Source organism: Chloroflexota bacterium (genome assembly GCA_038040195.1).
GTDB lineage: Bacteria > Chloroflexota > Limnocylindria > QHBO01 > QHBO01 > DASTEQ01.
Genome location: JBBPIR010000005.1, coordinates 1 through 87,317, shown reverse-complemented (window position 1 = coordinate 87,317; position 87,317 = coordinate 1). Strand labels below are relative to the sequence as shown.

Here is an 87,317-nt window from a genome sequence, read left to right as displayed (position 1 = left end):
ACGGTCCACATCCGGGGGGGCACGGTCACCATTGCCGCCGGCACGACCCTGACCGTAACCGGCAGCCTGGAGCTGTTCAGCGGCACCCTCAACCAGGGCGGCGCCACCGGCACCCTGGCCGCCCAGGGCGACATCTTCGCCCGGGTCGGCTTCACCGGGGGTGGGACGGCCCTCCTGCTCATCAACGGCTTGGGGCCCCAGACGATGACCGGCTTCCACACCGCGCTCGCCGGCGCGATGCCCAACGTCGACATCAACAAGACCTCCGGCGTCCTGACGATCACCGGCACCCTGCGCACCGGCCGCAACTGGACCTTCACCAACGCGCCCCCCGGTGGCCTGGTCGTGACCGGCAGCACCCTGATCTTCACGGGCAGCGGCAGCACCACCATCACCGGCAGTCACACGCTGAATAACGTCGACATCCGGGGTGGCACGATCACCATCGCGGCCGGCACCACCCTGACCGTGGCCGGCACGTTGACCCTGACCGATGGCAACCTGGAAGGCGGCACCATCGCAGCCCTGGGCGACATCGCGTTGGCAGCCGCCTTTGACGGGGAGACAGGCATCGTTCGCATCGCTGGCATCGTGGACCAGACCTTCACCGGTGCGGCCAATACGACAACAAGCGACATGGCGAACGTCGTCATCGACAAATCGGGCGGGACGCTCTTCCTGGTCGGGACTATCCGCATGACCACATCCTCGTGGACCTGGCTCCAGGGCGCGGTCAACCCTGGCACCAGCACCGTGTACTTCGACACGGCGGTCACGATCAGCGGGACCCATACGCTGAACAACGTCTACATGAGCGGTGGGGCCCACACCGTGGGCGGTGGCGTGCCCACTGCGGGCGGGACGCTGACCCTGGACAATGGCACGATCGACGGCGGCACGTTCGGCGCCGCGGGGTCCATCGACCAGCTGTCGACCTTCGATGGCGGCTCCGGCACGCTGGAGATCAACGGCGCCACGGACCAGACCTTCACCGGGACGGCCACCCTGGCCCTCGGCGACCTGCCCAACGTGGTCATCGACAAGTCCGGCGGGACGCTCTTCCTGGTCGGCACCCTCCGGATGGACGGCGGCAGCTGGACGCACGTCGCCGGCTCGGTTGACGCCGGAACCAGCCTGGTCGTGTTCGCGGGCACAAACACCTTGGCCGCTGGTGGCATGAGCTTCAACGACCTCACTGTCAACGGAGGCACCACCACGCTAGGCGAGGACCTGAACGTGCTGGGAGACCTGGCCATCGCTGCCGGGACCCTGAGTGGAGGGGGCACGACCATTACGGTCGGCGGCGACGTGACCGTCGACGGGGCTTTCACCCCAGGTACCGGCCTGCTGGTGATGAACGGGGTGGCGCCCCAGATCCTCGGCGGCGCAGCCGCCAGCATCGGTCTGTTTGACTTTACTGTGACCAATGCCGCCGGAGTCACCGTCACGACCGCCGTCTCGGTGGCCGGCACCCTGGCCCTGAGCGGACCACTCGACATCAGCGGGCAGACCCTGGGCATCGCGAACCCCATAGCCGGCACGCCCACCAACCTGACCGGGGATCCGCTGTCCTCGCTGGTCGTGTCGGGGACCGGCGCGGGAATCGTCATTCCCTCCAGCCTGCCGGTGCTGGCCAACCTGACCCTGGACAACCCGAATGGGGCGACCCTGACCGCCCCGATGACGATCGGAACGCTCCTGACGCTGACCGATGGGGTCCTCGACGCGGGCGTCTGGGTGGTGGTTATTGATCCGGCCGCATCGGTGGCGCGCACCGCGGGCCACGTCAGCGGGGAGCTCCGCAAGACGATCCCGCTCGGCGCGGGCGTGGCGGCCACGTTCGAGATCGGCGACGCGACGACCTATGCGCCGGTCAGCCTGCTGTTCGGCGTCGTGTCCGGGTCGGGCACCATCACGGCCTCAACCACCCCCGGCGAGCACCCGAGCATCGGCTCCTCGGTCATCAACCCGGCCCGAGACGTCAACCGCTGGTGGTCGCTGGTCAACGCCGGGACCACCTTCGACGCGTTGACAGCGACCTTCACCTTTGACCCAGCCGATGTCGATTCGGGCGCCTCGACGGCCGCATTCGTGGTCGCCAAATGGGACGGCGCCTGGGTCCTGCCCATCTCGGGCGCGGCGCTGCCGACTTCCATCACGGCCTACGGAATGACCTCGCTCAGCGAGTTCGCGGTCGGCGAAGTGGAGTCGGCAGACCTGCCCGACACGGCCCAGGGCATGGCCGTTCCAGCGCCAGCGGTGTTCGTGGCCAGTCTCCTGGCGGCGCTCATGGTGCTGGCGGGGCTGGCCTTCCCGTCCATGCGAGCTCGCCACCGCACCACGCCGGTTGCCGCGTCGCCTCGAGGGGAATGGGAGACCTTCTGGCAGGAGCGCTTCCGTTGAGCGCCCTGGACGCCTAGCGCCCGGTCATGTCCTCGACCAGGGGGGCCATCGACTCCATGGCGGGCTGGGGGATGGCGTAGAAGCTGATCCCCAGCCGATCCCGGCGGCGCTCGAGGATTTCACGCAGGCGCGCCCGCGTGCCGTGCAGCGCATAGGGTGAGCCGACCATTCCGACGACCGCGGCCATGCCACCCGCCACCAGGGACGCGCCGACCGAGCTCCGGCTGCCCACCATCCCAGCCACGGCGATGAACACGTTCAGTTCCAGCTGGTCGAACCGATCGCCCGCAGCCGTCCTTACGGTGGCCACCTTCTCGACCAGGGCGCCTTCAGTGGCCTGCCGCAGGATCGGGCGGCCGGCAGCGTTGAACTGAGGGACGAAGCTCACGATGTCCGCCTCGCGTGCGGCCAGGCGCAGCATGCGCGGCCCACCGCCGCCGAGCATGATCGGGGGCCGCGGCTGCTGGACGGGCCGCGGGGAGAGCTGGGCGCGCTCCACTCGGTAATGCGGGCCCGCGTGGGTGACCGTCTCGCCCGCGAAGAGGCGCTTGATGATCCCGAGCGCCTCGGCCAGGCGGTCGATCCGGCGCCCGGCCGGGTCGTACGCCACCCCCAGCTGGCGATAGTCGCTGACGCGCCAGCCGGCCCCGATCCCGAACTCCAGTCGCCCTCCGGATACCGCATCCAGGGTGGCGGCCTCACGGGCGAGCAGCAGTGGGTGGCGGTAGTCGTTGGCGAAGACGTATGAGCCGATGCGCAGGCGCGTCGTCACGGCCGCGGCCGCCGCCAGGGCAGGCACCGGCGACAGCTGACGGGTCAGGTGATCCGGCACCAGCAACACGCTATATCCCAAGTCTTCGGCACTACGGGCCATGGCCAGCCACGCCTCACCGGTCCCGACCCAGCCGGCGGTCAGCCCAAAGCGAAACGGGTGCATGGCCCGCCGAGTCTACGGGCCGCCCGCGGCGTCGAGTAGATTCCGCGGAACACCCCGGAGGCCACCAGATGACCGATGCCGATCACCAGCGGTTCATGCGGAAGGCGATTGCCATGGCCCGGCAAAGCGCCATCTTGGATCGGACGGGAAGCCCCTTCGGCTGCCTTATCGTCCGCGACGGGGAGGTGGTGGGTGCCGGCGTCAACCAGGTCCTCGCCAATCAGGACCCGACCAGTCACGGTGAGATCGTGGCCATCCGCGACGCCTGCCGGAGGCTGGGCACCCATGACCTGAGCGGCTCCATCGTCTACACCAGCTGCGAGCCGTGCCCCATGTGCTACGCAGCGGCATGGTGGGCTCGGGTCGATGCCGTCTATTACGCCTCAACCATCCAGGACGCCCTCGACTTCGGTGACTTCGACGACAAGCCGATCTACGATGCCATCGCCCAGCCCGGACCCGATCGCGCCGTCCCCGCGCGCGAGCTCCTGCGCGACGAGATGGTTGAGGTCTGGAAGGAGTTCCACGCCATCCCGGGCCACATCCACTACTGACCGATCCGCCCTGCGAGGTACCGATGGCCACCGCGTTCGCCGGCTTCCAACCTGAGGCCCTCCACTTCCTGATCGAGCTGGCGTTGAACAACGACCGCGCCTGGTTCCAGGCCCGCAAGGCCGAGTACGAGCGACTGCTCAAGGAGCCACTCGAGGCCCTGTGCATGGCGCTGGGCGAGCGATTTGAAGCGCGTGGGCTCCCGCTCCGGGCCGATGTCCGCTCCCCGTTCCGCATCTACCGCGACGTCCGCTTCTCAAAGGACAAGTCGCCGTACAAGACCCATGTCAGCGCCAGCTTTCCGTGGGCGCCGGACGGCGCACCGGCGCTGCCTCGGAGCCGCACCGAATCGGTGCATCACGTGGGCGGGTACTTCCACTTCGAGCCCGACGAGGGCTACGTTGGGGGAGGGATGTGGCATCCGGAGCGCCCGCTCCTGGAGGCGTGGCGCAACACGGTTGCGACCGACGCGCCTCGCGTACATGCCGCCATCGACGATCGGGCATTCGTGAAGGAGTTCGGCGAGGTCGACGGTGATCGGCTGATGCGAACTCCACCCGGCTACGCGGCAGACCACCCCGACGCGGCGTTGCTCAAGCTCAAGGACGTGACGTTCGGCCGCCGGGTCTCCGACGAGGAAGTCCTGTCGCCTGACCTGCCGGACATGCTGGCCGATACCTTCGCAAAAGCCTTGCCCGTGTTCCGCCTCCTGGCGTCGCTCAGGATGTGATCGTCATCAAAGGGGCAACGGGGGACGATCACGCGCTGAGTCGCCTCCGGATCTCGCGCTCGTACTCGGGGAAGTAGCGGGAGATCTCCGGAAGGTCGAAGCTGCGGAGAATCGACTCTCGCGGCTCTCGCTCGAGCAGGAAGGCGAAGGAGGCCTCTACCAATTGTTCCACGCTGGTTCCTGCCGGCGCGAGCCGAACGAGATCTTCGCCAGAGACCGCCACCTGGTGCCGGGTAATGGCCGGATCGTCCCCGATAGTCACGCTGCAACGCCAATCATCGCCGTCCGGTTCGCAGCTCACGGTGATCAACGTTCGCCTCCGATTACACTCGGTGTCGTGAAACGCACGCGCATCCGAGAACAAGACGAGGCCGTGGCGCGAGAACAGGCGGATCGTCGCCGCGAGGACCTGCTCGCGCGGCTGAAGGCTCAAGAAGCGGCGACCCGGAAGCCCGCGGACGTGCCGACGCCGGACGACGAGGCTGCGCCTGCCGCCACCGAACCTCCACCGGACACCTAGGCATTGGAGCGGGAGACGGGGATCGAACCCGCGACATTCAGCTTGGAAGGCCGCGACGTCTGAGCGCTGTGGCAGGGAGCGTGGGGAGCTCGAGCGAAACGCGTCCAGTTATCGTGTGGTCACGAGGGCCTCGCCGACCGGCTAGTAGTCGCCTAGGAGGTCCTCACCGCACGGCTGGCGGCCACCGCCGGGGCTGCGGACCGCTCAGCGCGCCCAGATGACGTGGGTGTAGACCCGCTGGCCGTTTCCGAGGTCCAGCACATAGAGGCTGACCCCAGACGCTTGCGAGCCGCGAACGAGTTGGCCCCACGAGGCGGGAGCGTTCCCCGGCTCCCCGGCCGCCGCAACCTGCCCCACTGTCGAGGTGCTGTCGAAGTGCTCGTAAATAGTCTCGAGCTGCTCGTAGTCGTGCAGGTTGGGGTGCTCGTTGGACAGATCGGTTGGCGAGGCACCACCGGCGCCGCCATCGGGATCGTTGGTGTAGTCCATGCACGACCCCAGGTTCGGGTTGTTGAAGATCTCGTCCTGGTGGTCGAGCCCGAAGTCGTGCGCGATCTCCTGGCACATCACCAAGCGACGCCAAGCCGGGGAGTTGTAGGTCGCGGTGTTGAAATAGGTGTCGTTGACCCTGGTGGTGGCCTGCGTGATGTGGCTTCCGCGCACCCAGATCTGTGCCACGCCGAGCCAGCCGGTGGAGCCATAGCTGGCGCTGCAGGCCTCGATCCGTCCTGCGGTCGGCCGGCAGTTCTTCCCCCTCGCCCGGCCAGCTGTTTCTGCCAGCTGGAGGACCGTCGATTCATTCCAGTCGACGATGGCCTCGTCGAGGTACTGGTCCCAAGTAGTCGAGACGTTGTAGCCCACGAGCAGCGTAAATGAATTGCTCGTCCTCGCCCAGTGGTAGCTGCCCCAGGAATGGTCGGCGGCCGCTGCGCTGGGGAAGGCGGCGATCAACACCAAGACCAGGCCCATGGCGAGCCTGCCTCCACGAGGAGCCTTGATCATCGGGGGATCTCTCTTTTCTGCTCGACCGTTGGTTGTGGCCATTCGCCGGATGAACGAACGCCCCCACAGTATGCGCGGCAGGCGCGCCCGTTGCTAGTGCTCCGGACCGCACCTGGCCTCATCTCCCTCGGGCGGCGAAGCGGGTACGGATTCATGATCTTCCCAGGAGAGGGGGCGAGCCTCCCACGGTTGGGCACACCGGTCTGGATGCCACCGGAGACCAGCCCGTGTTCGCGATCAACCCTGAATTGGGACATGCAGTCGTCGTCCTGACCGAGCAAAGGCGTCGGGCCACATGAGAGGTGAGCGGGAGACGGGGATCGAACCCGCGACATCGACCTTGGAAGGGTCGCGCTCTGCCAGCTGAGCTACTCCCGCGCTGACACTCCCGTGCGCCTGGCGAGGGTCCGGGAGCGGTGACAGTTCGCGCAGACGATATCGCAGTTCGCCGCCTCCGCCAAGATCTGCGTCGCGCCGGCTCGGGCCAACTGAGCTACTCCCGCCCGCCACCACGATCTACCGATGCGCGTTCCCCGACAGGATTCGGGCAGCCCAGCTCAAGGGCCGACGTTGACGATGGTGTCGCCTCCGAACACGTACGGCTCATCGGTCTGGTATGCGTCGGCCTGTTGGTTCCAGGCTTCGAAGCGGGGATCGCTGTCGTGAACGTGGTGACCTTCATCGGTGGCGAAGATGGCGACCACCAGGTACTGTGCCGCGCCGGCGACCTTCTTGGTGCTGACATCGAGACGGCTCAAGGTCGCCATCACCAGGAGCCCGCGTGCATGCAGGTCCTGCCAGATCGGCGCTTCCATGGCTCGAAACCCGCGTTCAAACTCCTCCGATTGGTCCTCGCCGACATTCAGCACGATGCCGATGGTCTGCATTGGCGTTTCCTCGTCGCGGTGAGCGGGATTTCGCCGCCCAAGGCTGACCCTGGGCTGGCCTGAGGGGGTACCGTGCGGCCAACGTAATCCCTATCGGTCTGGAGCACCAGATGGCCATCACCGTCAAAAGCCTGGACACCCCCGACCAGGCCTACGACTTCGGCGAGGCGGGCCGGTATGACATCTCGATCATCGGCGACTCGATGGTCGCCCGATCCGTCCTGAACCCGGGCTGGAGCTGGGACGAGCACGTCAAGCCCTACGCCGAGGGTGCGGAGAGCTGTCCAGAGACCCACCACGAGTACGTCATCTCTGGCCGCATCCGCTACTTGACCGATGAGGGGGAGGAAGTCGACGCAGGGCCCGGAGATCACCTGGTCATCGGACCCGGCCACCGCGCCTGGGTGGACGGCCCCGAACCGTGCGTGGTGGTCGACATGGAGATCGGCGAGACCGAGGACGACGGGGAAGACTGATCAGGCCGAATCGGCGGCCAGCTTCTCGAGCTGGTCGGCGTGCTCCTCCAGGTGGCTGACGACGAACCGATCGAGGATCTCAGCCACCGTCATCTCGCCCCGCCGCTCATGCAGCCCGCGCGCCGACCACTGCGCCTCGGATAGCCGCGCCAAGTAGGTCCGCAGCAGCATCAACGCGCCTGCCAGGCGGGCCATCTGCTCGGTCGGAGGCTCGTTGCGGCCGGCCTCGATGGCGCCCGCCCGCCCTGGATCTTCGGTCGTGCGCCCGAAGGGCACCGGTTCGGCGCCCGCACCGGCGAGCACCCGCTCGATCTCGCCCTGCCAGTAGGGGACGAACTCCGCCACGTGGGCCCAGGCCTGGCCGACGTCCCAGCGCTCGCCGGTGGCCGGGTCGGCATCGGTCAGGCCCGGCGGCGGACGTTCCGCGAACGCGGCCAGGCGGCCCTCGGCCACCGCCATCCGGGCCAGCAGACCCATGTGCTGCATCACGACACGCTCCTCTGTTCAGACCGCTCGACGATCGGCGTCCGCAGCTCCCCCAGCCGCTCGATGCGCAGCACCACTTCGTCCCCCGGCTCGAGCCAGCGCCCGAACCGCTCGTCCTTCACCTCCAGCAGGCAGCCGCTCCCCACGGTCCCGCTGCCGATCAGGTCCCCGGGCCGTAGCCGCACGTCGGCCGAGGCCCGGGCCAGCATCTCGCCGAATGAAAAGTGCGCCGCCGACCACGTCCCGCGGCTGATCTCCTCCCCGTTGATATCGGCCGTCATGACCAGGTTGTATCCCGTTTTCGTGCGGGCATCGGTCAGCTCGTCGGGGGTGACCAGCCAGGGACCGATGCTGGTGGCGAAGTCCTTGCCCTTGGCCGGGCCCAGTCGGACTGTCGTCTCCTCGCGTTGGAGGTCACGCGCCGACCAGTCGTTGAGGACCATATAGCCGCCGATGGCCTCCTCGGCCTGGTCTGCTGCCAGGTCGACGGCCGCGGTGTCGACCAGCGCCCCCACCTCCAGCTCATAGTCGAGCTCAGTCGATCCGGGCGGGGCCCACACTGGCTCGCCGGGGCCGCGGATCTCGGATGTGTTGCCGAAGTAGAAGATCGGCAGCCGGTACCACGCCTCCGGGATGTCGTGGCCGCGACGCCGCCACATCGTGCCTACGTGCTGCTCAAAGGCGTAGAAGTCCCGGAGCGATGGCGGCCTGAGGATGGGCGGCCCAAAGACCAGCTCGGCGGCGTCCCAGATGCCTTCGTCCGCGTCCACTGCGGGCGTGTATCCGTCCACGATCTCTGCCAGGGCCTCCACCCGGAGGCCGCGCGCGAGATGCGCGTCCAGGGTGGTCACTGGCTGCCGAAACAGCACTGAGTTGTGGGCCCGTCGCGGATCGTCGCCGACCAGGACCTCGCGCGCGTGCTCCAGATCCAGCCAGCGGGTCGCCCCTGCGTCGCGGGCGGCGGCCATCCGCAACCCGGTCCCGATGGGGGCGTTCCGCTCGCGAACGTGGGCGATCCGCATCGAGGCGGAGTGTACGCGGCCCCATCGGTACTTCCGGCTCATGGTGCGTTGCTGGGGGGTTGGGTACGGTTTGGCCGGATGACCGAGTTGGTTGACCGGGGGGTCGCCGAACGGCCGGTGGCCGGTGTGCCCGACGCCCGGCGGCTGACCCGTGTCCGGCACGCCAGCACGCGCCTGGCGAGCGGGCGCCGCAAGAGCGTGCGCCGCATGGCTCGCGACGCGCCCCTGTGGTACACCGCCCTCCTGGCGCCGGTCGCGTTGGCCGTGTCGTCGGTGACCCACGTTACCGAGGATACGGTCATGGTCCTGATCCTCAGCCCCATTTTCCTGGGCCTCCAAGCCGTTGCGGGCCTGGTCCCGGCCCGACATCGGTTCCTCACGCCGCATGGGTGGTCGCTCCTGCGGCTGACCATCGCGCTGCTGTTCGTGTGGGCTCTCGTGAACACCGTGGGCGGACCCGCGCGACCCCTGTTCCCGCTGTATCTGCCGGTCGTGGTGGCCGCCGCCGCCCTGGGGCCCTGGCAGGCCGCCGTCATCGGCTTCACGGCCGCCGTCATCTACCTCGTACCCGAGCTGGCCAGCCTGGCCAATGCCGCCAATCCGCTGGCCCTGACCGAAGTGACGCCGCGCGGCGTGGCCCTGGTCGGCGTGTCCACCGTGCTCGCAATAGGCACCCGGCGACTCGTGTCGCAGCTGGAGCAGATCAATGACCAATTCCGGACGACCGCCATGTCCGAGCGGCGTCGGTCGCGGCAGATCGCCGGTCTGGAGCAGGTCAGCCGGCTGCTGGTCACCTCCGGCGCGACCCCCGAGCTGCTGGAGCGCGTGGCCGACGTCATGGTCCAACGCTTCGGGTATGCGCTGGCCGTGATCTTCATCGTCGAGGACGGAACCCTGAAGCTGGGCGCCCAGCGCGGGTATGACGTGGACATGTCGCAGTTCGACCCGCAGACCGGAGTCGTGGGCCGCGCCGCCCGCTCGGGCGAGGTCCAGCTGGTCCAGAACGTCAAGACCGATCCGGATTACGTCGTCGGCGATCCCCGCGTGGTGAGCGAGATCGCGGCACCCATGCTCCTGGACGGGGTCCTGCTGGGCGTGCTGAACATTGAATCCGCCTCTCCCGAGCCACTGGATCGCATCGACCGCGACCTGGTCACGACCATGGCCGGCAAGATCGCGGCTTCCCTGGCCTTGGCCCGCGACCGGCAGGCACTCGCCGACCTGTCGGTGCGCGACGGCCTGACCGGCCTCCACAACCGCCGCTTCTTCGACGACGCGGTTGCCCGGCTCCTCACCGCCCGGGACGCGACGCCCGAGTCGGAGCGGCGCCCGGTGTCCGCCATCCTGTTCGACCTCGACCATTTCGGGACGTTCAACAAGCTCCACGGCGTGCAGGTCGGCGACCAGGCGCTGCGGGTGTTCGCGCACGTCTTGCGCGACCGTCTGCGCCAGACCGACATGGTGGCCCGCTTCGGCGGCGAGGAGTTCGTGGTCGTCCTGGATGGGACGGACCGGGATCATGCGGTGGCGGTGGCCGAGGAGATCCGATCTCGACTGGCGTCGCGGACGATCGCCGCCGAGGACGGCGCGCCGCTGCGGCTCAGCGTGTCCGCCGGCTGTGCCGCGCTCGACGACGCGGAGCCCACCAGCGAGGCCCTGCTCCGCACCGCGGACGTGGCGCTGTCGATGGCCAAGCGGGGCGGCCGAGATCGGGTGGTCGCGGCCTAACCGGGCGTCCTCCGCCTAGCCGGACGGTCGTGTCGAGTCGGAGATCCGTTCCGCCAACCAGCCTATGGCCATCGGGTACCGATACTCGAGGTCCGCGTGCGTCCCCTCGAACAGCTCGAATCGGACGATCGGTTCCGTTACCCCGATGGCTGCCAGTTCGAGGCGGAAGGCTTCGGCACCCAGGTCGAGGTGCCACTCGTCCTTGCGCCCCGCATCGATCCAGATGCCGCGCAGGGCACGCAGGGCATCTGCGTGGCCGGCCACCATCCGAACCGGGTCGTTGGCGATCCATCGTTCCCAGACTTCGGGGACAAGGCGCCCCGTGGCAGGGTCGAATGGCAGGCGCACGGTACCGTCCGCATCGGTGGAGTAGCAGGCGGCCATGCACCACTCGTTGAGGAGGACCAGGTCGCCTGGGCGCATGACTCCGGGGCGAGCCCGGAAATCGGCCCAGAAGCGGTCGTACGAGCCGTCGTACCAGTCGCGCAACGCGCGCGCCGCCTCGCGGAATTCGGGCAGGTAGCAGACCTCGAACAATGCGTCGCCGGCGTGGGTGGCCAGCGCGCCGAATCGGTCCGGGCGAAGCATGGGCAGGACCATGGCTCCGTATCCGCCCGACGATTTGCCGGTGATTGCCCGGTGCGCCGGATCGGGGAGTGTCCGGTAGGTGGCATCGACCCAGGAGATGACCTCGTCGCATAGGTACGTCAGATAACTGCCTGTCCCCGGGGAGTCGAGGTATTGACTCCCGCCCAGGCTGGTCCAGCAGTCCACGAAGACGACGAGCGCCGGGGCCTGGTCGGGCGTGGCAAACAGCACGTCCACCAGTTCAGGGACACTGCGGCGGAACGCCTTGCGGGCCCGCCACATGTCAACCTGGCCCGTGAGGCCCTGGATCAGGTAGATGCTCGGGTAATGCCTGGTCGGGTTGTCCTCGTACCCGGGTGGCGTGTAGACCCAGACCGGGCGGCGGTTTGGGTCTCCCAGCGGGTTGCCGGTCAGTGCCTCTGAGTCGATTGCGTGCTCGTGGAGCTGCCCCTTCCAGTCGTGCTCCCATGGTGCCCCCAACCCTGAGCTGAGCCGCGGCCCGAGATCCACGCTCGCAGCCTACAGCGAACGGCTCCGACAGGGCCTACTGCGACAGGGCCTACTCGGACAGATGTACATAACACGTACGTATCGAACACGTTTCCCCTCGCAGGCCCCGAATCATGGCCATTCGGTGCATCGTGCGAACAAATCGGCCAGGAAATACGGCCAAACCGCGGTCTGCGGTCTACCGCCACCGATAAATGGGCCGATGAGTACATCTCGTGTACATCCGGCGCGACCTAAGAGTCGCGAGCTACATGCTGGGAAGCGGCTACATGCTTGGGAGGTAGTTGGGGTCGAGGTAGTGGCCCGGGTCGTCGCGGAAGTCGAGCAGGCAGCCGCGCCCGCAGAAGTAGTACGTGACCCCCACGTGCTCGGCCACCAGGCCCTTGGCCTCGGCCTGGGCTGGCTCCACGGACATCCCGCACACCGGGTCGTGAGGCAGGGTACCTATCCTGGTTTCCATCGGTCAGTCCTCCGAGTCGGTCAGATCGTTCCGATCAGTCAGATCGGTCACGTCGGTCGTGCGTTCAGCGTCGCGGGGCCGGAATCCTCGCAGCCGGAGTGAGTTGGTCACCACGCTCACGCTGGACAGGGCCATCGCACCCGCCGCCAGGGCGGGGTTCAGGGTCCAGCCCGTGAACGGGTACAGGATGCCGGCTGCGACCGGGATGAGCAGCACGTTGTAGCCGAACGCCCATACGAGGTTCTGGCGAATGATCCGCATCGTCGCCCGGGCCAGGCCGATGCTGGCCGGCACCGCCCGCAGGTCGTCCCCGACCAGGGTCACGTCGCTGGCTTCGACCGCCACGTCGGCCCCGGTGCCGATGGCGACCCCGAGGTCGGCCTGGGCCAGCGCCGGCGCGTCGTTGATGCCGTCGCCGACCATCGCCACCCGACGCCCGGTCGCCTGGAGCGTCTCGATCCTGGCCGCCTTCTCGCCCGGCTGGACCTCGGCCACGATCCGATCCGGGTCGATCCCCACCGCGGCGCCAATCGCGCGCGCCGCTGGCGCACGATCACCGGTCAGCAGCCACGGCTCGAGGCCAGCCGCACGCAGCTGCGCCACCGCGACCGGGGCCTCGGGCTTGATGCGGTCGGCGATGGTCAACAGACCCCGGAGCTCCCCGTCGACGGCGACCCAGACCGCGGTCTGGCCGGCGGCCGCGGCGGCGCGTTCCGCGTCGTCCAGGGACGACGCCGGGGGGGCGACGACCCCCGCGTCGGAAAGCAGTCGCGCGCTGCCGATGAGGACCGCGCGACCCTCCACCGTGGCGCGCACCCCACCTCCCGGTACGGCGGCGAACTCGGTCACCGTGGCGGAGTCCGCCACCACGCCTTCCTCTCCCGCACGGCGGACGATGGCCGAGGCCAGCGGATGCTCGCTTCCCCGTTCCGCGGCCCCGGCCACGAGCAGCAGCGCCCGAGCATCGGTCCCTAATGGGAACACGCCGGTCACCTTCGGTCGCCCCCGGGTGAGGGTCCCCGTCTTGTCGAAGACGACCGCCGAGATGCCCGCCGCTCGCTCGAGCGCGGCCCCGTCGCGGACCAGGATGCCGGCCTCGGCCCCCTTGCCGGCGCTCACCATCAGGGCGGTCGGGGTGGCCAGGCCCATCGCGCACGGGCAGGCGATGATCAAGACTCCGATCGCGCTGGACAGCGCCAGCGGCAAGCGCGGCTCGGGGCCGAGCGCCATCCAGGCGACGAACGTCAGGACCGCGACGAGCGCCACGGCCGGGACGAACCACGCCACCACCTGATCGACGAGGCGCTGGATCGGCGCCTTCGATCCCTGGGCCTGCTCCACCAGGCGCGCGATCTGGGCCAGGGTCGTGTCGGCGCCTACCCGGTCGGCGCGCAGGACGAAGCTGCCGTGCGCGTTGAGGGTGGCCCCGGTCACGCGGTCTCCCGGCGCCTTCTCCACGGGCAGCGGCTCCCCGGTCAGCATCGACTCGTCCACCGCGCTGGCTCCCTCGACCACTACGCCATCGACCGGGATTCGCTCACCCGGGCGGACCCGCACCGGGTCGCCCACCCGCACCTCGGCGAGTTGCACCTCCGTTTCGGCGCCGTCCCGGATGACCCGCGCCGTCTCCGGTCGGCGGCGCAGCAAGGCTCGCACGGCGCCCGCGGCCTGGCCCTTGGCCCGGGCCTCCAGCCAACGTCCGATGAGCACGAAGCCGATGATGATGGCCGCGGTCTCGTAGAACGTGTCGAGCGGCAGGCCGGCCGCCATGACCGCGTCCGGGAAGAGAGTGATAGCCACGGAGTAGGAGTACGCCGCCCCGGTGCCCATGACGACCAGGGTGTCCATGGTCAGCTCCCCGTGGGGCAGCCCGCGGAGCGCACGGGCCACGAAGCGCCGGCCCAGGACGAGCTGGACGAAGGTGGCCGGCACCAGCAGGACCAGGTTGAGCCGATCCATGGGCAGCGGCGCTCCGCCTGGCCACAGGGTCACCGCCATCATGGCCAGACCGATGATGGTGGCCGCCACCCCGTCACGCAGCAGCCCGCGCCGCTCCGCGGCCCGGGCCATCTCCACCGCGTCGAGCTCCGTCTCGGGGATCGTCGTGCCTGCCGTCGGCGTGGACTGGGGCCGGACGTCGTAGCCGGCCGCCTCGATCGCCCCGATGATCCCGGCCCGATCGATCCGGGCCGGGTCGTACCGGACCATGGCCTCTTCGCTGGCCAGGTTGACGGTCGCCGAGGTGACGCCGTCCGCCCGATTGAGGAACCGCTCGATGCGGTTCACGCAGCTCGCGCACGTCATGCCCTCCACCGGGAGGCTGAGCTCGGCTCTGGTGTCGGTGGCGGTTTGGGTGTCGGCGGGCGCGGTCGTCATCGGTCCATCCACGGTATCCGTCCGATACTATGGGGGAGTATCCGTCCAGACGTCAATTGCCCCTCGGCGGCGGTGGCCGCGTGTCACAACCCTTCGTGACATCGTGCGGCGCGATAGCGCGATAGCACGAATGACTGTGATGCCACCAGCTGAGCCGCGGACCCACCCGGTCAGGCGTTGTAGGCTCCGCCCGTGCGTGTCGTGGTCCTGACCAACGAGTTCCCGCCCAACGTGTACGGCGGTGCCGGGGTCCATGTCACGGAGCTGACGAATGCGCTTCGGGGCAAGATCGAGCTCGACATCCGCACCTTCGGGGAGCAGCACCAGGACGAGCCGGGCTGGCGGGTTCGCGGCTATCCCGCCACCCTGGACGCCGGAAACGCGCCAGATCCCTTGCGCCCGGTGCTGGCCGCCTTCAGCCGAAATCTGGCCATGGCGGCCGACCCGCCGACGGCCGACCTGGTCCACTGCCACACCTGGTACACCCACCTGGGAGGGCTGATGATCGCCCAGGCCTACGGCATGCCATTGGTCGTGACCGTCCACTCCCTCGAGCCCCTGCGACCCTGGAAGCGCGAGCAGCTGGGCGGCGGCTACGACGTCTCGGCCTGGGTGGAGCGGCAGGCCCTGGAGCAGGCGGATGCCGTCATCGCGGTCAGCGCCGCGGCCCGCACCGACGTGTTGGAGCACTTCGCCACCGACCCCGCCCGGGTCCAGGTCGTCCACAACGGAATCGACACCGTCGCGTTCGCACCCGACACCGGGCGCGATGCGATGGCCCGTTTCGGCATCGACCCTGCGACCACGTACGTCCTGTTCGTGGGCCGCATCACGCGCCAGAAAGGCATCACCACCCTGATCCAAGCCATTCCGCATCTGGATTCGCGGATCGGCGTGGTGCTGGCCGCCGGCCAGCCCGACACCCCGGAGCTGGCGGCCGAGGTGGAGCAGGGCGTCGCCGCTGCACGGGCCGCATCCCCCCACCGGCCGATCCATTGGATCCCCGAGCACCTGGACCGACCCACCGTCCGTCAGCTGTACAGCCACGCCGCGGTGTTCGCCTGCCCATCGGTCTACGAGCCGTTCGGGATCACCAACCTGGAGGCCATGGCATGCGGCGTGCCGGTGGTGGCCACCCGGGTGGGCGGCATTCCCGAGGTGGTCGTCCACGGGCGAACCGGTCTCCTGGTCGAACCCCCGGATGACCCGATGGGGCCTGGCGGCGTGGACCGCGTGGCGCATGATCTTGCCGCGGCCATCAACGCGCTCGTCGCCGATCCGGCGCGGCGCGCCGCCATGGGCGAGGCGGGGCGTCTGCGCGCGGTCGAGCAGTTCAGCTGGGCCTCGGTGGCCAGCAGGACCGTGGAGGTCTACGAGGCCGTCGTCGGATGAGCGGTCCCGATCCGTCCCGCATCTCGCGCCGCCGCCTGCTCCAGCTGGGGGTGCTCACCCCGGCCGCGTTTCTGGCGGCCTGTGCCGAGACGCTGGTCCCCACCCTGAGCCCAACCCCACGTCCGACGCGTTCGCCCGCGGCGCGGCCGAGTCCCAGCCCCAGCCCCACGCCGTCAGCCACGCCCATGCCTATCCTTTTGCCCGGTGCGCCGGTCCTGTATCGCGGCGCCGCTCTCGCCGACGGCCGCTCGCCCACGCTCCAGCGGAACGTCAGCGTCCTGGTGGAGAACGGCGTCGTGGTGTGGATCCGTCCCGCGGGGGGCGAGGAGGATCCCCGGGGAGCCGCGGTCGTTGACGCCGCCGGCGCCACCATCGTGCCGGGCCTGGTCGATGCACACTCCCATCTCACCGGCGCCGGCGGCGTCAACTGGATTGAGCGCTTCAACGACCCACCCGCCGTCCTGGCCGCGACCGGGGAAGCGAACGCGGCCCTGGCCTGGCAGTACGGCGTGCGCTGGCTGCGTGACGTGGGCAGCCCCATCGTCAGCGACCCGGTCGACGGTCGCCGGCGGGCCGCATCCCTTGGCGTGCGGGACCGCCTCGCGGGACGTGCCGGCTTCCCGGCCATCCGGGCTGCCGGCAGCTGGGTCACCCGCGCCGGCTCACTGCCCGGACGGATCAGCGCCGAGGCCGCCAACGCCGATCAGCTGCTGGCCGTGGCCCTCCAGCAGCTGGACGACGGCGCGGACCTCGTGAAGCTGTACCTGGAGGGCCCAGATCCCAACGCGACACCGTGGTCCATCGACGAAACCCGTCGCGTGGTTGATGCGGTGCACGCCCGCGGTGCCCGCGTGGCGGCTCATGCCGGGCGTATCGCGAGCATCCGGGTCGCAGTTGAGGCCGGTGTCGACACTGTGGAACATGGTTTCGAGCTCGACGCCTACACCGCGCGCCGGATGCGGGACACCGGCACGATGCTCGTCTCGACCCTGACCGTTCTTCACTCGTGGCTGAGCTTTTCGGCCACCACCACCGTCCCGTTCTTCTCCGCGACCGGCGCCGCGAGCCGGATCGGCGACGAGTTGGAGGCGGCCGAAGCGAGCGTCCGGAACGCGCGCGCGGCCGGAGTAGCCATCGCGGCCGGCTCCGACGCTGGCGGGGGATCGGCGCGCGCGAACCACATCCCGTGGGAGTTTCAGTCGCTCATCGCGGCCGGCCTCGAGCCGGTGGAGGCCCTGGCCGCGGTCACCTGGCGCGGCGGGGAGGCCCTGGGGGAGCCGGACGCGGGCGTCATTCGCGAGGGCGGCCCGGCGCACTTCTTCCTGGTCCACGGCGACCCGCTGGCCGATAGCGGAGCCATCTGGCGCATCTGGCGCCACGCCTGACCGACCTGAATTACCATCGGCCATCGATGCCCGTCGCCGAACCGATCATCGTCGCCCGCGACCTGCAGAAGTCCTATGGCTCCCTGCGCGCGGTTGACGGCGTCAGCTTCGAGGTCGCCGCAGGCGAGGTATTCGGGATACTGGGTCCCAACGGGGCGGGCAAGACGACGACCCTCGAAATGATCGAGGGCATGCGGTCCATCGACGGGGGCAGCGCGACCGTTGACGGGCTGGATGTCGCCTCGGATCCGCGGGCCGTCAAGGCCCGCATCGGTATCCAGCTTCAATCGTCCGCCTTCTTCGACGAGCTGAACCTGACCGAGCTGCTGGTCCTCTTCGGCCACCTGTACCACGTCACCGTCGACCCGGCGACGCTGCTGGCGGACGTCGAGCTGTCCGAGAAGGCGCGTAGCCAGGTCCGAACGCTATCCGGCGGGCAGAAGCAGCGGTTCAGCATCGCGGCGGCGCTCGTGAACGACCCACCGGTCCTGTTCCTGGACGAGCCGACCACCGGACTCGATCCCCAGGCCCGGCGCCACCTGTGGGGGGTCGTCAAGGGGCTGCGCGAGCGCGGCCACACGGTGATCCTCACGACCCACTACATGGAGGAGGCCGAGTACCTGTGCGACCGGGTCGCGATCATGGATGGCGGGAAGATCGTGGCCCTCGATTCGCCGGATGCGCTCGTGGGTTCCCTGCTTGGACGTGGGTTCACCAAGGAGCGGGTGGAGCGGCTGGCGAACCTGGAGGACGTGTTCATCGATCTCACCGGCCACGAGCTCCGCGAGGACTGACCGATGGCCCGACGGTTCGAGGTGCTCTGGCACCTGTTCGTGGCCTCGGGGAAGATGTTCATCCGCGACCGCACGGCCGTCTTCTTCAGCTTCTTCCTGCCCCTGGTGATCATGCTCATCTTCGGGGTCCTCAACTTCGGTGAAGCGGCCGAGCTGGATGTGGGGGTCGCGGATGAAGCCCAGAACTCGTCCAGCCAGACGCTGCAGGTCGCGCTCGAGCAGACCTCCGGCCTGGTGATCCACACCGGCAGCCTGACCGATGAATTGGCCGCGCTCGCGGAGGGCGACCGGGCGGCAGTCGTGCGGATCCGCGCCGGGTGGGAGTTGGTGCCCCCCGGGTCCTCGGGCTTTGAACCGCTGTCGGCCTACACCAGCCAGGCCCAGGCCGGCGAGGGGCACACCGCCGTGCTACTGGTGCACGCGGTCGTGGCCCAGGCCCTCGTCTCCGTCGATGGGGGCTCGCAGGAGCCACTGGTCGTGGTCGAGGAGGTTGCCGGGCGCAACCTGGGCTACATCGATTTCCTGGTGCCCGGGATCCTGGGCTTGACCGTCATGCAACTGGGCGTGTTCAGCGTGGCGTTCGGATTCGTCCAGCTCAAGCAGACCGGGACGCTTCGGCGGCTGTTCGCGACGCCGACTTCACCGACCTATTTCCTGGCGGCCCAGGTCAGCTCGCGGTTGGTCATCGCCCTGGTCCAGGTCCTGATCCTGCTCGGGGTGGGGCTCTTGTTCGGGGTTCAGCTGGTGGGCAGCGTCGCCGTGGTGCTGGCGCTCGCGGTGCTCGGCTCGGTCGTATTCCTGGGGATGGGCTTCGGAGTGGCGGGCTGGGCGAAGAACGAGAACCAGGCCGCACCGGTGGCCAACCTGATCAGCCTGCCCATGATGTTCTTGTCGGGCTCGTTCTTTCCCCGCGAAGCGATGCCCGAATTCCTGCAGGAGGTGACCCGGTTTCTGCCGCTCACCTACCTGAACAATGCGCTGCGGGCGGTCATCAACGACGGTGCCGGGTTGGACGTCATCGGGACCGATGTCATCGGCCTGGCCATCTGGGGGGTCATCACCTTCGTGATCGCCACGCGCCTGTTCCGCTGGGAGTGACGGAGCGACGCCCGAGATGAACGTGACCTGGATCCTGCGGATCGAATCGGCCGCGGTCGGGGTGCTGGGGATCGTTGCCTTCCTGACTCTCGGCGGGTCGCCGCTGGTGCTGATTCCAGCCCTCCTGGCGCCGGACCTGTCGATGCTCGGCTACGTGGCCGGTCCACGGCTCGGCGCGGTGACCTACAACCTGGTCCACAACTGGGCGCTGCCGGTGGGCCTCGCCCTGCTGGCGATCGCCATCGGACAGCTGTGGCCCTTGCTCGCGGCCACTGCCGTGGGGGCGCACGTCGGCTGGGATCGGGCCCTCGGCTACGGCCTCAAGCTGCCCACCGGGTTCAAGGACACCCACCTGGGTCGCATCGGCCGAGACCGAAGCGGGAGGTAAGGACCTATGGGGCCCGCCTGAATCACCTTGTCGACACGCGGGGTGATCGATTCGAGCAGGAGCATGCGATAACTGTGGCTAGGAGCACCTCCCTTTCAGCCGCCAATGCTGAGCTTGTCGTTCACCTGGGTGACACCGGGGGCGGACCATGCCGCGTCCTCGACCAGCTTTCGCTCGCTCCAGCTTTGCATCCTCCCCCTCAATGTCACCCTCCCTCGTCGGTCTGAATCGAGATCGCCGCCGCGTCGAGGGCAGCCGTGCGTTTCAATGCCTTTGTGATCTTCTTGCGCACCTCGAATGACTTAACCTGGGGCTTGATCGAGATCTGGTTGGTCAGCCCTCTGACGCCGGTGAGGTTGTGGACGTCGTGTTCCGCGGCCGTCTTCTGGAAGTACCAGTCGACCTCGCCCTTGAGGGTGACCCAGCCGTCCTCGACCTTGAGGGTGATCCGATCCTTGGGCACCACCGCATCGAACGCCAGACGCTGAAGCGCCCGGTTGGCGATCGCCTTATTCCCCCAGCGGTCATCGCCGCGCAGCTGGACCTCGATCTCCTCGACGATGGCCTTCACACCCCTGACGCGTTGGGCTGCCATTTCAGCGCTCCGCTTCTCCCAAAAGGTCTGCACGTGACCGCTGAGGGTCACCACGCCGTTCAATACCGCAACGCCGATTTGGCTGGCGTTGACCGATGGCTCCCAGGCCAGCTCATCGATCACTGACTGCTGAAGTTGTCGGTCGTTCACCGCTGTGCCTCCTGCGACGCAGGCGTGTCGCTCAACTCGACGGATGTCGTCCGGGACGCCGCTGTTGCGGCTCTGACTCTGGATCGACGAGGTCGGACTAACGAGTGCCGAACGGCTCGATCCCCCAGGGACGAGCGGCCTGAATGCACCTGCCGGGAGCCGATCCTCGCCCCTCCGACTTCCGGGCGACGGTGGTCAGGCGACCCAGCGACACCCGCGTCGGCGGATGATCTCAGCCAGGACCGCCGGCGCCAGGCCGATGACCGACACCAGCAACCACTCCATCATCGACAGCGGCGTGGCCCGGAATGCGTCGGCCAGCGGCGGGATGTAGGGAATGGCGGCCTGGAGCACGACCCAGGTGACGGCCATCCCGAGCAGGACCCCGTTGGGTCGGATTCGAACCAGCGATGCCCGCAGGCTGCGGTTGGCGTTGGCCCGGATGAGCTGGGCCACAACCAGGGTCGTGAACGCCAGCCAGGCGGCATGTGCAGCGGAGCCGGTGGCCGTGAGCACCAGGGCGAGCCCGGCGAGGGCGCTGAAGCCTCCCGCCACCGCAATGCCGGCCAAAAGGGCGCGGTCAATGAGCGGCTGTCCGCGGGGCAGTGGAGGCTGGGTCATGGAATCCGGCTCGTGCCCCTCGCGCTCGAACGCGACCGTCGCCGAGATGTCGATGAAGAACTCCATCCACAGAATCTGGATCGGAAGCAGCGGGGTGCTGAAACCAGCCAAAGTTGCGATGAGCACATAGCCCAGCAACGCGACGTGGGTGGAGAGCAGGAATACCAGGCCCTTCTGGACGTTCGCGATCATGCGCCGCCCTTCACGCAGCGCGTCCATCAGGGTCGCGAACGAGTCGTCGCCCAGGACGAGGTCGGCCGCCTCGCGAGCGACCGCCGTCCCGCTGCCCATGGCCACCGCTACGTCGGCCCGCTGCAGAGCCGGCGCATCGTTCACCCCGTCGCCGGTGACGGCCACGGTGCGCTTGGCGCGCGCCGCGGCCTGCACAAGGCGCAGTTTGTCGGCGGGCGTGGCGCGGGCCACGATGTGCAGGTCGCGCAGCTGACGAGCGAGCACCTCGTCGTCGAGGGCGGCGAGGTCCATGCCAGTCACGACCGAGTCGGCGGCGAGACCCGCCTCGCGCGCGATGGCGCGGGCCGTGGTCGGGTGGTCGCCGGTGACCATCACGACCTGGATGCCGGCCGCAGTAGCCATGGCCATCGCGGCCGGGATCTCGGCCCGCAGCGGGTCGGCGAAGACGATGGCAGCTTGGGCGTGCCACGGCTCGCCCTCCGAGCGAGAGGCCAAGAGCAGGAGGCGGCCGCCACGCGCGGCCTCGTCGGCCACGACCGCCTCCCAGGCGGCGATCTTCGTGTCATCACCACTCGTCCCCCAGGTGTCGCGAACGAGGCTGAGGACGGCCTCGGGCGCCCCCAGGACCCGTTCCCGGGGCGCGCTGCCGTCGAGGCACACGGTTCGCGCGTACGGCCGCTGATCGGTGGGGGCGTCCGCCTCCAGGAGTGCCGAGGCGTCCAGTTCGGGGACCGAGCCGATTCGCGCCAACTCGTCCCGAATGGCGCGCGCAAACGCCCCGGTGCGCCCGGTCGACTGCTGGTGCCATGCCTCGGCCTCGGCCCGCAGCGCATCACTCAGGGCGGCGTAGCGGTCGGATCCCGTGAGCTCCGCCACCGGAGTCCGGACCCGAACCACCGAGAGTTGGTTCGTGGTCAGGGTTCCCGTCTTGTCGGTCAGGATCAGGTCCACCGCGCCCAGCGTCTCTTGGGCGTTTAGGCGCCGCACCAGGACGTTGCGCTTAAGGAGTCGGTACGCGCCCAGGCCCAGGACGACGGCCAGCAAGACGGGTGGCTCTTCCGGAATGGCGGCAATCGCGGCCGCCACCCCGGCGATGAGGTTCTCGCCGAGCGGGTTGCCGCGCGCGAAGCCGAATCCGACGGTGATCGTCACCAGGCCGACCGCCACCGCGAGCATGATCCGGACCAATCTGGCCAGCTCGCGCTGCAGCGGCGACGGGAGTCGGTGCGGCGCGCCGAGGGATTCCGCGATCCTGCCGACCTCGGTCTGGGGGCCAATCGCGATCACGACCCCCTCGCCGCTCCCTCCCACGACGCAGGTGGCGGCAAATGCCATCGCGCGACGGTCGGCGAGCACCGCATCCGCTCGGTCGGGCGTGACGCCGGCCGGCTCCGGCAGGGATTCGCCGGTCAGTACGCTGCGGTCCAGGAGCAGCCCCCGCGATGCCACGACCCGTAGGTCGGCGGGCACGATGTCGCCGGAGGCCAGCAGCACGACATCGCCGGCCACGACCTCGCGGGCCGGGATCTGGAGCGGTTCCCCATCTCGGCGGACCCTGGCCCCCGGCGCGTTCGCGCGACGAAGGACCTCGAGCGCGCGCTCCGCTCGGAAGGTCGTCACCACGTCCGCGGCTACGATGGGGACGACCGCGATAAGAATGAGAATTCCGTCGCGCACCTCCCCCAACACGATGGCCACCGCTCCGGCACCGATCAGCATGAGCACGAATGCCTCGCGGAGCGCCTCCCACAAAGCGCGACGCAGGCTAGGACCTGGCACGCCCTCGAGCTCATTGGCCCCGAACTCGGCCAGGCGTAGGGATGCTTCGGCAGCCGATAGGCCCGTGCCGGGGTCGACCCCCAGGGCGGTGGCCACCTCGGCGGCCGGCGTGGAGTGGGCTCGATCGGCCGCCGTCATCGGCTCAGCCTAGTGCACCCTCCCGCGCCTCGCCGTGGCGCTCACTGCGCCGTCCACCCCCCATCGACGTAGACTTCCGAGCCGGTCATGTACGACGATCGATCGCTGGCTAGGAAGGTAATCACCTCGGCGACCTCATCCGATCGACCCATCCGGCCCATCGGTGTAGAGGACAGGATCAGCTGCTCGACATCCGTACCCTTGATCTGGGCCACCATGGGGGTATCAATGAACCCCGGATGGACCGAGTTCACGCGGATGCCCTCCTTCGCGTAGCGGATGGCCGCGTTCTTGGTCATCAGCCGCACCGCGCCCTTGCTGGCGTGGTAGGCCACCGACCCGCCGAAGCCGCCGACCGCTCCCAAGATGGAGCTGAGGTTGATGATCGACCCGCCGCCCCCCTTGCGCATGGAGGGGATGGCGGCACGCATGCCGAGCCAAACGCCGGTCTGGTTGATACCGATCAGCCGATTCCACCCCTCGAGGGTCTCCTGCTCAACGTCTGGGAAGGCCCCGATGCCGGCGTTGTTGACCAGGATGTCCAGGCGCCCGAACTCCTTGACCGTGTACGCGACGACTCTTCGCCAGGCAACCTCCTGCGACACGTCCAGATGCCGATAAGACGTCTTCAGGCCTTCGGCCTCCAGTTTCTTGGCCAGGGCTCGGCCGTCACCGTCGATCACGTCAGTCAGGACGACAGCCGCGCCCTGCCGGGCGAGGTCGCGGGCCGCGGCCGCGCCGATTCCGCGGGCCGCGGCCGCGCCGATTCCGCGGGCCGCGCCGGTCACCACTGCCACCCGACCCTTCAAGTCCTTGCCCATGGCTCCACTCCTGCCTATCTCGGGCCAATATCTGCTGCGAGCAGCATGTCACGACCCACCGCGCGACCGGTTGGGCCGTCCGGCCCCGCGAAAGGTGACCTCCGGCCCCTGCGCCCGCGTCGGCCGCACGCGATGATGCGCTCGACCCAGAGAGGTCGGAAGCCGAAAATCCGGAAGGAACGCTCGAAAGGGCAGGCCCTAAGGGATAGGTGGACGAAGATCTCTCCGGGTCGCTTCGTGTTCGACGAGGGAGGACGATGAAGACCGACAGGGACGAAGCACTCGCCCCACATGTGCCCGACCGGTTCGCCCTGGTCTGGATCGACGCCGAAGGCGCCCGCATCTTCCGCTGGCGCGAGAAGGTAACGGAGGCCCGAGTGCCGTCCGAGATTCCCGTTCACGAACGATCCACGCACCACGTGCGCCACGATCCGCGGGTCCGGCACGGCGGCGGCGGGAGCGGCGCCGACGACGCGGCACGGCATCGGACGGAACATGTCAGGCAGTTCCTCGCCCGAGTAGAAGCCGCACTCCTGGCGGAGGATGCGCTCGAGGTCCTCGGAACGGGAGAGCTCTGTCAACGCTTGGCGAGCCAAGTCCGCCGGCACGACCGTACTCATCATCGTGATCGGTCCGTCACCGTCGACCATTCAATGCGGCTGACGCGGCCTCAGCTCGTGGCGCGCCTGAAGGAGCGTGTGGGGCTCGAGTCCGTGCGTGGCGGCGTCGGCGCGTACCGGTGGACCGGCGACCTGCCGCACGAGCGCTCCGGTCGGGTCACCGGCCCGCGCCACGTCGTCCGCAAGCCACCGCGCTAGCCGTCGGGCACGGATAGTCTGGGAACATGCGGTTTGTCAGCCCGGGGGAAGCGGTCGCCTCGATCGGTGACCGGCACACCATCTTCGTCCAAGGCGGAGCGGCCACGCCGACGGCCCTGCTGGCAGCCCTGGCAGCCCGGGCGCCAGAGCTCGCGGATGTGACCACAGTCGGTCTGCACTTAGAGGGACCCTGCCCGCACCTGGAGCCCGGCATGGCCGGGCACATCCGGCACCGAGCCCTGTTCATCGGTCCCAATGCGCGGGACGCGGTGAACGAGGGCCGGGCGGACTACGTCCCGATCTTCCTGTCCGACATCCCGCACCTCTTCAGCCGCGGAATCCTGCCGCTCGACGCCGCGTTCATTAATGTCAGCCCGCCAGACGCCCACGGCTTCTGCTCGCTAGGCACCAGCGTCGACGCGTCGTTGGCTGCGGTGCAAAGTGCTCGAAGCGTCATTGCGCAGCTCAACCCGGCCATGCCGCGCACGCTGGGCGACAGCTTTGTCCACGTCAGTGAGATCGACGTGGCGGTTGAGGTGGATCAGCCGCCGCACGAGCATCCGGTCGCTGCTATCGGAGAGGTGGAGCGCCGGATCGGATCCTACGTCGCCGAACTCGTACCGGACGGCGCGACGCTCCAGCTCGGGATCGGCGCTATCCCCGCCGCGGTTGGTGAGGCCCTGCGCGGCAAGCGCGACCTCGGCATCCATACGGAGATGTTCACCGATACGGTGGTTGATCTCGTCGAGGCAGGCGCTCTGACCGGAGCGGCCAAGGAAATCAACCGCGGCAAGATCGTGTCGGCCTTCGTCCTCGGTACGCAGCGCGTGTACCGCTTCATCGACGACAACCCGATGGTCGAGATGCGCCCGGTCGACTACACCAACGACACGACCGTGATCCGTCGCTTCCGGCGCATGGTGGCCGTCAATTCGGCGATCGAGGTCGACCTCTCGGGCCAGGTGGTGGCCGACTCCATCGGTCGCCGTCTGTATTCGGGCGTGGGAGGCCAGATGGACTTCATTCGTGGAGCGGCGCTGGCAGAGGAGGGACGGGCCATCATCGCGCTGCCGTCCACCGCGGCGGGCGGTTCAGCCTCACGCATCGTGCCGAGCCTGCGCGAGGGAGCCGGCGTGGTGACGACGCGCGCCCATGTCCGCACCGTGGTGACGGAGTGGGGGGTGGCTGAGCTGTTCGGCCAGTCGTTGGCCGAGCGTGCTCACGCGCTGATCGCCATCGCCCACCCGGACTTTCGCGACGCGTTGAGGCAGGCCGCCCGTGGCCTGCACCTGGAGCCGTAGCGCGCACTCGTCGTCGGCACTGTGCCGGATGGCCCCTTGCGAGGGGACGCTCGGCACTCCTATGGACCGGCACCGCGGCGCACGATCAGCACATGGTTCGCGACGATATCCGCGTGCGTCGGGTCGCTGCTGGCGACGCGACCGAGCTGGAGCGCTTCTACACCGAACTCTCGGCTGACAGCCGCCAGCTGCGATTCCACGGCGCGTCATGCGGGATCAGCCACAAGCAGGCCGAAAAGTTCGCCGCAGCTGACCACCGGCGGCGCGACGGCTTCGTTGCCGTGGCCGGTGGACGGATCGTCGGTCACCTCGTCCTCGAGCCGATGGGCAGCGGAATTGAGGAGCTGGCGGTGGCGGTTGATGACCGCGTCCAGCATCATGGAGTGGGGACGCTGCTGATGGCGGCAGCCGTCGCCTCGGCGCGCCTTCGCGGTGTTCGGCGCATTGTCGCCTGGGTCAAGCCCGAGAACGGTGCGATGCAGCATCTGCTGACGTCCAGCCGCCACCCGCTCCGCGTCTGCTGGGAGGGATCTGTCGCGCGGTATGAGCTCGACGTGCCACGGGACTTGTCTGGCCGGGTGGCCGCATAGCCGCCGGACCAGGACCGTACCAACCCCTCGCCACGCCCCGCCCTCAGGCATCGGGACCGATGTCTGGTGCGTCCAACGGCCACGCGGCCGGCTCGCATCGAAGTGGACCGACCGCGTGGAAGTGGTTGTTCCTCAGCGGGTGATGAGGACCGTCGCCTTCGCGTGGGTCGCGACGTGCTCGGACACACTGCCCTGCAGCACTCTGCCCAGCGAGCCAAGGCCACGGCTCCCGAGGACGATGACGTCGTAGCCATCCTCCTCCGCAATCTGCTCGATTACGTGCGCAGGGCTGCCGCCTAGCTTGTGGAGCCGCGGTTCGATCCCAGCCTCCGTGAGGATTCGTTGCGCCTTTGCAAGCTGCTGCGTGTGAACGGCCGAGTCGTCCCATGGGTCGATCGGTGACCGGCCTGGATGGACAGGAACTACGCTTACGACTCCGATAGCGGCGCCAAATGCCTTTGCCAGGTCGATCGCCGTGGCCAGGGCGTGATCGGCGGGCTCCGTACCGTCGTATGCGACGAGGATCTTTTTCATCTCGGACTCCTTTCGATCAAGGGCTCGGCCAAACACCTCGTCTGGCGGGTGAGCCGGATCAGTCACGATGGTGGCTGAGGCGCCGGCTCAGCCAATAGGGCCAGAGGACCCGTTGCAGCAGGCCATCGGTCGGGACGCTCCACGGCGAAGGCGCGGCCCGGGGCTACTGAAGGGGCCCGACATGTTGAGCTTGCGAGGGGGGAAGGGAGCGTTTCGCGGAGGGAACTACCTCCCCGCCGCCATCGCCTGCACGAGCGCCGCTCCCCACAGTCGGGCGCGCTCCAACTCCGTGCACCGATGCGGCTGCCGAGCGACAACCCGAACGTGGAGACCGAGCTCTAGCACCTTCGGGGCCACAGAGCGCTGGTGCCCGGCACCCGAGGCCGATTCCCCTTCGCGGGCCATCCCGGCCCGGTCGGCGCTGGAGCAGGGTCCAGATCGCGAGGGTCCGAGGAGCGAAGCCGTCGGACCACCCATCCTCGGAGGACCGATGGCGCCCGTTGCCGGGCGCCATCTCCCCCAGGGGTAGGGTTGGGCGTCAGGCGGTGGCGGGTGACGGGGTCGTCGCCGGAGGGCTGATCGGCCGATACAGGTCGCCGGAAAGGAACCACCGGCGCAGTTCGGGTCCCACCCGCTGGCCGACGCTCCGGTCCAGACCGAAGAAGTTGCCCGATCCGATGTAGCCGAGGACGAAGGTGACCAGCGCGTAGGTCAAGTGCTGGTTCACGATCCCGAACTCGAAGTCCCAGGCCGCCACGAAGAAGAACAGCATCATCAACGTGCCCATGGCCGCCCCGAACCGGGTCAGCAAGCCCAGGATCAGGCTCACGCCGATCCCGATCTGGCCCCACGGCACCAAGAGGTTGATGACGGTCATCGCCGTCTCGTTGTCGGCCATACCGGCCCACAACGATTGCGTCGGGTTGAAGACGGTGCCCTCGGCGATCTCGCCGGTCACGAACGGCCAGCCCAGGCTGCCACCCGTGCCGAAGCCCAGGAACCCCGCGGCGGACCACTCTCCACCAGCGCCGATGACCTTCTCGAGCCCGGCCCACAGGAAGATGATCCCGACGCCGACCCGGAGTATCGCCACCCCGAGCTGATGCTTGCGATCGACGACTTGCATGCCTCCATGCCTCCTTCTGCCAAAAGAATCTTCGAGTTTCAGCCTATCTCAACTCCGATCGGATCCGAGGGCCGAAAGTCACCAAATCCGGGGACCCTCAGCCATCCCCGGCAGGCCGAAGTCAACGAGGTCAGGTTCGGTCGCCGCTGAGCCGGTGCTTGGCCACGAAGGCAGCCGCCTGTGCGCGCCGTTGCAGGTCCAGCTTGGACAGGATGCTGGACACGTAGTTCTTCACGGTCTTGTCGGACAGGAAGACTTCGGCCGCGATCTCCTTATTCGTCTTCCCATCCGCCACGAGGAACAGGATCTTCCGCTCTTGAGACGTGAGGCTGGCCAGCTCGTCCGCCATCTCGCCGGCCGCAACCCGACGCACACGCTCGAGGACGCGCTCGGTGACCGCTGGGTCGAGCAGGGAGTCGCCCCGACCGACCGACTCGAGCGCGGCGACCAGGTCCCGCCCGCGGATCTGCTTGAGGAGGTAGCCACTGGCGCCGGCTAGGATGGCGGCCAGCACCGCCTCCTCATCCGGGTAGCTGGTCAGCATCACGACCCGGGTTTCAGGCATCTCGGCCCGGATGTCGCGACAGGCCTCAATCCCCGTCCCGTCCGGCAGGCGGACGTCCATGATCACCAGGTCGGGCCGGAAGCGCCGGGCCGCGGCCAGGGCCTCGACCACCGTTCCGGCCTCGGCCACCACTTGGAATGCCGGCCGGCGGGCGAGCAGGGCCGCCAGGCCCTGGCGCACGACCTCGTGGTCATCGACCAGCAGCAGCCTGAGCGGCCCCTTGTTGGAGAGTTCAGTCGTCATCGGTCTTCGGCGCGTCTCCCGCGTGGAGCGGGAGGTCGACGATGATACGGGTGCCCGTTCCGGGCCTGGAGCGTACCGTGACCCGGCCCCCGAGGGCGGCCGCCCGGTCGCGGATGTTGGATAGCCCATGCTGTTGCCGGGTCCGACGACCGCGCGCATCGAACCCATGTCCATCGTCGGCGATCACCAGACGCAACGTTTCCCCGTGCACGGTGAGATGGACGAGAGCCCGCGTGGCGGCGGCATGGCGCTGCACGTTGCTCAGCCCCTCACGGACGATGGCCACCACGTCCGCGGCTGCCTCTGACTGAAGCAGGACCTCTTCGGCGACCTCGACACTCACGCTGGTCGTGCCCGTCCGGCGGACCTCGTCTGCCACCTCCCCCAATGCGCGCCGCAGATCCTCCGGAGCCGGCAGGGTCGGACGCAGGTCGTAGACGAATTCGCGGATGTCGCTGATCGCCGCCTGGAGGGCCTCGATCGCGCGGTCGACCCGGTCGCGAGCCTCGTCCGGTTCCTCGTCCATCAGATCGGGGAGGTCATCGAGCGTGAGGGTCACGGCATACAAGCGCTGGATCACGCCGTCGTGGAGGTCCCGCCCGATCCGGTCCCGCTCCGCGACCACGGCCAGCCGCCTCACCTGCTCGTGGAGACGGGCATTGTCGAGCGCGATCGCCGCATGCAGCGCGAAGCGCTCGACCAGCCGTTGGTCCTCGGCGCTGAACTCGTCCGAGCCGCGCTTGTTGGTGAGATAGAAGTTCCCTATTGCGGTGTCCCGCACGCGGACAGGAACGCCGAGGAAGCTCCGCATCGCAGGGTGGTGAGTAGGGAAGCCATGGCGTCTTGCATCGGAGTCGATATCGGGGATTCGAACCGATTGACTGTCTCGGATGATCAGTCCCAGCAGGCCGTGGCCCCGGGGTAGGGCGCCGATCTGCCGTCGGCGAGCTTCAGTGATTCCGCTGGTCACGAACCGCTCCAACAAGCCGTCCGCGCCGATGATGCCCAACGCGGCATACTCGGCGTCCGCAAGATCGCGGACGCGGTCGACGATGAGCTGAAGGACGGGCTCCAGGTCCAGGACGCCGGCGATGCTGCGCACCGCCGTGTCGAGGGCGTCACGCTCCCGGCGGGCCCGGTCGGCCCTAGCATCCAGGCGCGTTCGAGACCGAGCCGGCGGCACGCCCGAACGGTAGCAGGCCTGCCTACTGGGCCGTCCAGCCTCCGTCTGCGTACACCTCGGAGCCGGTCATGTAACTGGCTCCATCGCCGGCCATGAACGCGATGACGGTCGCGATCTCTTCCGAACGACCCCAGCGCCCCATCGGTGTATTGGACAGAATCGCCTGCTCCATGTCTGTCCCCTTGGCGGCCTCGACCATTGGGGTATCGATGAACCCCGGATGGATCGAGTTAACCCGTATCCCCTCCTTCGCATAGCGGATGGCGGCGTTCTTGGTCATCAGCCGTACGGCCCCTTTGCTGGCGTGATAGGCGACCGATCCACCGAAGCCGCCAACGGCCCCGAAGATCGACGACACATTGATGATCGAGCCGCTGCCCTGCGCGCGCATCTGCGGAATGACAGCCCGCATGCCCAGCCAGACCCCGATCTGGTTGATGTCGATCACCCGCCGGTACCCTTCGAGCGTCTCAGCCTCGACGTCTTCGAACGTGCCGATCCCCGCGTTATTCACCAGGATGTCGATTCGTCCGCTGCGGGCGATCACCTCGGCCACGGTGTCGCTCCACGCATCTTCATCGGCCACGTCGAGTTGCCGGTAGGAGGCCTTGTGTCCCGATTGGCGGAGCTCATCCGCCAGCGCCGTTCCCTCGGCGTCGAGGACGTCCGTGACAACCACCTCGGCCCCCAGCGCGGCCAGTTCACGGCAGGTCGCGGCCCCGATGCCGCGAGCCCCGCCGGTGACCAGCGCGACTCTGCCAGCGAGCGTCGAATTCATCGCGTCGACTCCTGGGCCGCCTCACCATGCTCAGCCGTGTCGGCATCCTCTTTGGTCTGATGCACCGTGCCGGGCGCATGCTGGGGCGGCGCGTACATCGTGATCAGGCGGAGCTGCTCCGGCCCGATGTTGACGAAGTTGTGGCGGGTTCCGGCGCGGACAAACACGAGATCGTTCGCGCGCAGCTGGCTCGTCTCGAGATCGAGTCGAGCCTCACCTTCGCCGTCGACGATGAGGATCACCTGATCGGTGTCCGGGTGGACTTCCTCGCCGATCTCGCCGCCAGGTGGGAGGGTCATGACCACCACCTGCTCGTGCTGCCCGGTAATGACCTCCCGACGGAAGGCCTCATTCGTTCGGGCGGCCTCAATGATGTCCACGCGGCTGCCTTGCTGGGTCTGCATCGGTTCTCCTTACTCCGTCCCGTTTCGATAACGGCCGCTGACGTACCTCTGGCCGGTGGCGGTCATTCTGCCGTCGAGCACGCGAGCCGCACGTCACGCTCGCGCGCGACCGTCACGAGTAGGTGGCAACTCAGGCATTCCTTCGCGCTGACGATGCCCCGCTGGGGGCATTTCACATTGCCACGGCTGACATCGCGTGTCGCCCCGGCGCACACAATCCAGATTGAACGGCTGCCACTGCCACGGCTTCTTGCCGAAAGAAGCTTGACCATCGGGGAACCTCCAACACTCGCAGTGTCACTCTGCCTGGAGCGCAGGTCATCGGCCGAACGGCCCACGCATTCAGGCCATTCGCACCTGCCCATTTCGCCCGCCCGCCATCAGCCTGTCCGGGACCATGACGACAAGGCTGTGGCAGGGCCCCGTCCGGTTGCGCGCGAGCGTGCCCGGCCAGATCTCTCCGGACGTTGCGGCCAGGCTACTCGGCCCGGAGGTAGCGGCATGGCTCGGGCAGCCCGCTGCCGACCCGCCGTTCGGGATGCGACGATTCGCCACCGACCTGCGCCTCGGACCGGACGACGGCGGTGTGCTGGCGACCCTCCACAAGGCGGCCTATATTGACCTCGGTGCCAGCCAGCAGGTGCGCGACGGACTCCGCGTCGAGATCAGTTGGCGGTCCGCCACGCTAGCGCCGCTGTTCCCCGTCTTCTCCGGCTGGCTGACCGTGGGACCAGGCGAGCTCCGTCTGGACGGGTACTACGCGCCGCCCGGCGGCGCAATCGGAATGGTGGCAGATCGGGCGTTGTTGCATCTCGCAGCCCGAGGCACCGCCCGCTGGCTGCTCCGTCAATTGCGCACGGCGGCCGCAGGGAGCGAGGCCCCCTCTGTGCGGGAGCCGGCTGATTCTCGCGACTCAATGCATCCAAGCTGAACTAGGAGAAGCCCAATGGGACGCCTCTTTGTCTACGCCGCGGCGGTGGTCAGCGTCGTGCTTTTGGCCCTGATCTACGTCATCCTGGCCGGGGGGTCGGGTGACGGAACAGCCGGGGCGAACCCGTCACCCGGCGGCAGCACGGGCGAGGGCGAGGTCCTTGGGACGATCGAAGTCCGCGCCTTCGACATTGGATTCGAGCCAGCGACGATCGACGTCGCGGAACCCGGCCGTTATACGGTCACCTTCGTCAATGACGGCGCCGTGCTCCACGACCTGACCTTCGCCGATGGCACCGTCCTCCTGGCTGAGGCAGGGCAGACCGGCACCGGTGAGGTCACCGTCCCTGAGGGCGGCATGACCTTCCTGTGCTCAGTGCCGGGCCACGCCGATGCGGGCATGACAGGCAGCGTGACGGTGGCCGGTGCCGGCGGCGACGACCACGGGGGACCGGCACCGGGCACCGATGTCGAGCCGGATCCCGACGCCCCCGACTACGTCCTCTATCCGCCCGAAGCCCCTGCCCGCGCGGAGGGGGAGGTCCATGACGTCGAGCTGGTCATCGAGGAGAAGACGATGACGGTGGCCCAGGGCGACGAGGGCGGCTTCGTGGTTGGGGTGTGGACGTTCAACGGCACCGTCCCCGGTCCGATCATCAGGGTCAAGGTCGGCGACACGATCCGCGTTCACCTCGTCAACCCGGAGACCAGCCAGCTCGGCCACTCGGTCGATTTCCACGCGTCGCAGGTGGCGTGGAACGACGAGATGACGACCATCAACCCCGGTGAGGAGAAGGTCTACGAGTGGACCGCCGAGTACGCCGGGGTCTGGATGTACCACTGCGGCACGTCCCCTGCCCTGCACCACATCGCGAACGGAATGTACGGGATGGTGATCGTGGAGCCGGCCGAGGGTCTGCCCGCGGTGGATGCCGAGTTCGCCATCGTCCAGAGCGAGTGGTACCTCGGGCCGCAAGGTGAGCCGGTGAGTCTCAGCAAGGCGGCGACCGGGAACCCGGCACCGGATTACGTGGTCTGGAATGGGGTTGCCAACCAGTACGCCGACAACCCGCTTCAGGTCCAGACCGGTGACCGGGTCCGGATCTTCGTCCTCAATGCCGGGCCGAACGTCGACTCGAGCTTCCACGTCGTGGGCACCATCTTCAGCAGTGTCATCAAGGAGGGAGTCCGGCTGACACCGGGCAACGAGGGCAACTTCGGGTCGCAGGCGGTGGACCTGTCACCAGCCCAGGGCGCGATCATCGAGATGGTCATGCCGGAGGACGGGCTGTACCCGATGGTGACCCACGCCTTCAACCTCGTCGGTCGCGGCGCGCTCGGCCTGTTCCAGGCCGGCGACGGTGATCCTTTGAACTGACCGATTCAGGCAGCCTTGCCTTCGAACAGCACCTCGATCAGCGGGCTGCGGCGCAAGAAGACTTCGAACCGATCCTCGGCCCGCCAGTTGCTGGTCACCGCTTCCATGACTCGCCGCCGCTCCGTCGGCTCGGTGATGGGACGGGCGACGGCCGGCAAATCGGCCTGGACCGGCCCCGTGAGGTGGAAGGTGAGGTGCGGATCGGCGACCAGGTTGGCGTACCAGTCGCGGCGGCCGGGCATGCCGCTGATGATGATCATCTCGTCTATGACGTGGAACACGAGCTCGATCCGCCGGGCCAAACCGGAACGACGTCCGGTGGTGGTGATGTCGATCCGGTGCGGTCGCGCCAGTGCGCGCTGGATGCGCTCGTCCAGCTGGGCGGTGCCCGAGATGGGCGGACGGCTAGGTTCGGGGTTGGGCTGGGAGGTCACGGTGTGGTCGTCTCGCTCTGAGTTGTAAAGCGCAACTCTAGCGCAGGTCGCCCACCACTGCTCCAGCCACGCCGGGAGCCGGCAAAAGCCTCCAGGGCGTAAAAACGCCCCGGAGGAACCTGGCGGGCCCTTTGATGCAATCTCTGGACTCGTCCGGCTCCTCCGGGACTCCTAGAGAATAGGGGACTCACGGAGCCCCGCCAAGCGCCTTATCCACGACTTTTTGCGGTTGGTTGCGGACTTATCCACGCCCCATCCACTACGGCACGAGGAACGGCAGCAGGTAATGCTCCGAATTGCCGGTGACGTTGAGGAAGGTCGCGACCAGCAAGAAGGCCGCAAATGCGCCGACTACTACCCGCGAAGCGGTGTCCATGTGCAGCGTGCGGTACCAGGTCCGCTTGCCGACTCCGAATGCGCGGAGATCCATGGCGTCGATCGTGTCCTCCGCGCCCGTCAGCGACCCGACGGTCACCGGCACGAAGAGAGGCGCGAGCCGTCGGAGCCGGGTCATGGGGCTGCCGCCGGCCCGGAGCGGGTCGAACCCGCGCACCCGCTGGGCATCGATCGTCTCCCCGAATTCGGTCGACAGCGTGGGAATGAACCGGACGGTCAGGTCGACCATGACCGGCATCCGGTCGCCGAGCCAAAGCTGCCGGAGCGCCGGACCCAGGTCGCCGGGAGCAATCGCGTAGGCCACCGGGAATCCCACCGCCGCAATCGCCCCGAACCGCAGGACCTGGGTCACGATGAGACTGATGCCCTCGGCCGACACCTCGGCCCCGAACGGCGCGAGGGTCAGCAGAACATGGGTTTCGGCGTCCGCGAATCCACCGGATCGCCCACCGGTGATGAGGGCGTTGATGGTTGCCACCGCACCGATCACGACCACCAGTAACAACCACTGGCGGCGGACCGCGCGCCAGGGGATGCCGGCCAACAGGTAGTAGCCGACGGCCGCTACCAGGATCAGGGCGAGATGGCGCGAGTCTCGAATCTGGGGAGCGCCGAGCACAAAGAAAAACGCCGCCAGGAGTATGGATCGGGGATCCCGGCGGGCGAGCCAGGATCCCCGACCCAGGTATGCGAACGCGGCCCGCATCGGTACGCGGGGCCGCGGCCGGCTAGCGCCCCATCTGGGCCGAAATCGGCTCCCAGGCGAGGACGAGGATGGGGGTCACGATCGCGGCCGCGATGGAGTTTGCGATAACGACCGGGATGTACTCCGTGGTCAGGATCGTGTTGAAGTCCAGCTCGGGGGTCAAAACGAGACCCAGGAAGATCACCAGGAAGCCGATGACGGTGGCCACCACGCCCGCGACGGCGGCGATGAGGGCCTTGCTCCCGACACTCGTCATCCGGCTGGCCATCCAGATCGGGAACAGCCCCGCGATCATGCCGGCGAGTCCGTTGGCCAGGCTCCAATGCGGCGACGTGAACGCGCCCCAGCCCGTGAGCTGGTCACCTACCACGTTGCCCACGAAGCCGGTTAGGAACCCGACGATGGGGCCGAACGCGAATCCGAAGAACGTCAGGAGCCCGTAGTGGGGTCGCACACTGACGCTCTCGGCCCCCGGAATCTGGATGGCGAATGAGATCCAGTTGAAGACGGCGTACAGCGCCGCACCGATGGCGGAATAGACGATGACCCGGGTCGTCAGCGACCACGGGCTCGGGGTGGACTGTGGCTGTGCCATTGCTGTCATGGGCGGTTTGTGCCTCCTCCGATGCGAGCCGGTGTCACGATCCCGGCGTGGTCCGTTCGGTGACGACCATGGCCGCCAGGGTCTCCGGGCCGAAGAACCGTCCGGAGCGGCCGCCCCAGCGCAGGTTCGCCTCCATCAGCGAGGTCTCGCGCAGGTTGCAGGCCCTCCAACGCTCTCGGTCGGCGATCACCTCCGACGGTGCGCCGTCGGCCGCGATGCGGCCGTCGCGCAGGAGGAGGATTCGGTCGGCATGGGTCAGCGCCAGGTCGACATCGTGTGTGACGAAGTAGACGCTCTCCAAACCGGCGATCCGCTCCACCTCCCTCATGAACGCCGTAGCGCTCCGATAGTCCTGCCCGGCGGACGGTTCGTCAAGGACCAACGTCCGGGGCTGGAGGGCCAATGCGACGGCGATCCCGAGCCGTTTCTGTTGTCCATGCGACAGGGTCCGCGGCGGGCGCGACTCGACCTCCGGTTCATCGGCGAGGCCCACCCGCCGGAGCGCCCGCGCCACCAGGGCGTCGAACCCGCCCGGGTCGCGGCCCAGGTTGCGCGGCCCGAACAGGAGCTCGTCGCGAACGGTGGGCGCGAACAGCATCTGGGACGGGTTCTGGAACACGTACCCGAAGGTTGCCGCCAGGTCGGCCACGCTCCGGCCCACGGTCGACTCCCCGTCCACGAGAACCTCGCCCTTGGTCAGCGGTCGCAGGCCAATGGCCGCCTTGAACAGGGTGGTCTTCCCCGACCCGTTGGGCCCCAGCACGGCCACTCGCTCCCTGGCTCCCAAGCTCGCGCTGACGTCGTGCAGCACGGTCCGCCCGTCGTAACCGGCCTCCACGTGCCGCCACTCGAGCCGCGGCGGGGCGTTCTCGGGCCGAGTCCTTGGCGCATCGGGTTCGGAAGGGACCGATGGCGCCGCTGACGCGGCGCGTGCGCGGCTCATCCAGGTATAGAACGGCAGCTTCACCGTGGTCGGGTCGGCGCTGGCCAGGAATCCATCCATGGATCCGAGATAGCGGGTTGCGCCCTGCTCGAGGTACAGCGCCCGATCGGGTCGGGCGTCGAGCACGTCCTCGATCCGATGCTCCACGATGACGACCGCCGTGCCGGCGTCGGCCAGGCGGCGGACGAGGGCCAGGAGTCGACGCGCGGCGGCGGGGTCGAGGTTGGCCAGGGGCTCGTCCAGCACCAGGAGCCGCGGCTCGAGCATGAGCGCGCCCCCGATCGCGACCTGCTGGCTCTCACCGCCCGACAGCTCATCCGTGGTGCGGTCCATCAGCGGCGCCAGCCCGCTGGCCGCCGCCACCCCAACCAGCCGGCGACCGATCTCATCACGCTCGACGCCCAGGTTCTCGGGGCCGAAGGTGAGCTCGGCCGGCACGGTCGAGGCCACCAGCTGACGGCTCGGATCCTGGAGCACGGTCCCGACCAGGGTGGCCAGCCCGCGCAGCGGGGTGGTGTCGGTCGGGTGGCCAGCGATCCGGACGCTGCCGGTCAGGTCGCCGTGGTAGGAGTGGGGGATCAGCCCGTTCAGCGCCCGGATCAGGGTCGACTTGCCGCACCCCGACGGGCCGGCGACCAGGAGCACCTCTCCGGGCCCGATCTCCAGCCAGATGTTCCGCAGGGCCGGCTGCGAGCCGCGGCGGTAGCGGAACGTCAGTCCCTCGACGACGGCGATCGGCTCGGTCACGCGCGCGGTGTCACTCGACCTGGATTCGGATGGCCTGGTCCTGCGCCAGGCCCAGCTCGGCGGCGGCATTCCCCTGGTTGACGGCCAGGGTCAGGCGGTCGTAGGAGTCGATATACAGGATCGGCTCGCCAACCGGCACGTTTCCGAACGTGTCCGCCCAGCCCAGGCGCCGTTCCGCGGCCCCATCGGCCCGGACGCGCACGGCGCGGCCGGGCCGCATCGGTCCTACGACGGCCTCCAGCTCGTGGCGGAGCCCGGCCAGCTTGCAGTTACCAAAGGTGTCCACGTAGATCACCGTTGTCTCGACGCCGTCAGGGATTGGAGTGGCGTCCGGGATGACCAGGTCGACCAGTGTGGCCGGATCGATCTCGGGACCAAGCTCCCCAACCGGCAGTCCGCACGCCAGGTGAGCGGCCGCCGGGGCGAAGATGTCACGGCCGTGGAAGCTGGAGCTCACCGGGCGCAGCCGATGGGTGTCGCTCGTCAGCTCGTGGACGGCCCGGATGCCATCCAACCGGCGGGCCGCGGGGAGCAGCAGGCCGTTGTCCGGGCCGATCAGGACGTCATCGCGGCCCACCACCAACGCCACCGGGCGTCGGTGGGTGCCGACCCCCGGGTCGACCACGGCCATGTGGATCGCCACCGGGAAGTACGGCAACGCGCACCAGAGCATCAGCGCCCCGTCCCGAATGGCGTATTTCGTGACCTCGTGGCTGATGTGGACGACGGTCGCCTGAGGACAGATGCCCAAGATAACGCCCTCGCAGATGGCGCCCGACGGGTCGCGGGCGCCGAAGTCGGTCAGCAGGCTGACGACGGGGCGAGGCGGGTCCTCGGGCCAGGGCGACATGCTCCGATGGTAGCCGCCGCTGGGTCAGCGGTGGAAGGTCACGGCCGGATCGCCGCCGTTTCGCCGAGCACCGGCACGCGGGCCACCACGCCCAGTCCGTCATGGATCCGGGCTGCGAACGCTGCTGCGGCCGCCGGCTCGCCGTGGGTCACGAACACCGAGCGCGGCCGGCCGTCCGCGCGGCCGGCGTCCCCGAAGTGCCGTATCCAGGCGTCCAGCTCGGCCTGGTCGGCGTGCGCCGAGAAGCCGGAAATGGTCCGGACACGGCACTGGACGGGCCATTTGGCGCCGTCGATTCGGGCCTCGGTTCCGCCGTCCTGGAGGTGGCGGCCCAACGTTCCCTCGGCCTGGTAACCGATGAACAGGAGGGTCGCTCGCGGATCGGGCAGCAGGTCCTTGAGGTGGTGGAGGATCCGGCCCCCGGTCAGCATGCCCGAGGCGGCGACCAGGATGAACGGGCGCGCGGGCTGCCGACGATGGCCTTGGATGCCTCGACGCTGCTCGTGCACTCCTGCCCCGGATACTCGAGGGGGGAATCGCCCGACTGCAGGAGGGCAAGGGTCTCCGGGTCGTAGCCCTCGGGATGGCGCAGGTAGACATCGTTGGCCTCGCAGGCCATGGGGGAGTCGACGAACAGCGGCAGGTGCGGGATGCGTCCCGCTCGCACCAGGCTGTCGAGGATCCAGACCAGGTGCTGGGTGCGTCCGATGGCAAAGGCCGGAATGAGCAGCACACCGCCGGATCGAGCGACGTCGGAGATGACCTCCACGAGCTCGTTGACCGCCTGGTCCGGGTCAGGATGATCATGGTCGCCATAGGTCGACTCCACGACCACGACGTCAGCCTGGGTGAGGGGGGTCGGGTCGCGGAGGATGGGCGTGTCGGGCCGCCCGAGGTCGCCCGAGAACACGATGCGGGCGCTCGTCCCATCGGCGTCACGGGCGGTCAGCTCGATGATGGCCGAGCCGAGGATGTGCCCCGCGTCATGGAACGTGGCCTCGACCTCGGGGACCACCGTGGTGGGCGTCGCATACGGAATCGGGCGAACCCGGTCCATGGTGCGAGCCACGTCCTCCAGGTCGAAGAGCGGGGCGCGGGTCCGCGTCTCCATGGCAGGAGGGCGCTCCGTCCGGGCGGCGACCGCGGCCATCTCCAGCTCGGTAGCCGCGCTCTCCGATTCCTCGGCCGGGGCGGAAGCTGCGGCCGCCGGCGCGGCCTCAGGGTGGTGGCGGGCCCACCGCGCCGCGGCGTAGGCCTGGAGGTGCGCGCTGTCGGTCAAGACAATTGAGGCCAGGTCGCCAGTGGCCGCGGTTGCGAACACTGGCCCTCGGTACCCGGCCCGCACCAGGGCCGGCAGTCGACCGATGTGGTCGTTGTGGGCGTGGGTCAGCAGGACCGCGTCAACGCTGTCGGGCGGGTACGCGAATCCCATCCGGTTGCGGGCAATCTCCTCCATCCCGCCCTGGAACATGCCGCAGTCGATCAGGATCCGCCGCTCATCGACGCTCAGCAGGTATTGCGACCCCGTCACCCCGCCGGCGGCGCCCAGGAATCGAAGGCTGATCGGCATTGCGGCCGAGTATGCCGCAGCCGCCGACTACTATCCCGACATGGCCTTCCCCATTCCACCGCCCATCGAGCCCATGCTGGCCAAGCCTCAGCCCGAGATCCCGACTGGCAGCGAGTGGCGCTACGAGCCGAAGTGGGATGGGTTCCGCGCGCTTGTCTTCCGCGACGGGCCCGAGGTCTACATCCAGAGCCGTGACCTGAAGCCGCTCAACCGATACTTCCCTGAGCTCGAGGCGCCACTGCGGGCCGTCGGCCGGCCCGCCGACCGATTCGTGCTGGATGGCGAGATCGTCATCGCCGCCGAAGGTGGCCTCGACTTCGAGGCCCTCCTGCTCCGGATCCACCCGGCTGCCTCCCGGGTCGCCATGCTGGCGGCCACCAGCCCGGCTTCGTACGTGGCCTTCGACCTGCTGGCCGAGGGCGACCGGGATCTCCGGCAGGAACCCTTCGCCGAGCGCCGGGCCGGCCTCGAACGGCGGCTGGCGAAGCCGCCGCCATCGGTCCAGCTCACGCCGGCCACCGACGATCCGGCGACCGCGCGGCGCTGGTTCGCCGTCTTCGAGGGCGCGGGACTCGACGGGGTGATCGCCAAACGAGCCGCCCAGGGCTATGTGCCGGGCAAGCGCGAGATGGTCAAGGTCAAGCATCAGCGCACCGCGGACTGCGTGGTGGCCGGGTTCCGCTGGCACAAGAACGGTCCGGGCACGATGGTCGGCTCGCTGCTGCTGGGCCTGTACGACGCGGCCGGCGAGCTCCAGCACGTGGGGGTCACCAGCTCGTTCACCATGGCGCGGCGCCGGGAGCTGGTCACCGAGCTGGCGCCGCTGCGCCGCGGTGCCCTGAAGGGGCACCCGTGGCGCCAGTGGAAGGAAGCCGAGGTCGAGTGGGAGGGCCGGCGCATGCCGGGCGCCACCAGCCGCTGGAACCGAGGCAAGGATCTGTCCTGGGAGCCGCTCCGGCCCGAGCGGGTGGTTGAGGTCGCGTACGACCATCTCCAGGGTGACCGGTTCCGGCACGCGACGACCTTCGTTCGCTGGCGCCCGGACCGCAAACCCGAGACGTGCCGATACGACCAGCTGGAGGAGACGCCGCCCGCCCTGCTGGCTGACCTGTTCGGCGCCGGCTGACCGCGCGCCGCCGTGCCGGGAGCGGCTCGCGGTACACTCCGGCCGCATTCATCCACCATTCCACGAACGGCATGCATCCACCTCAAGGAGGTCTGGTTCCGTGGCCCATCAGGACCCGAACGCCGCCGTCACCGACCTGGCGGACCGCTTCTGGGAAGGCGTCCTCGAGCGCGACCCGATTACCGCCACCATCTATGGCGACGACCGATACGACGACCGCTGGCCCGACCTCGGCCCGGATGGACGGGCCGCGGAGCGCAGCGCCCTTGCTTCCGCGCTGGCCGAGGCAGAAACCATGGACCCGGCTGGGCTTGACGTCGAGTCCGGCATCACCCGCGACCTGCTGATGCTGGTCGCCCGGAATTACCTCGAGGCCCTCGATCGGCGCCTGTACCAGCTGGCCGTGAACCACATGTCCGGGGTCCAGACCTGGCCGAGCGAAATCGCGCAGTACCAGCGGGCGGAGACGCCCGAGGGGCTGCGCCGCTTGCTGGCCCGGTTCGAGGCCTTCCCGCAGCTCATCGACCAGCACATCGGCACGCTTGACGAGGGAATCGGCGACCATCGGACCTCGGCATCGGTCCCGGTCCAAAAGGCGGTCGAGCAGATCGACCGCATGCTGGCGGTGCCCAGCCATGACGCCCCCTCGGTGACGCTGGCCAACGTGGCCGACGAGCCGGCACGGGACGAGGTCCGAACCGCGGTGGCGGCGCACGTCTATCCCGCCCTGCAGCGCCTCCGCGACTACCTCGCCGAAACGTACACGCCCCACGCAGCTCCCACCCCCGCGCTGGGAGACACGCCAGATGGAGCGGCCGCCTATCGGCTCGCGATCCGGATGCAGACCACCGTTGATGCGACCCCCGACGAGGTGCATGCCTTCGGCATGGAGGACCTGGAGCGGATTGAGGCCGAGAAGGACGAAATTGCGCGGCGCCAGGGCCACGCCGACCGTCACGCGTATGCCGCTGCCCTGGCCGCCGATCCCTCCAATCGGACCTCGGATCCGGCGCACATCATCGAGCTGGCGCGCGAGCAGACCGACCGGGCGTACGCCACGGCGCCCCGCTTCTTCGGCCGCCTGCCGGCGGCGAACTGCGTGGTCCTACCGGTCGAGGAGTACCGCGAGCGGGAGTCGGCGCCGGCCTTTTACATGCCTCCGACCCTGGACGGCTCGCGTCCGGGGCAGTACTACCTGAACACGTACCAGCCGGCCGAGCGCCAGCTCCACAAGATCGCGGCCATCACCTTCCACGAGGCGACCCCGGGTCACCACTTCCAGATCGCGATCGAGATGGACCTGGAAGGCCTCCCCCGCTTCCGGACCCTGGGCGCGAAGATGGCGGGTTCGGCCTACGTCGAAGGCTGGGGCCTGTACACCGAGCGCCTGGCCGATGAGATGGGCCTGTACCTCACCGATGCCGAACGGATAGGCATGCTCGACGCGCAAACCTTCCGCGCCGCGCGGCTGGTCGTCGACTCGGGGCTGCATGCCATGAGCTGGACCCGCGAGCGCGCCATCACCTTCATGCACGAGCGCGGCTCGCTGCCGATGGTGGATGCCGAGATCGAGGTCGACCGATACACGATCTGGCCCGGCCAGGCACTGTCGTACAAGATGGGCCAGCGCGAGATCGAGCGCGCCCGAGTCGACGTCGGCGCGCAGCTGGGCGAGCGGTTCGACCTGCGCGTCTTCCACGACGAGGTGCTGGCGCACGGCTCGCTCCCGCTGGAGACCCTGCGCCGCGAGATCCCGGGCTGGGTCTCGGCAGCGCTGGCCACCCCGGCCGGGGCTTAGGGTCCACCGGCCCCCGGCCTGGCCATGCTCCGCCCGGAGCGGATCGTGCTCGACGGCCGGGTCGTCCGCCTCGAGCCGCTGGAGGAGCGGCACCGGGACGACCTCCTGGCGGCGGCGGCCGAAGATCCGGCCACGTGGCGGTACATGATCGCCGACCTTTCTGTGGGGCCTGACGCGTGGCCCGATTACCTCGCCGACGCCCTGCGCCCTGAGTACGTGGCCTGGGCCACCGTCGAGCGCACCTCAGGCAGGGCGGTGGGTTCGACGCGCTTCGGGGACATCGCACCCGAGCACGGGCGGGTGGAGATCGGCTGGACCTGGATCGCCCCCTCGCGGCAGCGATCCGCGGTCAACACCGAGGCCAAGCTGCTGCAGCTGACCTATGCCTTCGACATGCTGGGGGCGGGCCGAGTGGCTTTCAAGACCGACCTGCGGAACGAGCGCTCGCAGCGGGCGATCGAGCGGCTGGGGGCGGTTCGCGAGGGCGTGCTTCGCCGCCACATCAAGCTCCCCGATGGGCACGTTCGGGACACGGTGTACTACTCGATCCTGGCCGACGAGTGGCCGGCGGTGAAGGCGCGGCTCGAGGAGTGGCGGAGCTCCTCCTAGGGGGCGGTGTGAATGCCCTGGGCGGCCCGGATCCCCGACTCCAGCGCGCCCTGGATCCAGGCGTGGTGGAGCGAACAGTGCTCACCTGCGAAATGGATCCGGCCCTCGGGTTGAACGATGTCGGCCTGTAGCTGCGTCTGCTGCTCGGGCTGGAACAGGGCGAACGCACCGTTGGCAAAGCGGTCGTTGTCCCACGCGTGCGATGCGCCCACCTCGTACACGTCGCGAATCCGTGGGTGGATGCGGCCCACATCCTGGAGCGCTTCCTCCTGACGCGTCTCCTCGTCCATCGCCCCCCACCGGGCCGCGTCCTGCGACCAGGTGTATGAGGCCAGCAGGACGCCGCGCGGGGTGGTTGGGTCGGGGGTCGGGTAGTTGATGCGGCGGATGGGGAGATCGGTCACGGTGGCACCGCCGAAGATCCCGTCATCGGTCTCCCACACCCGTTCGCGGACCTGGAACAGGACCTTGGTCGAGGCGGAGTAGTTGAGCTGGCGCACGGCCCGCTGCTTCTCCCGCGAGAACGGGGTCAGGACCTCGACCTGGCGGAGGACCGAAAAGGGAATCGCGCAGATGGCGTAGTCGCCCCGCTCGGTGTAGCGGCCGGCCTCGGTCTTGAAGTGGACTGTCACGCCTTCCGCGTCCTGCTCCATCGCGAACACTTCGGCGCCGAAGCGGATCCGCTCCTCCAGCTGGGAGTAGAACGCGCGCGGCAGCAGGTCCATGCCGCCCACGATCTCCTGCATGTCCTCGAAGGCGCCGCCCAGGTCCTCGCGCAGCTCCTCAATGACGGCATTGTTCATGTCGGCCTCGACGAAGTTCATGACGCCGTACATCTCAATGGCGCCTTCGGAGAAGCCCTTCAGGATGAGGAACTCGCGGAGCGAGTACTGGTCGTACTGGTGCACGATCTCGTCCCAGGCTGGCGGTCCGTCCCGTTCCAGCATCTCCCGCAGGTCGCGCGTCGCCTCGTCCCACAGGTCGCCATAGGTCCGCCCGCGCTCGTGTTCGGCCACTTCGAACCCCAGACGGTCGGGCTCCAGTCCCGCCTCCTCGGCGGTCATCCGCTCGCCGGCGACATAGACCAGGCCCTTGGGGTTGCCCATCAGGAACGGACGCAGCTCCAGGCCGAACAGGTCGCAGTAGGCGAGTGTCAGGTCATGGACGCGCGGGATCCGCATGGCCCCCGCCTCGCCGTACAGCCCGGGGGCGAACGAGCGCATGGTGTAGACCCGGCCACCGACCCGGTTCTGGGCCTCGAGGACGATGGGCTGATGTCCCTGGCGGGCGAGCTCGAAGGCGGCGACCAGCCCGGCCATGCCGGCCCCGATCACGATCACCCGTTTGGGGGTGCCGCCGGGCGGCCCCAACCCCTCCTGTGGCACGGCCATGATTGCGGGTGAGGGCGGCTCCGCCGAAGGCTCTGGTTGCTCGTCGACGTCGGCCTCCAGGGGAGTCGTCGTCGGGTCCATGCCCGGCATCCTATCGGCCGCTCAGCCCGGACGAGCGCTGGACTCGCGCCACTCGCGAAACGGGTCGTAGTCGGGGTCGGGTGGTTCGGGTTCCGGGCGATCCGCAACCGGGACGTGGCGCAGATTTACCCGCACCCGCCACCAGATCGTGGAGCGGCCGCGCATGGCGTCGAACAGGACGTCGTCCACGGCCAGGTGCTGCGCGGCCGCCGGGTGACGGGCCTTCCAGCGCTCGAGCCCGTCCTCAACCTCGGCCCGCGTCGCAGCCTGTGCTACTACCACCAGCGGGGCGCGCGAGCGGCGGCGGCCGGTGGGGGAGGGGATTCCCGGCTTGGCCGGCTTGGGCGCTTCGGTCTCAGCCGCATCGCCCTTCGCCGGCTGCCGGCGTTTGGATGGCTGGACCCGGGGCGGCTCCCCCGGCTGCTTGGCGTAGTTGGGCGGCCAGGGAGCGTCGCCCAGTCCCTCGGACTCGTGGCGTGCCACCAGATCCAGCAGCGGCTCGAGCGAGAACGCCTCGGCGTCAATCCCGGCCCCCACGTCCCCCAGGCGCTCCACCCTCCCCGGCACGGTGGCAACTGTGAAGTCGGCCGGCTCGCAGTCGGGCACCTCATCCCAGGTCACAGGCGTGGAGACGCGGGCGTCGGGAAGTGGCCGGACCGAGTACGCCGAGGCCACGGTCCGATCCTTCGCGTTCTGGTTGTAGTCGAGGAACACGCCGTGACGCTCCTCCTTCCACCATTTGCTGGTGGCCAGCGCCGGCGCGCGGCGCTCAACCTCCCGGGCCACCGCCAGGGCGGCTCGCCGGACTTCCCCAAAGCCCCAGCGCCGCTCGAGCCGGACGTACACGTGCATGCCACGCGAGCCGGACGTCTTGGGCCAGGCCGCGTAGCCCAGCTCGTCGAACAGCTCGCGGATGACCAGGGCCACGGACCGCACGTCCGGCCACGCCACGCCGGGCCCGGGGTCGAGGTCCATCCGCAGCTCGTCCGGATGCTCCAGGTCGTCGCCGCGCACCGGGTGCGGGTTGAGGTCGACGCAGCCGAGGTTGACGACCCAGGCCAGGGCCGCCGGGTTGGACACGATGACCTCGTCCGCCGTGCGGCCGGACGGGAAGGACAGCTGCACGGTCCTCACGAACGGCGGCAGCTGGGCGGGGGCGCGCTTCTGGAAGAAGAAGTCGCCGTCTGCCCCGTTCGGGTAGCGCTTCAGTGCCATCGGCCGGTCATGGACGCCGCGCACGGCTCCGTCGGCAACCGAAAGGTAATATCGGATCAGGTCCAGCTTCGTGATCCCGGCTTCCGCGAAGAACAGTTTTCCGGGATTGCTGACCGATACGGACTCCCCGCCGATCTCAAGGCTGACGGCTTCGGTGGGCGCCATCGCTCTAAGGGTAGCCGGAGTGGGAATGACTACCATCGCCGATCGGCTCAAGCAGCGCCTGGCCGCGCTCTCGGATCGGTCACCGCTGATCGGGATTGCGATCGCCGCCTACCGTGGGTTCGTCGACCACGACGCCATGGCCCGAGCCGCCGCGATCGCCTACTACAGCATCCTCACCCTGTTTCCCTTCGTCATGCTGGGATTGGTGGCGGCCTCGCTGCTCATCGGCTCCGGGCAGGCGCTCGACGTCGTCATCCGCCAGGTCGCAGACGCCTTCGGGTTGGATCCAGCGTCCGTGCGTTCGGCGGTCGCCTCCGTACGGAAGAGCCAGGCGTTGCTGGCGGGGCTCGGCCTCGGTCTGCTCGTCATCGCGGTCGTGCCCTGGATTTCGGCCGTCCAGCGCGGCATCGCCCGGGCGTTCGGAGACCAACGGCGGTCGCGCGCGCGCGCCACGCTCGGCAGCCTGTTGGTGCTCGGTACGGCAGCGGTCCTGATCCTGTTGTCCGGCGTCTGGTCCAGCCTGATCGACGTCATGGTGGGACTCTTCGAGCGCTTCCTGCCTGGTCTGGTCATCGCCGACCTCACGCTCCGATTTGCGCTCTACCTCCTGCCCGGGGTTGTCGTGTTCGGCGTCATGACCGTGTTGCTGCGGGTCATCCCTGGCGGGAAGCAGACCTTGCCCGACGTGTGGCTGGGGTCGCTGGTGACCGCCATCGGCTTCGTCGCCTTGCGCATCGTCTTCGACATCTACGTGCAGCTGTTCGTGGCCGGGAGCGGGGGATTGGCCGGCCCATTCGGAGCCATCTTGGTGGGCCTGCTGTACGTCGACTTCCTGGCCATTGCCGTCCTGGCCGGAGCCGAGGTGGCAGCCGCGGTCGTCCACCGTCGCGACGCCAGCCGCTAGCGCCCCGCAGGTCGGTTGAGTGCCGTCCTGTGAGGTCTGGTGTATTACGGTGTAGTACATTCGCAGCGTCGTCAAGGTTGACGACCCGGGGTAGGATCGGCGGGCACTTTTATCCGCGGGGGCTGGATAGGGCGATGAATATTCCCTTGCCCGACATCGTGTCATGAGTCGTGGACCGCGCCTGGTCGGCATACTGGTCGCCCTGGTGGTGGTCGGATCGACGCTGGTTGGTTCGTCCCCCACAGATCAGGCGTTCGGCGCTGACCCGCTGTCCGAGGCACAGGCCAAGCAGCGCGAGTTGCAGGAGGCGCTCGCCTCCCAGCGCCGCCAGCTCAAGGACCTGCAGGCTCTCTCTGCGACGCTCGACCAGCGGCTGAACGCGGCCATGGCCGAGCTGGCAGCCGTCAGCTCCGAGTACGAGCGTGTGGCGGGCCTCCTGGTCCAGGTCGAGGCCCAGATCGTCGAGGTGACCGCTCGGCTCGAGGCACTCCGCGCCCGCATTGCGACGCTGGACGCCTTGCTCATCACGCTGGCCAAGGAGATCGAGCACCAGAACCGCGACCTCGAAGCCCGCGAGACGTTACTCCAGGATCACTACCGCGACGCATACGAGCGGAGCCAGACGTCGTTGCTCGAGGTCCTGCTCGCGGCTGACTCGTTCGAGGTCGTCGCCACCCAGGTCGGCTACCTGCTGACCATCTCGGAGCAGGACGCCGCGCTGGCCGAGGAGATCCGCCAGATCCGGGCCTCTCTGGAGCAGAACCGCGAAATCCTCCGCGAAGGGCGAGCCGAGCTCGCTTCGGCGCGCGACGTCGAGGAAGCAGAAGCCGCGCTCCTGGCCGCGCGCCAGGCCGAGTTGGCCGCCCTCAAGTCGGACTTGGCCGCCCTGAAGGCCGAGGCGGAGGCCAAGCAAGCTGCACAGGAGGCGGCGCTCAACGCGGCCCTGTCGGCCCAGGGCAACATCCAGACCCAGATCACCGCCAACCAGGAGGCCGCCAACGCGGCCGCCGCGTTGGTCACGCGGCTGCTGGCCGAGTCCAACGTCCAGATCAGCTCCCGCGGCTTCCGCTGGCCGGAGGACCACTTCACGGTCACCCAGGAATGGGGCCCCACGAACTTCGTCCTCGAGCCGCCCTACACCTTCAACGGTACCTACTACCCCCATTTCCACGGCGGCATCGACATCGCCAACGGCTGTGGGACCCCGATCAAGGCGGCGGGCAACGGGGTCGTGGTCGCGTCGGGTCAGCCACTCTGGCCCTGGGACACCGGCTTTGGCGTGGTCATCGATCACGGCGGTGGCGTCTTGACCTGGTACTGGCACCTGCGGGCGCAGGTCGTCGTGTATCCCGGCCAGGGCCTGTCTCTCGGCGACGTGATCGGGTACGAGGGCAATACCGGTTGGTCGACCGGCTGCCATCTCCACTTCGCGGTGTACGACCATGGGGTGTGGACCAACCCGCGCTGGTACCTCCCCTAGCCGAAGCCGCAGGCTGGCTCAGCCGATGCCGGCAGCCACGTCACCGATGCCAATCACGGGGCGATAGAGCCGTTCGACGTACTCCGCCAGCACCCGCTCCGCGGTGAAGCGGGTGAGGCCCGTCGCCAGCGCGGCGCGCATGAAGCCGATCCATCGAACGGGGAGGCCGTCCGGATCGCGGTCATAGAACGTCGGCACCACCTCGGCCTCCAGGACTCGGTACAACGCCTCCGCGTCCCCCGCATCGTGGCTCATCTCAGATGCGTCGGTTCCGTTCCCGATGGCCCAACCGTTGGCGCCGTCGAAGGCCTCGTCCCACCAGCCGTCGAGAATGCTGAGTGACGGAACGCCGTTGATCGCGGCCTTCATCCCGGACGTGCCCGAGGCCTCGAGCGGGCGGCGCGGGTTGTTGAGCCAAACGTCGACCCCGGCCACCAGGAAGCGCGCCACCCGCAGGTCGTAGTCCTCGATGAAGAAGATCCGGCCGGCCGTGCCCACCCGGCGCGAGGCCCCGACCACCCGCCCGAGCACCGCGCGACCCGGCTCGTCGGCCGGATGTGCTTTGCCCGCGAAGATGATCTGCACCGGTCGGTCCGGGTCCGCCAGCAGGTTGGACAGCCGATGCATGTCGTGCAGGATGAGATCAGCGCGCTTGTAGGTCGCGAATCGGCGCGCGAAACCAACCGTCAGCGCCTGGGGATCGAGGGCCCCGGCCAGGTCGCCCACCGCTTCGGGCGCCACACCGTGACGGACGGCCTGCCGCGTCAGTCGGCCGCCGAGGAAATCGATCATCTGCCGCTTCTGCTCGGCATGCGCCTCCCAGAGGTCGCGATCGGTGATGGCGGATAGGTCGCGGCGGGCCAGGGCGGCGCGCATCGGCTCCGCCTGCCAGGTCGCGACGTGGACGCCGTTGGTCACCGCACGCACCTCGCGCCCGAGGGATGCCTGCCAGGTGAGGGTGGCGGTTCGCCCGTGAAGCTGGCTGACGGCGTTGATCCCAGCCGCCTGGCGTAGCCCGAAGGCGGTCAAATCGAAGTCACCGGGGAACTGCCCATTCGGGCCACGGCCCAGCTCCAGCAGGCGCTCGGGGGCCAGGTTGATCGCCGCCGCAGGACCACCCAGGAGTTCCGCGGCGAGCGCGGGGTCGTAGCGCTCGTTCCCCGCCGGGACCGGGGTGTGGAGTGTCATGACCACCCCGCGGCCGGCGCGACGGAGCGCCGCTTCGCCGTCCTGGCCCGGGCCCATTGCCCGGGCCGTGCGCGCCCGCTCGATCAGGACCAGCGCCGAATGCCCTTCGTTGAGATGCCAGACCGCAGGTTCGATGCCCAGCTCGGCCAGCGCGCGAGCCGCCCCGATGCCGAGCAGCAGCTCTTGCGTCAGCCGGGTCCGGCGCTCGGCGACGTATAGCTGATCCGTGATTCGTCGGTCATCGGGCTGGTTGCCGGGCATGTCCGCGTCGAGGAGGAGGAGCGGCACCCGTCCGACCTGGGCCACCCACACTCCGAGCCGCACGGGGCGTCCGGGGAGCTCGACCACCACCTCCAGCGGCTTGCCGTCCGCGTCCGCGGCTCGGCGCAATGGGAGGTCCGCGGGATCCATATCCGGCTCCAGAGGCTGCTGCCGGCCGTCGGCATCGATGTGCTGACGGAAGTAGCCCCGGTGGTAGAAGGGCCCCACGGCCACCATCGGCAGGCGAGCGTCGGACGCGGCTTTGCATAGGTCGCCGGCGAGCACACCCAGGCCGCCGGAGTACACCGGCAGGGACTCATGGAGTGCGAATTCGGCGCACAGGTACGCGATCGGGCCGCCCAGGTCGTCCCCCAGGCCAGGCGTGACGTCATCCAGTTCCAGGTGGAGCCGCCCCACCATCGCCTGCGTATCGGCCACGAAGCGCGTGTCGGCCGCAAGCGCCGACCACCGCTCGGCATCGGTCTGGCGCAGGAGATGAATCGGGTTCCGTGTACGCGCCCAGGTCTGCGGGTCGATCCGCGCGAAGAGGCGCAGCGCATCGGGGTGCCAGCTCCACCACAGGTTCTCCGCCAGCTCGCGCAGGCCCTCCAGGCCGGGCGGGTGAGGCAGGTCCGAGCGGTCAAGGGTCGGGACTCGAACGGGGGCAGCCATTGGCGCGGGATGATATCGGTCAGACGGCTGTCGCGACTGTCCCCGACGCGGTACGCTAAGCACCCTTCTGATGGACGGCTACTCGGTCAACGAGGCGGCGGCTGTCCTCGGCATCCCGGAGGGACGTGTCTGGGAGCTGCTCGCTCGCGGCGTCCTTGCTGGGTCGACCGAGGTTGGCGGCGACATGCGCGTAATTCTGCGCAGTAGCGCCGTGGCTGAGGTGGCCCCGCCAACTCCCACCGCGAACGGCGGGCATGGGACCCAAGGCGGAACGAACGGTGGCGGCAACGGCGGCGAGCTCTCCGCGTTTCGCGAGCTCCTGACCGAGTTTCGCAACCTCACCGAGCGTTACGGGCAGGCGTTGCTCGCCCTCGGCGAGGCCCGCGGCGAGGTGGCCTCCCTCCGAGGACGCGTCGAGCTGCTGGAAGCCCGCGTTGAGTTTCGCCTGCCACGCGTCGAGGCCCCGATGGCGGCGTGGGAGTCAGGACCACCGTCTGAGCCCGACCTGCAGGCTGCCCGCGAGCCGATGCCCGAGCCCGACCTGGCGGCTGCGGTGGAGCCGATGCCCGAGCCCGAGCCGGAGGCTGCCCGCGAGCCGATGTCCGAGCCCGACCTGGCGGCGGCGGTGGAGCCGATGCCCGAGCCCGAGCCGGAGGCTGCCCGCGAGCCGATGTCGGAGCCCGAACCGGAGGCTGCCCGCGAGCCGATGCCCGAGCCCGACCTGGTTGCCGCGGTGGAGCCGATGCCCGAGCCCGACCTGGCGGCCGCGGTGGAGCCGATGCCCGAGGCTCCCGAGCCCGAAGTTGCCGCGCCAGAGGCCAGCGCAACCGCGCAAGCTCCGCCCGAACCTGCCGACGCAACTCCGGCCGAACCTTCCACCCCGCCATCGGTCGCGGCGACCCGCAAGCCCAAGCGAAGGACGCGGCGCGCGCGTTCGTCACGCCCGAAGGCGTCACGGCCTGCGCCCAGGAGCCGCTCGCGATTGGCCGTCTCTGGCTTTGCCGAAGCGCTCGCTCGCGCGGAGGATCCAACCACCGCGGAGGTTTTCACGGGCGACGCGCCGCTACCCGGGGCCGACGAAGCCGCCGAGGCGCTGGCGGCCTACAACCAGGAATTGGCGACCCCGGTCATGGAGCCGCCAGCCACCGAGGGGTCGGCAATCGAGGCGCCAGCCACCGAAGCTCCAGTCCCGGTGACCATGCCGGTATTCGTTCGGCCTGGCTATACGACCGAGACCCCGGAGCCAGATTGGATCGCCGAAGAAGATCTCGTCGTCCCCGTCAGCCGGGTTGCGCCGACGGGTGAGCAAATGGAGCGGGCGGTTGCCGCCTTGGCCGTCGCCGAACGCGACGCCGATGTGGATGAGGAAGCCGCTCCGGATGAGGAAGCCGCTCCGGACGAGGAAGCCGCTCCGGACGCGCAACCGGCCGTCGACGAGGAAGCGACGGAAGAGGCGGAAGCCACGATCGAAGACATAGCCGAGGCGGTAGAGGTGGTGGCCGCGGTCGACGCGAACGAGGACGTTGAGGTCGAGCCGGACGAGGCAGAAGGAACCGCCAAGGGTCCGACCGAAGCCGCCAACCACAGTATGTTGGGGATGCCCGTCACCGCCGACGAATGGGCAGGCCCGGAGGCGGACATGGTGCCCGAGCCGGCATCTGAGGTTGCGGTCCTGCCCGAGATTGCTGCCGAGCCCCCGGCCCCGGACGACGACGCCCTGCTGGATGCGTTGGACCGGTTCTCCGAGCCCCCGAGCATTCCCCGCGAACCGGCCTTCTGGGAGCCCGAGGGTCGGTCGCGGGCACCGTTTGCGATTCCAAACCTGGAGGGCTGGGAGCCGGCCGAGATCGAGGCGCTCCGGGCGGAGCTTCGCCGCTTTGGGACCGCCGCCATCCCACCCACCGTTGCCGTCGGGCCGGCGTCCGTGACCCCTCCGCCTGTAGCCGCACTTCCACCCGAAATTGCACCTCCATCGGCCGCGGCCCCGCCGCCTGCTCCGCGGCCGTCCCCTTCGGTGCCCCCCGCGCCGCCACGACGGCCACGTGGCCCAGCGGCCCGTGCCGTGCGCCGATTGCGACACCTGATGGGCTGACGCCCGGCTCGTGAGTCCCATACCGGCGCTCGGTCGGCGCGGCGAGGGTTGGGTCCTGCTCCAGGTGGCGCTGATTCTCCTGGTCGCCATCCTGGGAGCGCTGGCCCTCCCGGCGGCGATCGAAGAGTGGCCTTCCAGCTGGCCGTTCGTGATCCAGGGTGCGCTGCTGGTCGGAATCGGAGGATGGGTAGTGATGCGGGCCGCGCGACGCCTCGGCGACAGCCTCACGGCCTTGCCTCGACCCCGCGACGACGCCAGCCTGGTCCAGGACGGAATCTACGCCCGGGTCCGCCACCCGATGTATGCCGGGATCGTGGGGCTGGGCCTGGGGTGGGCCTTGGTGACCCTCAGCCTCCCGGCCTTGGTCGTCGCCCTGGTCCTGGCTATCGTCCTTGACCTGAAAGCCCGTCGGGAGGAAGGATGGCTCGCGGATCGATACCCGGGATACACGGAATATCGGTCGCGGACCCACCGTTTCATTCGCGGCGTGTACTGAACCCCCGAAAGCCACCGGCTACCATCGGCTCATGGCCCGATATGACTCCACCACCGCGCTGCTGGTGGTTGACGTCCAAAACGATTTTGCCGACCCATCCGGCAGCCTGAGCGTTCGGGGTGGGGCTGACATCGTTCCGCGGCTGAACGCCGAAATTCGACGGGCCCTGGAGGCCAGAGCGACCGTGATCTACACGCAGGACTGGCATCCGCCTTCCACGCCGCACTTCGCCAAGGACGGGGGGATCTGGCCGGTGCATTGCGTGACCGACACCTGGGGCGCCGCGTTCCATCCCGACCTGGTCGTGGCCGGGCCATCGGTCCGCAAGGGGAGCAACGGGGAGGACGGCTACTCGGGCTTCACGATGCGCGACCCGGTAACGGGCACGGATCGACCCACGGAGCTGGAATCCATGCTCCGTGAGCAAGGCGTCGCGCGGGTGGTCATCGGGGGCCTGGCCACTGACTACTGCGTTCGGGCCACGGCCTTGGACGCGGTGGATCGCGGATTCGCCGTCGCGGTCCTGACCGATGCTGTGGCCGCGGTCGACCGGCAACCCGGGGACGGGGCACTGGCCCTGGAGGATGTGGCCGCCGCGGGTGCCAGACTGGCCACCACCAGCTAGCGAAGGTGGAAATGGACGTGCTCGGGCTTCCGGCGCGCAGGCTGGCAAGGGGGCTGGTCTGGTTCGGGGTGGTTGGGCTTGTCCTGACCACGGTGATGATGGTCGCCTGGCTGGGCGGGCTGGTGGCCATGCGCGACCTTGACGAGCGGCTTGAGGCCGACCGACAGGCCACGGCGATTTCCCTGGCCCAGGCTGCCGCGCTGATGGGCTCAAGCGCGACCACGCTGCAGGACGCCTCCGCCTCGCTGGGCAGCGTGCAGGAGACGCTGGACGACGCCGCCCGTCTGCTGGATCGGCTGGCGACCAGCACCGGAGATCTGGCGGAGGCCCTGAACGTCACCATCCTCGGCCAGCAACCGTTCGCCGGCACGTCGCAGTCCTTCGAGGACGTTTCGGGAGACTTGGACATCCTTGCCACCCGTTCCGAGGCCCTGGCCACCGAGGTCGAGACCTTCCACCCGGACCTCGAAGTCGTCGCGGCCGATCTGCGCACCGTTGAGACCGCGATCCGCGCACTTGCCTACCGGATCAATTCCTTCGACGGCGTCGAGGACCTGGTCGGCCTGATGCGAGGCTACGCCCTGCTGTCGGCCCTGTTGGCCGCCTGGTTGGCCTCGTTGGCAGCCGGATGCGTCTGGGCGGGGCGCCAGCTGCAGCGGGCCGGCGCGGCCCTCAACGCCGAGACCACCCCCACCAGCTGAGGGCCAGTCCGCCGACCACCGCCACGGCTCCGATCACGACCCAGATCCGGCTGCCCGTCATGAAGCTCGCCGAGATGATCACGTTCAATCCCTGGAGGATCCAGATCGCTCCGGCGACTGCGATCAGGACCCCGACGATGGTCATGAGGACCGGACGCACAATCGAATGGTAGACTTTCGGCCGTTCCGGACTGCTCGTCCGGCGTCCAGAGCCTTTCCCTCCCCTCCCACCACGGTTTCGTCGGCTCACGGGGTAGTGGTAAGACCCGTGGCCGGTACACCGAGCGAGCGCGAACCGGAAGGTTCAACTCATAGTGGGAGGTCCAGGGTGACCTATTCCGACCAGGTCCTGACGTGTTCAGACTGCGGGACCGAATTTGTCTTCTCCGCATCGGAGCAGAGCTTCTTCGCGGAGAAGGGCTTCACGTCGCCGCCCAAGCGGTGTCCGTCCTGCCGCGCGCAGCGTCGCGCGTCGGGCGGGTACGGGGGCAGCAGCAGCTACGGCTCCGGCGGAGGCTACGGCGGCGGTGGTTCCTACGACCGTGGCCCGCGGGAGATGCACGACGCGGTCTGCGCCCGGTGCGGCAAGGACACGCAAGTGCCCTTCAAGCCGACCGGCACGCGCCCTGTCTACTGCAGCGACTGCTTCCGCCTCGTTCGCGGATAGACCGATGGTGCCGGCAGCGGCCGGCACCCATACGCCAGGCGGCGCCCTCCGGGGCGCCGCTTTCGTTTTCCAGGCGCCTGAACCCGCAGGATCGCCCTCGATGGGTATCATGCGGACCGTGACCCGGGAGCACGATCTCGACCTCTGGCGCGAGCTTGGCCAACAGCTCCGGGTGGATTCGATCCGCGCCTCGAGTGCCGCCGGCTCGGGCCACCCCACCTCGTCGATGTCGGCGGCCGACCTGATGGCCGTCCTCCTGGCCGGTCATCTACGCTACGACTTCAACCGGCCGGACGACCCGCGCAACGATCACCTCATCTTCAGCAAGGGGCACGCCAGTCCGCTCCTGTACGCGATATACGCCGCGGCCGGCGCGATCGACGACGCCGAGCTGCTCACATTCCGCCGCCTCGGCAGCCGGATCGAGGGCCATCCCACCCCCGTCCTGCCGTGGGTCGACGTGGCCACCGGTTCGCTGGGCCAGGGACTGCCGATCGGCGTCGGCGTGGCGCTGGCCGGCAAGCAGCTCGACCAGCTGCCGTATCGGGTCTGGGTCCTGTGCGGCGACAGCGAGATGGCCGAGGGGTCGATGTGGGAGGCCATGGAGCACGCCGCCCACGCGGGACTCGACAACCTGACCGCCATCCTGGACGTGAATCGGCTGGGCCAGACCGGCGAGACGATGCATGGCTGGGACCTGGACGCGTACGTCCGCCGGGCGCAGGTCGCGGGCTGGAATGCGATGGCCATCGATGGGCATGACGTCGCCGAGATAGACCAGGCCTATACCGATGCCGCGCGGACCGAGCTCAGGCCGACGATGATCGTGGCCCGCACCGAGAAGGGTCACGGCGTGGCCGCGGTGGCCAACCAGAACGGGTTCCACGGCAAGGCGCTGGCCGATCCCGAGGCTGCCATCGCCGAGCTGGGCGGACTCCGCCACATTCGGGTCTCGGTGTCACCGCCGGATCAGACGATCGAGATCCGTCCGCGTCCGGAGCCAGACGTCGTCCGTCTGCCAGCCTACGAGGTCGGGACCACCGAAGCCACCCGCCGCGCCTATGGCGAGGCCCTGGCCGCGGTCGGAACCGCCCGTCGCGAGGTCGTCGCCCTCGACGGCGAGGTGAGCAATTCGACGTATGCCGAGATCTTCCGCCAGGCGCACCCGGACCGCTATTTCGAGATGTACATCGCCGAGCAGCAGATGGTGGCCGCGGCGGTCGGGATGCAGGTCCGCGGCTGGCGTCCTTTCGCGTCGACCTTCGCCGCCTTCCTGACCCGCGCCTACGACTTCATCCGGATGGCTGCCGTGAGCCGGGCCAACCTGTCCCTGGTCGGGTCCCACGCCGGGGTGTCCATCGGCGAGGACGGCCCGTCCCAGATGGCGCTCGAGGACCTGGCCATGATGCGCGCCGTCCACGGCAGCACGGTGCTGTACCCGTCGGACGCGAACCAGGCCGCGGCCCTGGTGGCCCAGATGGTCGACCTGCCGGGCGTCGTCTTCCTGCGCACGACCCGCGAGAAGACCCCGGTCATCTACCCGCCCGGCGAGGCGTTCCCCATCGGCGGGGCGCGCGTCGTACGCAGCTCACCCGACGACCAGGTGACCCTGATCGGGGCCGGGATCACGCTCCACCAGGCGCTGGCCGCCGCCGACGAGCTGTCCCGCGAGGGCATCGGCGCCCGGGTCATCGACCTATATAGCGTCAAGCCCATCGATGCGGAGGTCCTCCGCGAGGCTGCGGCCGTTACCGGCCGGCTGCTGACGGTCGAGGATCACTGGCCCGAGGGCGGGCTCGGGGACGCCGTGCTCGAGGTCTTCGCCGATGTCCCCGAGCGACCGCGGATCGTGAAGCTGGCGGTGCGGGCCATGCCCGGCTCGGCGACGCCGGCGGAGCAGCTCGCCGCGGCCGGCATCGATGCCGCGGCCATCGCCGCCGCGGCCCGGGACCTGGTGACGGGCACGGCCGCGCCGGTTCCGGCTGACGTGGCCGCGCGTTGAGGAGGTATCGGTCCATGAACACGCTCCAGCGGCTGTACGCCGAGTTCGGGCAGAGCCCGTGGATCGACTCCATCGATCGCCAGCTCATCGATTCGGGAGGTCTGGGCGCGCTGATCGGGGAGGGCATTCGGGGTCTGACCAGCAACCCGACCATCTTCGCCAAGGCCATCGCGGGGGGCTACTACGACGGCCTCATCGGTCGCCTGCATGCGGATGGCGCGGATGGGCAGGCCATCTACGAGGCCATCGCGGTCGGGGACATCCGCGACGCCGCCGACCTGTTGCGCCCGGTGTACGACGGCGCCGACGCCGCCGACGGGCTGGCTTCGATCGAGGTCGAGCCGGGCCTCGCCAACGACAGTCAGGCCAGCCTGGACCGGGCCCGGGAGCTGTGGGCCCGGGTCGATCGTCCGAACATCTTCGTCAAGATCCCGGCCACCCCAGCCGGCCTGCCCGCCATCGAGACCGCGATCGCGGAGGGCATCAACATCAACGTGACCCTCATGTTCTCGGTCGACGTCTACCGCGACGTGGCGCGGGCCTACCTGCGCGGCCTGCGCCGCCGGCGAGCGGAGGGCGGCGACGTGTCGCGCATTGCGTCGGTGGCGAGCTTCTTCGTGAGCCGGGTCGACACCAAGGTCGACCGCGTGCTGGACGCGCTGGATACCGATGCCGCGCGCCGAGCGCGAGGGACCGCGGCCGTGGCCAATGCCCAGCTCGCGTACCAGGCCTTTGGGGAGATCTTCGGCGGGGAGGAGTTCGCGGAGCTTCGGGCCGCCGGTGCCCGTGTCCAGCGCTGCCTGTGGGCCAGCACCTCGACCAAGGACCCCACCTACCGTGACGTGAAGTACGTCGAGGCCCTGATCGGGCCCGATACGGTCGACACCATGCCGCGCGAGACGATCGCCGCGATGCTCGACCACGGGGAGCTGCGCCGGACGCTGGATGCTGACTTCGCCGCCGCCGCCAAGGCGGTGGCCGAGGTGGAGGCGCTTGGCATCTCGATGCGGCAGGTCACCGACGAGCTCATCGACGAGGGCGTGCGGTCCTTCGGGGCCTCGTTCGACGAGCTGATGGCGACCATCGACGCCAAGCGGAGGGCACTCGCCACCGCATGAGCGGCCCGCTCGACGACGCCATCGCCGCCCGGCTGGATCGGTGGACGGCCGAGCGGGTGGCCGAGCGACTGTGGGATCGCGACGGCGGCCTGTGGGCCGAGAGCGGGCACGCCCCGGCCGACGTGGCCGCCTGGCTCGGATGGCTTGACCTCCCCGATGCGATGGCGCGGCGGGTGGGCGAGATTCGGAATCTGGCCGCGGGTGTCGCCCGCGATGGGTATCGGCGTGCCGCGGTGCTCGGTATGGGCGGGTCCAGCCTGGCACCTGAGCTGTGCGCCCGGCTGTTCGAAGGAACGAGCACCCTGCGGGTCTGCGACTCCACCCACCCGGACGCGGTCCGGGGCTTCCGCAGCTGGGCGACGGCGGCCCGGACCCTGCTGTGCGTCTCGTCCAAGTCGGGCACCACGGCCGAGACCCTCGCATTCCATGCCAGCCTGGCCGACGTCGTCCCCGCCCTCGACTTCGTGGCCATCACTGACCCGGACACCCCGCTGGCCGAGCTGGCCCGGGCCCAGGAATTTCGGGCCATCGTGGAAGGCGAGCCGTCGGTCGGCGGCCGGTTCTCCGCCCTGTCGGTCTTCGGGCTGGTCCCGGCCGCCCTGCGCGGCGCGGATGTAGAGGCTCTTCTCGACGAGGCGCAGGCCATGGCCGCCGCGTGCCGCCAACCGGCTGCTGACAACCCGGGCCTGCAGTTGGCGGCGGTCATCGGCGAAGCAGCGCTGGCGGGGCGCGACAAGCTCACCCTGTTGACCACCCCCAGGCTGGCCAGCCTGGGGGATTGGGTCGAGCAGCTCATTGCCGAGAGCACGGGCAAAGCGGGACGTGGCGTGGTCCCGGTCGTCGGCGAGCCACTGGCCGAGGCCGAGCAATACGGAGCCGACCGCTGCTTCGTCCTGGCCAGCCAGGCCGGCGAGCCGGAGTCCGATGAGATGCGTGAGCTGGCCGGCGAGCTGCGCGCCGCCGGACATCCGGTCCACGAGCTGACCCTGAGTCGGCGTGAGGCGGTGGGTGGCGAGTTCGTGCGCTGGGAGGTGGCGACCGCGGCGCTCGGGATCGTCCTGGGCGTTGATCCCTTCGACCAGCCCGACGTGGCCGAGGCCAAGGCCGCGACGGAAGCCCTCTTGTCCGAATACCGGCGCGACGGCGCCTTCCGCAGCCCGATGCCGATCGTGGCCGAACCAGGCCTTGCGGCATCCGCCGATCCGGCCGCCCTGGGCGACGCGCCGCCGAGCGTGGCAGCGGCTGTGCGGGCGCTGCTGGGAACGCTGGCCGAGGGCGACTACTTCGCGATCCTGGCCTATCTGCCGCCCGACCCGGCGGTCGTCGCGGGTCTCGCGCGCCTCCGGGCTTCCGTCCGCGACGCGCTGGGCGCCGCCACGACGGCCGGCATCGGCCCGCGCTACCTGCATTCGACCGGCCAGCTCCACAAGGGCGGTCCCGACACCGGGGTGTACCTCATGCTGACCGCGGATCCGCAACGCGACCTGCCCATCCCCGGCCGGGTCGAGACCTTCGGTACGCTGCTGGCGGCCCAGGCCGCGGGTGACCTCGCCGCGTTGCAACGGCGCGGGCGGCGTGTCCTGCGCCTGCACGCGGCCGATGCCGAGGACGGGCTGGCGCGCGTCAGCCAACTGGTCGCCGAGGCGCTGGGCAGCCCGGTCGCGTAGTTCATCATCCGGACCAAAGGAGGAGGCGCATGCAGGTCGGCATCGTGGGACTGGGCCGGATCGGGGCCGGCATGGCGCGACGCCTGGCGCGCGGCGGTCATCCGGTCGTGGCCTGGAACCGGACGTCGGCGGTGGCGACCGACATCGCGGCGGAGCCGGAGAACGACGGGCAGATCACCGCAGTTGGGTCGATCGAGGAGCTATGCGCCGCGCTGCGAGCTCCGCGCCACGTCCTTCTCAGCCTGCCGGCCGGCGATCCCACCCAAGGACTGATCGAGCGGCTCGCCGACCGGCTCGAGACGGGGGACGTCATCGTCGACTCCGGCAATGCGAACTTTGCGGACAGCGCCCGTCGCGCCGCGGAGCTTGCGGCCCGCGGCCTGCGTTTCCTGGACATGGGCGTGTCGGGCGGGGTGTGGGGCCTGGAGGTTGGCTTCTGCGCCATGGTCGGCGGCGAGCGCGACGTGTTCGATCGGTTCGAGCCGGTGGTGGCCACCCTCGCACCGCCCAATGGCTACCTATACTGCGGGCCGGCCGGGGCCGGTCACTACGTGAAGATGGTCCACAACGGGATCGAGTACGGCCTGATGGAGGCCTATGGCGAGGGGTTCGACATCCTCCACGCCTCCGACTACGACCTCGACCTGGCCGCCATCGCCCGGCTGTGGGACCACGGCAGCGTCATCCGCTCGTGGTTGCTGGAACTGGCGGCTCGCGCCTTCGAGAAGGAGGGCAATGACCTGGCCGGGATCGCGGGCTGGGTGGCCGACTCGGGCGAGGGGCGATGGACGGTTGCCGACGCCCTGGCCCACGATGTGCCCGCTCCGGTCATCACCCTGGCGCTCATCCAGCGCCTGCGCAGCCGCCGCTCACCCGACAGCTATGCCGACCGCGTCCTGGCGGCCCTGCGCAACGAGTTCGGGGGCCATGCGGTGAAGACGACCGAGGGCACGGACGGATCTGCCTGAGCCGATGACATCCGCGCCCACCACGCCCGCAACCGCATCGGTCAATCCGCTGCGCCAGGGTCTGCGCCAGGAGCGCATGCCCGAGCCGTGCACCATGGTCATCTGCGGGGCTACCGGCGACCTGACCCGGCGCAAGCTGGCCCCGGCTCTCTACAACCTGGCCCTGGGCGGCTTCTTGCCACCCGAGTTCACCGTTGTCGGCTTCGCCCGTCGCCCGATGAGCGGCGAGGAGTTTCACGCCCACCTCCTGGAGGGAATCGACCTGTTCAGCCGGAACCGCCCGGTCAAGGAATCGGTCTGGGCGGCCTTCACCGCCGGGATCGAGTACGAACAGGGCAATCTGGACGATCCCGAGGCCTACGCTGCCCTGGCCCGGCGCCTGGATCGGATCGATCGCGACCGCGGGACGGCGGGCAATCGCCTCTTCTACCTGGCCGTCCAGCCGTCGTTGACCCCGGACGTGATCAGCCACCTGGGCGCCGCCGGCCTGGCCGGGAGCAGCGTGCGGACCAGTGGGCGCCAGGGCTGGACCCGGGTCGTGGTCGAGAAGCCATTCGGATCGGACGCGCGGTCGGCCGCCACCCTGAACCGCCAGATCTCCGAGGTCTTCAGCGAGGAGCAGGTGTTCCGGATCGACCACTACCTCGGCAAGGAGACCGTTCAGAACCTGGCCGTCTTCCGCTTCGGGAACGGCCTGTTCGAGCCGATTTGGAATCGGCGCTACATCGACTCGGTCCAGATCACGGTGGCCGAGACGGTGGGGGTCGAGGGGCGGGGGGAGTTCTACGACCAGACCGGGGCGCTGCGCGACATCGTCCAGAACCACGTCCTCCAGCTGCTCGCCGTGTTCGCCATGGAGCCTCCGGTCGAGTTCGAGCCCAACGACCTGCGCGACGAGAAGCTCAAGGTGCTGCGCGCAGTCAAGCCGATGTCGCCCGAGGATGTAGCGCACAACACGGTCCGCGGCCAGTTCATCAGCGGCTGGGTCCAGGGCGAGAAGGTGATCGCCTACCGCGACGAGCCGGAGGTGGCTCCCGACTCCGAGACGGAGACCTATGTCGCGGTCAAGCTGGGGATCGACTCCTGGCGCTGGGCGGGCGTGCCGTTCTACATCCGGACCGGGAAGGCGCTCGCCTCGCGGGTGACCGAGATCGCGGTCCAGTTCCGGCGCGCCCCGCTGGCACTGTTCGGGCGGGCCGGAGCGCCGGAGATCGATCCCAACGTGCTTGCCATCAGGATCCAGCCGGATGAGGGCATCCTGCTCCGGTTCGGGGCCAAGGTGCCCGGGCCTGGGCTGAACATCCGCGGCGTGAACATGGACTTCCGCTATGGCAGCTCGTTCGCGGTTGACTCGCCCGACGCCTACGAGACGCTGCTACTCGACTGCATGGTTGGTGACTCGACGCTGTTCACGCGGGACGACGAGGTGGAGCGAGCCTGGCAGATCCTGGATCCAATCGTCGATGCCTGGCAGGCGGGCCAGGGAGGTCCCATCCACTTCTATGCCGCTGGCAGTTGGGGACCCCCGGCCGCGGACGGGCTGCTGGCCCGCGACGGGCGGGAGTGGCGACGACCGTGAGCCTGGCGCCCGCCGCGACCCCGTACTGGGAGATGCGCGGCACGACGTGTCGCGAGGTCGAGGCTGAGCTGACGCGGCTGTGGACGCAGGCCACCACCGGCTCCGCCCGGGCAGTCGGCCCCGGCGACGGCGTGGTGGTCACCGAAAAGGGTCTCACCAACGCCCGCACGTCGGTCCTGAACCTGATCGTGACCGTACCCGACGAGCCCGCGGCCAACCGCGTGCTGGAAACCCTGCTCAGCCTGGGCACCCGCCACCCGTCCCGGGCCATCGTGCTCCAGGCCGACCCGGCTGCCGAAGGAGACCCTCTCGACGCCCGGATCGTGACGCATTGCAGCGACGGCGAGAACGGGGCAGGCAGGGTCTGCTTTGAGCAGCTGGCGCTAACCGTCCGCGGCGAGGCGGCGCGTCACCTGGACGGAATCGTCGCCCCGCTCATGATTCACGACCTGCCGACCCACGTCTGGTGGCCACACGAGCCTCCATTCGGCGACCCGATCTTTGACCAGCTGGTGGAGCTGGGGGACCGCCTGGTGGTGAACTCGTCGAACTTCAGCGACCTGCTGGCCGGCCTCCGGCGGCTGGGAGTGATCCGGCGCCGGGCGGGGGTCGGGGACATCGCATGGGAGCGCCTCGCGCCGTGGCAGGAACTGACCGCCCAGTTCTTCGACGCCCCGCGCTTTCGCCGCTACCTACTCAACCTGTCTCGACTGCGCATCCAATACGCCGTTCCCGACCCGTCTTCCAAGAGCGGGACGGTGCCCGGGCACGAAACGGTCACTGGCTCGGCCTCTCCGGAGGCCCAGGCGGTGCTATACGCGGGCTGGATCGCGACTCGGCTGGCCTGGCGTCGCGCGCAGTCCAGGGAACCGATGACGCCTGGCGGCGTCCGTCTCGGTCTGGAAGGGCACTACGAGATGGTCGACCTGGCCATTGACCCGGTCCCCACCAATGCCGTCCCACCCGGTGAGCTGCTTGCGGTTCGCCTTCGCGCATTCGGGGAGGCGGGTTCCGCCGAGTTCATCATCGACCGCCCGGCGGACGAGGCCACCATCGTCACCAACGCGGATGGCATGACCGCTCTTCTGCGGCGCATCCCGCTGACCCCCGAGACCGAGGCCGACGTGCTGCGCCGGCAGCTCGTGCTCGATCACCGCGATCCGATCTACGAGGATGCGCTGCGCGCGGCGGGGATCTTGCTGGCCGCGGCACGCCAAGTGGCGGCATGAGCCTCGAGACGGTCGTCCTGCCCACGCCCGCGGCGGTGGCAGCCGCCGCCGCCGACGGCTTCGTGACGGCCGCCCGGCACGCCGTCAGGCACCATGGACGCTTCCTGGTGGCCCTGTCAGGGGGACGTACCCCGCACACCGCCTTCCACCTCCTGCGGGCCGCGCCGCGGGTGACACGGGTCGCGTGGGAACAAGTCGAGATCCTGTGGTCCGACGAGCGTGCCGTGCCGCCCGACGATCCTGACTCCAACTACGGCGCGGCGCGCGAGTCGCTGCTGGCCCACCTGCCCGGCCTAAGGGCCGAGGCCGTGCACCGCATGCGCGGCGAGGCGGCCGACCTCGATCGCGCCGCTCGTGACTACGAAGACGAGCTGAGACGAGTGGCCGACGCTGCGGTGGACGAGGTTCCGACACTCGACCTGGTCTGGCTGGGGATGGGTGTGGACGGCCATACCGCTTCGCTGTGCCCGGGAGATGACGCCCTGATGATCAGTGATCGCCTGGTGGTGGCAACCTGGCCTCCGGGATACGACACGCCCCGGCTGACGCTCACCTACCCGGTCCTGAATGCGGCCCGACAGGTGACCTTCGTTGTGGTGGGGGCGGACAAGGCGGAGACCCTGGCCGCGGTCCGAGGGGGCGCTGACCTGCCTGCGGCCCGGGTTCGTGCCGAGCGCGTGACCTGGCTGGTGGACGCGGCAGCGGCCGGCCAGCCCGCTGCTCAACTGGCATGAACGGCCAACAGGCGTGACCGGCGTCCTGCTGATCACGGCGCTGGTAGCGGGGGTGGCCGGCCTGGCCATCGGATGGCCCGCCTGGCGGTCGTATCGCCAGCGCGAGGCGCGCGAGCAGAACGCCGAGCGCTACCAGACCTGGCGCGGGCGCGCCCGTCCGCCGGGCGCCTCGCTGCGCGAAGGCATGACCGGCGCCGAACGACGGCGCATCTGGCTCGGTGCGGGACTTGCGAGCATCGCGGTGGCGTGCCTGGTCATCGGCCTGTCAACCGGCTGACCGGGATACGGATTGACCGATGCGCGTCGAGTTGCTGTTCTGGGACGCCGACCCGTACTACATGACCGCCCGCCAGCGGCTGGTCGAGGTCCTCATCGAGGATGCCTTCGAGACGCCGATCCAGATGATCGCGGTCAGCAGCCCGGAGGATGCGCAGTTCCTGCAGTTCCCCGGCTCGCCGACCATCCGCATCGACGGGACCGATGTCCACCCCTCGGGGGTGCGTGAAATCGGGCTCCGCCTGCGCTCGTACCCCGCCGACGAGGGTGGTGCGCCCGAGGGGGCACCGTCCAAGCGGCTCATCCGCCGGGCCGTGGAGGCTGCGCGGGGTTGGAGCCACGGGCAGGCTGAGGAGCCGGCGGCCGCTTCTGCGGGCGACCCCGACCCGGGTTAGACTCGCCCAATGTCCGCGACCAAGCGGCCGAGCACCTCCAGCCTGCGGCGCTTCGTGTGCTCACGCCCCTATGTCCCGGTGGCTGAGCTGCGGCGCCGGTTCGGGCTCGATGAGCCGGATGCCGTGGTGCGGATCAGCCGCAATGGGGCGTCCGCGTATATCGGCGTCCCGGCCCGCGAAGCGGCCAAGCTCGAGGAGCTGTGGATCCGCGACGAGCTGGGCGTCGAGCTATCGGTCGACGTTCGGGCCCCGGTCGTGGTCGGGGTCTTTCCCTTGCGCATCGCCCGGTACGTGGTCGACCACAACGCCCCCAACGGACAAGGTCCGATCGGGCCTGCGCCGAACGGGAATGGGCCGCCATCTGGGCCCGAAGGAGAGCTGATCGACGAGCCTTCCGTCTGACCCACGACCGCCCGATGTGATTCGGGTCGTGGCCCTCGTTCGGGACCTGATGACCGCCTCGCGGATCGAGAGTCTGGTCATGGGCGCCGGGGCCAGCGTCGCGCGGGTGGACGAGCCGAGTCAGCTGCCACCCGCCCGCGATGTCGACGTGCTGGTGGTCGATTGGGGCGACCGTGAGCCCGACTGGGGCGTGGCTATCGCGGCGTGGCGGGATGGCGGCGAGGAGGGCCGGCGTCCGCGGACTGTGTTGTTCGGCCCGCACACCGACCTGGCGAGCCATCGAGCGGCCCGCGACACCGGCCTGGGTCCGATGCGGGCTCGATCGGCCTTCTTCGCGGCCCTGCCCGACCTGTTGGCCGCAGAGTCGAGCGGCTAGAGCCCGCGACCGTTCAGCGAGGGACGGCGGCCACGCGCCCCAGGTGCGCCAGGTCGCCCAGCGCCTCGAGCGTGGCGGTCCCCGAGGCCGTCAGGTCGGCATCGCCGATCAAGTTCCCCAGCTCGATTTCGGCGCGAGCCACCAAGGGCTTGGCTCCAAAGCTTCGGAACAGTTCCAATGCCTGCCGCAGATCGTCCGCTGACCGGCTTTGCACGCCGCGGGCACGGAGCACCTGGGCAGCCAGCAACCGCTGGCCGCGGGACTGGGCCTCAGTCACCAGGGTGTCGAGCGCCTCCTGCGGGACGAGCTGACCACGGTCTACGCACAGCGATACGACCCGTTCCACCAGATGCAGGCGGGTCACGTACGGCTCCCAGTCGAGGACGACCGATTGGACCAGGTCGGCTGGGTCGGGAGCCGCAAACGCGGAAAGCCGGTGAAACAGATGACCCGCCGGGAACTGCTCGCTGATGCCCAGCAGCACCGCCTTGGCCCGGCTGCTCAGCCGATCGTCGCCCCGCGCCCAGCCGACCTCGGCAGCGGCCATAAAGCCGTGCAGGGCGAAGCCAGCCGAGAGCCTGCCGCTGTCCTCCCAGAGCCCCGCGGCCCGCTCGACGGCGCCACCCACGTCATCCCAGCGCCCCAGCAACGCAAGGGCCCATGCCTTCCATGCCGCCAGGCTGAGAGCAGTCGCCTGGGCCTGGTTGGGAGCCAGGTCGCGCAGGATGCTGTCGGCGGCTTGATAGACGTCGTCCAGTTCGCCCAGCGCGGACGAGCTCCAGGCCACCATGTTGTGGATGTCAGTCCGCTCATACAGCGGCAGGCGGTCTTCTATAGCCTGCCGCTCGCGCGTCAGCGCGAGACCCTCAACCGGATCAAAGCCGAGGGTGAATGCGGACACTCCGTCCAGAGCGGCGCTCAGAAGCGGAGCGTCATTCAGCTCCCGAGCCATCGCTGCGGCGCGCTCGCCGATGACTTTGGCCGCTGCCCAGTCCGATTCGGTTGGCACTCGAGCGCTGGTGGCTGCCTCGAAAGGCAGGAACGACTCGGCCACCAGTGACCACGCCACGACCGTGCGGTCCGAAGCCTCTTCCCGCAGCGCGCGGACCTCTTCCACGATGTCGTCGATCTGCTGCTGCGACAGCGGAGATCCCACCGACCCTCCCCAGCGACCGAGCACCATGAGCTGCCCGCTCTTGGCGCGAAGGATGAAATCGACTGGTCGGCCCAGCTCCCAACCCACGCGGGCCGCCGATGCAAATGCTTCGAGTGCCCGATTTCCGCCCCCGAAGATGTCGCCGAGGCGGACCCACAGTTCCGGCAGCTCCTCGCGGGGCGCGATCTCGATCGCCGCCTGGAGATGACGCGAGGCCTCCTCGTAGGCGGCGCCGGCGAACGCGGCGTCAGCCGCCCGTCCCAGCCATGCGACCGCCTTGCTGAACAGGGCAGGATCCAGCTCCATTCCGGCGGCGGTGCCCAGCGTGATCGCCTCCCGAAAGTGGAATGCGACGAGCTCGGCCTGTTCCCCTTCGCGGCCGACCGCCTGCCCCTCCAGCCATGCGCCCGCAGCACCATGGAGGCGAGCCCGCTCGGCGCGGGGCAGGGTCTGGTAGCCCACCTCCCGGATCAGGATGTGCCGGAACGTCAGCTCATCGCCACCGCTGACCCGGATCAGGTCGTGTTCCAGCAGGTGGTCTACCGCTGCCGCCACCTCATCAGCCAACTCCGGCGCGAGAGCGGCCACGCCGGCCACGCTGAAGGTCCGTCCAAAGACCGATCCCAGCTGCAGCACGCGGCGCGGGGCGGCCGGCAGCAGGTCCAACCGGGCCAGGACGGTAGCGTGCACCGTGTCTGGGAGAGTCGCGATCAATGCCTCGACCGCGGCCGGGTCATCCAGCGACGAGGCCCGCTCCTGGATCGTGCGAGCCAGCTCCCCCGCATAGAACGGGTTCCCCTCGGCCCGAGAGACGACGACCTGGACCACCTCCGGCGGCGGGCCGCGGAGCAGGAAGTCCACGAGCGCGCTGATGGCCAGGTCGTCCAACGGCTCGAGCGCCAGAGACACGTAGTTCCGCCGCCCGCCGCCCCAACTCGGCCGTCGATCCAGCAGTTCCGGCCTGGCCAGCACGATCATCAGCAGGGCGGAGTCGCCTCGCGGCTGGAGGATGATCTCGATCAGATCGAGCAGGCTGTCGCTCGACCAGTGAAGGTCCTCGACGACGACGACCAACGGTCGCTGGCCGGCGGCGGTCTCGACGGCGGCTCGCCACGCGGAGAAGAGCTCGGCCCGGTCCATCGGTTCACCCTCGCCCGCGCCGAAGGTCGCGGCCAGCAGCTCAGAGGTGCGCCTGGGGGCCGCATCCCCGGCGGCCTCGAGCCAGTCCTGCGCCGCCTCCCGCATGCGGTCCGGGTCGACGCCCTCCGGCAGGTCGAGCAGCTGGCGGAGTAGGGCATGCAGCGGCCAATAGGTAAGTCGCTGGCCGTATGGCAGGCACTGAGCCGTGACCACGCGGGCCTCCGGATGCAGCTCCGGCAAACGTTCGAGGAATTCCTCGAGGAGTCGCGTCTTACCCGTCCCCGCGGGAGCCGTGATGGTGATGAGATAGGGCCGCTGTTCGCGGATCGCCCGCCCGGCGGTCAGCTCAAGCTGGGCCACGTCGGCGTCTCGACCGAGGAACGGGAGGCGCACCCGCGGCCGGGCTGCCACCGCACCTTCCAACCGCTGCGCTCGGAGCGGGGCTGCCTTGCCGCGTGCCTCGATCTCGAGCACAGGTCCAAACGCGAACCCGTCGCCAGCCGCCCGCGCCGTCCGTTCGCTGCATACGATCTCCCAGCTCGCCGCGCCCTGCTGCAGGCGGGCCGCGACGTTGACCGCGTCGCCGGTGACCAGGAAGTCCCGTCCCTCTCCGCCCATGGCGGCCACCACTTCGCCGGTGCTCAGCCCCAGCCGAATCGGCAGCCGATCGCCCAGTCCCGGGTCCTCGCGGACCCGATCGCGCAGGGCAAGCGCGGATGCCGCGGCCCGCGCGGCATCATCGTCGTGGGCCGCGGGCAACCCGAACACGGCCATCACCGCGTCCCCGATGAACTTCTCCAGCGTGCCGCCGTGCTGGGCCACGACGTCCTTGGCAATCGCGAAGTAGCGTCCCAGCAGTGCCCGCATGTCCTCTGGATCGAGCGCCTCGCCCAGCGCCGTCGAGCCGGTGACATCGGCGAATAGGACCGTGACCAGGCGTCGCTCCTCGGTCATCGACGCATCCTACTCGCGCTCACCGCGCGAGCCCATCAGGGGCGGCGGCGGGTGGCCATCTGGCCGGTGGGCGTGTCCCGGACCTCGACGCCCATCGCGGCCAGCTCGTCGCGGAGGCGGTCGCTGGTCGCGTAGTCGCGCGCGGCGCGGGCGGCAGCGCGCTCCTCTAACAGCGCGGACGCACCTTCGGGCAATTCGCCATCATCCGCCTCCGGAACCGCGTCCAGGCTTAGCCCGAAAACGCGGTCGAAATCGAGCAGCAGCGCGCGGCGCTGGGCCGGCGTCAGGTCGTCGGCCGCAGCCACGCCGTGAGCCACCGCCAGCGCGGTGGGAAGGCCCAGGTCATCGCTGATCGCGGCCACGAATCGCGCTCGGTAGCCGGCCATCGGCTCGGCGGCGAGGTCGACCGAGCCGCCATCGGTCTGGGTCGATCCGCCCGCCTCAACCGCCCGCCTCAGCCGCGCCAAACCGGATGCCGCGGCGTGCATGGCGGCATGGGTGAAGTCGAGCTTGGACCGGTAATGGGCGGTCAGGGCCAGGTACCGGAAGTCGAGCGGCGCGAACCCCTTCTCGGGCAGCTCGCTGACCCGGATGATGTTGCCGGCGCTCTTGGCCATCTTGGCGTCGTCCAGGGTCAGGAACTCGCCGTGCATCCAGGCGCTGACGACCGGGTGGCCGAGCGCTCCCTCGCTCTGGGCGATCTCGTCCTCGTGGTGGGGGAACTTGTTGTCGATCCCACCGGTGTGGATGTCGAATCGCTCGCCGAGGTGCTTGAGGCTCATGGCCGAGCACTCGATGTGCCAGCCCGGAAAGCCCTCGCCCCAGGGGGACGGCCACTTCATCTGGCGGCCCGGCTCCGACCGCTTCCACAGGGCGAAGTCCTCCGGGTCGCGCTTGTCGGTCTCGACCTCCACCCGGTGGCCGGCCTGCATCTGCTCCAGCCGCTGGCCCGACAGCTTGCCGTAGTCGGGGAACTCGCTGACGTCGAAGTAGACCGTGCCGTTCACCTCGTAGGCGAGACCAACGTCCAGCAGGCGCTGGGTCAGGTCGATCATCTCCGGGATGTGGTCGGTGGCCCGCGGCTGGACGTGGACCGGCAGGATGTTGATCAACGCCTCGTCGGCCAGAAAGGCGTCGGTGTAGAAGGCCGCGATCTCCATCGGCGGCTTGCCCTCCGCTTCGGCCGCCGCCTCGATACGATCCTCGCCGGTGTCGAAGGTGTCGTCGCGCATGTGCCCCACGTCGGTGATGTTCTTGACGTGACGCACCTCGTACCCCAAGTACTCGAGCGTGCGCCGCAGCAGGTCAGCGAACAGGAAGCTGCGCATGTTGCCGATATGGGCGTACCGGTACACGGTGGGACCGCAGGTGTAGATCGAGACCTGCCCCGACGCGATCGGCTCCAGGGGCTTGACGCGGCGGGTCAGCGAGTTGTAGAGGCGAACCGGAGTCATGATCAGTGGGTCGTGGTATCGCCCTGCTGAGTGGTTCGCGACGCGGCGGCGAGCGTCTTGCCCAGCGCGTCGGCGATGGCCTTGGCGAGGTTGGGACTCAGGCGGATGCGCCCCACGATCTCGCGCGGGTCATCGTGGGCGCCCGCTTCTCCGGTTGGCTCCGAGCGGAGGAGGGTCAGTGTGACGCCGAATCGGCCGGCGGTGACCGAGAAGCCATCGGCGTAGAGGTCCGGGTAGTCAGCCATGACGGCACCTCACCGGTTGTGACTCGACCCGGTCGCGTGCCGGGCCTGGGGACGAAAGGGTAGACCAGCGCGCATCTGGGGGATGCGGGCGATGGTCGACGAGCGGTCTACCATGAACCGATGCCGGAGCGCGACGCCACCACGACCTATCCCCTGACCCTGGGCGAGGAGCCCGCCTTCTGTCCCGCCTGTGGCAAGGCCGTGGTCGAGCGGGTGCTCGAGGAGGACCACCGCCCCCGACTGGTGTGTCCCGACGGCCACGTCACGTGGCGCAACCCGCGCCTGGTAGTGGGCACCCTCCCGGTGCGCGAGGGCCGCGTGTACCTGGCGCGGCGGGGGATCGAGCCGGGCCTGGGGCTGTGGAGCTACCCCGGCGGCTTCCTGGAGGTCGGTGAGTCGGCCCAGGAAGGGGCCCGTCGCGAGACCGAGGAGGAGACGTTGCTGCGGGTCGAGGTCGGGCCCCTGATCGGCGCCTACTCGCGGCCCCACGCGGCGGTGGTGACCCTCATATACGAGGCGCAGGTGGTCGGCGGCGAGGCTTTGCCGGGCGTGGAGACGACCGAGGTCCGCGACTTCACCGTTGACGAGATCCCCTGGCACGAGCTGGCGTTCAGCACCGCCGAGAGCGCGCTGCGAGACTGGGTGCGGACGCAGGCCGGCCACGAACCGCGCCACGAACCGGAGCTGTACGTGCTGGGCGACGAGGACGGTGCGGGCGCCTAGGCCTCGTACTTGCGGAAGATGATCGTCCCGTTGTGGCCGCCCAGGCCCATGGAATTCGAGAGCGCGACCTTGACGTCGGCCTGGCGCGCGACGTGGGGCACGTAGTCGAGCGTGAGCGCCGGGTCGGGGTGGTTCAGGTTGATGGTTGGCGGGATCCAGCCGGTGTCCAGCACCTTCACCGATGCCCAGCCCTCGAACGCCCCGGCCGCGCCCATCATGTGGCCCGTCATCGACTTCGTTGAGCTGATGGCCATCTTTCGGGCGTGGTCGCCGAAGACGGCCTCGATGGCCTGCGTCTCGGCCAGGTCGTTGAGCGGCGTGCCGGTGCCGTGGGGGTTGATGTAGTCAACCTCCGTCGGGTCGATTCCCCCACGCTCCAGCGCCCAGCGCATGGATCGCTGACTGCCCTCCCCGCGCTCAGGCGGGGCGGCCATGTGAAACGCGTCGGCCGCGCTCCCGTAGCCGACCAATTCGGCAATCGGGCGCGCCCCGCGCGCCAGTGCGTGCTCGAGCTCTTCGAGGACGAGCACCGCGCAACCCTCGGCGATGACGAACCCGTTGCGGGTGACATCGAAGGGGCGCGAGGCAATAGATGGCACGTACTCGCCGGTGTCCGGGTCGATGGGCGTGCCGAGGGCCCGCATCTGGCCGAACCCGGCAAACGCCAGGGGCACCAGCGCGGCCTCCGTCCCGGCTCCCAGCATGAGGTCGGCCTGGCCCCGGATGATCGTTTCGGCCGCCTCGCCAATGGCGTGGCTGCCGGTGGCACATGCGCTGACGACGGCGGTGTTCGGCCCGCGGATGCCGAACTGGATGGCCACCATCCCCGACGGGCTGTCGACCAGCATGTGGGGGATGGTCCACGGCGACACCCGGTTGGCGCCAACGTCCCAGTACTTCTTCGCATTCTCGAGCAGGATGCTCACTCCGCCACAGCCTGAGCCGAAGACCATCCCGATCCGATCCGGGTCGGCTTCGTCGGGCAGGATCTGGCTGCTGCCGTTGATCAGTCCCGCGTCGCGCAGGGCCTCGGCGCTAGCGGCCACCGCCATCTGGGTCGCCCGGTCGTGGCGTCGGACGTCCTTGGGATCCATCTCGAGGGTGGGGTCGAAATCGGGAACCTCGCCGCCGACCCGGATGTCCTGCCCCGACAGGTCGGCGATGGTGACGTCGCGAATGCCGGACCGGCCGGCCACCAGGTTGTCCCACGCGGCCTGGTTGCCGATGCCGACCGGCGCCACCACCCCCAGCCCGGTGACCATGGCCCGGCGGCCGTTGGCGCTCATGGCTCCTCCTTCGCGTCCTTCCGACGCGCCGCGCCGCGCTTCGCGGTCTCGGCCGCGGCCGCCGGTTTGGCCGGCGCCTCCGGCAGCCAGCCGTCATCGGTCTCGTCCAGCGCGTGCGCCTGGACCTCGGGGCTGATGCGCTTGATGAGCCCGGTCAGCACCCGCCCCGGCCCGACCTCGACGAAATCGGTCACGCCAATGGCGGCCATGTTGCGGATCGTGGCCACCCATTGGACGCCGTGCACGAGGTGATCGGTCAGCTCCTCGCGGAGCCCCTCCGCGCTGCGGATCATGGTCGCGTGCACGTTCCCCACCAGCGGCACGGTCGGGTCGCGGAATGGGACGCGCTCGAGAACCTTGGCGAACTCGTCGCGCGCGTGGCGCATCAGCGGGGAGTGGCTGGCCACGCTCACGGTGAGCTGCACCGCGCGTCGAGCGCCGACCGTCTTGCTCATCTCCAGGGCGAAGACGAGGGCCGGGATGACGCCCGACAGGACCACCTGGCCCGGGGCATTGATGTTGGCCACCGAGATCTCCCCCAGCTTGCGGGCCTGCTTGACGACCTCCTCGGCCTGCGCTTCGGACAGACCGATGACCGCGCCCATGCCGCCGTCGATGCCCCGCTCCTGCATGATCCGGCCGCGCTCACGAACGAGCCGCACGGCCTCCTCGAAGTCGACCGATCCGGCGGCGATGGCCGCGGCGTATTGCCCGGCCGAGTGGCCGGCTACGACCAACGGGTTCAGCGTCACACCGGCTGCCCGGGCCCGCTCTCGCAGATGCTCGAGTGCGGCCATGCTGGCGGCCAGGATTGCAGGCTGCGCGTTGATGGTCGCGTCCAGGTCGTCGGCCGGTCCCTCGAACATGAGGCGCGAGAGCTTGAAGCCGAGCGCGGCATCCGCCCGCTCAAAAATGGCGGCCGCGACCGGTGAGCGACCCGCCAGTGCGGCCCCCATCCCGATGTACTGCGAACCCTGACCTGGGAAGACGAAGGCGTGGGCGCCGGCCATCAGCTCGGTTGTGGACATGCGGGGGCGACTTCCTGTGGAATAAGGCGGCGAGTATATAGCCGAGGGTCCGGATCGGTCCCGCTACCCACCTTTGACCGCCGCGAACCGGCTGACGACCTCCTGCAGAACCGGCAGTCCAAAAGCGAGCGCGCTGACCGGAACTCGCTCGTCGTTGCCGTGGAACAGATCCAGGAACGGCGTGTCGGCGTCCAGGCGAAGCGGCACGAATCCGTAGGTCGGAATCCCCAGGTGGGCCAGCGCCTTCGCGTCCGTCCCCGGGGTGATCATCATCGGCAGCACGGCAGCCTGCGGGTCGGCCCGTCCGAGTGCCTCGCGCATGAGCTCCACGATCGGCGCATCGGCCGGAGCTTCGACCGCGGGCAGGCTCATGACCGACTCCACCGTCACCTCCGGCCCGGCGAGCGCGGCCAGCCGCTGCGCAAACGCGGCCTGGTCGGTCGACGGCAGGGTGCGAACGTCCACCTCGGCCATCCCCGATCCGGCAATGACGTTGACCTTGCTGCCGACCCGGATCACGGTGGGCGTGATCGTGTCCCGCAGCATGGCGTTCAGCGATCGGCGCATCGTGGGGTCGGGGACCAGTCGCTCGAGCGCGGCCTGCGCCCTCGGGGGATCGGCAGGAATCAGCTCCGCCACCTCGCCCAGGCCGACGCCGACGAAGAACGCCTTGACCACGGCCGGCGGGTCGCCGCTGGCCGGCGCGGCGACCAGCCGCGACACGGCGTCGGCAAGGCGCAGCGCGGGGTTGTCGGCGTGCGGCATGCTGGCGTGGCCGGGGGTCCCGGTGGCGTGGAGGCGGGTCCAGATGATGCCCTTCTCGGCGACCTGGATGCCGTATACCCGCTGGCCGCGGATGGTCATCGAGTAGCCGCCCACCTCGTTCAGCGCCGCGGCCGCCGGACCCGCCTCGGAGCCGAACAGGTCCGCTCGCGCATCCACCCAGTGCCGCGCCCCGAACTTCCCGCCCGCCTCCTCGTCGGCGACCGCGGCGAAGATGACGTCGCGGCGGAGGGGCGTGCCCGAACGCTGGAGGGCCAGCATGACGCCCAGCTCCATGGCGACCATGTCCTTCATGTCCACCGCCCCACGGCCCCACACCGCGCCGTCGATCAGCTCCCCGCCGAACGGGTCGCGCGTCCACGACGCCGCCTCGACCGGCACCACGTCCAGGTGGCTGAGCAGGATCAGCGGTGGCCCTGGGTCGCGCACGCCAGGATCCGCCCGCAGGCGGGCGAAGCAGCTGCCCCGCCCCGGAGCCGCCTCCAGCACTTCGGCTCCGATGCCCGCCTGGGACAGCACCTCGGCGCAATAGCGCGCGGCGGCCGTCTCCCCGCCATTCGAATCGTGGCCCGCGGCGGCTTCGCTGTCGCCGGGCGGGTTGACCGACGGGATCCGGATCAGCGCGCGGAGGTGTTCGACAACTGCCTCGACGTCGAGCGACGCGGTTGCCGCCTCGGTCATCGCTGGCGGACCCGGGCGGCGACGGGAGCCAGCACGGCGCGCGCTGGAGCCAAGCCCGCGGCCGCGCGCCGCTGGTCAATCAATCGAGACAGCCACACGTCGACCAGGATCAATACGACCGAGGTGACGAGCAGCACGGATAGCTCGGGAGCAATACCCATGATCAGCAGCGCGATCAGGAAGAAGCCCTGGATGGAGAGCCGGGTAAAGAAGGCAAGTCGCAGGTCGACGATGGCGGCCATCTGCCCATCCGGCGGCTGGCGGCCGGTGCCAAAGACGCCACGCAAGGCCACCATCACGAAGAGCCCGATGCACACGAAGGACAGCCAGAGCGCTCCGCCGGTGGGTGCATTGGTCCAGGTGCTGATCAAGGCATACGGGATGATCGAGGCGATCAGAATCGCATACGCCGGAATGGGAACCAGCAATTGCAGCCATTCCGCCCCGCGTCGACGGGCTGCGCGATCACGCAGCCATCGGGTCAATACGCTGAATCCGAACGTAACGAACAGCCACGTATAGAAGTTGCCGGCCTGAACCCCGAACCATCCATCGGTCGGCCCGATGTCGACCCACGTCCACATCCCCAGCCGGATGGCGACCGCGTCGAAGGCGAGGTCGAGCATGATCACGAGCGCCGCGTCCACGAACGAAGCCGTCCAGCGCCGAACCCCCAGCGCGTCCGTAATCCGCATCGCTCCCGCGATGAGGAGGGCCCAGGTCAGGCCGATGACCAGCGGCGCGCGGTCGAGCACGAGCACCCAGTCAGGGCTGTAGTTGTAGGTCTCGAAGATGAGCTGCGAACTCTCCTCGAGCAGCAAGCCGAAGGCGGCGGCGCTGATGAGCTCGAGGAACGGCAGCCGTCCGCGACTCAGAGCGGCCAGCGCGGCGCCCACGAAGATCAGAGTTGCGGCGATTTCGAGGAACAGGAAGACCGGGTTCACCACCGACCGATCATAAAGGGGGTCGAGATCGGCGGCCAAATCGCGGTCGTAGAATGGCGCTCGTGACCACCCAGGTGAGCGCGCCCAGCGTTCCCATCTACCTGGCCGGCGAATTCGTCGAGGCCGGCACCCCGCTCGAAGTCCGGAATCCCGCCACCGGGGACCTGGTGGCCACCACCTGGCAGGCCGGTCCCGACGAGCTGGAGCGCGCGACCGCCGCGGCGGTCGCCGGATTCGAGCAGACCCGCCGCCTGGCCAGCTTCGAGCGCCGCGACGCCCTGCAGCACGTGGCCGAGGCCATCGCCCGCGACGCGGACGAGCTGGCGGAGCTCCTGACCCGCGAGTCGGGCAAGCCCATCCGCGACGCGCGAGCCGAGGTGGCTCGCGGCAGCCTGACCTTCCGAACCGCGGCCGAGGAGGCGCTGCGAATCAACGGCGAGTGGCTGCCCCTGGACTGGACCGCCGCCAACCGGGGTCGCAGCGGGATCGTGCGGCGATACCCGATCGGGCCTGTGGCGGGCATCAGCCCGTTCAACTTCCCGCTCAACCTGGCTGCCCACAAAGTGGCCCCCGCTATCGCGGCCGGGTGCTCCATCGTCCTCAAGCCGCCGAGCAAGGACCCACTGGTCATGCTTCGGGTCGCGCAGTACCTCGACCAGACCAGCCTGCCCAAGGGCGCGGTCAGCATCCTGCCCATGGACCGCCCGACGGGAGAGCGGATGGTGGCCGATGACCGATTCAAGCTGCTCAGCTTCACGGGCAGCCCCGCCGTGGGCTGGAAGATGAAAGCCGATGCCGGCCGCAAGAAGGTGGTCCTCGAGCTGGGCGGCAACGCGGGCGTGATCGTGGACGAGACCGCCGACCTCGACTGGGCGGTGGCGCGGCTGGTGTTCGGTGCCTTCGCCTACGCCGGGCAGGTGTGCATCAGCGTCCAGCGCATCTATGTCGTGGAGTCGATTTACCCTGAATTCGAGCGGCGATTCGTCGACAAGGTGCGCCAGGTGACGATGGGCGACCCCATGGACCCGGCCTCCGACCTGGGACCCATGGTCGACCTCGCTGCCGTGGCCCGCACCGACGAATGGGTGCGCGAGGCCCTCGACGCCGGCGCAAGAGCATTGACCGGCGCGCGCGCCGATGGACTGTTCTACGAGCCGACTGTGCTGGTCGACGTCCCGCGTGACGCGCGCGTGTGCGGCGAGGAGGTGTTCGCGCCGGTCGTCAATCTGTTCCCGGTCCCCGACTACGCGGCCGCGTTGCGCGAGATCAATGACAGCCGGTTTGGTCTCCAATGCGGCCTGTTCACCGGCTCGCTGGAGCGTGCCCTGGCCGCGCATGACGAACTGGAGGTGGGCGGCATCATCGTCAACGACGTCCCGACCTGGCGCACCGACCCCATGCCGTACGGCGGAGTCAAGGACTCGGGTCTCGGCCGCGAGGGGCTGCGCTGGTCGATCGAAGACATGACCGAGCCGCGGCTGCTGGCCTTCGCTCGACCACTCTGAGTGTGACCCAGGCCGCGACCCGCTTCGTCCGGATCCTGCCGGCGGGCGACCTGCGCGATGGCGATCTCATCCCGGTCGCCATCGATGGGCGGCCGGTGGTCCTCGTCCGCCACGAGGGGGAGTTCTTCGCGGTCCAGAACAACTGCACCCACAAGGACTACCCGCTCTCGGAGGCCGGGTTCGATCCCGGTGACGGGGTCCTGGTGTGTGCCTGGCACGGGGGCTGCTTCGACGTTCGGACCGGTGCGGCTGTTGTTCTGCCGGCCACCGACCCGGTCGAGACCTTTCCGACCCGCGTCGCCGAGGGGTGGGTCGAGATCGGGTTGACCGGCAGCCTGATCGCGGGCTGACGAGGCCGATCGGTGAGCCTTGTGGCCCTTCCGTTCGTGAACTGGATCTTCTGGGGAGCGCTGGCCGGCGGGACGTTGCTTGCGGTGGGCGTGACCGAGTGGCTGGGCGGGACGACGCGCGGATACCGCCTTTTCATGGCCGCGGCCGTGCTCGTCGGCGCGCTGGTCTGGCTCGCGTCCGAGATGGGCCTGGCCGCGGTGCCCGGAACCGCCGCGACGGCGGAGCTGCGCCGGATCCTGGTCGTGGCCTTCGCCGGGGTCGCCGCTGCCTACCTGGTCGCCTCGTTGGCGCGCTGGCCACGTGCCGGAGTGGCCATCGGAGGCGGTGTCGTCGGCGTCGCGGCGCTGGTGACCCTGGCCGCGGCGGGCGGCACCGGGAGCCCCGCGCTCTTCGCGGCTGGTCTGGCAACCGCCGCGCTGGCGCTGGGATCGGTCACCGCCGCCATGCTGCTGGGACACTGGTATCTCGTAACCCCCAAGCTGTCTCCGGCGCCACTCCAGCGTCTGATCTGGCTCCTCATCGGCGCGTTGGCCATTCAGGGCCTCGTGGCAGTGTGGTCGGTGGTCAGCTCCGGGGGAGCGCCCTTTGAAGACGGCCTGGCCTGGCTGACCTGGCTGCGGTTCGGAGTCGGGATCGCGTTCCCCATTGGCGTGGCGATCCTGGCCCTGCTCGCCACTCGCGCCACATCGCTCCAGGCCACGACCGGGCTGCTGTACATCGGCCTGGCCCTGGTCATGGCCGGCACCATCGGTTCCGCAGCGCTCAGCTACCTGGGCGGGACCCCGGTCTAGGCCGATGCACGTCCGCGCCCGTTGCTTCGCCACCCTGCGCGAGCTGAGCGCGGCCCGGTCCGACCTGGACCTGGCGGCCGACGCATCCGTGTCCGATGCCTGGGACGCGCTGGTCAGCCGCCACCCGGGGCTGGCGGTCCATCGGCCGTACACCCAGCCCGCCCGCAACGGCAGTGCGGTGAGTTGGGACGAGCCGCTGGCAGAGGAGGACGAGGTTGCCTTCCTGCCTCCGGTCTCGGGTGGATCGGATATGCCGCCTGTCGGCCTGACGGATGGGCCGATCGACGTCAAGGCCCTGGAGCGCATCGCTGGCCTGGCGCATGGCGCGGTGGTCACCTTCGTGGGCCGCGCTCGAAACCGGGCCGATGACGGGCGCGAGGTGCTGGAGCTCGAGTACGAAGCCTACCCGGAGATGGCGGAGGCGACCCTCCGGGCGGTGGCGGCGGAGGTGGCCGATCGCTGGCCCGGCTGCGCGGTGGCCGTCGTGCATCGGACCGGTGCGGTGCCCATCGGGGATGCCGCGGTGGCCATCGTGACCGCCGCGCCGCACCGCGCCGACGCGTACGAGGCGAATCGGTACGTCATCGAGGCCATCAAGCAACGACTGCCGATCTGGAAGCTGGAGCGTTTCGCCGATGGCACCCAGTGGAAGCGTCCCGGGGCCTAAGATCGGGGCGTGGACAGCGGGTACACCGAGCCGACCTGGCGTGGGGTGATTTTGACCATGGCCGCGACGATCTTCGTCATTGCCGGCCTGGTGCTCCTGACGTCGTGGCTCCTCCAGCAGGACTGCCTCCCGGTGGCCGCCCAGGTCGACTGCGTGGAACAGACGTCGCAGCCCGCGCCGGGGGTGCAATAGCCTCCAGGAACCGGCGGGCCTGGGTCGGCGAGCGGAGCCGGACGAAGCGCATGCCCGGGTATTGACGGAACAGGCGCGGGTAGTCGCGCCGTCGACGCCAGTACGTGGTCATCGCCCAAAGAATGATCGAGTCGCGGCTCAGGGCCTTGCGCAGGCTCTCCCGGTTGCCGCTCCAGAGGACCTCGCCCCGCACGATGCGGCGCAGGGTGCGGGCGATCACTCGCCACATGACGAGCGCAAACGGAAAGTCGAGCCAGACCACGGTGTCGGCCCGCCCCAGGGCCAGGTCCCGCGTCGCGCTGTAGTTGCCGTCCACGATCCACTCGTCGGCCGCTACGGCCCGGGCCACCCGCTCGCGGAGCACCTCCGGCGCCACGGAGACCCAGTTGGCTTCCCAGGACAGCGCGTCGAGCTCGACGTGCGGAACCCCGAGCCGCCGAGCAAGCTCGGCGCCGTAGGTCGTCTTGCCCGAGCCGCTGGTTCCCATCACGTTCACGCGCCGCATGACGGCTGAGAATACCGACCCCAGGCTGGCGCTGAGGTGACCCTACAGGGCACAATGCGCGCCGATGCCTGACGTGCGTGGCGACGTGCTGTGCCCCACCTGCGGTCGCTGGACGCCGCCGGCTCCGTTCTGCAACGAGTGTGGAGCGGCGCTGCAGGTCGGCTTCCGAGATCCGGTCGGAGGCCAGGGCTCCGACGTGTTCCGTCGTGGGCACGAGGTCGACGAGCCCGGTGCCCCGTGGTCCGGCCCCACGGAGCGTTTCGAACCGGAGCCCGAAGATCAAGCAGCCCAGGCGGCTGCCACTGCCGGGGCAGCCGCTGGTTCGCGCGTCGACAACCTGTCCGAGGCGGACGAGGCTCCCCCCGAGCCCTCGTGGCCCGCCGAGCCTGGCCTTGCAGCCAGGCCTCCGCCGCCCGCTGACGAGACCGCAGCCGCGAGCCCCGCGGCGGCCGGTCCTGCGCCGCGGAAACGGAGTCGGGCCACCGCGGCACCGGCGACGACCTCGGCGGCCATTGCCGCGTCGGCGGCCGGCGAGCCAGCCCCTCCGCCACCTGTTGTTCCGCCACCCCCTCCGCCCCCCTATCGTCCCGCCCAGCCGCCGGAGGCCAGTGGCGGCGTAAGCGGCCTCGTCTTCGTCGTGTTCCTGGGGCTCGGGATTCTGGCCCTGCTGGGCGGTGCCATCCTGGGCGGAGTCTTCGATGCGGGCCCGACGGCAGAGGCATCCCCGTCAGCCACCCCCCTGGTTGCCACGTCGACGCCGGAGCCGACCTCCCCGGAGCCGAGCGTCGCGGCGACACCCACGACGACCGCCGCGCCCTCGGCCATTCCATCCGGGGCCGAGCCGACATTCCCCGACGGGTTCCTCGCTCGTGCCGAAGCGTGCGACGACGAGCCCTCTGGCTCCACGTGCGATGACAGCGGGGCGGTCAACAGCGGCGAGCCGTGGATCCTGGTCAGCTTCCGCCACGGCAAGCCCACCGACGTGATCGGGATCGCCATCGTGGACAGCTCGGGAGCAGTGCAGGACACCGCCAGCCTGAGCCTGGCCTTCTGCCAGACCAACACCGACTGCCCCGGGTACACCTACGATCGATTCGGCCCGCTCGACCCGGGCACCTACGAAGCGCGAGTCACCCGCAACGGGACCGCCGCCGCAACGACCAGCTTCAGGGTCGAGTAGGCGGGGTCAGCGCTCGGTCGGGCGTGCCGGTTCGCGCGCCTCGCGCCGCCGGGCGGCGAGGGCACTGATCGCCTCCAGCACGCAGCGGTGGGCGGCTGCCGCAGTCACCTCCGAGACGTCGTACGCCGGCGCCACCTCGACCACGTCCATCCCCACCAGCGTCACCGAGCCCACCACCTGGCGAATGGCGCGCAAGAGCTCGCGGGTCAGCATTCCACCTGGTTCCGGCGTGCCGGTCCCCGGGGCCATGGCCGGATCGAGGACATCGATGTCCGCCGACAGGTAGATGACGTCAGGCCCGTCCAGCGCCTCGGCGATGGCGTCCCCCACAACGGCATCCGCGCCGCGGGATTCGATCTCGGTCATCAGGTGCCAGCGCATCTGCTGCTCGCGCATCCAGGCCATGGTCTCAGCGGTCGGCCAGTAGCCGCGCAGGCCGACCTGGACGAAGTTGCGCCCTGCCACAGCGCCGGATTCGATCAGGCGTCGCATGGGGGTTCCGTGGGACAACAGGTTTCCCCACGTGCTGTTGCCCGTGTCGGCGTGTGCGTCGAAATGGACGATCCCCAGCCGGCGGGGCGCCACCGCCTCCGCGACCGCGCTCGCCGACGGGTACGTGACCGAGTGATCGCCGCCGAGGACGATCGGAATCGCGCCGGCGCGCGCAACTTCGAGCACCTTGGCGCGGATCACAGCGTGGCCGCGTTCCAGGCGACCCGGCACGACCGGCGCGTCACCGGCGTCCACGACGTCGACCCAATCGAACGGGTTGATGCCCAACGCGAGCGAATGGAGCTCGCCGTGGTGGTAGGAAGCAGCCCGGATGGCGCGGGGACCGAAACGGGCGCCCGGTCGGTGACTGACGCCGTCGTCGAGGGGCGCGCCCACAATAGCCGCGTCGGGGCGGCGAGCCGCCAGCTCGCCGCCATCGGTCACCAATGGCAGCTTCTGAAAGGTCGTGCTGCCGAGATACGACGGAAGTTCGAAGTCAGCGTACGCGTCGACAAGGTCCGCGCCGTCGGAGGAGGCCGGGTCGTTCGTCTCGCGACCGGCCGAGGGATCGGGCATGCGTCAAGCCTGACACCGGGGGCGCCGTCGCGGCGCGGAGCTGGCCCGCCGGGCGGGCCGATCCTAGCAGAGGGGCGTACCATCCGGCGATGGCCGAGGTCCGGCGGCGGTACTCGATCGACGAGGCCAACGCCCTGCTGCCACAGGTGCGCGCCGTGCTCCTCCAGCTGGCCGTGGAGAAGGGGCGCCTGGAGAGCGCGGTGGCGGCCCTGACGGCCCACGGCGACGAAAGCGCCACCAATGGCAACGTCGCCCATGCCGATGCGATGGCTCGCTCGGAGGCCGCGATGACCGAGATCGGGGGTGGGATGCGCGCCCTGGTCGAGCACCTCGAGTCACTCGGGGTCGAGGTTCGCGATCTGGAGCAAGGGCTGGTCGACTTCCCCGGCGAGCGCGACGGCCAGCCGGTTTGGCTGTGCTGGCGCCTGGCCGAGCCGGCGGTCGGTTTCTGGCATGCCATCGACGAGGGCTTCACCAGCCGCCAGCCGTGGTGAACCCCCAGCCGATCCGATTCGTGGTGGTCGGCGACGCGACCCTCGATGTCACGGTCCGCAGCCCGGTGACCGCCAGCGCCGGGTCCGATAGCCCCGCCCGCATCACTGTTGCACCAGGCGGGCAGGGCGCCAACCTCTCGGTTCGCCTGGCGCGGCGCGGGGCGAGGGTGGATCTCGTGGCGGCGGTGGCCGATGACCTCCCCGGCCAACAGCTGCGGGACGCGCTGGTCGCGGACGGGGTGGCGCTGGTGCCGTTGCCGACCGCCCGCAGCGGGATCGTCGTGTCGCTGGTGGACAGCTCCGGAGAGCGCGCCATGCTGAGCGATCGCGTCTCGTTTGACGCGGAGGCCCTCGCATCTCCCGCGGTGCACGCGGCGCTGGACACCGCCACCTGGATTCACGTCTCCGGCTATCCGCTGGCCGATTCGGGTAGCGGCGACGCCTTGGCCGCCCTGGCGGCCGGGCGACGCGCCGGGCAGGTTTGCAGCGTGGGCGGAGGCTCCTTCGCCGGCGGGAATGGACTGCTCTCCCGGCTCCAGATGACCCGACCGGACCTCGTCCTCGTCGACCGCGCCGAGGCGTCGACCCTCCTCGGCGCAGGGTCTACGACGGGCCGTCTCCGGACAGCGGAGGAGCTGGCGGCCGGCCTGGTATCGACCCTCGGGGGAGTCGCGGTCGTGACCGACGGCGCGGGAGGCGCGGCAGCGGCGAGTGGCGCCCAAACGCTGACCATGTCCCCTTCACCGGGCGCGGCGGTCGACGCCACCGGCGCCGGGGACGCTCACGCGGCGGGGATCCTGCTCGCGGTGGCCGGAGGCGCGTGGCCGCCCACCACCTCGGCCCTGCGCGATGCCCTGCAGCGGGCCGGGCGCCTTGGCGCCGAGGTTGCCGGCGTGGTCGGAGCCCAGGCCCGCGTCCCCTCCGAGGCGCGCCGATGACCAATGACTGGCTCGCCCTCAGCGACGAGGTGCGTCATGCGGTGGCCGCGGGTCGGCCGCTGGTGGCGCTCGAGTCGTCCCTCGTCGCCCAGGGGCTGCCTGCGCCGCACAACCTGGAGACCGCGCTTGCCGCGGAGGCCGAGGTTCGGGCCCATGGCGCCATCCCGGCCACCATCGCCATTGCTGACGGACGGGTCGTGGTCGGGGCCGATCGTGCGCTGCTGGAGCGTCTTGCCGACCCGGCCTCGCGACCGGCCAAGGCCGCGTCGCGCGACCTGGGCCCGCTGCTCGCATCACGGATGCTGGCGGCGACCACCGTCAGCGCCACCATGCGAGTGGCCCATGCGGCGGGGATCGGGCTGATGGCCACCGGCGGGATCGGGGGCGTCCATCGGGGGGCGGAACGCAGCTTCGACGTGAGCTCCGACATCGACGAGCTGGCAGCCACGCCGGTGGCCGTGGTGTGCAGCGGGGCGAAAGCGATCCTCGACCTGCCCGCCACGCTGGAGCTGCTGGAGACGCGGCGCGTGGCGGTGATCGGGCTGCGGACGTCCGAGCTGCCAGCCTTCTACAGCGCCACCAGCGGCCTGCCGCTCACCCATACGTTGGACTCGCCGGCGGCGGCAGCCCGGCTGATCGCCGCGCACCGGTCTCTGCCCGGGGTGGGCGGCCTGCTATTGGTTCAGCCCCCACCGGCGGAGGTGGCCATCCCGGCCGATGTATTGGAAGGCTGGATCATCGAGGCGCTGGACGCGGCCGTCGCCGGCGGCGTGCGGGGCGCTGCCGTGACCCCGTACGTGCTGAGCCGCGTCGTGGAGGCCTCGGGCGGGCGCGCGCTGCGCGCCAACATCGGTCTGATCGTCGCCAACGCTGGTGCAGCCGCCGAGGTGGCCGTCGCGTTGAGCGCGTTATCCTAGGCTGGCCGATCGACCGGGAGGCCCATCATGCGGATCTACGAGGGGAGCCCGCGGCAGGACTGGGAGGAGGTCCTGCGCAGCGTGGGCGCATGGGCGGACCGCGGGGCCCTCAAGGAGATCCTGTTCCTCGAGCTCGACGGCGGGTTCCTGGTCCAGGGCATCGCGACCTCCATGGGTGGTCAGTGGTCGGAAACGGGGACCTTCTCCAAGCAGATGCATGAGCTGACCGATGACCAGATCGGGGACCTGATGGGGGCCGCCGAGGAGCAGCGCGGGAGCGCCAGCGCCGATCACCCCGAGATCGGGATTGCCAACTTCTACGAGCAGGCGCTCCGCATCATCGGGAAATGGCTCGATTCGGTGCATCCGCGGGACGTGTTCTTCTTCGAACAGGACGGTTCGTTCGTGGTCCGAACGTTCGTTGTCGCGCCCCATGGCAAGGTCGGTCACCAGCTGTCCGAATTCACCCGCGACGAAATCGTGGGTATGATCGAGGCAGCACCACTCAGCCGCGGGCCTGCATCGGAGACACCGCCGTCGGTCGATACGCCCGCCGCGGCCGGTGGAACGGAGAAAGACTCATGAATATCCTCAAGGCTATCGCGATTGCCATCGGCGCCATCCTGGCGGCACTGGTGATCGTCCCGCTGACCATCCTGGCCGGCCTGTTCGTGTGGCTCAAGTTGACCGAGGAAATCGACGACGAGCCGTGGGAGATCGACGACGCGGTCTAGCGCCATCTAGACGCGCCATCTAGCCCCGCGCGACGAGCCTAGCCCTGCGGGGCGCTGGCCAGCGCCCAGGCGATGGTCCACAGAATCGCGGCAGCCAGGACCCCTTGCCACAACCGCGTGGCGTTCGACGTCCCGCGCAGGATGGCCACAAGACCCAATACTCCCAGCACGACGCTGGCCGCCTGCAGCCGCGACGCCAGCATGAAACTCAGCGCAACCCCCACGCCGACGCCCACCGCCAGGGCGAGCGCCAGCCGATGGGCGGTGCGCCGCCCGAGCACCTGGGCCAGGCAGCGTGAGCCGAGCGCGGCATCGGCATCGAAGTCGCGCAGCGTGTTGGCCAGGTGCGCGGCTGCGGCAAACGGGCCGACCAGGAGGACCGCCGGGGCCACCCGTTCCAGCGGGACGCCCACGCTGGCCGCGATCCACAGGGGCAGCAGTCCGAAGCTCACCAGGTACGGGACCACCGACAACGGGGTTCTCGACAGCCACAGGTTGTAGGCCAAGGCCGAAGCGCTGGCCGCCATGCCCAGGACCAGGGGCAGCGTGCCCAGCCGGCCGGCGGTCACCACCTGGACCGCGAGCCCAGCGGCCGCGATCCACAGAGCCGCGCTTGCCGACAGGTCCCCGGCCGGCAGCGGCTTCTCCGGCCGCAGGATGGCGTCCCGAGTCTGGTCGGTCAGGTCGTTGGTGGCGCCGGTGAAGACCTGCGAGCCCGCCACGCTGGCGGTGACCAGCGCGATCGTGACGACGTCGACCCGGCCGCCCCCCTCGACGGCCAGGATCGTGGCCAGCGCGGCGGACAGTGCGGTCACCGCCGCGGTTGGAGCGGGATGGACCAGTCGCACGGCGGCCCAGGCACGGCGCAGCACGAACGCATCGTACGCGGCGTTCCCGTGGGGGAGGCCTTCAACGCCGGTCGCATCGGTTCATGAGCCTGGCGCGAATGGGGTAGCATCAGGACCCGGGTGGGGTGAAGGTCGATCCCTTCCCGCGTGCGGTCCGCACGCTCCGGCAGCTCTCGCAGAGATCCAGCCAGCATGGCGAAGTACATCTTTGTCACGGGCGGCGTGACCTCCTCGCTCGGAAAGGGGATCACCGCCGCATCGATCGGGCGTCTCCTCAAGGCGCGCGGCATCCCGGTCTCCATCCTAAAGCTCGATCCCTACATCAACATTGACCCCGGCACCATGTCGCCGTACCAGCACGGCGAGGTCTTCGTGACCGATGACGG

The 87,317-nt window shown here is 69.6% G+C and carries 88 protein-coding genes, 1 tRNA gene and 1 pseudogene; 49 read left to right on the top strand and 41 right to left on the bottom strand.

Translation table 11 applies throughout. The features are described 5' to 3' along the window. A partial coding sequence (locus AABM41_07495; protein ID MEK6192152.1) for a hypothetical protein occupies window positions 1-2,403 on the top strand: 2,403 nt, incomplete at its 5' end. Between the two features lie 13 nt (window positions 2,404-2,416). On the opposite strand, the gene AABM41_07490 is transcribed toward AABM41_07495, so the two are convergent. Continuing rightward, window positions 2,417-3,340, bottom strand: coding sequence for a TIGR03621 family F420-dependent LLM class oxidoreductase (locus AABM41_07490; GenBank protein MEK6192151.1), 924 nt, complete (start codon window positions 3,338-3,340; stop codon window positions 2,417-2,419). 68 nt (window positions 3,341-3,408) lie between these two features. Here AABM41_07490 and AABM41_07485 point away from each other — a divergent pair, with 68 nt between their 5' ends. Both AABM41_07485 and AABM41_07480 read left to right on the top strand, forming a co-directional pair. Then, window positions 3,409-3,894 carry a nucleoside deaminase gene (locus tag AABM41_07485; GenBank protein ID MEK6192150.1) on the top strand — a complete coding sequence of 162 codons (486 nt, stop codon included), beginning with the start codon at window positions 3,409-3,411 and terminating at the stop codon, window positions 3,892-3,894. Window positions 3,895-3,917: 23 nt separating this feature from the next. Continuing rightward, window positions 3,918-4,622: a DUF2461 domain-containing protein gene (locus tag AABM41_07480; GenBank protein MEK6192149.1), complete on the top strand. Its 705-nt coding sequence runs from the start codon at window positions 3,918-3,920 to the stop codon at window positions 4,620-4,622. A gap of 28 nt (window positions 4,623-4,650) precedes the next feature. Here the strand turns inward: AABM41_07480 and AABM41_07475 are convergent, their stop codons facing one another. Then, entirely contained in the window at window positions 4,651-4,884 is a 234-nt protein-coding gene (locus AABM41_07475; protein MEK6192148.1) for a hypothetical protein, read from the bottom strand. A gap of 75 nt (window positions 4,885-4,959) precedes the next feature. On the opposite strand from AABM41_07475, the gene AABM41_07470 reads away from it, so the two are divergent. Beyond that, window positions 4,960-5,142, top strand: coding sequence for a hypothetical protein (locus AABM41_07470; GenBank protein MEK6192147.1), 183 nt, complete (start codon window positions 4,960-4,962; stop codon window positions 5,140-5,142). A 204-nt stretch (window positions 5,143-5,346) separates the two neighbouring features. On the opposite strand, the gene AABM41_07465 is transcribed toward AABM41_07470, so the two are convergent. From AABM41_07465 to AABM41_07455, 3 genes are all read right to left on the bottom strand, one after another. Next, window positions 5,347-6,111, bottom strand: coding sequence for a hypothetical protein (locus AABM41_07465; protein ID MEK6192146.1), 765 nt, complete (start codon window positions 6,109-6,111; stop codon window positions 5,347-5,349). A gap of 338 nt (window positions 6,112-6,449) precedes the next feature. Continuing rightward, window positions 6,450-6,522 (bottom strand) — tRNA-Gly (locus tag AABM41_07460). Window positions 6,523-6,701: 179 nt separating this feature from the next. Next, entirely contained in the window at window positions 6,702-7,031 is a 330-nt protein-coding gene (locus AABM41_07455; protein MEK6192145.1) for a hypothetical protein, read from the bottom strand. Window positions 7,032-7,141: 110 nt separating this feature from the next. On the opposite strand from AABM41_07455, the gene AABM41_07450 reads away from it, so the two are divergent. Further along, window positions 7,142-7,507: a cupin gene (locus AABM41_07450; protein MEK6192144.1), complete on the top strand. Its 366-nt coding sequence runs from the start codon at window positions 7,142-7,144 to the stop codon at window positions 7,505-7,507. Here the strand turns inward: AABM41_07450 and AABM41_07445 are convergent, their stop codons facing one another. Together AABM41_07445 and AABM41_07440 are read right to left on the bottom strand one after the other, a co-directional pair. Beyond that, window positions 7,508-7,993 carry a DinB family protein gene (locus AABM41_07445; GenBank protein ID MEK6192143.1) on the bottom strand — a complete coding sequence of 162 codons (486 nt, stop codon included), beginning with the start codon at window positions 7,991-7,993 and terminating at the stop codon, window positions 7,508-7,510. Continuing rightward, window positions 7,993-9,015 carry a fumarylacetoacetate hydrolase family protein gene (locus tag AABM41_07440; GenBank protein MEK6192142.1) on the bottom strand — a complete coding sequence of 341 codons (1,023 nt, stop codon included), beginning with the start codon at window positions 9,013-9,015 and terminating at the stop codon, window positions 7,993-7,995. The genes AABM41_07445 and AABM41_07440 overlap by 1 nt, the downstream gene beginning before the upstream one ends. A gap of 78 nt (window positions 9,016-9,093) precedes the next feature. Between AABM41_07440 and AABM41_07435 the strand changes: the two genes are divergently transcribed. Next, window positions 9,094-10,743, top strand: a complete 1,650-nt coding sequence (locus AABM41_07435) for a diguanylate cyclase (GenBank protein ID MEK6192141.1) — start codon at window positions 9,094-9,096, stop codon at window positions 10,741-10,743. A 15-nt stretch (window positions 10,744-10,758) separates the two neighbouring features. Here the strand turns inward: AABM41_07435 and AABM41_07430 are convergent, their stop codons facing one another. The 3 genes from AABM41_07430 to AABM41_07420 all read right to left on the bottom strand — a co-directional run bounded on the left by AABM41_07430 (window position 10,759) and on the right by AABM41_07420 (window position 14,677). Beyond that, the gene (locus AABM41_07430) at window positions 10,759-11,841 is read right to left on the bottom strand and encodes an alpha/beta hydrolase-fold protein (protein MEK6192140.1); all 1,083 of its coding nucleotides are present in this window, start codon (window positions 11,839-11,841) and stop codon (window positions 10,759-10,761) included. Window positions 11,842-12,106: 265 nt separating this feature from the next. Further along, window positions 12,107-12,301, bottom strand: coding sequence for a YHS domain-containing protein (locus tag AABM41_07425; protein MEK6192139.1), 195 nt, complete (start codon window positions 12,299-12,301; stop codon window positions 12,107-12,109). A 3-nt stretch (window positions 12,302-12,304) separates the two neighbouring features. Further along, a complete protein-coding gene (locus tag AABM41_07420; protein MEK6192138.1) occupies window positions 12,305-14,677 on the bottom strand; it encodes a heavy metal translocating P-type ATPase in 2,373 nt (790 codons plus the stop codon). Window positions 14,678-14,869: 192 nt separating this feature from the next. Here AABM41_07420 and glgA point away from each other — a divergent pair, with 192 nt between their 5' ends. The 5 genes from glgA to AABM41_07395 are packed head-to-tail and all read left to right on the top strand — an operon-like array spanning window position 14,870 to window position 19,734. Continuing rightward, window positions 14,870-16,069 (top strand): glycogen synthase, encoded by a 1,200-nt coding sequence (gene glgA, locus AABM41_07415; GenBank protein MEK6192137.1) that lies wholly within the window; start codon window positions 14,870-14,872, stop codon window positions 16,067-16,069. Then, the gene (locus AABM41_07410; GenBank protein MEK6192136.1) at window positions 16,066-17,454 is read left to right on the top strand and encodes an amidohydrolase family protein; all 1,389 of its coding nucleotides are present in this window, start codon (window positions 16,066-16,068) and stop codon (window positions 17,452-17,454) included. Before glgA ends, AABM41_07410 begins: the two co-directional genes overlap by 4 nt. 26 nt (window positions 17,455-17,480) lie before the next feature. Then, window positions 17,481-18,248, top strand: a complete 768-nt coding sequence (locus AABM41_07405) for an ABC transporter ATP-binding protein (protein ID MEK6192135.1) — start codon at window positions 17,481-17,483, stop codon at window positions 18,246-18,248. A 3-nt stretch (window positions 18,249-18,251) separates the two neighbouring features. After that, the gene (locus tag AABM41_07400; protein ID MEK6192134.1) at window positions 18,252-19,346 is read left to right on the top strand and encodes an ABC transporter permease; all 1,095 of its coding nucleotides are present in this window, start codon (window positions 18,252-18,254) and stop codon (window positions 19,344-19,346) included. 16 nt (window positions 19,347-19,362) lie between these two features. Continuing rightward, window positions 19,363-19,734: a DUF4260 domain-containing protein gene (locus AABM41_07395; protein ID MEK6192133.1), complete on the top strand. Its 372-nt coding sequence runs from the start codon at window positions 19,363-19,365 to the stop codon at window positions 19,732-19,734. Window positions 19,735-19,829: 95 nt separating this feature from the next. On the opposite strand, the gene AABM41_07390 is transcribed toward AABM41_07395, so the two are convergent. From AABM41_07390 to AABM41_07375, 4 genes are all read right to left on the bottom strand, one after another. Beyond that, window positions 19,830-19,925, bottom strand: a complete 96-nt coding sequence (locus tag AABM41_07390) for a hypothetical protein (protein MEK6192132.1) — start codon at window positions 19,923-19,925, stop codon at window positions 19,830-19,832. A gap of 14 nt (window positions 19,926-19,939) precedes the next feature. After that, window positions 19,940-20,479 carry a BON domain-containing protein gene (locus AABM41_07385; GenBank protein MEK6192131.1) on the bottom strand — a complete coding sequence of 180 codons (540 nt, stop codon included), beginning with the start codon at window positions 20,477-20,479 and terminating at the stop codon, window positions 19,940-19,942. A 195-nt stretch (window positions 20,480-20,674) separates the two neighbouring features. Beyond that, window positions 20,675-23,209: an HAD-IC family P-type ATPase gene (locus tag AABM41_07380; protein MEK6192130.1), complete on the bottom strand. Its 2,535-nt coding sequence runs from the start codon at window positions 23,207-23,209 to the stop codon at window positions 20,675-20,677. A 41-nt stretch (window positions 23,210-23,250) separates the two neighbouring features. Continuing rightward, window positions 23,251-24,030 carry an SDR family oxidoreductase gene (locus tag AABM41_07375; GenBank protein MEK6192129.1) on the bottom strand — a complete coding sequence of 260 codons (780 nt, stop codon included), beginning with the start codon at window positions 24,028-24,030 and terminating at the stop codon, window positions 23,251-23,253. A gap of 257 nt (window positions 24,031-24,287) precedes the next feature. On the opposite strand from AABM41_07375, the gene AABM41_07370 reads away from it, so the two are divergent. The 3 genes from AABM41_07370 to AABM41_07360 all read left to right on the top strand — a co-directional run bounded on the left by AABM41_07370 (window position 24,288) and on the right by AABM41_07360 (window position 26,739). After that, a complete protein-coding gene (locus tag AABM41_07370; protein MEK6192128.1) occupies window positions 24,288-24,848 on the top strand; it encodes a hypothetical protein in 561 nt (186 codons plus the stop codon). A gap of 26 nt (window positions 24,849-24,874) precedes the next feature. Further along, on the top strand, window positions 24,875-26,149 hold the full coding sequence (locus tag AABM41_07365; GenBank protein MEK6192127.1) for an acetyl-CoA hydrolase/transferase C-terminal domain-containing protein: 1,275 nt from the start codon (window positions 24,875-24,877) through the stop codon (window positions 26,147-26,149). Between the two features lie 92 nt (window positions 26,150-26,241). Next, window positions 26,242-26,739 carry a GNAT family N-acetyltransferase gene (locus tag AABM41_07360; GenBank protein ID MEK6192126.1) on the top strand — a complete coding sequence of 166 codons (498 nt, stop codon included), beginning with the start codon at window positions 26,242-26,244 and terminating at the stop codon, window positions 26,737-26,739. A 132-nt stretch (window positions 26,740-26,871) separates the two neighbouring features. On the opposite strand, the gene AABM41_07355 is transcribed toward AABM41_07360, so the two are convergent. The 6 genes from AABM41_07355 to AABM41_07330 all read right to left on the bottom strand — a co-directional run bounded on the left by AABM41_07355 (window position 26,872) and on the right by AABM41_07330 (window position 31,572). Continuing rightward, a complete protein-coding gene (locus AABM41_07355) occupies window positions 26,872-27,273 on the bottom strand; it encodes a universal stress protein (GenBank protein ID MEK6192125.1) in 402 nt (133 codons plus the stop codon). A 538-nt stretch (window positions 27,274-27,811) separates the two neighbouring features. Continuing rightward, window positions 27,812-28,399 (bottom strand): DoxX family membrane protein, encoded by a 588-nt coding sequence (locus AABM41_07350; GenBank protein MEK6192124.1) that lies wholly within the window; start codon window positions 28,397-28,399, stop codon window positions 27,812-27,814. 130 nt (window positions 28,400-28,529) lie between these two features. Then, a complete protein-coding gene (locus AABM41_07345) occupies window positions 28,530-29,207 on the bottom strand; it encodes a response regulator transcription factor (GenBank protein MEK6192123.1) in 678 nt (225 codons plus the stop codon). Then, complete coding sequence (locus AABM41_07340) at window positions 29,197-30,390, bottom strand: GAF domain-containing sensor histidine kinase (protein ID MEK6192122.1); 1,194 nt, start codon at window positions 30,388-30,390, stop codon at window positions 29,197-29,199. Before AABM41_07340 ends, AABM41_07345 begins: the two co-directional genes overlap by 11 nt. A gap of 22 nt (window positions 30,391-30,412) precedes the next feature. After that, window positions 30,413-31,168, bottom strand: a complete 756-nt coding sequence (locus tag AABM41_07335) for a glucose 1-dehydrogenase (protein MEK6192121.1) — start codon at window positions 31,166-31,168, stop codon at window positions 30,413-30,415. Continuing rightward, window positions 31,165-31,572 (bottom strand): cupin domain-containing protein, encoded by a 408-nt coding sequence (locus AABM41_07330; protein MEK6192120.1) that lies wholly within the window; start codon window positions 31,570-31,572, stop codon window positions 31,165-31,167. Before AABM41_07330 ends, AABM41_07335 begins: the two co-directional genes overlap by 4 nt. 397 nt (window positions 31,573-31,969) lie before the next feature. Here AABM41_07330 and AABM41_07325 point away from each other — a divergent pair, with 397 nt between their 5' ends. Both AABM41_07325 and AABM41_07320 read left to right on the top strand, forming a co-directional pair. Then, entirely contained in the window at window positions 31,970-32,503 is a 534-nt protein-coding gene (locus tag AABM41_07325; protein MEK6192119.1) for a hypothetical protein, read from the top strand. Between the two features lie 15 nt (window positions 32,504-32,518). After that, window positions 32,519-33,880, top strand: a complete 1,362-nt coding sequence (locus AABM41_07320) for a multicopper oxidase domain-containing protein (GenBank protein ID MEK6192118.1) — start codon at window positions 32,519-32,521, stop codon at window positions 33,878-33,880. A gap of 5 nt (window positions 33,881-33,885) precedes the next feature. Here the strand turns inward: AABM41_07320 and AABM41_07315 are convergent, their stop codons facing one another. The 7 genes from AABM41_07315 to AABM41_07285 all read right to left on the bottom strand — a co-directional run bounded on the left by AABM41_07315 (window position 33,886) and on the right by AABM41_07285 (window position 40,130). Beyond that, window positions 33,886-34,314, bottom strand: coding sequence for a nitroreductase/quinone reductase family protein (locus AABM41_07315; protein MEK6192117.1), 429 nt, complete (start codon window positions 34,312-34,314; stop codon window positions 33,886-33,888). A gap of 259 nt (window positions 34,315-34,573) precedes the next feature. Then, complete coding sequence (locus AABM41_07310) at window positions 34,574-35,416, bottom strand: energy-coupling factor transporter transmembrane component T (GenBank protein ID MEK6192116.1); 843 nt, start codon at window positions 35,414-35,416, stop codon at window positions 34,574-34,576. Window positions 35,417-35,438: 22 nt separating this feature from the next. Continuing rightward, the gene (locus tag AABM41_07305) at window positions 35,439-36,020 is read right to left on the bottom strand and encodes an ECF transporter S component (protein ID MEK6192115.1); all 582 of its coding nucleotides are present in this window, start codon (window positions 36,018-36,020) and stop codon (window positions 35,439-35,441) included. A 34-nt stretch (window positions 36,021-36,054) separates the two neighbouring features. Next, on the bottom strand, window positions 36,055-37,710 hold the full coding sequence (locus AABM41_07300) for an ABC transporter ATP-binding protein (protein MEK6192114.1): 1,656 nt from the start codon (window positions 37,708-37,710) through the stop codon (window positions 36,055-36,057). Between the two features lie 10 nt (window positions 37,711-37,720). Continuing rightward, window positions 37,721-38,560 (bottom strand): SAM-dependent chlorinase/fluorinase, encoded by an 840-nt coding sequence (locus tag AABM41_07295; protein ID MEK6192113.1) that lies wholly within the window; start codon window positions 38,558-38,560, stop codon window positions 37,721-37,723. A gap of 38 nt (window positions 38,561-38,598) precedes the next feature. Beyond that, the gene (locus AABM41_07290; GenBank protein ID MEK6192112.1) at window positions 38,599-38,991 is read right to left on the bottom strand and encodes an MBL fold metallo-hydrolase RNA specificity domain-containing protein; all 393 of its coding nucleotides are present in this window, start codon (window positions 38,989-38,991) and stop codon (window positions 38,599-38,601) included. Next, complete coding sequence (locus tag AABM41_07285; GenBank protein ID MEK6192111.1) at window positions 38,985-40,130, bottom strand: MBL fold metallo-hydrolase; 1,146 nt, start codon at window positions 40,128-40,130, stop codon at window positions 38,985-38,987. The genes AABM41_07290 and AABM41_07285 overlap by 7 nt, the downstream gene beginning before the upstream one ends. 40 nt (window positions 40,131-40,170) lie before the next feature. On the opposite strand from AABM41_07285, the gene AABM41_07280 reads away from it, so the two are divergent. From AABM41_07280 to AABM41_07270, 3 genes are all read left to right on the top strand, one after another. Next, complete coding sequence (locus AABM41_07280; protein ID MEK6192110.1) at window positions 40,171-41,256, top strand: ATP-dependent DNA ligase; 1,086 nt, start codon at window positions 40,171-40,173, stop codon at window positions 41,254-41,256. A 100-nt stretch (window positions 41,257-41,356) separates the two neighbouring features. Further along, entirely contained in the window at window positions 41,357-43,054 is a 1,698-nt protein-coding gene (locus AABM41_07275) for a DUF885 domain-containing protein (GenBank protein MEK6192109.1), read from the top strand. 24 nt (window positions 43,055-43,078) lie between these two features. Beyond that, a complete protein-coding gene (locus AABM41_07270; protein ID MEK6192108.1) occupies window positions 43,079-43,663 on the top strand; it encodes a GNAT family protein in 585 nt (194 codons plus the stop codon). Here the strand turns inward: AABM41_07270 and AABM41_07265 are convergent. Together AABM41_07265 and ligD are read right to left on the bottom strand one after the other, a co-directional pair. Further along, window positions 43,660-45,135 (bottom strand): flavin monoamine oxidase family protein, encoded by a 1,476-nt coding sequence (locus AABM41_07265; protein MEK6192107.1) that lies wholly within the window; start codon window positions 45,133-45,135, stop codon window positions 43,660-43,662. The two genes, AABM41_07270 and AABM41_07265, sit on opposite strands and share 4 nt — an antisense overlap. A gap of 21 nt (window positions 45,136-45,156) precedes the next feature. Continuing rightward, window positions 45,157-46,515, bottom strand: coding sequence for a non-homologous end-joining DNA ligase (gene ligD / locus AABM41_07260; GenBank protein MEK6192106.1), 1,359 nt, complete (start codon window positions 46,513-46,515; stop codon window positions 45,157-45,159). A 25-nt stretch (window positions 46,516-46,540) separates the two neighbouring features. On the opposite strand from ligD, the gene AABM41_07255 reads away from it, so the two are divergent. Then, complete coding sequence (locus tag AABM41_07255; protein MEK6192105.1) at window positions 46,541-47,419, top strand: YihY/virulence factor BrkB family protein; 879 nt, start codon at window positions 46,541-46,543, stop codon at window positions 47,417-47,419. Window positions 47,420-47,582: 163 nt separating this feature from the next. Continuing rightward, window positions 47,583-48,899 (top strand): peptidoglycan DD-metalloendopeptidase family protein, encoded by a 1,317-nt coding sequence (locus AABM41_07250; GenBank protein ID MEK6192104.1) that lies wholly within the window; start codon window positions 47,583-47,585, stop codon window positions 48,897-48,899. An 18-nt stretch (window positions 48,900-48,917) separates the two neighbouring features. Here the strand turns inward: AABM41_07250 and glgP are convergent, their stop codons facing one another. After that, window positions 48,918-51,020 (bottom strand): alpha-glucan family phosphorylase, encoded by a 2,103-nt coding sequence (gene glgP, locus AABM41_07245; GenBank protein MEK6192103.1) that lies wholly within the window; start codon window positions 51,018-51,020, stop codon window positions 48,918-48,920. Between the two features lie 70 nt (window positions 51,021-51,090). Between glgP and AABM41_07240 the strand changes: the two genes are divergently transcribed. The 4 genes from AABM41_07240 to AABM41_07225 are packed head-to-tail and all read left to right on the top strand — an operon-like array spanning window position 51,091 to window position 54,934. Then, window positions 51,091-53,112 carry a hypothetical protein gene (locus AABM41_07240; GenBank protein ID MEK6192102.1) on the top strand — a complete coding sequence of 674 codons (2,022 nt, stop codon included), beginning with the start codon at window positions 51,091-51,093 and terminating at the stop codon, window positions 53,110-53,112. Between the two features lie 10 nt (window positions 53,113-53,122). Continuing rightward, window positions 53,123-53,608 carry an isoprenylcysteine carboxylmethyltransferase family protein gene (locus AABM41_07235; protein ID MEK6192101.1) on the top strand — a complete coding sequence of 162 codons (486 nt, stop codon included), beginning with the start codon at window positions 53,123-53,125 and terminating at the stop codon, window positions 53,606-53,608. 31 nt (window positions 53,609-53,639) lie between these two features. After that, on the top strand, window positions 53,640-54,233 hold the full coding sequence (locus tag AABM41_07230) for an isochorismatase family protein (protein ID MEK6192100.1): 594 nt from the start codon (window positions 53,640-53,642) through the stop codon (window positions 54,231-54,233). A gap of 17 nt (window positions 54,234-54,250) precedes the next feature. After that, window positions 54,251-54,934, top strand: a complete 684-nt coding sequence (locus tag AABM41_07225; GenBank protein MEK6192099.1) for a hypothetical protein — start codon at window positions 54,251-54,253, stop codon at window positions 54,932-54,934. Here the strand turns inward: AABM41_07225 and AABM41_07220 are convergent. Continuing rightward, entirely contained in the window at window positions 54,906-55,094 is a 189-nt protein-coding gene (locus tag AABM41_07220) for a hypothetical protein (GenBank protein ID MEK6192098.1), read from the bottom strand. The genes AABM41_07225 and AABM41_07220 overlap by 29 nt on opposite strands. Window positions 55,095-55,262: 168 nt before the next feature. Here AABM41_07220 and AABM41_07215 point away from each other — a divergent pair, with 168 nt between their 5' ends. The 12 genes and pseudogenes from AABM41_07215 to AABM41_07160 all read left to right on the top strand — a co-directional run bounded on the left by AABM41_07215 (window position 55,263) and on the right by AABM41_07160 (window position 66,347). Continuing rightward, window positions 55,263-55,601, top strand: a complete 339-nt coding sequence (locus AABM41_07215; GenBank protein MEK6192097.1) for a zinc-ribbon domain containing protein — start codon at window positions 55,263-55,265, stop codon at window positions 55,599-55,601. A gap of 118 nt (window positions 55,602-55,719) precedes the next feature. Further along, a complete protein-coding gene (locus tag AABM41_07210; protein MEK6192096.1) occupies window positions 55,720-57,603 on the top strand; it encodes a transketolase in 1,884 nt (627 codons plus the stop codon). Between the two features lie 14 nt (window positions 57,604-57,617). Further along, on the top strand, window positions 57,618-58,721 hold the full coding sequence (gene tal, locus AABM41_07205; protein ID MEK6192095.1) for a transaldolase: 1,104 nt from the start codon (window positions 57,618-57,620) through the stop codon (window positions 58,719-58,721). Further along, a complete protein-coding gene (locus tag AABM41_07200) occupies window positions 58,718-60,388 on the top strand; it encodes a hypothetical protein (GenBank protein ID MEK6192094.1) in 1,671 nt (556 codons plus the stop codon). The genes tal and AABM41_07200 overlap by 4 nt, the downstream gene beginning before the upstream one ends. A gap of 17 nt (window positions 60,389-60,405) precedes the next feature. Beyond that, window positions 60,406-61,356: pseudogene (gene gnd / locus AABM41_07195) on the top strand (phosphogluconate dehydrogenase (NAD(+)-dependent, decarboxylating)). Window positions 61,357-61,360: 4 nt separating this feature from the next. Continuing rightward, window positions 61,361-62,935 (top strand): glucose-6-phosphate dehydrogenase, encoded by a 1,575-nt coding sequence (gene zwf / locus AABM41_07190; GenBank protein ID MEK6192093.1) that lies wholly within the window; start codon window positions 61,361-61,363, stop codon window positions 62,933-62,935. Continuing rightward, on the top strand, window positions 62,932-64,164 hold the full coding sequence (locus AABM41_07185; protein MEK6192092.1) for a glucose-6-phosphate dehydrogenase assembly protein OpcA: 1,233 nt from the start codon (window positions 62,932-62,934) through the stop codon (window positions 64,162-64,164). Before zwf ends, AABM41_07185 begins: the two co-directional genes overlap by 4 nt. Then, window positions 64,161-64,898, top strand: coding sequence for a 6-phosphogluconolactonase (gene pgl / locus AABM41_07180; GenBank protein ID MEK6192091.1), 738 nt, complete (start codon window positions 64,161-64,163; stop codon window positions 64,896-64,898). Before AABM41_07185 ends, pgl begins: the two co-directional genes overlap by 4 nt. 13 nt (window positions 64,899-64,911) lie before the next feature. Beyond that, the gene (locus AABM41_07175; GenBank protein MEK6192090.1) at window positions 64,912-65,175 is read left to right on the top strand and encodes a hypothetical protein; all 264 of its coding nucleotides are present in this window, start codon (window positions 64,912-64,914) and stop codon (window positions 65,173-65,175) included. Between the two features lie 19 nt (window positions 65,176-65,194). After that, window positions 65,195-65,569: a thioredoxin family protein gene (locus AABM41_07170; protein ID MEK6192089.1), complete on the top strand. Its 375-nt coding sequence runs from the start codon at window positions 65,195-65,197 to the stop codon at window positions 65,567-65,569. 9 nt (window positions 65,570-65,578) lie between these two features. Next, window positions 65,579-65,971 (top strand): hypothetical protein, encoded by a 393-nt coding sequence (locus AABM41_07165; GenBank protein ID MEK6192088.1) that lies wholly within the window; start codon window positions 65,579-65,581, stop codon window positions 65,969-65,971. Between the two features lie 28 nt (window positions 65,972-65,999). Continuing rightward, on the top strand, window positions 66,000-66,347 hold the full coding sequence (locus tag AABM41_07160; protein ID MEK6192087.1) for a hypothetical protein: 348 nt from the start codon (window positions 66,000-66,002) through the stop codon (window positions 66,345-66,347). 13 nt (window positions 66,348-66,360) lie between these two features. Here AABM41_07160 and AABM41_07155 read toward each other — a convergent pair whose 3' ends face one another. From AABM41_07155 to AABM41_07145, 3 genes are read right to left on the bottom strand one after another with little or no spacing between them, the layout of a single operon-like run. Further along, on the bottom strand, window positions 66,361-69,597 hold the full coding sequence (locus AABM41_07155) for an adenylate/guanylate cyclase domain-containing protein (GenBank protein MEK6192086.1): 3,237 nt from the start codon (window positions 69,595-69,597) through the stop codon (window positions 66,361-66,363). Window positions 69,598-69,632: 35 nt separating this feature from the next. Continuing rightward, on the bottom strand, window positions 69,633-71,051 hold the full coding sequence (cysS, locus tag AABM41_07150; protein MEK6192085.1) for a cysteine--tRNA ligase: 1,419 nt from the start codon (window positions 71,049-71,051) through the stop codon (window positions 69,633-69,635). Window positions 71,052-71,053: 2 nt separating this feature from the next. Next, window positions 71,054-71,296: a hypothetical protein gene (locus AABM41_07145; protein ID MEK6192084.1), complete on the bottom strand. Its 243-nt coding sequence runs from the start codon at window positions 71,294-71,296 to the stop codon at window positions 71,054-71,056. A gap of 120 nt (window positions 71,297-71,416) precedes the next feature. On the opposite strand from AABM41_07145, the gene AABM41_07140 reads away from it, so the two are divergent. Beyond that, a complete protein-coding gene (locus AABM41_07140) occupies window positions 71,417-72,019 on the top strand; it encodes an NUDIX hydrolase (GenBank protein ID MEK6192083.1) in 603 nt (200 codons plus the stop codon). Here AABM41_07140 and fabF read toward each other — a convergent pair. The 4 genes from fabF to AABM41_07120 form a co-directional block, all read right to left on the bottom strand. Next, complete coding sequence (gene fabF / locus AABM41_07135) at window positions 72,016-73,305, bottom strand: beta-ketoacyl-ACP synthase II (GenBank protein ID MEK6192082.1); 1,290 nt, start codon at window positions 73,303-73,305, stop codon at window positions 72,016-72,018. The genes AABM41_07140 and fabF overlap by 4 nt on opposite strands. After that, window positions 73,302-74,333: an ACP S-malonyltransferase gene (gene fabD / locus AABM41_07130; GenBank protein ID MEK6192081.1), complete on the bottom strand. Its 1,032-nt coding sequence runs from the start codon at window positions 74,331-74,333 to the stop codon at window positions 73,302-73,304. Before fabD ends, fabF begins: the two co-directional genes overlap by 4 nt. A 63-nt stretch (window positions 74,334-74,396) precedes the next feature. Next, window positions 74,397-75,797 carry a M20/M25/M40 family metallo-hydrolase gene (locus AABM41_07125; GenBank protein MEK6192080.1) on the bottom strand — a complete coding sequence of 467 codons (1,401 nt, stop codon included), beginning with the start codon at window positions 75,795-75,797 and terminating at the stop codon, window positions 74,397-74,399. Further along, entirely contained in the window at window positions 75,794-76,741 is a 948-nt protein-coding gene (locus AABM41_07120) for a carotenoid biosynthesis protein (protein ID MEK6192079.1), read from the bottom strand. Before AABM41_07120 ends, AABM41_07125 begins: the two co-directional genes overlap by 4 nt. Window positions 76,742-76,803: 62 nt before the next feature. Here AABM41_07120 and AABM41_07115 point away from each other — a divergent pair, with 62 nt between their 5' ends. Genes AABM41_07115 through AABM41_07100 form a run of 4 tightly spaced genes read left to right on the top strand, consistent with a single transcriptional unit; the run spans window position 76,804 to window position 80,055 of the window. Further along, complete coding sequence (locus tag AABM41_07115) at window positions 76,804-78,246, top strand: aldehyde dehydrogenase family protein (GenBank protein MEK6192078.1); 1,443 nt, start codon at window positions 76,804-76,806, stop codon at window positions 78,244-78,246. 2 nt (window positions 78,247-78,248) lie between these two features. Next, complete coding sequence (locus tag AABM41_07110) at window positions 78,249-78,596, top strand: non-heme iron oxygenase ferredoxin subunit (protein MEK6192077.1); 348 nt, start codon at window positions 78,249-78,251, stop codon at window positions 78,594-78,596. A 12-nt stretch (window positions 78,597-78,608) separates the two neighbouring features. Further along, the gene (locus AABM41_07105) at window positions 78,609-79,388 is read left to right on the top strand and encodes a hypothetical protein (protein MEK6192076.1); all 780 of its coding nucleotides are present in this window, start codon (window positions 78,609-78,611) and stop codon (window positions 79,386-79,388) included. 4 nt (window positions 79,389-79,392) lie between these two features. After that, window positions 79,393-80,055: a molybdenum cofactor biosynthesis protein MoaE gene (locus tag AABM41_07100; GenBank protein MEK6192075.1), complete on the top strand. Its 663-nt coding sequence runs from the start codon at window positions 79,393-79,395 to the stop codon at window positions 80,053-80,055. 76 nt (window positions 80,056-80,131) lie between these two features. Here the strand turns inward: AABM41_07100 and AABM41_07095 are convergent, their stop codons facing one another. After that, complete coding sequence (locus tag AABM41_07095) at window positions 80,132-80,752, bottom strand: adenylate kinase (GenBank protein ID MEK6192074.1); 621 nt, start codon at window positions 80,750-80,752, stop codon at window positions 80,132-80,134. Window positions 80,753-80,816: 64 nt separating this feature from the next. On the opposite strand from AABM41_07095, the gene AABM41_07090 reads away from it, so the two are divergent. Beyond that, window positions 80,817-81,932: a hypothetical protein gene (locus AABM41_07090; protein MEK6192073.1), complete on the top strand. Its 1,116-nt coding sequence runs from the start codon at window positions 80,817-80,819 to the stop codon at window positions 81,930-81,932. A 6-nt stretch (window positions 81,933-81,938) separates the two neighbouring features. Here the strand turns inward: AABM41_07090 and speB are convergent, their stop codons facing one another. Continuing rightward, on the bottom strand, window positions 81,939-83,000 hold the full coding sequence (speB, locus tag AABM41_07085; GenBank protein ID MEK6192072.1) for an agmatinase: 1,062 nt from the start codon (window positions 82,998-83,000) through the stop codon (window positions 81,939-81,941). Window positions 83,001-83,089: 89 nt separating this feature from the next. Between speB and AABM41_07080 the strand changes: the two genes are divergently transcribed. The 5 genes from AABM41_07080 to AABM41_07060 are packed head-to-tail and all read left to right on the top strand — an operon-like array spanning window position 83,090 to window position 86,083. Next, window positions 83,090-83,494 (top strand): DUF2203 domain-containing protein, encoded by a 405-nt coding sequence (locus tag AABM41_07080; protein MEK6192071.1) that lies wholly within the window; start codon window positions 83,090-83,092, stop codon window positions 83,492-83,494. Beyond that, on the top strand, window positions 83,491-84,432 hold the full coding sequence (locus AABM41_07075; protein MEK6192070.1) for a carbohydrate kinase family protein: 942 nt from the start codon (window positions 83,491-83,493) through the stop codon (window positions 84,430-84,432). Before AABM41_07080 ends, AABM41_07075 begins: the two co-directional genes overlap by 4 nt. Then, entirely contained in the window at window positions 84,429-85,349 is a 921-nt protein-coding gene (locus AABM41_07070; GenBank protein MEK6192069.1) for a pseudouridine-5'-phosphate glycosidase, read from the top strand. Before AABM41_07075 ends, AABM41_07070 begins: the two co-directional genes overlap by 4 nt. Window positions 85,350-85,376: 27 nt before the next feature. Beyond that, a complete protein-coding gene (locus AABM41_07065; protein MEK6192068.1) occupies window positions 85,377-85,934 on the top strand; it encodes a hypothetical protein in 558 nt (185 codons plus the stop codon). Continuing rightward, complete coding sequence (locus AABM41_07060) at window positions 85,931-86,083, top strand: hypothetical protein (protein MEK6192067.1); 153 nt, start codon at window positions 85,931-85,933, stop codon at window positions 86,081-86,083. The genes AABM41_07065 and AABM41_07060 overlap by 4 nt, the downstream gene beginning before the upstream one ends. Before the next feature lie 38 nt (window positions 86,084-86,121). Here AABM41_07060 and AABM41_07055 read toward each other — a convergent pair whose 3' ends face one another. Further along, complete coding sequence (locus tag AABM41_07055) at window positions 86,122-86,955, bottom strand: UbiA family prenyltransferase (protein ID MEK6192066.1); 834 nt, start codon at window positions 86,953-86,955, stop codon at window positions 86,122-86,124. Between the two features lie 168 nt (window positions 86,956-87,123). Between AABM41_07055 and AABM41_07050 the strand changes: the two genes are divergently transcribed. Further along, window positions 87,124-87,317: CTP synthase (locus AABM41_07050; GenBank protein MEK6192065.1), on the top strand; the 194-nt coding region annotated here is incomplete at its 3' end.

Coding starts and splice junctions, on each gene's coding strand:
- AABM41_07095 (MEK6192074.1), bottom strand. CDS start 80,752: ATGCGGCGCGTGAACGTGATGGGAACCAGCGGCTCGGGCAAGACGACC.
- AABM41_07465 (MEK6192146.1), bottom strand. CDS start 6,111: ATGGGCCTGGTCTTGGTGTTGATCGCCGCCTTCCCCAGCGCAGCGGCC.
- AABM41_07280 (MEK6192110.1), top strand. CDS start 40,171: ATGGCCTTCCCCATTCCACCGCCCATCGAGCCCATGCTGGCCAAGCCT.
- AABM41_07365 (MEK6192127.1), top strand. CDS start 24,875: ATGCGGTTTGTCAGCCCGGGGGAAGCGGTCGCCTCGATCGGTGACCGG.
- AABM41_07070 (MEK6192069.1), top strand. CDS start 84,429: ATGACCAATGACTGGCTCGCCCTCAGCGACGAGGTGCGTCATGCGGTG.
- AABM41_07330 (MEK6192120.1), bottom strand. CDS start 31,572: ATGCAGACCCAGCAAGGCAGCCGCGTGGACATCATTGAGGCCGCCCGA.
- AABM41_07165 (MEK6192088.1), top strand. CDS start 65,579: ATGTCCGCGACCAAGCGGCCGAGCACCTCCAGCCTGCGGCGCTTCGTG.
- AABM41_07230 (MEK6192100.1), top strand. CDS start 53,640: ATGGCCCGATATGACTCCACCACCGCGCTGCTGGTGGTTGACGTCCAA.
- AABM41_07350 (MEK6192124.1), bottom strand. CDS start 28,399: ATGCAAGTCGTCGATCGCAAGCATCAGCTCGGGGTGGCGATACTCCGG.
- AABM41_07320 (MEK6192118.1), top strand. CDS start 32,519: ATGGGACGCCTCTTTGTCTACGCCGCGGCGGTGGTCAGCGTCGTGCTT.
- AABM41_07485 (MEK6192150.1), top strand. CDS start 3,409: ATGACCGATGCCGATCACCAGCGGTTCATGCGGAAGGCGATTGCCATG.
- AABM41_07425 (MEK6192139.1), bottom strand. CDS start 12,301: ATGGAAACCAGGATAGGTACCCTGCCTCACGACCCGGTGTGCGGGATG.
- AABM41_07390 (MEK6192132.1), bottom strand. CDS start 19,925: ATGCAAAGCTGGAGCGAGCGAAAGCTGGTCGAGGACGCGGCATGGTCC.
- AABM41_07060 (MEK6192067.1), top strand. CDS start 85,931: ATGAATATCCTCAAGGCTATCGCGATTGCCATCGGCGCCATCCTGGCG.
- AABM41_07285 (MEK6192111.1), bottom strand. CDS start 40,130: ATGCCGATCAGCCTTCGATTCCTGGGCGCCGCCGGCGGGGTGACGGGG.
- AABM41_07480 (MEK6192149.1), top strand. CDS start 3,918: ATGGCCACCGCGTTCGCCGGCTTCCAACCTGAGGCCCTCCACTTCCTG.
- AABM41_07410 (MEK6192136.1), top strand. CDS start 16,066: ATGAGCGGTCCCGATCCGTCCCGCATCTCGCGCCGCCGCCTGCTCCAG.
- AABM41_07370 (MEK6192128.1), top strand. CDS start 24,288: ATGAAGACCGACAGGGACGAAGCACTCGCCCCACATGTGCCCGACCGG.
- ligD (MEK6192106.1), bottom strand. CDS start 46,515: ATGGCGCCCACCGAAGCCGTCAGCCTTGAGATCGGCGGGGAGTCCGTA.
- fabD (MEK6192081.1), bottom strand. CDS start 74,333: ATGTCCACAACCGAGCTGATGGCCGGCGCCCACGCCTTCGTCTTCCCA.
- cysS (MEK6192085.1), bottom strand. CDS start 71,051: ATGACTCCGGTTCGCCTCTACAACTCGCTGACCCGCCGCGTCAAGCCC.
- AABM41_07355 (MEK6192125.1), bottom strand. CDS start 27,273: ATGAAAAAGATCCTCGTCGCATACGACGGTACGGAGCCCGCCGATCAC.
- AABM41_07455 (MEK6192145.1), bottom strand. CDS start 7,031: ATGCAGACCATCGGCATCGTGCTGAATGTCGGCGAGGACCAATCGGAG.
- AABM41_07345 (MEK6192123.1), bottom strand. CDS start 29,207: ATGACGACTGAACTCTCCAACAAGGGGCCGCTCAGGCTGCTGCTGGTC.
- AABM41_07270 (MEK6192108.1), top strand. CDS start 43,079: ATGCTCCGCCCGGAGCGGATCGTGCTCGACGGCCGGGTCGTCCGCCTC.
- AABM41_07380 (MEK6192130.1), bottom strand. CDS start 23,209: ATGACGGCGGCCGATCGAGCCCACTCCACGCCGGCCGCCGAGGTGGCC.
- AABM41_07375 (MEK6192129.1), bottom strand. CDS start 24,030: ATGGGCAAGGACTTGAAGGGTCGGGTGGCAGTGGTGACCGGCGCGGCC.
- AABM41_07400 (MEK6192134.1), top strand. CDS start 18,252: ATGGCCCGACGGTTCGAGGTGCTCTGGCACCTGTTCGTGGCCTCGGGG.
- AABM41_07240 (MEK6192102.1), top strand. CDS start 51,091: ATGGACGGCTACTCGGTCAACGAGGCGGCGGCTGTCCTCGGCATCCCG.
- AABM41_07405 (MEK6192135.1), top strand. CDS start 17,481: ATGCCCGTCGCCGAACCGATCATCGTCGCCCGCGACCTGCAGAAGTCC.
- AABM41_07170 (MEK6192089.1), top strand. CDS start 65,195: ATGCGCGTCGAGTTGCTGTTCTGGGACGCCGACCCGTACTACATGACC.
- AABM41_07080 (MEK6192071.1), top strand. CDS start 83,090: ATGGCCGAGGTCCGGCGGCGGTACTCGATCGACGAGGCCAACGCCCTG.
- AABM41_07395 (MEK6192133.1), top strand. CDS start 19,363: ATGAACGTGACCTGGATCCTGCGGATCGAATCGGCCGCGGTCGGGGTG.
- tal (MEK6192095.1), top strand. CDS start 57,618: ATGAACACGCTCCAGCGGCTGTACGCCGAGTTCGGGCAGAGCCCGTGG.
- AABM41_07305 (MEK6192115.1), bottom strand. CDS start 36,020: ATGACAGCAATGGCACAGCCACAGTCCACCCCGAGCCCGTGGTCGCTG.
- glgP (MEK6192103.1), bottom strand. CDS start 51,020: ATGGCTGCCCCCGTTCGAGTCCCGACCCTTGACCGCTCGGACCTGCCT.
- AABM41_07100 (MEK6192075.1), top strand. CDS start 79,393: ATGCACGTCCGCGCCCGTTGCTTCGCCACCCTGCGCGAGCTGAGCGCG.
- speB (MEK6192072.1), bottom strand. CDS start 83,000: ATGCCCGATCCCTCGGCCGGTCGCGAGACGAACGACCCGGCCTCCTCC.
- AABM41_07435 (MEK6192141.1), top strand. CDS start 9,094: ATGACCGAGTTGGTTGACCGGGGGGTCGCCGAACGGCCGGTGGCCGGT.
- AABM41_07145 (MEK6192084.1), bottom strand. CDS start 71,296: ATGGCTGACTACCCGGACCTCTACGCCGATGGCTTCTCGGTCACCGCC.
- zwf (MEK6192093.1), top strand. CDS start 61,361: ATGACATCCGCGCCCACCACGCCCGCAACCGCATCGGTCAATCCGCTG.
- AABM41_07265 (MEK6192107.1), bottom strand. CDS start 45,135: ATGGACCCGACGACGACTCCCCTGGAGGCCGACGTCGACGAGCAACCA.
- AABM41_07420 (MEK6192138.1), bottom strand. CDS start 14,677: ATGACGACCGCGCCCGCCGACACCCAAACCGCCACCGACACCAGAGCC.
- AABM41_07155 (MEK6192086.1), bottom strand. CDS start 69,597: ATGACCGAGGAGCGACGCCTGGTCACGGTCCTATTCGCCGATGTCACC.
- AABM41_07445 (MEK6192143.1), bottom strand. CDS start 7,993: ATGCAGCACATGGGTCTGCTGGCCCGGATGGCGGTGGCCGAGGGCCGC.
- AABM41_07310 (MEK6192116.1), bottom strand. CDS start 35,416: ATGCGGGCCGCGTTCGCATACCTGGGTCGGGGATCCTGGCTCGCCCGC.
- AABM41_07490 (MEK6192151.1), bottom strand. CDS start 3,340: ATGCACCCGTTTCGCTTTGGGCTGACCGCCGGCTGGGTCGGGACCGGT.
- AABM41_07440 (MEK6192142.1), bottom strand. CDS start 9,015: ATGCGGATCGCCCACGTTCGCGAGCGGAACGCCCCCATCGGGACCGGG.
- AABM41_07325 (MEK6192119.1), top strand. CDS start 31,970: ATGACGACAAGGCTGTGGCAGGGCCCCGTCCGGTTGCGCGCGAGCGTG.
- AABM41_07290 (MEK6192112.1), bottom strand. CDS start 38,991: ATGCTGACCGGGGGCCGGATCCTCCACCACCTCAAGGACCTGCTGCCC.
- AABM41_07250 (MEK6192104.1), top strand. CDS start 47,583: ATGAGTCGTGGACCGCGCCTGGTCGGCATACTGGTCGCCCTGGTGGTG.
- pgl (MEK6192091.1), top strand. CDS start 64,161: ATGAGCCTCGAGACGGTCGTCCTGCCCACGCCCGCGGCGGTGGCAGCC.
- fabF (MEK6192082.1), bottom strand. CDS start 73,305: ATGAGCGCCAACGGCCGCCGGGCCATGGTCACCGGGCTGGGGGTGGTG.
- AABM41_07200 (MEK6192094.1), top strand. CDS start 58,718: ATGAGCGGCCCGCTCGACGACGCCATCGCCGCCCGGCTGGATCGGTGG.
- AABM41_07450 (MEK6192144.1), top strand. CDS start 7,142: ATGGCCATCACCGTCAAAAGCCTGGACACCCCCGACCAGGCCTACGAC.
- AABM41_07065 (MEK6192068.1), top strand. CDS start 85,377: ATGCGGATCTACGAGGGGAGCCCGCGGCAGGACTGGGAGGAGGTCCTG.
- AABM41_07360 (MEK6192126.1), top strand. CDS start 26,242: ATGGTTCGCGACGATATCCGCGTGCGTCGGGTCGCTGCTGGCGACGCG.
- AABM41_07335 (MEK6192121.1), bottom strand. CDS start 31,168: ATGAATTCGACGCTCGCTGGCAGAGTCGCGCTGGTCACCGGCGGGGCT.
- AABM41_07140 (MEK6192083.1), top strand. CDS start 71,417: ATGCCGGAGCGCGACGCCACCACGACCTATCCCCTGACCCTGGGCGAG.
- AABM41_07255 (MEK6192105.1), top strand. CDS start 46,541: ATGACTACCATCGCCGATCGGCTCAAGCAGCGCCTGGCCGCGCTCTCG.
- AABM41_07295 (MEK6192113.1), bottom strand. CDS start 38,560: ATGTCGCCCTGGCCCGAGGACCCGCCTCGCCCCGTCGTCAGCCTGCTG.
- AABM41_07090 (MEK6192073.1), top strand. CDS start 80,817: ATGCCTGACGTGCGTGGCGACGTGCTGTGCCCCACCTGCGGTCGCTGG.
- AABM41_07125 (MEK6192080.1), bottom strand. CDS start 75,797: ATGACCGAGGCGGCAACCGCGTCGCTCGACGTCGAGGCAGTTGTCGAA.